At 72.3% G+C, this 113,269-nt stretch carries 101 protein-coding genes and 1 tRNA gene (1 of these 102 running past the window's edge); 40 read left to right on the top strand and 62 right to left on the bottom strand.

Going from position 1 to position 113,269, the window contains the following annotated elements; translation table 11 throughout:
• Positions 1 to 1,449 carry the 3' portion of a M4 family metallopeptidase gene (locus AB0D01_RS03870; protein WP_363053367.1) on the top strand. The gene continues 819 nt to the left of window position 1, outside the view, so 1,449 of the gene's 2,268 nt are visible here — the last part of the coding sequence; the start codon falls outside the window, past its left edge; it ends in the stop codon at positions 1,447 to 1,449.
• Positions 1,450 to 1,745: 296 nt separating this feature from the next.
• Positions 1,746 to 3,206 carry a nitronate monooxygenase gene (locus AB0D01_RS03865; RefSeq protein WP_363053366.1) on the top strand — a complete coding sequence of 487 codons (1,461 nt, stop codon included), beginning with the start codon at positions 1,746 to 1,748 and terminating at the stop codon, positions 3,204 to 3,206.
• A gap of 165 nt (positions 3,207 to 3,371) precedes the next feature.
• Here the strand turns inward: AB0D01_RS03865 and AB0D01_RS03860 are convergent, their stop codons facing one another.
• The 4 genes from AB0D01_RS03860 to AB0D01_RS03845 form a co-directional block, all read right to left on the bottom strand.
• Positions 3,372 to 3,881, bottom strand: coding sequence for a hypothetical protein (locus AB0D01_RS03860; protein WP_363053365.1), 510 nt, complete (start codon positions 3,879 to 3,881; stop codon positions 3,372 to 3,374).
• A 238-nt stretch (positions 3,882 to 4,119) separates the two neighbouring features.
• Positions 4,120 to 6,756, bottom strand: coding sequence for an alpha-glucan family phosphorylase (gene glgP / locus AB0D01_RS03855; RefSeq protein ID WP_363053364.1), 2,637 nt, complete (start codon positions 6,754 to 6,756; stop codon positions 4,120 to 4,122).
• A gap of 209 nt (positions 6,757 to 6,965) precedes the next feature.
• Positions 6,966 to 7,793 (bottom strand): hypothetical protein, encoded by an 828-nt coding sequence (locus tag AB0D01_RS03850; RefSeq protein ID WP_363053363.1) that lies wholly within the window; start codon positions 7,791 to 7,793, stop codon positions 6,966 to 6,968.
• A gap of 133 nt (positions 7,794 to 7,926) precedes the next feature.
• Positions 7,927 to 8,523, bottom strand: a complete 597-nt coding sequence (locus AB0D01_RS03845) for a GNAT family N-acetyltransferase (protein ID WP_363053362.1) — start codon at positions 8,521 to 8,523, stop codon at positions 7,927 to 7,929.
• Positions 8,524 to 8,867: 344 nt separating this feature from the next.
• Between AB0D01_RS03845 and AB0D01_RS03840 the strand changes: the two genes are divergently transcribed.
• The 4 genes from AB0D01_RS03840 to glgB all read left to right on the top strand — a co-directional run bounded on the left by AB0D01_RS03840 (position 8,868) and on the right by glgB (position 16,526).
• A complete protein-coding gene (locus AB0D01_RS03840; RefSeq protein WP_363053361.1) occupies positions 8,868 to 10,862 on the top strand; it encodes an alpha-1,4-glucan--maltose-1-phosphate maltosyltransferase in 1,995 nt (664 codons plus the stop codon).
• The gene (treS, locus tag AB0D01_RS03835; protein ID WP_363053360.1) at positions 10,859 to 12,601 is read left to right on the top strand and encodes a maltose alpha-D-glucosyltransferase; all 1,743 of its coding nucleotides are present in this window, start codon (positions 10,859 to 10,861) and stop codon (positions 12,599 to 12,601) included. The genes AB0D01_RS03840 and treS overlap by 4 nt, the downstream gene beginning before the upstream one ends.
• A gap of 158 nt (positions 12,602 to 12,759) precedes the next feature.
• Positions 12,760 to 14,193, top strand: a complete 1,434-nt coding sequence (locus AB0D01_RS03830; protein ID WP_363053359.1) for a maltokinase — start codon at positions 12,760 to 12,762, stop codon at positions 14,191 to 14,193.
• Entirely contained in the window at positions 14,190 to 16,526 is a 2,337-nt protein-coding gene (gene glgB / locus AB0D01_RS03825; protein ID WP_363053358.1) for a 1,4-alpha-glucan branching enzyme, read from the top strand. Before AB0D01_RS03830 ends, glgB begins: the two co-directional genes overlap by 4 nt.
• A 50-nt stretch (positions 16,527 to 16,576) precedes the next feature.
• On the opposite strand, the gene AB0D01_RS03820 is transcribed toward glgB, so the two are convergent.
• Positions 16,577 to 16,936: a thioredoxin domain-containing protein gene (locus AB0D01_RS03820; protein WP_363053357.1), complete on the bottom strand. Its 360-nt coding sequence runs from the start codon at positions 16,934 to 16,936 to the stop codon at positions 16,577 to 16,579.
• A 96-nt stretch (positions 16,937 to 17,032) separates the two neighbouring features.
• Positions 17,033 to 17,452, bottom strand: coding sequence for a MerR family transcriptional regulator (locus AB0D01_RS03815; protein ID WP_363053356.1), 420 nt, complete (start codon positions 17,450 to 17,452; stop codon positions 17,033 to 17,035).
• A gap of 316 nt (positions 17,453 to 17,768) precedes the next feature.
• Between AB0D01_RS03815 and AB0D01_RS03810 the strand changes: the two genes are divergently transcribed.
• Positions 17,769 to 18,494, top strand: a complete 726-nt coding sequence (locus AB0D01_RS03810) for a helix-turn-helix domain-containing protein (RefSeq protein ID WP_363053355.1) — start codon at positions 17,769 to 17,771, stop codon at positions 18,492 to 18,494.
• A 128-nt stretch (positions 18,495 to 18,622) separates the two neighbouring features.
• On the opposite strand, the gene AB0D01_RS03805 is transcribed toward AB0D01_RS03810, so the two are convergent.
• Positions 18,623 to 19,648 carry an ATP-dependent 6-phosphofructokinase gene (locus tag AB0D01_RS03805; protein ID WP_363053354.1) on the bottom strand — a complete coding sequence of 342 codons (1,026 nt, stop codon included), beginning with the start codon at positions 19,646 to 19,648 and terminating at the stop codon, positions 18,623 to 18,625.
• A gap of 367 nt (positions 19,649 to 20,015) precedes the next feature.
• On the opposite strand from AB0D01_RS03805, the gene pta reads away from it, so the two are divergent.
• The 3 genes from pta to pyk all read left to right on the top strand — a co-directional run bounded on the left by pta (position 20,016) and on the right by pyk (position 24,881).
• A complete protein-coding gene (gene pta, locus AB0D01_RS03800) occupies positions 20,016 to 22,106 on the top strand; it encodes a phosphate acetyltransferase (protein WP_363053353.1) in 2,091 nt (696 codons plus the stop codon).
• Between the two features lie 67 nt (positions 22,107 to 22,173).
• The gene (locus AB0D01_RS03795) at positions 22,174 to 23,388 is read left to right on the top strand and encodes an acetate kinase (protein WP_363053352.1); all 1,215 of its coding nucleotides are present in this window, start codon (positions 22,174 to 22,176) and stop codon (positions 23,386 to 23,388) included.
• A gap of 62 nt (positions 23,389 to 23,450) precedes the next feature.
• Positions 23,451 to 24,881 (top strand): pyruvate kinase, encoded by a 1,431-nt coding sequence (gene pyk / locus AB0D01_RS03790; RefSeq protein WP_363053351.1) that lies wholly within the window; start codon positions 23,451 to 23,453, stop codon positions 24,879 to 24,881.
• Positions 24,882 to 24,958: 77 nt separating this feature from the next.
• On the opposite strand, the gene AB0D01_RS03785 is transcribed toward pyk, so the two are convergent.
• The 4 genes from AB0D01_RS03785 to AB0D01_RS03770 form a co-directional block, all read right to left on the bottom strand.
• Positions 24,959 to 26,275 (bottom strand): hypothetical protein, encoded by a 1,317-nt coding sequence (locus AB0D01_RS03785; protein WP_363053350.1) that lies wholly within the window; start codon positions 26,273 to 26,275, stop codon positions 24,959 to 24,961.
• Complete coding sequence (locus AB0D01_RS03780; protein WP_363053349.1) at positions 26,265 to 26,831, bottom strand: DUF6114 domain-containing protein; 567 nt, start codon at positions 26,829 to 26,831, stop codon at positions 26,265 to 26,267. Before AB0D01_RS03780 ends, AB0D01_RS03785 begins: the two co-directional genes overlap by 11 nt.
• A gap of 107 nt (positions 26,832 to 26,938) precedes the next feature.
• Positions 26,939 to 27,592 carry a DUF6230 family protein gene (locus tag AB0D01_RS03775; RefSeq protein ID WP_363053348.1) on the bottom strand — a complete coding sequence of 218 codons (654 nt, stop codon included), beginning with the start codon at positions 27,590 to 27,592 and terminating at the stop codon, positions 26,939 to 26,941.
• A 618-nt stretch (positions 27,593 to 28,210) separates the two neighbouring features.
• Positions 28,211 to 29,203, bottom strand: coding sequence for a tetratricopeptide repeat protein (locus AB0D01_RS03770; protein WP_363053347.1), 993 nt, complete (start codon positions 29,201 to 29,203; stop codon positions 28,211 to 28,213).
• 250 nt (positions 29,204 to 29,453) lie between these two features.
• Between AB0D01_RS03770 and AB0D01_RS03765 the strand changes: the two genes are divergently transcribed.
• Entirely contained in the window at positions 29,454 to 30,092 is a 639-nt protein-coding gene (locus AB0D01_RS03765; protein WP_363053346.1) for a TetR/AcrR family transcriptional regulator, read from the top strand.
• Positions 30,093 to 30,210: 118 nt separating this feature from the next.
• Here AB0D01_RS03765 and AB0D01_RS03760 read toward each other — a convergent pair whose 3' ends face one another.
• From AB0D01_RS03760 to AB0D01_RS03745, 4 genes are all read right to left on the bottom strand, one after another.
• Positions 30,211 to 31,911 carry a methylmalonyl-CoA mutase family protein gene (locus AB0D01_RS03760; protein ID WP_363053345.1) on the bottom strand — a complete coding sequence of 567 codons (1,701 nt, stop codon included), beginning with the start codon at positions 31,909 to 31,911 and terminating at the stop codon, positions 30,211 to 30,213.
• A 120-nt stretch (positions 31,912 to 32,031) separates the two neighbouring features.
• Positions 32,032 to 32,361, bottom strand: coding sequence for a DUF3817 domain-containing protein (locus tag AB0D01_RS03755; RefSeq protein ID WP_363053344.1), 330 nt, complete (start codon positions 32,359 to 32,361; stop codon positions 32,032 to 32,034).
• Positions 32,362 to 32,427: 66 nt separating this feature from the next.
• Positions 32,428 to 32,937, bottom strand: coding sequence for a MarR family transcriptional regulator (locus tag AB0D01_RS03750; protein WP_363053343.1), 510 nt, complete (start codon positions 32,935 to 32,937; stop codon positions 32,428 to 32,430).
• Positions 32,938 to 32,958: 21 nt separating this feature from the next.
• Positions 32,959 to 34,431, bottom strand: coding sequence for an MFS transporter (locus AB0D01_RS03745; protein WP_363053342.1), 1,473 nt, complete (start codon positions 34,429 to 34,431; stop codon positions 32,959 to 32,961).
• 95 nt (positions 34,432 to 34,526) lie between these two features.
• Between AB0D01_RS03745 and AB0D01_RS03740 the strand changes: the two genes are divergently transcribed.
• Together AB0D01_RS03740 and AB0D01_RS03735 are read left to right on the top strand one after the other, a co-directional pair.
• Complete coding sequence (locus AB0D01_RS03740; protein ID WP_363053341.1) at positions 34,527 to 35,519, top strand: DUF5937 family protein; 993 nt, start codon at positions 34,527 to 34,529, stop codon at positions 35,517 to 35,519.
• A gap of 107 nt (positions 35,520 to 35,626) precedes the next feature.
• Positions 35,627 to 36,700, top strand: a complete 1,074-nt coding sequence (locus tag AB0D01_RS03735) for a glycoside hydrolase family 6 protein (protein ID WP_363053340.1) — start codon at positions 35,627 to 35,629, stop codon at positions 36,698 to 36,700.
• A gap of 92 nt (positions 36,701 to 36,792) precedes the next feature.
• On the opposite strand, the gene AB0D01_RS03730 is transcribed toward AB0D01_RS03735, so the two are convergent.
• Positions 36,793 to 37,089, bottom strand: coding sequence for an MTH1187 family thiamine-binding protein (locus AB0D01_RS03730; protein ID WP_363053339.1), 297 nt, complete (start codon positions 37,087 to 37,089; stop codon positions 36,793 to 36,795).
• The gene (locus AB0D01_RS03725; RefSeq protein WP_363053338.1) at positions 37,086 to 37,430 is read right to left on the bottom strand and encodes a DUF3817 domain-containing protein; all 345 of its coding nucleotides are present in this window, start codon (positions 37,428 to 37,430) and stop codon (positions 37,086 to 37,088) included. Before AB0D01_RS03725 ends, AB0D01_RS03730 begins: the two co-directional genes overlap by 4 nt.
• Before the next feature lie 152 nt (positions 37,431 to 37,582).
• Between AB0D01_RS03725 and AB0D01_RS03720 the strand changes: the two genes are divergently transcribed.
• The 5 genes from AB0D01_RS03720 to AB0D01_RS03700 all read left to right on the top strand — a co-directional run bounded on the left by AB0D01_RS03720 (position 37,583) and on the right by AB0D01_RS03700 (position 40,999).
• Positions 37,583 to 38,221, top strand: a complete 639-nt coding sequence (locus tag AB0D01_RS03720) for an AIM24 family protein (RefSeq protein ID WP_363053337.1) — start codon at positions 37,583 to 37,585, stop codon at positions 38,219 to 38,221.
• Positions 38,221 to 38,871 carry an AIM24 family protein gene (locus AB0D01_RS03715; RefSeq protein ID WP_363053336.1) on the top strand — a complete coding sequence of 217 codons (651 nt, stop codon included), beginning with the start codon at positions 38,221 to 38,223 and terminating at the stop codon, positions 38,869 to 38,871. The genes AB0D01_RS03720 and AB0D01_RS03715 overlap by 1 nt, the downstream gene beginning before the upstream one ends.
• 11 nt (positions 38,872 to 38,882) lie before the next feature.
• Positions 38,883 to 39,686 carry an AIM24 family protein gene (locus AB0D01_RS03710; protein WP_363053437.1) on the top strand — a complete coding sequence of 268 codons (804 nt, stop codon included), beginning with the start codon at positions 38,883 to 38,885 and terminating at the stop codon, positions 39,684 to 39,686.
• Between the two features lie 73 nt (positions 39,687 to 39,759).
• Positions 39,760 to 40,236 carry a MarR family transcriptional regulator gene (locus AB0D01_RS03705; RefSeq protein ID WP_363053335.1) on the top strand — a complete coding sequence of 159 codons (477 nt, stop codon included), beginning with the start codon at positions 39,760 to 39,762 and terminating at the stop codon, positions 40,234 to 40,236.
• A 178-nt stretch (positions 40,237 to 40,414) separates the two neighbouring features.
• The gene (locus tag AB0D01_RS03700; RefSeq protein ID WP_363053334.1) at positions 40,415 to 40,999 is read left to right on the top strand and encodes a PepSY domain-containing protein; all 585 of its coding nucleotides are present in this window, start codon (positions 40,415 to 40,417) and stop codon (positions 40,997 to 40,999) included.
• Positions 41,000 to 41,169: 170 nt separating this feature from the next.
• Here the strand turns inward: AB0D01_RS03700 and meaB are convergent, their stop codons facing one another.
• Both meaB and AB0D01_RS03690 read right to left on the bottom strand, forming a co-directional pair.
• A complete protein-coding gene (meaB, locus tag AB0D01_RS03695) occupies positions 41,170 to 42,132 on the bottom strand; it encodes a methylmalonyl Co-A mutase-associated GTPase MeaB (protein ID WP_363053333.1) in 963 nt (320 codons plus the stop codon).
• Positions 42,133 to 42,140: 8 nt separating this feature from the next.
• Positions 42,141 to 43,343 carry an acetyl-CoA C-acetyltransferase gene (locus AB0D01_RS03690; RefSeq protein WP_363053332.1) on the bottom strand — a complete coding sequence of 401 codons (1,203 nt, stop codon included), beginning with the start codon at positions 43,341 to 43,343 and terminating at the stop codon, positions 42,141 to 42,143.
• Between the two features lie 135 nt (positions 43,344 to 43,478).
• On the opposite strand from AB0D01_RS03690, the gene mce reads away from it, so the two are divergent.
• From mce to AB0D01_RS03655, 7 genes are all read left to right on the top strand, one after another.
• Positions 43,479 to 43,907, top strand: a complete 429-nt coding sequence (gene mce, locus AB0D01_RS03685) for a methylmalonyl-CoA epimerase (RefSeq protein ID WP_361128523.1) — start codon at positions 43,479 to 43,481, stop codon at positions 43,905 to 43,907.
• 181 nt (positions 43,908 to 44,088) lie between these two features.
• Complete coding sequence (gene scy, locus AB0D01_RS03680) at positions 44,089 to 48,678, top strand: polarized growth protein Scy (RefSeq protein WP_363053331.1); 4,590 nt, start codon at positions 44,089 to 44,091, stop codon at positions 48,676 to 48,678.
• 194 nt (positions 48,679 to 48,872) lie between these two features.
• The gene (locus tag AB0D01_RS03675) at positions 48,873 to 49,811 is read left to right on the top strand and encodes a cellulose-binding protein (protein WP_363053330.1); all 939 of its coding nucleotides are present in this window, start codon (positions 48,873 to 48,875) and stop codon (positions 49,809 to 49,811) included.
• Between the two features lie 94 nt (positions 49,812 to 49,905).
• A complete protein-coding gene (locus AB0D01_RS03670; protein ID WP_363053329.1) occupies positions 49,906 to 50,922 on the top strand; it encodes an ABC transporter ATP-binding protein in 1,017 nt (338 codons plus the stop codon).
• A 2-nt stretch (positions 50,923 to 50,924) separates the two neighbouring features.
• Positions 50,925 to 51,704 (top strand): ABC transporter permease subunit, encoded by a 780-nt coding sequence (locus AB0D01_RS03665; protein WP_363053328.1) that lies wholly within the window; start codon positions 50,925 to 50,927, stop codon positions 51,702 to 51,704.
• Positions 51,705 to 51,894: 190 nt separating this feature from the next.
• On the top strand, positions 51,895 to 53,085 hold the full coding sequence (locus tag AB0D01_RS03660) for an ABC transporter ATP-binding protein (RefSeq protein ID WP_363053327.1): 1,191 nt from the start codon (positions 51,895 to 51,897) through the stop codon (positions 53,083 to 53,085).
• Positions 53,082 to 53,906, top strand: coding sequence for an ABC transporter permease (locus AB0D01_RS03655; RefSeq protein WP_363053326.1), 825 nt, complete (start codon positions 53,082 to 53,084; stop codon positions 53,904 to 53,906). Before AB0D01_RS03660 ends, AB0D01_RS03655 begins: the two co-directional genes overlap by 4 nt.
• A 12-nt stretch (positions 53,907 to 53,918) precedes the next feature.
• On the opposite strand, the gene AB0D01_RS03650 is transcribed toward AB0D01_RS03655, so the two are convergent.
• Entirely contained in the window at positions 53,919 to 54,245 is a 327-nt protein-coding gene (locus tag AB0D01_RS03650; protein WP_363053325.1) for an ATP/GTP-binding protein, read from the bottom strand.
• A gap of 244 nt (positions 54,246 to 54,489) precedes the next feature.
• On the opposite strand from AB0D01_RS03650, the gene AB0D01_RS03645 reads away from it, so the two are divergent.
• Positions 54,490 to 55,521: an LLM class flavin-dependent oxidoreductase gene (locus AB0D01_RS03645; protein WP_363053324.1), complete on the top strand. Its 1,032-nt coding sequence runs from the start codon at positions 54,490 to 54,492 to the stop codon at positions 55,519 to 55,521.
• A gap of 86 nt (positions 55,522 to 55,607) precedes the next feature.
• Here the strand turns inward: AB0D01_RS03645 and AB0D01_RS03640 are convergent, their stop codons facing one another.
• Positions 55,608 to 56,000: an SCO5389 family protein gene (locus AB0D01_RS03640; RefSeq protein WP_363053323.1), complete on the bottom strand. Its 393-nt coding sequence runs from the start codon at positions 55,998 to 56,000 to the stop codon at positions 55,608 to 55,610.
• Positions 56,001 to 56,219: 219 nt separating this feature from the next.
• Between AB0D01_RS03640 and nucS the strand changes: the two genes are divergently transcribed.
• Positions 56,220 to 56,891: an endonuclease NucS gene (nucS, locus tag AB0D01_RS03635; protein ID WP_363053322.1), complete on the top strand. Its 672-nt coding sequence runs from the start codon at positions 56,220 to 56,222 to the stop codon at positions 56,889 to 56,891.
• 66 nt (positions 56,892 to 56,957) lie between these two features.
• Here nucS and AB0D01_RS03630 read toward each other — a convergent pair whose 3' ends face one another.
• The 4 genes from AB0D01_RS03630 to AB0D01_RS03615 form a co-directional block, all read right to left on the bottom strand.
• A complete protein-coding gene (locus AB0D01_RS03630) occupies positions 56,958 to 59,708 on the bottom strand; it encodes an ATP-binding protein (protein WP_363053321.1) in 2,751 nt (916 codons plus the stop codon).
• A gap of 193 nt (positions 59,709 to 59,901) precedes the next feature.
• Positions 59,902 to 60,546, bottom strand: coding sequence for a LysE family translocator (locus AB0D01_RS03625; protein ID WP_363053320.1), 645 nt, complete (start codon positions 60,544 to 60,546; stop codon positions 59,902 to 59,904).
• Positions 60,547 to 60,629: 83 nt separating this feature from the next.
• A complete protein-coding gene (locus tag AB0D01_RS03620; protein ID WP_363053319.1) occupies positions 60,630 to 60,953 on the bottom strand; it encodes an STAS domain-containing protein in 324 nt (107 codons plus the stop codon).
• A gap of 157 nt (positions 60,954 to 61,110) precedes the next feature.
• Positions 61,111 to 61,959, bottom strand: a complete 849-nt coding sequence (locus AB0D01_RS03615; protein ID WP_363053318.1) for a 3-hydroxyacyl-CoA dehydrogenase family protein — start codon at positions 61,957 to 61,959, stop codon at positions 61,111 to 61,113.
• A 200-nt stretch (positions 61,960 to 62,159) separates the two neighbouring features.
• On the opposite strand from AB0D01_RS03615, the gene AB0D01_RS03610 reads away from it, so the two are divergent.
• Positions 62,160 to 62,732, top strand: a complete 573-nt coding sequence (locus AB0D01_RS03610) for a cob(I)yrinic acid a,c-diamide adenosyltransferase (protein WP_363053317.1) — start codon at positions 62,160 to 62,162, stop codon at positions 62,730 to 62,732.
• On the opposite strand, the gene AB0D01_RS03605 is transcribed toward AB0D01_RS03610, so the two are convergent.
• Positions 62,729 to 63,742 carry a quinone oxidoreductase gene (locus AB0D01_RS03605; protein WP_363053316.1) on the bottom strand — a complete coding sequence of 338 codons (1,014 nt, stop codon included), beginning with the start codon at positions 63,740 to 63,742 and terminating at the stop codon, positions 62,729 to 62,731. The two genes, AB0D01_RS03610 and AB0D01_RS03605, sit on opposite strands and share 4 nt — an antisense overlap.
• Before the next feature lie 84 nt (positions 63,743 to 63,826).
• Positions 63,827 to 64,474 (bottom strand): hypothetical protein, encoded by a 648-nt coding sequence (locus AB0D01_RS03600; protein ID WP_363053315.1) that lies wholly within the window; start codon positions 64,472 to 64,474, stop codon positions 63,827 to 63,829.
• A 167-nt stretch (positions 64,475 to 64,641) separates the two neighbouring features.
• Between AB0D01_RS03600 and AB0D01_RS03595 the strand changes: the two genes are divergently transcribed.
• From AB0D01_RS03595 to AB0D01_RS03585, 3 genes are all read left to right on the top strand, one after another.
• Positions 64,642 to 65,838: a histidine kinase gene (locus AB0D01_RS03595; protein ID WP_363053436.1), complete on the top strand. Its 1,197-nt coding sequence runs from the start codon at positions 64,642 to 64,644 to the stop codon at positions 65,836 to 65,838.
• Positions 65,835 to 66,500, top strand: coding sequence for a response regulator transcription factor (locus AB0D01_RS03590; protein WP_363053314.1), 666 nt, complete (start codon positions 65,835 to 65,837; stop codon positions 66,498 to 66,500). The genes AB0D01_RS03595 and AB0D01_RS03590 overlap by 4 nt, the downstream gene beginning before the upstream one ends.
• A gap of 267 nt (positions 66,501 to 66,767) precedes the next feature.
• A complete protein-coding gene (locus tag AB0D01_RS03585) occupies positions 66,768 to 68,540 on the top strand; it encodes a glycoside hydrolase family 18 chitinase (protein WP_363053435.1) in 1,773 nt (590 codons plus the stop codon).
• Between the two features lie 132 nt (positions 68,541 to 68,672).
• Here the strand turns inward: AB0D01_RS03585 and AB0D01_RS03580 are convergent, their stop codons facing one another.
• The 25 genes from AB0D01_RS03580 to AB0D01_RS03460 form a co-directional block, all read right to left on the bottom strand.
• Positions 68,673 to 69,119 (bottom strand): DUF2550 domain-containing protein, encoded by a 447-nt coding sequence (locus tag AB0D01_RS03580; RefSeq protein ID WP_363053313.1) that lies wholly within the window; start codon positions 69,117 to 69,119, stop codon positions 68,673 to 68,675.
• 153 nt (positions 69,120 to 69,272) lie between these two features.
• Positions 69,273 to 69,647 (bottom strand): F0F1 ATP synthase subunit epsilon, encoded by a 375-nt coding sequence (locus AB0D01_RS03575; protein ID WP_363053312.1) that lies wholly within the window; start codon positions 69,645 to 69,647, stop codon positions 69,273 to 69,275.
• Between the two features lie 140 nt (positions 69,648 to 69,787).
• Positions 69,788 to 71,230, bottom strand: coding sequence for a F0F1 ATP synthase subunit beta (atpD, locus tag AB0D01_RS03570; protein WP_361598909.1), 1,443 nt, complete (start codon positions 71,228 to 71,230; stop codon positions 69,788 to 69,790).
• Positions 71,230 to 72,147 carry a F0F1 ATP synthase subunit gamma gene (locus AB0D01_RS03565; RefSeq protein ID WP_363053311.1) on the bottom strand — a complete coding sequence of 306 codons (918 nt, stop codon included), beginning with the start codon at positions 72,145 to 72,147 and terminating at the stop codon, positions 71,230 to 71,232. Before AB0D01_RS03565 ends, atpD begins: the two co-directional genes overlap by 1 nt.
• Positions 72,148 to 72,167: 20 nt before the next feature.
• Positions 72,168 to 73,763: a F0F1 ATP synthase subunit alpha gene (gene atpA, locus AB0D01_RS03560; RefSeq protein WP_363053310.1), complete on the bottom strand. Its 1,596-nt coding sequence runs from the start codon at positions 73,761 to 73,763 to the stop codon at positions 72,168 to 72,170.
• Positions 73,764 to 73,895: 132 nt separating this feature from the next.
• On the bottom strand, positions 73,896 to 74,711 hold the full coding sequence (locus tag AB0D01_RS03555) for a F0F1 ATP synthase subunit delta (protein ID WP_363053309.1): 816 nt from the start codon (positions 74,709 to 74,711) through the stop codon (positions 73,896 to 73,898).
• Entirely contained in the window at positions 74,708 to 75,238 is a 531-nt protein-coding gene (locus AB0D01_RS03550; RefSeq protein WP_363053308.1) for a F0F1 ATP synthase subunit B, read from the bottom strand. The genes AB0D01_RS03555 and AB0D01_RS03550 overlap by 4 nt, the downstream gene beginning before the upstream one ends.
• Before the next feature lie 52 nt (positions 75,239 to 75,290).
• Positions 75,291 to 75,524, bottom strand: coding sequence for an ATP synthase F0 subunit C (gene atpE, locus AB0D01_RS03545; RefSeq protein WP_007266589.1), 234 nt, complete (start codon positions 75,522 to 75,524; stop codon positions 75,291 to 75,293).
• 79 nt (positions 75,525 to 75,603) lie between these two features.
• The gene (gene atpB / locus AB0D01_RS03540) at positions 75,604 to 76,440 is read right to left on the bottom strand and encodes a F0F1 ATP synthase subunit A (protein WP_363053434.1); all 837 of its coding nucleotides are present in this window, start codon (positions 76,438 to 76,440) and stop codon (positions 75,604 to 75,606) included.
• Between the two features lie 210 nt (positions 76,441 to 76,650).
• Positions 76,651 to 77,088 (bottom strand): hypothetical protein, encoded by a 438-nt coding sequence (locus tag AB0D01_RS03535; protein ID WP_363053307.1) that lies wholly within the window; start codon positions 77,086 to 77,088, stop codon positions 76,651 to 76,653.
• Between the two features lie 286 nt (positions 77,089 to 77,374).
• Positions 77,375 to 78,709, bottom strand: coding sequence for an MraY family glycosyltransferase (locus tag AB0D01_RS03530; protein WP_363053433.1), 1,335 nt, complete (start codon positions 78,707 to 78,709; stop codon positions 77,375 to 77,377).
• 104 nt (positions 78,710 to 78,813) lie between these two features.
• Positions 78,814 to 80,043: a serine hydroxymethyltransferase gene (gene glyA / locus AB0D01_RS03525; RefSeq protein ID WP_363053306.1), complete on the bottom strand. Its 1,230-nt coding sequence runs from the start codon at positions 80,041 to 80,043 to the stop codon at positions 78,814 to 78,816.
• 167 nt (positions 80,044 to 80,210) lie between these two features.
• A complete protein-coding gene (locus AB0D01_RS03520) occupies positions 80,211 to 80,867 on the bottom strand; it encodes a protein-tyrosine-phosphatase (RefSeq protein WP_363053305.1) in 657 nt (218 codons plus the stop codon).
• Positions 80,864 to 81,511, bottom strand: coding sequence for an L-threonylcarbamoyladenylate synthase (locus AB0D01_RS03515; protein WP_363053304.1), 648 nt, complete (start codon positions 81,509 to 81,511; stop codon positions 80,864 to 80,866). Before AB0D01_RS03515 ends, AB0D01_RS03520 begins: the two co-directional genes overlap by 4 nt.
• 46 nt (positions 81,512 to 81,557) lie before the next feature.
• Positions 81,558 to 82,403 (bottom strand): peptide chain release factor N(5)-glutamine methyltransferase, encoded by an 846-nt coding sequence (gene prmC / locus AB0D01_RS03510; protein ID WP_249767811.1) that lies wholly within the window; start codon positions 82,401 to 82,403, stop codon positions 81,558 to 81,560.
• 44 nt (positions 82,404 to 82,447) lie between these two features.
• The gene (prfA, locus tag AB0D01_RS03505; RefSeq protein WP_363053303.1) at positions 82,448 to 83,527 is read right to left on the bottom strand and encodes a peptide chain release factor 1; all 1,080 of its coding nucleotides are present in this window, start codon (positions 83,525 to 83,527) and stop codon (positions 82,448 to 82,450) included.
• Between the two features lie 119 nt (positions 83,528 to 83,646).
• Positions 83,647 to 83,865, bottom strand: a complete 219-nt coding sequence (gene rpmE, locus AB0D01_RS03500) for a 50S ribosomal protein L31 (RefSeq protein WP_007266580.1) — start codon at positions 83,863 to 83,865, stop codon at positions 83,647 to 83,649.
• A 202-nt stretch (positions 83,866 to 84,067) separates the two neighbouring features.
• Positions 84,068 to 85,165 (bottom strand): LCP family protein, encoded by a 1,098-nt coding sequence (locus AB0D01_RS03495; protein WP_363053302.1) that lies wholly within the window; start codon positions 85,163 to 85,165, stop codon positions 84,068 to 84,070.
• A gap of 321 nt (positions 85,166 to 85,486) precedes the next feature.
• Positions 85,487 to 87,556 (bottom strand): transcription termination factor Rho, encoded by a 2,070-nt coding sequence (gene rho, locus AB0D01_RS03490; protein WP_363053301.1) that lies wholly within the window; start codon positions 87,554 to 87,556, stop codon positions 85,487 to 85,489.
• Positions 87,557 to 87,972: 416 nt separating this feature from the next.
• Positions 87,973 to 88,911 carry a homoserine kinase gene (gene thrB / locus AB0D01_RS03485; protein WP_363053300.1) on the bottom strand — a complete coding sequence of 313 codons (939 nt, stop codon included), beginning with the start codon at positions 88,909 to 88,911 and terminating at the stop codon, positions 87,973 to 87,975.
• 328 nt (positions 88,912 to 89,239) lie between these two features.
• The gene (thrC, locus tag AB0D01_RS03480; RefSeq protein ID WP_363053299.1) at positions 89,240 to 90,310 is read right to left on the bottom strand and encodes a threonine synthase; all 1,071 of its coding nucleotides are present in this window, start codon (positions 90,308 to 90,310) and stop codon (positions 89,240 to 89,242) included.
• A 6-nt stretch (positions 90,311 to 90,316) separates the two neighbouring features.
• On the bottom strand, positions 90,317 to 91,606 hold the full coding sequence (locus AB0D01_RS03475; RefSeq protein WP_363053432.1) for a homoserine dehydrogenase: 1,290 nt from the start codon (positions 91,604 to 91,606) through the stop codon (positions 90,317 to 90,319).
• Between the two features lie 159 nt (positions 91,607 to 91,765).
• Positions 91,766 to 93,157 (bottom strand): diaminopimelate decarboxylase, encoded by a 1,392-nt coding sequence (gene lysA, locus AB0D01_RS03470; RefSeq protein WP_363053298.1) that lies wholly within the window; start codon positions 93,155 to 93,157, stop codon positions 91,766 to 91,768.
• Positions 93,158 to 93,176: 19 nt separating this feature from the next.
• A complete protein-coding gene (gene nrtL, locus AB0D01_RS03465) occupies positions 93,177 to 94,184 on the bottom strand; it encodes an ArgS-related anticodon-binding protein NrtL (RefSeq protein WP_363053297.1) in 1,008 nt (335 codons plus the stop codon).
• A 133-nt stretch (positions 94,185 to 94,317) separates the two neighbouring features.
• Complete coding sequence (locus tag AB0D01_RS03460) at positions 94,318 to 94,788, bottom strand: response regulator (RefSeq protein WP_363053296.1); 471 nt, start codon at positions 94,786 to 94,788, stop codon at positions 94,318 to 94,320.
• Between the two features lie 106 nt (positions 94,789 to 94,894).
• Between AB0D01_RS03460 and AB0D01_RS03455 the strand changes: the two genes are divergently transcribed.
• A tRNA-Arg gene (locus AB0D01_RS03455) sits at positions 94,895 to 94,966 on the top strand.
• A 74-nt stretch (positions 94,967 to 95,040) separates the two neighbouring features.
• Here AB0D01_RS03455 and AB0D01_RS03450 read toward each other — a convergent pair.
• The 4 genes from AB0D01_RS03450 to AB0D01_RS03435 form a co-directional block, all read right to left on the bottom strand.
• Positions 95,041 to 95,979, bottom strand: a complete 939-nt coding sequence (locus AB0D01_RS03450; RefSeq protein WP_363053295.1) for a hypothetical protein — start codon at positions 95,977 to 95,979, stop codon at positions 95,041 to 95,043.
• On the bottom strand, positions 95,976 to 97,958 hold the full coding sequence (locus AB0D01_RS03445; RefSeq protein WP_363053294.1) for a hypothetical protein: 1,983 nt from the start codon (positions 97,956 to 97,958) through the stop codon (positions 95,976 to 95,978). Before AB0D01_RS03445 ends, AB0D01_RS03450 begins: the two co-directional genes overlap by 4 nt.
• Positions 97,955 to 98,755, bottom strand: coding sequence for a toll/interleukin-1 receptor domain-containing protein (locus AB0D01_RS03440; RefSeq protein ID WP_363053293.1), 801 nt, complete (start codon positions 98,753 to 98,755; stop codon positions 97,955 to 97,957). Before AB0D01_RS03440 ends, AB0D01_RS03445 begins: the two co-directional genes overlap by 4 nt.
• Before the next feature lie 63 nt (positions 98,756 to 98,818).
• On the bottom strand, positions 98,819 to 100,087 hold the full coding sequence (locus AB0D01_RS03435; protein WP_363053292.1) for a helix-turn-helix transcriptional regulator: 1,269 nt from the start codon (positions 100,085 to 100,087) through the stop codon (positions 98,819 to 98,821).
• Positions 100,088 to 100,400: 313 nt separating this feature from the next.
• On the opposite strand from AB0D01_RS03435, the gene AB0D01_RS03430 reads away from it, so the two are divergent.
• Positions 100,401 to 101,387, top strand: coding sequence for an XdhC family protein (locus AB0D01_RS03430; RefSeq protein ID WP_363053291.1), 987 nt, complete (start codon positions 100,401 to 100,403; stop codon positions 101,385 to 101,387).
• Positions 101,388 to 101,538: 151 nt separating this feature from the next.
• Entirely contained in the window at positions 101,539 to 101,943 is a 405-nt protein-coding gene (locus AB0D01_RS03425) for a DUF6479 family protein (RefSeq protein ID WP_363053290.1), read from the top strand.
• 102 nt (positions 101,944 to 102,045) lie between these two features.
• Here the strand turns inward: AB0D01_RS03425 and AB0D01_RS03420 are convergent, their stop codons facing one another.
• Positions 102,046 to 103,002: an ATP-dependent DNA ligase gene (locus AB0D01_RS03420; protein ID WP_363053289.1), complete on the bottom strand. Its 957-nt coding sequence runs from the start codon at positions 103,000 to 103,002 to the stop codon at positions 102,046 to 102,048.
• Positions 102,999 to 103,883 carry a non-homologous end-joining DNA ligase gene (gene ligD / locus AB0D01_RS03415; RefSeq protein WP_363053288.1) on the bottom strand — a complete coding sequence of 295 codons (885 nt, stop codon included), beginning with the start codon at positions 103,881 to 103,883 and terminating at the stop codon, positions 102,999 to 103,001. The genes AB0D01_RS03420 and ligD overlap by 4 nt, the downstream gene beginning before the upstream one ends.
• A gap of 31 nt (positions 103,884 to 103,914) precedes the next feature.
• Here ligD and AB0D01_RS03410 point away from each other — a divergent pair, with 31 nt between their 5' ends.
• Positions 103,915 to 105,144 carry a Ku protein gene (locus AB0D01_RS03410; RefSeq protein ID WP_363053287.1) on the top strand — a complete coding sequence of 410 codons (1,230 nt, stop codon included), beginning with the start codon at positions 103,915 to 103,917 and terminating at the stop codon, positions 105,142 to 105,144.
• Positions 105,145 to 105,241: 97 nt separating this feature from the next.
• On the opposite strand, the gene AB0D01_RS03405 is transcribed toward AB0D01_RS03410, so the two are convergent.
• Positions 105,242 to 106,042: a nuclease-related domain-containing protein gene (locus tag AB0D01_RS03405; protein WP_363053286.1), complete on the bottom strand. Its 801-nt coding sequence runs from the start codon at positions 106,040 to 106,042 to the stop codon at positions 105,242 to 105,244.
• 196 nt (positions 106,043 to 106,238) lie between these two features.
• Here AB0D01_RS03405 and AB0D01_RS03400 point away from each other — a divergent pair, with 196 nt between their 5' ends.
• The 3 genes from AB0D01_RS03400 to AB0D01_RS03390 all read left to right on the top strand — a co-directional run bounded on the left by AB0D01_RS03400 (position 106,239) and on the right by AB0D01_RS03390 (position 108,959).
• Positions 106,239 to 106,832, top strand: coding sequence for a hypothetical protein (locus tag AB0D01_RS03400; RefSeq protein WP_363053285.1), 594 nt, complete (start codon positions 106,239 to 106,241; stop codon positions 106,830 to 106,832).
• A 175-nt stretch (positions 106,833 to 107,007) separates the two neighbouring features.
• Positions 107,008 to 107,733, top strand: a complete 726-nt coding sequence (locus tag AB0D01_RS03395) for a hypothetical protein (protein WP_363053284.1) — start codon at positions 107,008 to 107,010, stop codon at positions 107,731 to 107,733.
• Positions 107,730 to 108,959, top strand: coding sequence for a HAMP domain-containing sensor histidine kinase (locus tag AB0D01_RS03390; protein WP_363053283.1), 1,230 nt, complete (start codon positions 107,730 to 107,732; stop codon positions 108,957 to 108,959). The genes AB0D01_RS03395 and AB0D01_RS03390 overlap by 4 nt, the downstream gene beginning before the upstream one ends.
• 131 nt (positions 108,960 to 109,090) lie before the next feature.
• Here the strand turns inward: AB0D01_RS03390 and AB0D01_RS03385 are convergent, their stop codons facing one another.
• Genes AB0D01_RS03385 through AB0D01_RS03375 form a run of 3 tightly spaced genes read right to left on the bottom strand, consistent with a single transcriptional unit; the run spans position 109,091 to position 111,054 of the window.
• Positions 109,091 to 109,378: a hypothetical protein gene (locus tag AB0D01_RS03385; protein WP_363053282.1), complete on the bottom strand. Its 288-nt coding sequence runs from the start codon at positions 109,376 to 109,378 to the stop codon at positions 109,091 to 109,093.
• Positions 109,379 to 109,388: 10 nt separating this feature from the next.
• A complete protein-coding gene (locus tag AB0D01_RS03380) occupies positions 109,389 to 110,102 on the bottom strand; it encodes a helix-turn-helix domain-containing protein (protein ID WP_363053281.1) in 714 nt (237 codons plus the stop codon).
• Between the two features lie 22 nt (positions 110,103 to 110,124).
• Positions 110,125 to 111,054 (bottom strand): diiron oxygenase, encoded by a 930-nt coding sequence (locus tag AB0D01_RS03375; protein WP_363053280.1) that lies wholly within the window; start codon positions 111,052 to 111,054, stop codon positions 110,125 to 110,127.
• Positions 111,055 to 111,222: 168 nt separating this feature from the next.
• On the opposite strand from AB0D01_RS03375, the gene AB0D01_RS03370 reads away from it, so the two are divergent.
• Positions 111,223 to 112,350, top strand: a complete 1,128-nt coding sequence (locus AB0D01_RS03370) for a ferritin-like domain-containing protein (RefSeq protein WP_363053279.1) — start codon at positions 111,223 to 111,225, stop codon at positions 112,348 to 112,350.
• A gap of 116 nt (positions 112,351 to 112,466) precedes the next feature.
• Complete coding sequence (locus AB0D01_RS03365) at positions 112,467 to 113,213, top strand: beta-glucanase (RefSeq protein ID WP_363053278.1); 747 nt, start codon at positions 112,467 to 112,469, stop codon at positions 113,211 to 113,213.
• Positions 113,214 to 113,269: the final 56 nt, after the last annotated feature.

Genomic DNA, 113,269 nt, shown 5'->3' with positions numbered 1-113,269 from the left:
GGTCCGGACGACGTCTGGGGCAACGGAGCGCCGTCCAACCTGGAGACCGCCGCCGCGGACGCGCACTACGGCGCCGCCGTGACGTGGGACTACTACAAGAACGTGCACGGCCGCAACGGCCTGCGCAACGACGGGGTCTCCCCGTACACCCGCGTCCACTACGGCAACGCGTACGTGAACGCCTTCTGGGACGACTCCTGCTTCTGCATGACGTACGGCGACGGCGAGGGCAACAACAAGCCGCTCACCTCCACCGACGTCGCGGCGCACGAGATGACCCACGGCCTCACCTCGGTCACCGGCAACATGACCTACAGCGGTGAGCCCGGCGGTCTGAACGAGGCGACCTCCGACATCATGGCGGCGGCCGTCGAGTTCTACGCCAACAACCCGCAGGACGTCGGCGACTACCTGGTCGGCGAGAAGATCGACATCCGCGGCAACGGCACCCCGCTGCGCTACATGGACAAGCCGAGCAAGGACGGCTCGTCCAAGGACTACTGGTACTCGGGTCTGGGCGGCATCGACGTCCACTACTCCTCGGGTCCGGCCAACCACTGGTACTACCTGGCCTCCGAGGGTTCGGGCGCCAAGGTCGTCAACGGCGTCAGCTACGACTCCCCGACCTCGGACGGCCTGCCCGTCACCGCGATCGGTCGTGACGCCGCCTCGAAGATCTGGTTCCGCGCGCTGACGGTCGGCTACTTCAAGTCGAACACCAACTACGCCGCCGCCCGCACCGCGACCCTCCAGGCCGCCGCGGACCTCTACGGCCAGGGCTCGGCCACCTACAACAACGTGGCCAACGCGTGGGCCGGCGTCGCCGTCGGCGGACGCATCAACAACGGCGTGACGGTCACCCCGATCGCCAACCAGACCACCCAGATCAACACCGCGGTGAGCCTCCAGGTCCAGGCCACCAGCACCAACCCGGGTGCGCTGACCTACTCGGCCACCGGCCTGCCGGCCGGCCTGTCGATCAACTCCTCCACCGGCCTGATCTCGGGCACCGCCACCACCGCGGCCACGTCCAACGTGACCGTCACGGTGCGCGACGCCCAGAACCAGACCGGGACGGCGTCCTTCACCTGGACGGTCGGCACCGCCCAGCAGAACGTCTTCGAGAACACGAACGACTACCAGATCGCCGACAACTCCACGGTCGAGTCGCCGATCACCGTCACCCGCACGGGCAACGCGCCGAGCACCCTGAAGGTGGACGTCAACATCGTCCACACCTACGTCGGTGACCTGAAGGTCGACCTGGTCGCCCCCGACGGCTCGGTGTACAACCTGCGCAACCGCACCGGCGGCAGCGCCGACAACATCGTCCAGTCCTTCACCGTGAACGCCTCCTCCGAGGTGGCCCAGGGTGTCTGGAAGCTGCGGGTCGCCGACCTCGCGAGCGCTGACGTCGGCTACATCAACAGCTGGAAGCTCACCTTCTGATCCCCTCCGGGATTCCGATGAGCGACGGCTGAACCGCCAGATCACGGGGCCGCCCGGGAGGAAACCTCCCCGGGCGGCCCTGTTCCACGTCCGGGACGAGGGCCGGCCCCTGCTCCTACGGCCCCACCGGCCCGTGCCCCACGGCCCGCCGACCCGGTGCCCCACGGCCCCCCGGCGCGGGACCTGCTGCCCGCCGGAGCGGGACCTTCGGCGCCCGGCGGCGGGCCGGCGCGGGGGGATAGTGGAAACCGAACCTACGGAACCGTAGGTTCGGGTCATCCCCGAGGACGTGCACCGTGCCCCAGATCCCCACGCCCCCTCCCGCCCGGCGGCGCCCCTGGCTGATCCAGGGCGGCATGGGCGTCGGCGTCTCCGGTTGGCGCCTCGCCCGGGCCGTCTCCCTGACCGGCCAGCTCGGGGTGGTCTCGGGCACCGCCCTGGACGTGGTCCTGGTCCGCGTCCTGCAGACGGGCGACCCCGGCGGGCACGCCCGCCGCGCCCTGGCCGCGTTCCCGCTGCCGGAGTTGGCGGACGCCGCGCTCGACGCGTACTTCCGCCCGGACGGCCTCGACGACGACACGCCGATGCGCACCACGCCGCGTCTGCGCGCCGACGGGGGACGCCGGGCCGAGATCCTCACCGTACTCGGCAACTTCGTCGAGGTCTGGCTCGCCAAGGAGGGACACGATGGTCTCGTCGGCATCAACTACCTGGAGAAGATCCAGCTCGCCACCGCCCCCGCGATGTTCGGCGCGATCCTGGCAGGCGTCGACCACGTCCTGGTCGGCGCCGGCGTACCCGGTCAGATCCCTGCCCTCGCCGACCGGCTGGCGCGCTGCGAACCGGTCGTCACGCGCGTCGCGGTAGAGGGCGACGAGGAGCCCCTGGCCCACCGCTTCGACCCGCGCACCCTGTCGGCCGGGCCCCTGCCCGGCCGACTGCGGCGCCCCGAGGTCCTGGCGATCGTCTCGCTGCCGGTCCTCGCCGCCTACCTGGCGCGGGACGAGGCCACCCGACCCGACGGCTTCGTCGTGGAGACCAGCGGCGCGGGCGGCCACAGCGCCCCGCCGCGCGGTCCGCTGACCCTGGACGCGGACGGCGAGCCCGTCTACGGTCCGCGCGACCGGCCCGACCCGGCCCGGATGGCCGCGCTGGGCCTGCCGTTCTGGCTCGCCGGCGGGCAGGCGAGCCCCGAGGCCGTCGCCGCCGCCCGGGCGGCGGGCGCGGCCGGGGTGCAGGTCGGCAGCGCCTTCGCGCTGTGCGAGGAGTCGGGGATGACGCGCGCGCTGCGCGAGGAGCTGCTGGGACGGGCGCACGGCGGGACCCTGACGGTCCGCAACGACCCCGCGGCCTCCCCGACCGCGTTCCCCTTCAAGGTGGCGGAGCTGCCCGGCACGCTCTCCGAGCCGGACGTGGCCGCGGCCCGGCGCCGGGTGTGCGACCTGGGCTTCCTGCGGACCCCGGTGCGGGGGCCGCGCGGGCTCGCCTACCGGTGCGCGGCCGAGCCGGTCGCGGCGTACGTCCGCAAGGGCGGGGCCGAGGCGGACACGCTGGGCAAGCGGTGCCTGTGCAACGGGCTGCTGGCCACGATCGGCCTGGCTCAGCGGCGTCCGCGCGGGCGGATCGAAGCGCCGCTGGTGACGATCGGGAAGGACCTGTCCTTCCTGACCCGGTTGGCGCCCGACGCGGCGCCCTACACGGCGGCGGACGTGGTGGCCTGGCTGTCGACGGGGGTCGGGGCCGCGCCCCGCGCCTGACGCGACGGACCACGCGCCCGCTCCGACCGGCCCCGGGTGGACCGGGCGGCCCCCGGTGGACGCGTGCGCGGCCCCGGCAGCGCTTCGGTGCCGGGGCCGCGCGTACGGGGTCGGGGCTTTCGGGCCGGGGGCGCCGGCCGTCCCGGCCCCGCGCCGCGGTGTGCGTCAGTTCATGTGGCGGGCGAAGTCGGCGGGGATGCCGGCCTCCCGCAGGGCCCGGTCCTGAAGGGAGCCGTGCCGCTGCTGTCCGCCCGCGCGGTTGCGGTCGTCGTCCCAGTCGTCGTGGTCGCGGCCGTGGTGGCCGCCGTGGTCGGTCGGCTGGAACTGGACCGAGCGGACGTTCAGGTCGCGGGCGTACTCGCCCGGTCGAAGGATCTCCTCGGGGTTGCCGCCGCAGCTGGTGCCCTCGTAGAGGAAGGCCAGCGAGTCCGTCTCGTTCTTGGCCCAGTAGGCCGGATTGCGGCGCGTGCCCGTGAGCTGGTAGCAGGTGTCGTTGTCCGCCGGCTCGATCGTCCTGCGGCGGGTGTCACCGCCGTTGTCGACGTACCGGTAGTGCAGTTCGCCGAGGGTGTCCGGGTAGTCGCGGTCGTTCGCGTTCGCCTGGGACTGCCCGGCCGTGGGCAGGACGAGCGCGAGCGAGGCGAGCAGGGCCGCTGCCGTGGTGCGCATTCGCATGGGGGGTCCGTTTCTCGGGGTTCCGCGGGTGCCCTTTCCGACGGGCAGCCGCCGGGGCAGCGTAGGAGCGGAATCCGCCGCCGAACCGGCGCGGCATGCGAGATGCGTTCGAGGGTTCACCCTTCCGGAGCGCCCTGCGGGGCCATCCGCCGATCCTCCCGGGCGGGCCGGGACGCTCGTCGGGGACGGGCGGTCGGTGGAGCCACCGCCCGCCCCCGAGCATCCCGGCCCGGCGCGGTCAGCGCAGCAGGACGCCGCCGACGGCGTCGGTGTCCACCGGGGCCGCGACCAGTCCCAGTTCGGCCGGGGTCGCCAGCAGCGGGTGCGCGGGCAGGACGCGCACGGTGTAGCCGAAGGGGCCCGTACGGTCGAGGGCGAGGGGCCCCTCGTACACCCAGCGGCCCTCCAGGTCGGGTCCGCCGGCGGGCTTGAGCGGGAAGGTCCGCCCGTCCCGGATCACGTCCTGGGCGTCGACCCGGCCGGCGACGGCCTGCACCTCCACGTCCTCGGGCGCGAGCGGGTCGAGGGCGACCCGCACCCGCAGCGTGAGGGTGGCGCCCAGTTCCGCGGTGCCGGCGACGGGGGCGGCGGTGACGGCCTCCACGTGCTCGACCGCCACCCGCGGCCAGGCCGCCCGTACGCGCCCCTTCCACCAGGCGAGGTCCCGCGCGGCGGCGGGGTCCAGGGCCCGGTGGGAGTGGGCGGCGGGGGCGTAGAGCCGCTCCACGTACTCCCGCACCATCCGGCCCGCGAGCACCTTGGGGCCCAGGGACACCAGGGTGCGGCGGACCATCTCGATCCAGCGCACGGGCAGCCCGGCCCGGCCGGCCCGGTCGTAGAAGCGGGGTGCGACCCGCTCCTCGATCAGCTCGTAGAGGGCGTTCGCCTCCAGGTCGTCGCGGCGGTCCTCGTCGGTGCCGAGCCCGTCGGCGGTGGGGATGGCCCAGCCGAAGTCGGGCTCGAACCACTCGTCCCACCAGCCGTCGAGCACCGAGAGGTTGAGGCAGCCGTTGAGCGCGGCCTTCATCCCGCTGGTCCCGCAGGCCTCCAGCGGGCGGAGCGGGTTGTTCAGCCACACGTCGCAGCCGGGGTAGAGCTTCTGCGCCATGGCCATGCCGTAGTCGGGCAGGAACACGATCCGGTGGCGCACCCGGGGGTCGTCGGAGAAGCGCACCAGTTCCTGCACGAGCCGCTTGCCGCCGTCGTCGGCGGGGTGGGCCTTGCCGGCGACGACGATCTGCACGGGCCGGTCGGGGTCCAGCAGCAGTCGGCGCAGCCGCTCGGGGTCGCGGAGCATCAGGGTGAGCCGCTTGTAGGAGGGGACGCGGCGGGCGAAGCCGATGGTCAGGACGTCCGGGTCGAGGACGGAGTCCACCCAGCCGAGTTCGGCGTCGGCCGCGCCGCGCTGCTTCCAGGAGGCCCGCAGCCGGTCGCGCACCTCCTGGACGAGCTGCTCGCGCAGGATCCGGCGTACGTCCCACACGTCCTGGTCGGGGATCTGCGCGACGGCGTCCCAGCGCGGGGAGGCGCCCACGGCGAGGGCGTCCTCGGCGCGCCCGGCCCCGATCTGGCGGGCGCCGAGCCGCACGACCTCGGGGGCGACCCAGGTCGGGGCGTGGACGCCGTTGGTGACGGAGGCGATGGGGACGTCGACGGGGTCGAAGCCCGGCCAGAGCCCGGCGAACATGCCCCGGCTGACGGCTCCGTGCAGGGTGGAGACCCCGTTGGCGCGCTGGGCCAGGCGCAGGCCCATCACCGCCATGTTGAACACGCCGGGGTCGCCGCCGGGGTAGGTCTCGGCGCCGAGTTCCAGGATCCGGTCGACGGGTACGCCGCGCAGTTCCCCGCCCTCGCCGAAGTGCCGGGCGACGAGGGAGCGCTCGAAGCGGTCGATGCCGGCGGGCACGGGGGTGTGGGTGGTGAACACGGTCCCGGCGCGGACGGCCTCGACGGCGGCGTCGAAGCCGAGGCCCTGCTCCCCGTCCAGTTCCCTTATGCGTTCGAGACCGAGGAAACCGGCGTGGCCCTCGTTGGTGTGGAAGACCTCGGGGTCGGGGTGGCCGGTGATGGCGCAGTAGGCGCGGACGGCCCGGACCCCGCCGATGCCCAGCAGCATCTCCTGGAGGAGGCGGTGGTCGCTGCCGCCCCCGTAGAGCCGGTCGGTCACCTCGCGGGCGCCGGCGTCGTTGTCCTCGACGTCGGAGTCGAGCAGGAGCAGCGGCACGCGTCCGACGAGGGCCTGCCAGACCTGCGCGTGCAGGGTGCGTCCGCCGGGGAGGGTGAGCGAGACCCGGGCGGGGGTGCCGTCCTCGTGGCGGAGCATCGCGAGGGGCAGTTCGTGGGGGTCCAGGACGGGATAGTGCTCCTGCTGCCAGCCGTCGCGGGACAGCGACTGGCGGAAGTAGCCGTGCCGGTAGAGCAGGCCGACGCCGATGATGGGGACGCCGAGGTCGCTGGCGGCCTTGAGGTGGTCCCCGGCGAGGATGCCGAGGCCGCCGGAGTACTGCGGGAGGGCGGCGGTGATGCCGAACTCGGGGGAGAAGTAGGCGATGGCGGCGGGCAGGTCGGCGGCGTTCTCGTTGGTCTGGTACCAGCGGCCGCCGTGGACGTAGTCGTCGAGGTCGGCGACGGCGACGGCGAGGCGGCGCAGGAAGCGTCGGTCGGCGGCGAGTTCGGCGAGACGGGCGGCGGGTACGGCGGCGAGGAGCCGGACGGGATCACCGCCGGCGGCCTGCCAGCCCTCGGGGTCGACGGATTGGAAGAGTTCACGGGTTTCCGTATGCCAGGACCAGCGCAGGTTGCGCGCCAGCTCGGCGAGCGGCATCAGGGGTTCCGGGAGGACGGGGCGCACGGTGAATCGACGGATAGCCTTCACGTGTTCCACCTTCGCAGGGGATGACGGACAGGAGCGGCCGCACCACGCTGTGCACCCGCGCATCGCCCCCGGAAGGCTAGCGTCGAAGCCCCGGACCGACCATGGCGCCTCCCGGCGGTCGGGGCCCGGGGAGCCCGCCCGGGCCGCGCGGCGCCGGGACGTCGGGGCATCGGGACGTCGGGGCATCCGGGCATCCGGGCATCGGGGCGTCAGGGGGCCAACAGCTCGTCCAGGTAGGGGCGCACCGGGGCCGGCAGGGCCGCCGGGTCCAGGGTCCGCAGCAGGGCGAGGGCCGGGGGCGCGAGGTGGTCGCCGAGTTGCAGGAGGGCGTGGAGCTGGGATTCCAGGGCCTCCGGGTCGGCTTCGGCGCGTGCGGCCCGGGCGAGGGCGGCGCACAGGAGGCGCCCGGTGTCGGGGTCCCAGGAGTCGGGCCAGTCGGCGGTCCCGGCGGCGGCGAGCTCGCGCACGCGCGGATCGGGGGCCCGCAGCAGGCGTACGTACTCCCGCGCGCGGGGGTCGGCCTCCAGCCGGTCCCACTCCCCCAGGTCGCGCGCCCCCGGACCGGAGAGCAGGACGCGCGCGGTGCGGCCGGTTTCGAGGCGGGCGACGGCCCGGCCCTGGAACTCGATGCGCTCCAGGACCACCCAGGCCCCCTCGGGGGTGCGCAGGCCGAGTCCGGTGTGCGGGGCGCCGCGCAGGCAGCGCACCTCGGTGAGGGTCGCGGCGCCGCTGGGTCGGGCGGGGGCGCAGACCTGGAGCCGGCCGGCGCGGGCGAGGAGGCGGTCCAGGGCGGGCGGGGCCGGCCACAGCCGGCCGAGCCGCTCCAGGTCGGCGTCGCCCAGGCCCCCTTCGACGGCCGGGAGGGCCTCCAGTTGGGCCCGGCGCGCGGCGGGGTCCTCCTCGTCGGCGGCGGCTGCGGCGAGCGCGGCGGCGAGCACCGTCTCCGCGTCCGGGTCCCACACCGCGCGGGCCACGGCGTGCGCGGCGGCCTCCCGTTCCCGGGGGTCGGGACTTGCCAGCTGTTGCGTCAGGCCCATGCCGGCATTCTCCCCCGTACCGGCGGTAGCCCGACCCCCTGAGCAGCGGGGTTTCCGCTGTCGAAGCCGCGCGGGCACCGGACGCCCGCGCGCTCACCGCACGCCCGCCCGACCTCGGGGGTCCCGCCCGACCTCAGGAGCCGGGCGCGGGTTCGGCGAGGACCGGGCCGTCGGTGGCCAGGCGCGCGTGGAGGTGTTCGTCGTGGAACCCGTCGGCGTGCAGGAGGGCGCCGCGCATGGTGCCCTCCAGGAGGAAGCCGGCCCGGGTGGCCACGGCGCAGGAGGCGGGGTTGGCGACCGAGTGGCAGATGCGCAGCCGGTGCAGCCCGGCGTCGGTGAACGCCCAGTGGGACACGGCCCGCACGGCCTGTTCCATCGCGCCGTGGCCCCGGCCCTCGGGCAGCAGCCAGTACAGGAACTCGGCGCTGCCGCCGCGCCGGTCGATGTCGCCGAGGCCGACGAGGCCCACGGCCGGATCCGGGCCGGGCCGGCCCAGGGCCCACATCGCCGCCCCGCCCTCCGACCAGCGGCCGTGCCAACGTCGGATACGGGCCACCGCCGAGTCCGGGGTCTCGGGCTCCGGACGGTTCCAGTGGCGTATGCCGGGATCCTCGTAGGCGGCGACGAGCACCCCCGCGTCGGCCTCCCGCCAGGGGCGCAGCACCATCCCGCAGGGCAGCGGGAACACCGGCTGTGAGGCGGGCGGGACGGATGGGACGGGGGGTGTCATCGCGTACATGGTTGGTTCCTCGCCGACTTGACGGGGCCTCGGCCCGATGTCGATCCGGGCCTCGGCGATCCGCGTTCCACTACGTACGAGTAGTTAACCAACGGCACGGATTGGTCGGGGCGTGAGTGGGAAGGGCTGAGCGGGTACACGCGGTACACGCACGGCGCACCCGCCCACCACCTTTCCCCGCCACCCGAGTGAACGCGGACAGGAGCGGCCATGCCCGCAGCCCAGCCGTCTTCCGAGCGGCTAGAAACAGAGCGAACAGAGCGTGCACTACCGGCTGTGATTCCTGCCGGCCTGTTGTCACCGAGCCCTGCGAACTGCCCCCAGGTGATCCCATCATGATCGGTCGCATTCCCGTGCTGGACGTCCGCCCCGCCGTCGACTGCGGCGCCAGACCCGCCAAGGCGGTGGTCGACGAGGTCTTCGAGATCTCCGCCACCGTGTTCCGAGAAGGCCACGACGCCGTGGCCGCGCACGTCGTCCTGCGCGATCCGAGCGGGCGGCTGCGCCCGCCCGTACCGCTGCGCGAGCTGGCCCCCGGCACCGACCGGTGGGGAGCCCGCGTGTCCGCCGAGGTCGAGGGGAGGTGGACGTACACCGTCGAGGCGTGGAGCGATCCCGTCGCCACCTGGCGGGCGACCGCCGCCGTCAAGATCCCGGCGGGCATCGACACCGGTCTGACGCTGCTCGAAGGCGCCGAGCTCTACGAACGGGCCGCCGCCAAGGTCCCCAAGCGCGACGGGCGCGAGGCCGTGCTGGCCGCCGCCGACGCGATGCGCGACGAGGACCGGCCCGTCGAGGCGCGCCACGCGGCGGCGCTCGCGCCCGCCGTGGACGCGGCGCTCGCCCGGCGCCCGTACCGGGAGCTGGTCAGCGCCGCCAAGCCGCTGTCCCTGCTGGTCGAACGCAAGCGGGCCCTCTTCGGTTCCTGGTACGAGATGTTCCCCCGCTCCGAGGGAGCGGTGGTGGAGCCCGGCTCGGCTCCCGTGAGCGGTACCTTCGCCACCGCCTCCGAGCGGCTGCCGGCGATCGCCGCGATGGGCTTCGACGTCGTCTACCTGCCGCCGATCCACCCCATCGGATCGACCTTCCGCAAGGGTCCCAACAACACGCTTTCGGCGGGGAGTTGGGATCCGGGGGTGCCCTGGGCCATCGGCTCCCCGGAGGGCGGGCACGACGCGGTCCACCCGGACCTCGGCACGATCGAGGACTTCGACGCCTTCGTCGCGCGCGCCCGCGAGCTGCGCCTGGAGATCGCGTTGGACTTCGCCCTCCAGTGCTCCCCGGACCACCCGTGGGTGGACAAGCACCCGGAGTGGTTCCGCCACCGGGCGGACGGCACGATCGCGTACGCCGAGAACCCGCCGAAGAAGTACCAGGACATCTTCCCGATCCACTTCGACACCGACATGGCGGGGATCGTCGAGGAGACCTGCCGGGTCCTGCGGTACTGGATGGACCACGGCGTCCGGATCTTCCGCGTCGACAATCCGCACACCAAGCCGGTCGTGTTCTGGCAGAAGGTGATCGCGGACATCAACAAGTCCGATCCCGACGTGATCTTCCTGGCCGAGGCCTTCACCCGGCCGGCGATGATGCGCGCCCTCGCGGCGATCGGTTTCCAGCAGTCGTACACCTATTTCACCTGGCGCAACACCAAGGCCGAGCTGACCGAATACCTGACGGAACTGTCCGACACCCGTTCGGCTTCCGTGATGCGCCCGAACTTCTTCGTGAACACCCCGGACATCCTCCACGAGTACCTCCAGCACGGCGGGCGGCCCGCCTTCGAGGTCCGGGCCGTGCTGGCCGCCACCCTCTCCCCCACCTGGGGCGTCTACGCCGGCTACGAGCTCTGCGAGAACGAGCCGCTGCGCGAGGGCAGCGAGGAGTACCTGGATTCGGAGAAGTACGAGCTGCGCCCGCGCGACTGGGCCGCCGCCGAGCGCGAGGGCCGTTCCATCGCCCCGCTGATCACCTCCCTGAACCGGATGCGCCGGCGCAATCCCGCCCTCCAGCAGCTGCGCGACATCCACTTCCACTCGACCGACAACGAACAGGTGATCGCCTATTCGAAGCACGCGGGGAGCAATTCCGTACTGGTGGTCGTCAACCTCGATCCGCACCACACCCAGGAGGCGACGGTCTCGTTGGACATGCCGGTACTCGGCCTCGACTGGCACGGGTCCCTCGCGGTGCGCGACGAGCTCACCGGCGAGACCTATCACTGGGGCAGGGCGAACTACGTGCGCCTGGAACCGGGCCGCACGCCCGCGCACGTACTGGCCGCCCTGCGACCGTCCCCGCCCACCGGAGGGTCACCCACCACATGATGATCAACGATCCCGTCCACGACACCTTCGAGGACACCCCCGCCAAGGACCGCGATCCCGACTGGTTCAAGCGGGCGGTCTTCTACGAGGTCCTCGTCCGCTCCTTCCACGACAGCAACGGCGACGGCGTCGGTGACCTCAAGGGGCTCACCGCCAAACTGGACTACCTCCAGTGGCTCGGCGTCGACTGCCTGTGGCTCCCGCCGTTCTTCGCCTCGCCCCTGCGCGACGGGGGCTACGACGTGGCCGACTACACGTCCGTGCTGCCCGAGTTCGGCGACCTCGCCGACTTCGTGGAGTTCGTGGACGCCGCGCACACCCGCGGCATGCGGGTGATCATCGACTTCGTCATGAACCACACGAGCGATCAGCACGAGTGGTTCCAGCAGTCGCGCAAGGACCCGGACGGCCCGTACGGCGACTACTACATGTGGGCCGACAACGACAAGCAGTACCAGGACGCCCGCATCATCTTCGTCGACACCGAGACCTCGAACTGGACGTACGACCCCGTACGCAAGCAGTACTACTGGCACCGCTTCTTCTCGCACCAACCGGACCTCAACTACGAGAACCCGGCCGTCGTGGAGGAGATCATCTCGGCACTGCGCTTCTGGCTGGACCTCGGCATCGACGGCTTCCGCCTCGACGCCGTGCCCTACCTCTACGCGGAGGAGGGCACCAACTGCGAGAACCTCCCCCGCACCCACCGCCTCCTCAAGCGGGTCCGCGCCGAGATCGACGCGCACTACCCCGACACCGTCCTGCTCGCCGAAGCCAACCAGTGGCCCGAGGACGTCGTCGACTACTTCGGGGACTACACGAAGGGCGGGGACGAATGCCACATGGCGTTCCACTTCCCCGTCATGCCGCGCATCTTCATGGCGGTGCGAAGAGAGTCCCGCTACCCCGTCTCCGAGATCCTGGCGAAGACCCCGGCCATCCCGGACCGCTGCCAGTGGGGCATCTTCCTGCGCAACCACGACGAGCTGACCCTCGAAATGGTCACGGACGAAGAGCGCGACTACATGTACGCCGAGTACGCCAAGGATCCGCGCATGCGGGCCAACATCGGCATCAGGCGCCGCCTCGCCCCCCTCCTGGACAACGACCGCAACCAGATCGAGCTGTTCACCGCCCTGCTGCTGTCCCTGCCCGGCTCGCCGATCCTCTACTACGGCGACGAGATCGGCATGGGCGACAACATCTGGCTCGGCGACCGCGACGGCGTCCGCACGCCCATGCAGTGGACCCCGGACCGCAACGCCGGTTTCTCCTCCTGCGATCCGGGCAGGCTGAACCTGCCGGTCATCATGGACCCGGTCTACGGGTACCAGGTCACCAACGTCGAGGCGGCCATGGCGTCGCCCTCCTCGTTGCTGCACTGGACCCGGCGACTGATCGAGATCCGCAAGGCCAACCCGGCCTTCGGACTCGGCTCGTACACGGAACTCCCCTCGTCCAACCCGGCGGTGCTCGCGTTCCTGCGCGAGTTCGGGGACGACCTGGTGCTGTGCGTGCACAACTTCTCGCGCTTCGCGCAGCCCACCGAGTTGGACCTGCGGTCGTTCAACGGGCGGGTCCCCGTGGAACTCACGGGCGACGTGCGCTTCCCGCCGATCGGCGAGTGGCCGTACCTGCTGACCCTGGCGGGCCACGGCTTCTACTGGTTCCGCCTGCGAAGCGAGACGCGGAGCGAGCCGCGCAACGAGCGGCGGAGCGTTCCGCGGAGCGAGTAACCGAGCGCGAAGAAGGGGGCGGGTCGCCCGAACGGGTCAACCGCCCGCCCCTGTACGGATCATCCTGACCCGACACTCGCCCATACCGGAGAAGCAACTGCCGCACATCCGGGACACTCTGCGCATTCTTTGACGGCCCGGGGAAAGGACGCGACGCCATGTCGGAGGCTGCATCCGCCCGGAGCCGGCTCACCGCCGACCGGGCCGGCGGGCTCGGCCCGCTGGATCCGATGCTGCGGGCCTGGCTGCCCGCACAACGCTGGTTCGCGGGCAAGGGCCGCGCCATCAGCAGGCTACGGACCGTCTCGGCGGCCGAACTCCTGCCGCCCGGCTCCACGCCGGGCCTGCTCCACCTCCTGCTCGACGTGGACGGGGACTGCTACCAACTCCTGCTCGGCAGCCGCCCGTCACCCCTGCCGCCCGCCCTGGCACCCGCCCTGATCGGGCACCCCCAGGAAGGCCCGTACGCGGGCCGGGCGATGTACGACGCGCTGGGCGACCCCCGGCTCGCCGCACTCCTGCTGGAACGGTTGCGCGCCCCCGGATCCCTGGGGCCGCTGCGCTTCGACCGCGACCCCGAGGCCCCCGTCCCGGCGGGGCTGACCCCCCGGCCGCTGTCCGGGGAGCAGACCAACTCCTCCCTGATCTACGGGGACGCGTACATCCTGAAGGTGTTCCGCCGCGTGGGGCCGGGGGTCAACCCGGACCTGGAGCTGCCCAGAGCCCTGGCCGCCGCCGGCTGCCGACGCGTGCCCGCGCCGGTCGCCTGGTACGAGGCGGACCTGCCCGGCGGAGAACCGTTGACCCTCGGCGTGCTCCAGCCCTACCTGCGCGGCTCCCACGACGGCTGGCAGCTCGCGCTGCGCAGGCTCGGCGCCGGAGCGGACTTCACCGCCGAGGCCCACGCGCTCGGCCGGGCCACCGCCGAGGTCCACAGCGCCCTCGCCGACGCCCTGCCCACCCTGGCGCTCGGCCCCGAGCAGACGGCCCGCCTCGCGGCCGGCATGACGGCCCGGCTGGCCGCCACCGCCCGCGAGGTGCCCGCCCTGCGCCCCTACGAGGCCGGCCTGCGCGGGGCCTTCGACGCCCTGGCCGCCTCCCGCGGGGCCGGGGTCCCCGCCCAGCGCATCCACGGGGACCTCCACCTCGGGCAGACCCTGCGCACCGTCGACGGCAGTTGGGCGCTGATCGACTTCGAGGGGGAACCGGCCCGGCCCCTCGCCGACCGGCGCCGCCCCGAACCGGCCGTGCGCGACATCGCCGGGATACTGCGTTCCTTCGACTACGCGGCGCGCTCGCACCGGCCGTTCGCCCCCGCCTGGGCGGACGCCTGCCGCTCGGCGTTCTGCGAGGGCTACGCCCGCACCACGGGCCGCGACCCCCGCGAGGACCCGGTGCTGCTGCGCGCCTACGAGACCGACAAGGCGGTGTACGAGGCCCGCTACGAGTCCCGCCACCGCCCCGACTGGCTGCACGTGCCGATGGCCGCGATCCGCCGGCTGTCGGAGCCGCAGCGCCCCGCCCACCGCATGCCCCCGCCGACCCCCGGCAGCACCCCCCACCCGAAGCCCCCGAGGAGGCCGCTCGCGTGAGCGCCGCACGACAGTCGTCCCCGCCCCCGACCGTCCGCGAGGAAGCCGCACCGCCACCGCCCGCCGCGGCGCCCGCCGAGGTGCCGGCCGCGCCCCCGGTCGAGGGCCCGGCGCGGGGGACCCGCACCCCGAGGGCCCGGCGTGCCGCGCCGTCCCGGGGGGTCCGGCCGGCGCCGGCGCTCGGCGCGGAGGAACGGGCCCGGCTGTTGGAGGGCCGCCACCACGATCCGCACGCGGTGCTGGGGGCCCGTACGCAGCGCGGCGGGGTGGCGTTCCGGGTGCTGCGGCCGTACGCGAAGGCGGTGACCGTCGTCGCGAAGGGGCTGCGCGCCGAGCTCTTCGACGAGGGGGACGGGCTGTTCTCCGGGCTGCTGCCGCTGACCGGGGTGCCGGACTACCGGCTGCTGGTGGCGTACGACAGCGACGAGGTGGAGGTCCACGACCCCTACCGGTTCCTGCCCGCCCTCGGCGAGCTGGACCTGCACCTGATCGGCGAGGGCCGGCACGAGGAGCTGTGGACGGCCCTGGGGTCGGAGCCGATGGAGCACCAGGGCGTGGCGGGGACCCGCTTCACGGTGTGGGCGCCGAACGCGCAGGGCGTGCGGGTCACCGGGGACTTCTCGTACTGGGACCCGGTCGCCTACCCGATGCGCTCGCTCGGCTCGACCGGGGTGTGGGAGCTGTTCCTGCCGGGGGTCGGCGAGGGCACCCTGTACAAGTACGACATCACGCGGCCGGACGGCGGCCACACCCTGCGCGCCGACCCGATGGCCCGTCACGCGGAGGTCCCGCCGGCGAACGCGTCGGTGGTAACGCGGTCGCGCTACGAGTGGCGGGACGAGGCGTGGATGGCCGCGCGCGGCGCCCGGCCCCCGCACCAGGCCCCGCTGTCGGTGTACGAGCTGCACCTCGCCTCGTGGCGGCCGGGGCTCAGCTACCGGCAGTTGGCGGAGCAGCTTCCCGCGTACGTGAAGGAGCTGGGCTTCACGCACGTGGAGTTCATGCCGGTCGCCGAGCACCCCTTCGGCGGCTCGTGGGGCTACCAGGTGACCGGGTTCTACGCGCCGACCTCGCGGATGGGCACCCCCGACGAGTTCCGCGGCCTGGTGGACGCCCTGCACCGGGCGGGGATCGGGGTGATCGTCGACTGGGTGCCGGCGCACTTCCCCCGCGACGCCTGGGCGCTGGCCGAGTTCGACGGGCGGCCGCTGTACGAGCACCAGGACCCGCGGCGGGCCGCGCACCCCGACTGGGGGACCCTGGAGTTCGACTACGGGCGCAAGGAGGTCCGCAACTTCCTCGTCGCCAACGCCGTGTACTGGTGCCAGGAGTTCCACGTGGACGGGCTGCGCGTGGACGCGGTGGCCTCGATGCTGTACCTGGACTACTCGCGCGGCGAGGGCGACTGGACGCCGAACGCGCACGGCGGCCGGGAGGACCTGGACGCGGTGGCGCTGCTCCAGGAGATGAACGCGACGGTCTACCGGCGCTGCCCCGGGGTGATGACCATCGCGGAGGAGTCCACGGCCTGGGACGGGGTGACGCGGCCGACGGACGCGGGCGGGCTGGGGTTCGGGCTGAAGTGGAACATGGGGTGGATGCACGACACGCTGCGCTACGTGTCGAAGGAGCCGGTGCACCGCAAGTACCACCACCACGACATGACCTTCGCGATGGTCTACGCGTTCAGCGAGAACTACGTCCTGCCGATCTCGCACGACGAGGTCGTGCACGGCAAGCGCTCGCTGGTCTCGAAGATGCCCGGCGACTGGTGGCAGCAGCGGGCCACGCACCGCGCGTACCTGGGCTTCATGTGGGCCCATCCGGGCAAGCAACTGCTCTTCATGGGGCAGGAGTTCGCGCAGGGTTCGGAGTGGTCGGAGAGTCACGGACCGGACTGGTGGCTGCTGGACTCCTCCTACCCGGCGGCCGGTGATCACCGGGGCGTGCGGGACCTGGTGCGCGACCTGAACCGCGCGTACGGGGCGGCGCCGGCGCTGTGGGAGCGGGACACGGTCCCCGAGGGCTTCGCGTGGGTGGAGGCGGACGCGGCCGACGACAACGTGTTCGCGTTCCTGCGGTTCGCCCAGGACGGCTCCCAGCTGCTGTGCGTGTCGAACTTCTCCCCGGTGGTGCGGCACGGGTACCGGATCGGGGTGCCGGAGGAGGTCCCGCTGTGGCGGGAGGTCCTCAACACCGACCTGGAGGCCTACGGCGGCAGCGGCGTCCACCACGGCCGCGCGTTGAAGCCGGAGCCGGTGCCGGCCCAGGGGCGGGCGGCGAGCCTGCGGATGACCCTGCCGCCGATGGCGACGGTCTGGCTCAGGCCCTAGGTCGCGGGGGACGGCCCGGGTCGGGTCGGGGCCGTCGTCCCGGTGCCGGCTCAGGTCGTGACGTCCGCGCGCCGCTCCAGGTGCTCCTCCAGTTCCTGGAGCAGCCTGCGCTTGGCGCGGGCGCCGACCAGCTGCCGTACGGGTTCGCCGTCGCGGAAGAGCAGCAGGGTGGGGGTGGCGAGGACCCCGTGGGCGGCGGCGGTGGCGGAGTTGCGGTCCACGTCGATCCGGACCACCTTCAGCCGGTCCCCCTCCTCGGCGGCGATGGCACCGAGGACGGGGGCGAGCTGGCGGCAGGGGCCGCACCAGTCCGCGGTGAACTTGACCAGGACGGGGCGGCCCCGCTCCTGGAGTACCTCGGCGGCGAAGTCGGCGTCGGTCACTTCGGGCACACCGTGTGCGTGGATCATGGGGTTCCCCTCCGGTGGTTCGTGTCGGGTGTCGGGTGCGCGCGTCCCGCGTCGTGCGTCGTGCGTCGCGTGCCCGCGTCGTGCGCGGGGCCGCGGTCAGCCCGTCATCTCGCAGCGCGGGGCGGGCGGCTCCCCGTCGGCCGCTCCCCCGTCGGCCGCTCCGGCCGTCGCCTCGGCGTCGGCCAGCTGCCGGGCGACGGTGGCGCGTACGTCGGCCAGCCGGTCGATGAGGCCGTCCAGCTCGGCGAGCTTGCGCCGGTACACGGCCAGGGAGGCCGGGCAGGAGTCCCCGGCCGGGTGGCCGGCGCGCAGGCAGTCGACGAAGGGGCGGGTCTCCTCCAGGTCGAAGCCGAAGTCCTGGAGGGTGCGGATCTGACGCAGCAGGCGCAGGTCGTCCTCGTCGTAGTCGCGGTAGCCGTTGTCGGCCCGCCGGGCGGCCAGCAGCCCGCGTGATTCGTAGTACCTGAGGGTCCGCGTGCTGGTGCCGGCCCGCTTCGCCAGTTCGCCGATGCGCATGGACCGACCGTATTGCTTGACGCCGACGTCAAGGCAAGGGCTGTGGGAGCGAGGGCTGCGCGAGCGAGGACCGTGGGGCCCTCGCCACCCCCGTGCGCGAGGGCCCCCGACAGTGATCACGTACGGGGTGGGCGGCCGGTTCGGGCCGTGTGACGCGGATCACTCGACGAGTCCGAGGACCCGCCTGAAATGGAGTGGCCGGATCCGTACGCTGTGGATGGATCTTCCGACGATCCGATTACCGGACAGTCGCAGGGAAACCCGGCCAAAGCACCGAACTCCATAGGACTTTCCTACGAGTTATGGCCTTGTTTGAATGGTCTGTAGTCGCCACCCCTCGGACACTCCTACGGTGTGGCGTGTGCACTCCAGCCCCCCTTTCAATGCCCCCGCCGCGCGGCGCCTGCGCGCGGCCCTGGGCATGGCTCCCGGCCACGTCGCCTACGGCCTGAGAGCCCAGTACGGCCTGCTCGTCGCACCCGAGACCGTGATGGCCTGGGAGCGGGGCGAACAGTCGCCCACCTCCACCGAACTCACCGCGCTCGCCGGTGTGCTCTGGTGCTCCCCCGGGGAGCTCCTCGCCGAGCCCGTCACCCTGCGGGAACACCGCATGGCGCGCGGGCTGGACCCCGACGACCTCGCCCGCAGGATCGGCGTGGACGCCGGCGCGTACCAGAAGATGGAGGACACCGGGCGCTGGAAGGGCAACGAGCGGCAGTCCGCCGCCCTCGCCTCGGTGCTCGGCCTGAGCCTCGCCCAGTTCGTGACGGCGACCGGCAAGCACGAGGAACTCGCCGACCTGCTGCGCAGCGCGGTCACCACGCGCTGGCAGGCCTACGTGAAACCGCTGTCCAAGCTGCTGCCGGTGCCCAAGGCCCACCTGGAGCGGGCCTTGGAGACGCTCCACAACGACTACCAGTCGCGGATGGTCGCCACCCTGAGCTGGGGCGGCGGCGCGGGCACGGCCGGCGCCGGGGACGCGGGGCGGGAGTTCCTCGCGGAGATCACGGACCGGTTCTGGGCCCTGGTCGGCGGTGCGTGACCGGTCACATCGAAGCCGCCCCGGGGACGCGGAACGGCCCCGGACGCTTCCCTCGCGGGGGTGCGTCCGGGGCCGTTCGGCGTACAAGAGGGGACGAAGGTCCCGGCCCGGCGGGGCGGGCGGCCCGGTCAGAAGACCGACTCGGCCTCGTACATCCGGTCGTCCGGGACGGTCTTCAGCTCGGTGACGGCCGAGGCCAGCGGGGCCATGACGATGTCGGTGCCGCGCAGGGCGGTCATGTTGCCGAACTCCCCGCGGTGCACGGCCTCGACGGCGTGCCAGCCGAAGCGGGTCGCCAGGACGCGGTCGTAGGCGGTGGGGGTGCCGCCGCGCTGGACGTGGCCGAGGATGACCGGACGGGCCTCCTTGCCGAGGCGGTGTTCGAGCTCCACCGCGAGACGGTTGCCGATGCCGGCGAAGCGTTCGTGACCGTACTGGTCGATGGCGCCCTTCTCGTACGGCATGGAGCCCTCGGCCGGGTGCGCGCCCTCGGCGACGCAGATGACGGCGAACTTCTTCCCTCGGGCGAACCGTTCCTCCACCATCTTGACCAGGGCGTCCACCTCGAAGGGGCGCTCGGGCAGGCAGATGCCGTGGGCGCCGCCGGCCATGCCCGACTCCAGGGCGATCCAGCCCGCGTGGCGGCCCATGACCTCGACGACCATCACGCGCTGGTGCGACTCGGCGGTGGTCTTCAGACGGTCGATCGCCTCGGTGGCCACCATCACGGCGGTGTCGAAGCCGAAGGTGCGGTCCGTGGAGGAGATGTCGTTGTCGATGGTCTTCGGTACGCCGACGACCGGCATCCCGGCGTCCGACAGCATCCGGGCCGCCGTCAGGGTGCCCTCGCCGCCGATGGGGATCAGCGCGTCGATCTCGTAGCGCCGGGCCAACTCGGCGGCGTTCTCGGCGGCCTCGTGCAGACGGGCGCGCTCCATGCGCGCTGAACCCAGAATCGTGCCGCCGCGGGCCAGAATGCCGCTGACGGCGTTGATGTCGAGGGGACGGTAGTGGCCGTCGAGGAGGCCCTTGAAACCGTCCTCGAAGCCGATGACCTCGTCCCCGTGACCGACGACGGCCCGGTGCACGACCGAACGGATGACGGCGTTCAGGCCCGGGCAGTCGCCGCCTGCGGTGAGAACTCCGATGCGCATCGTCCTGTGTCTCCTGCTCCTGGTCGTACCGGGCCGTACACGTGCGGGCGGACGGCCGTACATATGAAGGGCGTATTGATGAAGCCTGTCCGATTGTTCCACGGGGCGCACGGGGCGCGCGCTGCGCGCCGGACGGCCCCCGGGCCTTTCGGCCCTCTCGGCCGGGCCGTTTTCCCGGCGGGCGTCCTATCCACCCGCAGAGGTATTGTCAAGAGGTCAAGCCCACCCTAACCGGGACAACAGAGCGCCGGCCCACCCGCAGCGGAGTGGGGCACCGTGACGCGCCGGCGGGCGCTGACGAGCACCGACAGCACAGCACTGACCACACTGACACTGACCACAGACCTTCATGGGACGGAGAGCACGCGTGACGCGCAGCGTGTACGTGACCGGGATCGAGCGGGGGGACGGCCGCCAGGTCGTCGAGCTGGGGATCATGGAGCTCCTGACCCGCCAGACGGGCCGGGTCGGCGTCTACCGACCGTTGCTGCACGACGGGCCGGACCGCCTCTTCGACCTCCTCAAGGCCCGCTACCGGATCGACCAGGACGCCGCGACGGCGTACGGCATGGAGTACCACGAGGCCTCCGCGATCCTCGCGGAGAAGGGGACCGACGAACTGGTCTCCCGACTCGTCGACCGCTACCACCGCATCGCCCGCGACTACGAGGTCATGCTCGTCCTCGGCACCGACTACGCCGACACCAACCTGCCCGACGAGCTCGCGCTGAACGCCCGCCTCGCCAACGAGCTGGGCGCGGTCGTCGTGCCGGTCGTCGGCGGCACCAAGCACCCGGCGGAGGCGGTACGCGCCGAGGCCCGCAACGCCTACCGCGCCTACGAGAGCCTGGGCTGCCACGTCGTGGCGATGGTGGTCAACCGGGTGGCCCCCGAGGACCGCGACCCCATAGCCGAGCGGCTCTCCGCCCGCCTCCCCGTGCCCTGCTACGTCCTGCCGGACGACAAGTCCCTCTCCGCCCCGACCGTCGCCCAGATCACCCGGGCGCTCGGCGGCGAGGTGCTCCTCGGTGACGACGCGGGCCTCGCGCGCGACGCCGTCGACTTCGTCTTCGGCGGGGCGATGCTGCCGAACTTCCTGAACGCCCTGACCCCCGGCTGCCTGGTCGTCACCCCCGGGGACCGCTCGGACCTGGTCGTCGGCGCGCTGGCCGCCCACACCTCCGGCACCCCGCCGATCGCGGGCGTCCTGCTGACCCTGAACGAGCGCCCGAGCAAGGACATCCTGACGCTGGCCTCGAAGCTGGCCCCGGGCACCCCGGTGGTCTCCGTCGCCGGCAACAGCTTCCCGACCGCCGCCGAACTCTTCTCGCTCCAGAGCCGGTTGAACTCCGCGACCCCGCGCAAGCTGGAGACCGCGCTCGGCCTGTTCGAGCGCCACGTGGACACCGCCGAGCTGCGCGACCTGCTGTCGGTGGCCCGCTCCGAGCGGGTCACGCCGATGATGTTCGAGCACGAGCTGCTGGAGCGGGCCCGTTCCCAGCGGCGCCGGGTCGTCCTGCCCGAGGGCACCGAGGAGCGTGTGCTGCGCGCCGCCGACGTGGTGCTGCGGCGCGGGGTGTGCGACCTGACGCTGCTGGGCGAGGAGCAGGCGATCCTGAAGAAGGCCGGCGACCTCGGCATCGACATCACGGGCGCCCAGCTCATCGACCCGGCGACCTCCCCGCTGCGGGAACGGTTCGCCGAGTACTACGCGCGGGCCCGCGCCCACAAGGGGATGACGGTCGAGCTGGCCAACGACGTGGTCACCGACGTCAACTACTTCGGCACCCTGATGGTCCAGGAGGGCCTCGCGGACGGCATGGTCTCCGGTTCGGTGCACTCCACCGCCGCCACGATCCGCCCGGCCTTCGAGATCATCAAGACCAAGCCGGAGGCCTCGATCGTCTCCTCGGTCTTCTTCATGTGCCTGGCCGACCGGGTGCTGGTCTACGGCGACTGCGCGGTCAACCCGGACCCCGACGCCGAGCAACTGGCGGACATCGCCGTCCAGTCGGCCGCCACCGCCGCCGCCTTCGGGGTCGAGCCGCGGATCGCGATGCTCTCGTACTCGACCGGCACCTCCGGCTCGGGCGCGGACGTGGACAAGGTCCGCAAGGCCACCGAGATCGTGCGCGCGCAGCGCCCCGACCTGGCGGTCGAGGGGCCGATCCAGTACGACGCCGCGGTGGAGCCCTCGGTCGCGGCGACGAAGCTGCCGGACTCCGACGTGGCCGGCCGGGCCAGCGTGCTGATCTTCCCCGACCTCAACACGGGCAACAACACGTACAAGGCCGTGCAGCGTTCGGCGGGCGCCGTCGCGGTCGGTCCGGTGCTCCAGGGTCTGCGCAAGCCGGTCAACGACCTCTCGCGCGGCGCGCTGGTCCAGGACATCGTCACCACCGTGGCGATCACCGCGATCCAGGCGCAGTCCCCGGCCGGCGGCGCCCCCACCGCCTGAGCCCGGCCCGCGCCCCCCGCACCCCGCCTTCCCCCCACCCCGTCCACGACCAGGAAAGACCCTCATCGTGACCGCATCGCGCGTACTCGTCCTCAACTCCGGCTCCTCGTCGGTGAAGTACCAGCTCCTCGACATGGCGGACCGCTCCCGCCTCGCCGTCGGCCTGGTGGAGCGCATCGGCGAGGAGACCTCGCGGCTGACGCACGAACCGCTGACCGGACCGGGCGCGGCCGGCGGCCGGCGCGAGCGGACCGGTCCGATCGCCGATCACGAGGCCGCGCTCAAGGCGGTGGCGGCGGAGCTGGCCGCCGACGGGATGGGGCTGGACTCCCCCGAGCTGGCCGCCGTCGGCCACCGGGTGGTGCACGGCGGGACCCGGTTCAACCGGCCGACGGTCATCGACGACGAGGTGCTGGCGGAGATCCGCAGCCTGATCCCGCTCGCCCCGCTGCACAACCCGGCGAACGTGACGGGCATCGAGGTGGCCCGTTCCCTGCGCGGGGACCTCCCGCAGGTCGCCGTCTTCGACACGGCCTTCCACTCGACGATGCCGGAGCACGTGGCCCGGTACGCGATCGACGCCGCGACCGCCGACAAGTACTCCGTCCGGCGGTACGGCTTCCACGGCACCTCCCACTCCTACGTCTCCCGCGCGACGGCCGCCCTGCTGGGCCGGCCGGTGGAGGACGTGAACGTGATCGTGCTGCACCTGGGCAACGGCGCGTCCGCCTCGGCCGTGCGCGGCGGGGTGTGCGTGGAGACCTCGATGGGGCTGACCCCGCTGGAGGGCCTGGTCATGGGCACCCGGTCGGGCGACCTGGACCCGGCGGTCATCTTCCACCTGGCCCGGGTGGGCGGGCTGTCGATCGACGAGATCGACTCGCTGCTCAACAAGAAGAGCGGTCTGCTGGGGCTGTGCGGCGACAACGACATGCGCGAGGTGACGCGCCGGGCGGAGGAGGGCGACGCCTCGGCCCGCCTCGCGCTGGACGCGTACGTCCACCGGCTGAAGAAGTACATCGGCGCGTACACGGCGGTGCTGGGGCGGGTGGACGCGGTGACCTTCACGGCGGGCGTCGGCGAGAACGCGGCCGGCGTCCGGGCGGCGGCCGTCGCCGGTCTGGAGGAGCTCGGCCTCGCCCTGGACCTGGAGGCCAACGCGGTGCGCTCCTCCGGGCCCCGGCTGGTGTCGGCCGAGTACGCCCGGGTGGCGGTGGCCGTGGTCCCGACCGACGAGGAGCTGGAGATCGCCACCCAGGCGTACGCGTTGGTTACCGAGTAGTCACTTGGACTTTCCACCAGACGGAATATTCCGCTACGAAACAAACGGATAGGATCCGCTCCATGCGCCGTTCCAAAATCGTCTGCACGCTGGGCCCCGCCGTCGACTCGTATGAGCAGCTGAAAGCGCTCATCGAGGCAGGTATGAACGTGGCCCGATTCAACTTCAGCCACGGGTCCCAGGCAGAACACCAGGAGCGGTACGACCGCGTCCGGAAGGTCTCCGAGGACACCGGGCGCGCCGTCGGCGTCCTCGCCGACCTCCAGGGTCCGAAGATCCGTCTGGAGACCTTCGCCGAGGGTCCCGTCGAGCTGGTGCGCGGTGACGAGTTCACCATCACCACCGAGGACGTCCCGGGCGACAAGTCCATCTGCGGCACCACCTACAAGGGCCTCCCGGGCGACGTCGCCAAGGGTGACCAGGTCCTGATCAACGACGGCAACGTCGAGCTCCGGGTGACCGAGGTCGAGGGCCCGCGGGTCAAGACCATCGTCATCGAGGGCGGTGTCATCTCGGACCACAAGGGCATCAACCTGCCGGGTGCCGCCGTGAACGTCCCCGCCCTGTCGGAGAAGGACGTCGACGACCTGCGCTTCGCCCTGCGGATGGGCTGCGACATGGTCGCGCTGTCCTTCGTCCGCGACGCCAACGACGTCAAGGACGTCCACCGCGTCATGGACGAGGAGGGCCGCCGGGTCCCCGTCATCGCCAAGGTCGAGAAGCCGCAGGCCGTCGAGAACATGGCGGCCGTGGTCGACGCGTTCGACGCGGTCATGGTGGCCCGCGGCGACCTCGCCGTCGAGTACCCGCTCGAAAAGGTCCCGATGGTCCAGAAGCGGCTCATCGAGATGTGCCGCCGCAACGCCAAGCCGGTGATCGTCGCGACCCAGATGATGGAGTCGATGATCACCAACTCGCGCCCGACGCGCGCCGAGGCCTCCGACGTCGCCAACGCCATCCTCGACGGCGCGGACGCGGTCATGCTGTCGGCCGAGTCCTCGGTCGGCGCCTACCCGATCGAGACCGTCAAGACGATGTCGAAGATCGTCACGGCGGCCGAGGAGGAGCTCCTGTCCAAGGGTCTCCAGCCGCTGGTGCAGGGCAAGAAGCCGCGTACGCAGGGCGGCTCCGTCGCCCGCGCGGCCTGCGAGATCGCGGACTTCCTGGACGCGAAGTCGCTCGTCGCCTTCACCCAGTCCGGCGACACGGCCCGCCGCCTGTCGCGCTACCGCGCCTGCCAGCCGATCCTGGCGTTCACCACGGACGTCAACACCCGCAACCAGCTCACGCTGAGCTGGGGCGTCGAGTCCCACGTCGTCCCGCACGTGGACAGCACCGACGCCATGGTCGACCTGGTCGACGCCGAGCTCTCGAAGCTGGGCCGGTACAACGAGGGCGACACCATGATCATCACCGCCGGCTCGCCCCCCGGCGTCCCCGGCACCACGAACATGGTCCGCGTCCACCACGTCGGCGGCGGCACCCGCGCCTGACGCCTGACGCCACGACTCTGCCGCACAGAGCGAGGGCGGCACCCCGATCGGGGGTGCCGCCCTCGGTGCGTCGGGGGCTACTTCTCCGCCGGGCCGATGTAGTTCCTGAGGCCCGGGACGGTCAGGTTGCCGCCGAACTGGCCGGCCTGGACGACCTTGACGTTCGTGAAGAACGCGAAGGGGACGTTCAGGGGCGGCGGGGAGTTCGGGGTGAACTCGATCGGGATGAGGCCGAAGAGGTTGCCCTTCAGGCTCTCCGTGTACATCGTCACCTTGCCGTCGCGGATCCTGGACGTGGAGCCGGGGCGGGACTTCAGGTGGGCGATGTTCGGGCCCTTGCCGACGGTCTGGTACAGGTCCTTGATGTCCAGGGAGTCCGCCGTGAACTTCAGGACCTTCTTGACCTTGCCGCCCGCCGTCCGGACCTCCACGATGCCCTCGTAGTCGAGGCCGTACAGGGTCAGCAGGGAGCTGTCGAGGTACCAGGGCTCGTCGGGCAGGAGCGGGACGCCCGGGTCCAACTTGGCGTTGGCCAGGGCCTCGGCGTCGTAGGTCGGGCAGGGGAAGGGTTCCTTCCCGTCCGCGTCCTTCGTCGCCGTCGGGGAGGGGGATGCGGAGGCGGAAGCGGAGGCGCTCGGCGAGGGACCGTTCCCGTCCTCGTCCTCGTCCTCGGCTCCGGACGTGCCGCCCGTCTCGTCCTTCGGCTTCGTCGCCGTGTCCTTGACGTCCTGCGGCAGTTCCGTGACCGCGGCGCCGGCCTTCTTCGCCGCCTCGCGGATCGCGTCGGCCGCCGGGTCCTTGCCGGGCGCGGTGGTGGGCGCGGGGGTCGGGGCGGCCGGCTTCCTCGCGTCCTGGAGGGGCTTGCCGAAGGCGTCCACCAGACCCTTGAGGGCGTCGCCGACGCCCAGCGGGTCCAGCGGGTTGACGGTCTTCGTCGCCGAGGGGGTGGCCGACGGCGAAGGGGTCGCGGACGGCCTGTTCGCCGTCGCGGACGCCGTGCCCGAGGGCTTGGCCGCGGGGCTCGTGGCCGGCTTCGGGGCCTTGCTCGCGCCCGGTGAGGCGGTCGCGCCGGGCGACGTGCCCGGCGAGGGCGTCTTCGACGCGGACGTGGAGGGCGAGGGCGAGGGCGAGGCCGACGCCGACGGTTCGTCGGAGCGGGTCACGCACGGGCCGGGGGCGAAGGGGATGTCCTTCTCGTCGGCCAGCGCCATCCTGGGGGCCATGCCCATCCCGACGAACACGGCCGTCGGCATCGCCGCCAGCGCCATCGTCTTGCCCACGGGTATCTGGAGCTTGTTCAGCAGGGACTTCCTGGGCGCCGCGTGGCGCGGGCCCTTCCTCTCACGGGACTCCGCTCCGGGGGCCACGTCCCGGTGCGTCTGTTCACCCCGCACTGTTCCTCCCGCCGTCGGCGTGGGCAGTCGTCGTCTCGGTCGCGTACGCCGTCTCCGTGTCGCGGGGGCCCGGGACCCCGAAGGGGTTGCCCGCCGTCACCCGCGCCTTGTCCGCGTCCTCCTCCACGTCCTGCTCCGCGTCCTCGTCGGCCGGCACCCCGGGGGCCCAGGCCAGTGCGAGGCAGCCGCCGATCATCGCCGTGATGAAGCCGATGAAGAAGCCGCCGAGGTTCGACTTCGGGATCGACACCAGGGCCAGCAGGATGGCGGCGACGCCGGCGAAGACCCGGATGCCCTGCTGGAACCAGAGGGCGATGCCCAGGGTGATCAGCAGGACGCCGAGGATCAACGAGACGGAGCCGGAGGTCGTCGCCATCGCGAGGGTGACGTTGGCCAGCCGGATGTCCGCGAAGGGGAAGTAGATGATCGGCACGCCGCCGAGGAGCGTGAACAGTCCGGCCCAGAAGGGACGGGTACCTCGCCAGGCACGGAAGCGGTGGCGCATGACAGTGAGCCAGTGATCGTCTGCGGCGTGAACCGGGGCCTGGGGGTTCATGGACAACAGCTCCCTGGAAACGGTGGTACGGAGAACTCTGTGGAGCCCGCGCGGGCGCGCGGCGACGGCCGTCGTCGCGCGCCCGCGCGGTCACGTACGGGACGGGATCAGCCCTCGTCCTCGTAGCACGGCTTGTCGCCGCTGAGCAGGCGCAGCTTGAGGTCGGGCAGCGTGAAGGTACCCGCCGTCGTCGCCCAGGCCTTCTGCCGGACCTTCGTCAGCGTGGCCTTCTTGGCGCGCTGCGAGAACAGTCCGTTGTCCGCCACCGTTCCCGGAGCCGGCTTGGTGGTGTGCGTGCCGTCGCCGACCGCGACACCGATGTCGAGGTCCTCGAAGTAGGCGTCCGCGTCCAGCTCGGCGACGTCGAGGTAGATGTTCTCCGCGACCGCCGGGGTGCCCTTGTTTCCGGTGCGCAGCTGGAGCGTGATCGCGCCGAGGCCCGGCACCGGCGTGACCAGGGACTGGCACATGTTGGTGATCGTGGCCTTGCTGAAGCCCGAGATGGTGACCGGGTGCTTCTGCTTCTTCTCCGGGTCCTTCTCGCCGATGATGGAGCCCTCGGCGACACTTCCGTACTGGATCAGGTTCTCGCCGACGAGCTTGTCGGCCGACACCTTGAAACTCTGGCCCGAGACGCTGAACGACGCCGCGAGGGCGCCCTGTGCCAGACCCACACCGACCGCGGCGGTGGCCGCGATGCTCGGGACCATGACGAGAGCGAAGCGCTTCCATCTGGTCCCGCCACGAACCTGAGAACTCATTTGGTTCCTCCTTCTCGGACGTACATCTCCGGTCCGGGCCGTGCCCGTCCGGGGATGGGAGAAGTGCTACGTCCTCGGGAAGGAGCGCAGGCGGCCGAGGTATGGCTCTGCCACATCGCGTTCACCGGCGTTCACCCCCGAGCGACAACCACTGGGCCACGCGTTCGCGCAACCTGGAGGACAGGCCCTGCCGTTGTGGCGGGGACCCCCCTGTCCACGGCCGGTGCCACTGCCACCGGCCGGCCCGGTGGGGACCCTCCGCCGCGGCTCCGGATGAGCGGCCCCGCGGGAAGGACCGAGCGTCGCCGATCGTGGTCCATTCCCGGCCGGGGCACAAGGGGGTTCGTTACTGGCGGGTAACGGCTGGATAACCGGGGTGCGACCGGGCGCCGTCGGGTGGGCACGCTGGGTACCACCCAGGGCCACGACACAACGGCGGAAGTCCGAACCAACCGGACAGTTCACGGGGTTCGACTTACTGCGAGTAACAGCGGCCGCCATGGCCAAGATTTGGCAAAAGGCGGCCGCTGTTTATCTCCGTGTCAATAAATCACCGGGGCTCGAACGGCGGTCCGGGACGACGCCCGACCGGATTCCGCACCGGCGCGCGCAGGGGTCCTAGAACAGCACCCGCGCGAGGGCCGTGCGCGCCGCCGCGACCCGGGGGTCGTCCGCCCCGATGACCTCGAACAGCTCCAGCAGGCGCACCCGTACGGCGTCGCGCTCGTCGCCGAAGGTCACCCGTACGGTGTCCACCAGTCGACCGAAGGCGTCGGCCACGTGCCCGCCCGCCAGGTCCAGGTCCGCGGCGGCCATCTGCGCGGCGGGGTCCTTCGGGTTCGCCGCGGCCTCGGCGCGCACCGTCTGCGGGTTCAGGTGCTGCACCCGGGTGAGCAGTTCGGCCTGGGCCAGGCCCAGCTTCGCCTCGGTGTTGCCGGGGTCGTCGGACAGTACGTTGCGGTACGCCTGGACGGCGCCGCCCAGGTCACCCGCGTCCAGCGCGACGACGGCCGCCTCCAGCAGCGCGTCGTAGGGGCCGACCGGGATCTCGGCGGGGGCCACCGGGCCGCCCTCCGCGTCGGGGTCGACCTGGAGTCCGATGAGGCCGAAGCGCTCCTCGGCGACCTGGACCAGCTGGGCCAGGGTCTCGCGGATCTGCTGCTCGGGGGCCACGCCCTGGAACAGCGGCAGCACCTGGCCGGCGACGACGGCGAACACGGCCGGGATGCCCTGGATGCCGAACTGCTGCATCAGCATCTGGTTGGCGTCGACGTCGACCTTCGCCAGGACGAGGCGGCCGTTCGCCTCGACGGTGAGCCGCTCCAGGAGGGGGCTCAACTGCTTGCACGGCTCGCACCACTCGGCCCAGAAGTCGAGGACGACCGGTACCTCGTTGGAGAGCTGGAGTACGTCACGCTCGAAGCCGGCCTCGGTGACGTCGACGACCAGCGAGGAGGGCGCCACCGCGCCGGCGGGCGCGGCGCCCGCGCCTTCGCCTGTCTGACGGGCCGCGTCCGCGCGGGCCTGCTCGGCCTTCGCCTTGGCTTCGCCGGCCGCCTTCACCGCGGCGAGGTCGACCACGCCGCTCATGGACATGTTTCTGGGCTGCATGCGTACATCCTCCCCCGAGTGCGCGCGCCGACGAAAAGGATCCCGGAAGATCGTCCGTGAATCGCCGTGTCCAGCTGTGTTCGACTGATGTGGCGCCGGGTCCCCACCTGGCGCCGGCAGCGGTTCGCGTGGTTGTCGCTCTTTCGCTACGAGCCGTAGCGTAACTCCCCCGCGCCGGCCGCGCCCCGTGATCTGAACCACACCTCCCGCGCCCCCGCCGACTGCCCTACCGGCCGGTATGGTCTCGGCCATGCGCAACCCCAGCCCCGGAGGCAGCTCCCCGCACGGCCGTACCGGTCGCCCCCGCAACGCGGCGGCCGACGCCGCGATCCTGGCGGCGACGCGGGACGCGCTGGTGGAGCTGGGCTGGTCGAAGCTGACGATGGGGGACGTCTCGGCCCGGGCCGGCGTCGCCAAGACCACCCTCTACCGGCGCTGGGCGGGCAAGAACGAGCTGGTGGTGGACGCGGTCGCGGAGCTGTTCGACGCCCTCGAACTGCCCGACCGGGGCTCGCTCGAAGCGGACGTCGAGTACGTGGTGCTCCAGTTCGCGGAGCTGCTGCGCCGCCCGGAGGCCCGTACGGCCCTGATGGCGGTGGTCGCCGAGTCCACCCGTGACGAGGCCCTGCGCGACCGGATCCGGTCGGCGATCGTGGACCGGCAGAAACGTCTCGTCGTCCTGGGGCGGGAGCGGGCGCAGCAGCGCGGGGAACTGCCGGCCGAGCAGGACGAGGCCCTCACCGCGCACACCACGGACCTGATCTTCGACGTGATCGCGGGCACGGTGGTGCACCGGGCGCTGGTGAGCTCGGAGCCGGTGGACGAGCTGTGGGTGGCGTCCTTCACCGGGCTGCTGATGAACGGCCTCCAGGGCGCCGCGCCGGCCTGAGCGCGCCCGCCCCCGTACGCGGAAGGCCGGCCGCGGATCCTCCCGTACGCGGAAGGCCGGCCGCGGGCCCTCCCGTACGGGGGATCCGTGACCGGCCTTCGTGGCACGCGGCGAGCCGTCAGAAGCCGGGCGGCTCGGTGTAGGTGCCCCACTCCTCGCGCAGGACGTTGCAGATCTCGCCCATCGTGGCCTCGGCGCGCACGGCGTCGAGCATGGCCGGGATCATGTTGGACCCGTCGCGGGCGGCGTCGAGCATCGCGGACAGGGCGGCCTTGACCTTGGTGTCGTCGCGGCGTTCCTTGCGGTCGGCCAGGACGCGCACCTGCTCGCGCTCGACCTCGTGGCTGACGCGCAGGATCTCCAGGTCGCCGGTGACCGATCCGTGGTGGACGTTGACGCCGACGACGCGCTTGTCGCCCTTCTCCAGGGAGCGCTGGTACCGGAAGGCCGACTCGGCGATCTCCCCGGTGAACCAGCCGTCCTCGATGCCGCGCAGGATGCCCGAGGTGATCGGGCCGATGGGGTGGCGGCCGTCGGGGTGGGCGCGCAGGCCGCGCTCCTTGATCTGGTCGAAGATCTTCTCGGCGTCGGCCTCGATGCGGTCGGTGAGCTGTTCGACGTACCAGGAGCCGCCGAGCGGGTCGGCGACGTTGGCCACGCCGGTCTCCTCCATCAGCACCTGCTGCGTGCGCAGGGCGATCTCGGCGGCCTGCTCGCTGGGCAGGGCGAGGGTCTCGTCGAGGGCGTTGGTGTGGAGGGAGTTGGTGCCGCCGAGGACGGCCGCGAGGGCCTCGACGGCGGTGCGCACGACGTTGTTGTACGGCTGCTGGGCGGTGAGGGAGACGCCGGCGGTCTGGGTGTGGAAGCGCAGCCACATGGCCTTGTCGGACTTGGCTCCGTAGACCTCCTTCATCCAGCGGGCCCAGATGCGGCGGGCGGCGCGGAACTTGGCGATCTCCTCGAAGAAGTCGAGGTGCGCGTCGAAGAAGAAGGAGAGGCCGGAGGCGAAGTGGTCGACGTCCAGGCCGCGGGAGAGGCCGAGTTCCACGTAGCCGAAGCCGTCGGCGAGGGTGTAGGCGAGCTCCTGCGCGGCCGTGGCCCCGGCCTCGCGGATGTGGTAGCCGGAGACGGAGAGCGGCTTGTAGGCGGGGATGCCGTTCGCGCAGTACTCCATGAGGTCGCCGATGAGGCGCAGGTGCGGCTCGGGTTCGAAGAGCCACTCCTTCTGGGCGATGTACTCCTTGAAGATGTCCGTCTGGAGCGTGCCGTTGAGCACGGCGGGGTCGACGCCCTGGCGCTCGGCGGCGACGAGGTACATGCAGAAGGCGGGGACGGCGGGCCCGCTGATGGTCATGGAGGTGGTCACGTCGCCGAGGGGGATGTCCTTGAAGAGGACCTCCATGTCGGCGGCGGAGTCGATGGCGACCCCGCAGTGTCCGACCTCGCCGAGGGCGCGGGGGTCGTCGGAGTCGCGGCCCATGAGCGTGGGCATGTCGAAGGCCACGGACAGACCGCCGCCGCCGGCCGCGAGGATCATCTTGTAGCGCTCGTTGGTCTGCTCGGCGTTGCCGAAGCCGGCGAACTGGCGGATGGTCCAGGTCCGGCCGCGGTAGCCGGTGGCGTGCAGGCCGCGGGTGAAGGGGTACTCGCCCGGCCAGCCGATGCGCTCGAAGCCCTCGTACGCGTCCCCGGGCCGGGGTCCGTAGACGGGGTCGACGGCATCGCCGGAGAGCGTGGTGAAGTCGGCGTCCCGCTTGCGGGCCTTGTCATAACGGGCCTGCCAGCGGCGGCGGCCCTCCTCGATGGCGTCAGCGTCCATACCCTCGAATTTACTAGGACGTCCTAGTAAATGTCGATGGCAAACCCCCGGAGAGTCTTCCCCGGGGGTATCGGCTCCAGGCCGGCGCGAGCGCCGGGAGGCGCCGGAGGGCGCCGCGCCCTACGCCTCGGCGGTCGCCGGGGCGCCCGCGACCAGCGGCTCCACCTCGGCGCGGATCTTCCGCTCGACGAAGAAGGCCGCCAGCGGGATGGTGCCGGACACCAGCACCCACAGCAGCTTGCCGAAGGACCACTTGGCCTTGGAGCCCAGGTCGAAGGCGAAGACCAGGTAGATCATGAAGAGGACGCCGTGGGCCTGCGAGACCGCGAAGGTCAGGTCGGCCCCGGTGTCGAAGCCGTACTTCGCCACCATGCAGGCACAGAGGATCAGGAGCATGACCGCGGTCACGAGGGCCATGACGCGGTAGCGGGTCAGCACGCTTCGTTTCATGCCGTCGAGCCTAACCGTCCGTTTTGCTCGATCTTGACGCGGCCCCGCCCCCGCCGTCCTCCCCGCTCACCTCTCGTCGAAGTCGGCGGCCGCCACCCGCAGCGGGCGCAGCAGCGCGAAGATCTCCCCGCACTCCTCGGCGTCGTACACCCCGAGCCCGAAGTCGATCTCCATCAGGTCCTTGGTGGCCGCCTCGACCACCTCGCGCCCCTTCTGCGTGATGGAAGCGAGGGTGCCGCGACCGTCCTGCGGGTTGGGCCGCTTGTCGACCAGGCCGGACCTCACCAACCGGTCCACGGTGTTCGTCACGGAGGTCGGGTGGACCATCAGACGCTCGCCGATCTTCGACATCGGCAGTTCGCCGGCCTGCGAGAACGTGAGCAGCACCAGGGCCTCGTAGCGGGCGAAGGTCAGACCGTACGGCTTGACGACCGCGTCGACCTCGCCGAGCAGGATCTGGTGGGCCCGCATGATCGAGGTGATCGCGGCCATGGAGGGCACCGGCCCCCAACGCTGCTGCCAGAGCTCGTCGGCGCGGGCGATGGGGTCGAAGGGGAGACTGAGCGGCTTGGGCACCCACCAGACCCTACCGGGCGGTCATTTGGCGACCACCCCTGTCTCATCCTTCGACCCCCTCCTTCGCCCCCGCCCCCCGCCCCCGACGGCCCGTGGCTCCGTGGCCCGCACCTCGGCGAGCAACAGCGCGGCGACGCCCGCCCCGATGACCCCGGCGCCGGCGACGACGACGTGGACGGGCAGGAACTCGGCCGCGAGCCCGGCGAGGACCATGCCGAGGCCCTGCGCGGTCATCATGCCCGTGGTCAGCAGGGTCATGGCGCGGCCCCGCAGCTCCTCGGGGACGGCGTCGACGTACATCCGGTCGAGGCCGAGGGTGTAGGCGTGGGCCAGTCCGACGAGCAGCAGCGCGACGAGGACGGCGCCCGCGCCGGGGCGGACGAGGTAGACGAGCAGCGGCAGCGGGGCGGCGCGGGCGAGCGGGGCCACGATCCGCGAACGCGTTCGGGCGGTGAGGGCGGAGCCCGCCCAGAGTTCCCCCGCGACGGTGCCGACCGGGAGCGCGCACATGAGCACCCCGAGGGTGACGGTCCCGGCCCCGATGCCGGCGGCGTACGGGGTGAGCAGGGCCTCGGGCACGATCACGAAGACGGGCGGGAGCCAGCACAACAGGGTCAGGGCGCGCAGCCGACGGTCTCCGAGGACGGCGCGCGCCCCCGACGGCGCCTTGACGGACCGACCGCCGGCGGCGCGGGCCGGTCGGGCCCGGGTGCCGAGGCGCAGGATCGCCGCGGAGGCGAGGAACCCGGCGCAGGTGAGCGCGAGGGCCCCGCGCGGGGCGAGGACCGTCAGCAGCAGTCCGCCGAGCCCGAAACCGACGAGCTGCGCGCTCTGGGCGACCATCCGCAGCAGGGACCGCCCCAGGACGAAGGGCTCCCCGGGGCCGAGGACGTCGGCGAGCGAGGCGCTGCGGGCGCCCTGGAAGAGCGGGGCGACGAAGGACATCGCGCAGCGCAGCACGAGGAGGGCGGCGACGGGCGTGGCGGGCCGGACCATGGCCGCGGCGCAGCCCGCGCACAGCAGGTCGCAGCCGACGAGCACCCGACGGGCGGGCAGCCGGTCGGCGAGCCCGGCGAGCAGGGTGCCGCCGAGGGCGTAGGGGAGGAAGCCGAGGGCGAAGGTGAGGGCGCTCATCAGCGGCGAACCGGTGGCCCGGTAGACGAGGACCGTGAGGGCGATCTCGGCGACGACCACGCCGAGCAGCGAGAGCAGGTGGGCGGCGAAGACGGCGCGGAACTCCCGGACCCGGAAGAGGGGCCCGTACCCCCTGGCGGGGTCGGGCCGCGGCGCCTCGACGGACCCCGTGGCCGGAGCCGGGTCGGGGGTCCGGACGACGACGACCGGCTTCGGGGGCTGGAGCGCGGGGTCGAGCGCGGGCGCGGAGTCGTGCGGGGAGTCGGAGTCGGGCGCGGATCGGGTGGTGGCGGTCGGCCGGGGTGGGGCGCAGGGGGGTTCGGCGGGCTCCGGACGGCCGGGCTCGGGGGATGAGGGCATGGCGTCAGCCTCGGGCCGGACTAGCCTGCCGGGACAGGGATTCGGCCCTGGACGAATCCCTCGGCCGCCGGCCGGGGCGGAAGGGGCGCGGGGTCATGACGTTCCACTACCGGTTCGGGCCCGCCGACCTGATGCGCTGCCGCTTCGCGATCTCCCCGCGCTGGGAGACCCAGGAGGCCGTGCGCGTCCTGCGGCTGCCCCACCGCCAGACGTACCACCTGCCCTGGCTGACCGGGGTCCGCGCGGCGGCGGCCGGACTGGACCTGCGTCCGCTGTGGCTGCTGATGCCGCACCGGGGCCACAACCCGGACCTGATCGGCCCGCCCCCGATCGGCCCCTCGGTCACCTTCGAGGAGGAGATGGAACGGGTGCGCGCCGCCGATCCCGAGGAGGCGCGGGAGGACCTGCGCCGGTCCCTGGCCTGCACCCCGGGCGCGACGGAGAGCGAGATCGGGCGGCGGATGCTCGCCGACCCCGCCCGGGCCGTACGGGAGCTGGCCGATCTCACGGAGGCCGCCTGGCGGGCCCTGGTCGCCCCGCACTGGCCCCGGTTGCGGGGCCTGCTGGAGGCGGACGTCCTGTTCCGGTCGCGGCGCCTGGCGACGGGGGGACTGGAGTCCCTCTTCGACGGGCTGCACCCGGACCTGGCCTGGTGCCCGGACGGCGACACCCTGACCATCGCGCGCCGCGGCCACCACGACCGCGCACTGGGCGGGCAGGGGTTGCTGCTGATGCCGAGCGCCTTCGTCTGGCCGGAGGTGGTGGGCGGGTACGACCCTCCGTGGCAGCCGACGCTGGTGTACCCGGCCCGGGGCATCGGGGCGTTGTGGACCGCCGCGCCCGGGCCCGCCCCCGCCGCGCTGGCCGGGCTGTTGGGGCGGGTGCGCGCCGAGGTGTTGTGCGCCCTGCGCGAGCCCGCCGCGACGACGGACCTCGCGCGGCGGCTTCGCCTGGCGCCCTCGACCGTCTCGGCGCACCTGAAGGCGCTGCGGGCGGCCGGGTTGCTCGTGGCGGCGCGGCAGGGACGGGTGGTCCTTTACGAGCGCACGCCCCTGGGGATCGCGTTGGCGACGGGCGACTCCCCCTGAGCCTCGGGCGGGGGCGTGCGGGGCGGTGTCGCACCGGAGGTTGACTGTCCGTTATGTCACGATATGGCGGTTCCGAACACGCCTCGTACACCGCCCCGAGGAGCCGGATGCCACCCGCCGTACGCCGCCGACCCCGCCGCCCCGCCACCGCGCTCGGGCTCGTCCTGCTCCTCGCCGGCTCCGGCGCCTGCGCCTCGGACGCCGACCCCGCCCCCGGGCCGCGGCGCGGAGCGCCCGCCTCCCCCGCCGCCGGCCCGGACGCCGCGACCCCGCCCTTCTGGGTGGACCCGAACAGCCCCGCCGCCCGTCAGGTCGCCGCCTGGGAGGCGCAGGGCCGCAACAGCGACGCCCAGTTGCTGCGCCGGATCTCCGAGCGGCCGGGGGCCCTGTGGGCGCCGGGCGGCGACCCCCGCCCCGCGGTACGCCGGGCCGCCTCGGCCGCCCGGGCCGCGGGCCGCACCCTGGTCGTGGCGGCGTACAACATCCCGCACCGGGCCGTCCCGCACCCCTCCTGCGCGGACCGGCCGACCGGCGGGGCCCGGGACGCGGGCGCCTACCGGGCCTGGATCGGCTCCCTCGCCGACGCCCTCGCCGGCGCCCGGGCCCTGGTGGTCCTGGAGCCGGGGGCGGTGGCGCACCTGGTCGACGGCTGCGCCGGCCCCGGCCCGCGCGAGGAGCGGTACCGGCTGCTCGCGGAGGCGGTGGAGCGACTCAAGCGCGACCCCGGCACCCGGGTCTACCTGGACGCCGGGCACGCCGACTGGATCCGGGACCCGGACGACCTCGTCGAACCCCTGCGCCGCTCGGGCCTGGAGCGCGCCGACGGGTTCGCCCTCAACGTGGCCGGGTTCCGCCCCGACGCGGAGGTCCGGGAGTACGGCGCCCGGCTCTCGCGGGCCCTCGGCGGCCGGCACTTCGTCGTGGACACCGGCCGCAACGGCGCGGGCCCGCCCCCCGAGTCCGCCGAGTCCCCCGAGGCGACCACAGACCGGTCCTGGTGCAACCCCCCGGGCCGGGCCCTCGGCACCCCGCCCACCGACCGTACGGGCGACCCGCTCGTGGACGCGTACCTGTGGGTCAGGCCGCCGGGCGCCTCCGACGGCACCTGCCGCGGCGGGCCGGAGGCCGGCGTCTGGTGGCCGGACCACGCGCTGGGCCTGGCCCGCCGCGCCCGGGAGTGAGACCGGTGGCGCGCCCGGAGGGGAACGCGTACGCCCCCGGCCGCGAAGGGACCGGGGGCGTACGGGCGTCGACTTCGGACGGCGCCGGGCGGTCAGCCCCGCGCGAGGTGACGTTCGACGGTCTCGACCTTCGAGGTGATCCCGTCGGTGACACCCGGCCGGACGTCGGCCTTGAGGATGAAGGAGACCCGGGGCGCCCGCGCCTCGACGGCCGCCACCGCGCGCCGTACGACGTCCATCACCTCGTCCCACTCGCCCTCGACGGTGGTGAACATGGCGTCGGTGCGGTTGGGCAGTCCCGACTCGCGCACGACGCGCACGGCCTCGGCCACGTACTCGCCGACCTCCTCGCCGACCCCCAGCGGGGTGACGGAGAACGCGACGATCACGCGTCGGCCGCCTGACGGGCGCGCGCGGCGATGACGCTGTCGGTCTCGTCGCGCTTGAGCAGCCTGTCGCCGTAGAGGCCGCCGAAGGGCAGCAGCGCGAGGACGAAGAACAGGGCGACCTTCTTCAGCGGCCACTTCGCCTTGTTCCAGACGTCGAGCAGGAAGAGGGCGTAGACGACGAAGAGGATCCCGTGCAGGACGCCGAGCGGCATCATCAGGTAGTCGATGTCCGACACCCGGCTGAGCAGCGAGCCGAAGATCAGCAGGGCCGGGAACGACAGCGCCTCCGGTACGGAGATGAGGCGCAGCCGGTGCAGGGCGGAAGCGGTCTTGATGTCCACGTGGAACCTTCGCGGGTGGGAGGCCGGGGGTCCTCCCCAGTGTCTCAGCCGCCCGTGGAGATCTTGCTCCGGGCCCCCGAAGGGGACGGAGTGTGGCATATCTCGGCCACGGGGCCCTGTTCGCTCCCGCCCGCTGCGGATACCGTCATCCCGTGGCTCAGTTCCGACTCCAAGGCAGCAAGGTGCTCGCCGTCGACCTGACCGGTGACGCCGTGAAAGCGAAGAACGGCGCCATGGTCGCGTACGACGGCCAGATGGCCTTCAAGAAGATGACCGGCGGCGGTGAGGGCCTCCGCGGGATGGTGACCCGCCGTCTGACCGGCGAGCAGATGACGGTGATGGAGGTACAGGGGCACGGCACCTGTTACTTCGCGGACCGCGCGAGTGAGATCAATCTGGTCAATCTGCGCGGCGAGAAGTTGTACGTGGAGTCCAGCAACCTGCTGTGCGCCGACGCCGGCCTGCGCACCGGCACGACCTTCACCGGGCTGCGCGGCGCCACCTCCGGCAACGGCCTGTTCACGACGACCGTGGAGGGCTCGGGCCAGGCCGCGATCATGTCCGACGGCCCGGCGGTGGTGCTCCGCGTCAGCGCGCAGTACCCGCTCTCGGTCGACCCGGGCGCGTACGTCGCGCACACCGGCGACCTCCGGCAGTCCTTCCAGTCCGGGGTCAACTTCCGCACCCTGATCGGCGAGGGCTCGGGCGAGGCCTTCCAGATCCGCTTCGAGGGCGAGGGCCTGGTCTACGTGCAGCCCAGCGAGCGCAACACGGTCGGGGGCGACGTCTGATGCCGTTCCGCGAGATCAACTCGAAGATGGTCGAGGCCCGGGTGGCCCCCGGCCAGAAGATGTACAGCCAGCGCGGCGCGATGCTCGCCTACCGCGGCGACGTCTCCTTCACCCCCAGCATCACGGGCGGTCAGGGCGGCGTGATGGGGATGATCGGGCGCCGGGTGGCGAACGAGCAGACCCCGCTGATGTCGGTCGAGGGCAACGGCACCGTGCTGTTCGGCCACGGCGGCCACCACATCCAGGTGATCAACCTCACCGGCGAGACCCTCTACGTGGAGGCCGACCGGCTGCTGGCCTTCGACGGCGCCCTCCAGCAGGGCACGATGTTCATGGGCTCGCAGGGCGGGGTCATGGGCATGGTGCGCGGCCAGGTGACCGGCCAGGGCCTGTTCACCACGACGCTCAAGGGCCACGGCGCGGTCGCGGTGATGGCCCACGGCGGGGTGATCGAGCTGCCCATCACGCCGAACCGGCCCGTCCACGTCGATCCGCAGGCCTACGTCGCCCACCACGGCGAGGTCCGCAACAAGCTGTCCGCGGCGCTGGGCTGGCGGGACATGGTCGGGCGCGGCTCGGGCGAGGCGTTCCAGCTGGAGCTGTCGGGGCAGGGCGCGGTGTTCGTACAGGCCTCGGAGGAGAAGCTGTGAATTTCGGTCCCGTGACGGGCGGCCCCGGCGGCCCGACGGTCTTCGACCCGTACACCCTGCCCTCCGACGACAACGTCAACGCCTACACCTTCTGCGTGGAGCTCAAGGGGAGCCAGTGGCTCCTCCAGAAGGGCAAGATGATCTCGTACTACGGGAACATCGAGTTCAACGGCGTCGGCAACGGCCGCTTCGAGCGGCTGCTGCGCACGAGCTTCCACTCTCCGCTGCACGCGAGCGACTGGGTCGTGGCCGAGGGCTCCGGCAAGATGCTCCTCGCCGACCGGGCCTTCGACGTGAACTCCTACGACCTGGACGAGGGCAACCTGACGATCCGGTCGGGGAACCTGCTGGCGTACCAGCCGTCGCTGGCGCTGAAGCAGTCGATCGTCCCGGGCTTCCTGACCTTGATCGGAACCGGGAAGTTCGTGGCGGCGTCCAACGGTCCGGTGGTGTTCATGGAGCCGCCGCTGCGCGTGGACCCCCAGGCGCTGGTGGGCTGGGCGGACTGCCCCTCTCCGTGTCACCACTACGACCACGGGTACATGTCGGGCGTGATGGGCGGGCTGCGCGCGCTCACCGGCATCGGTGGCGCCTCGGGCGAGGAGCACCAGTTCGAGTTCGTCGGCGCGGGGACGGTGCTGTTGCAGTCGTCCGAGCTGCTGATGGCGGAGCAGGCGATCGGCGCGGTGGGCGCGAACGCGGCCACGGGCAACGCCCAGGGCGTCCCGGGGGCGGGCCAGGGCCCGCTGGGGCAGATGGGCGTGCCGCGGATGCCGGGGCAGCTCGGCGACATCCAACGGCGCCTCGGGCTGTGACGGCCGGCGGGCGTCCGTTCGGCAGATCTTCCGATTTTTGTACGTAATTCAACTTCTTAGGTAGAGTTCATTCATGGAGACCGAGACGGCCACCCGCTGGCTTACCGATGCCGAACAGTGCGCCTGGCGCACCCACCTGGACGTCAGCAGACTGCTGATGCACCAGCTGGAAAAGGATCTCCAGCCCTTCGGACTCACCAACAACGACTACGAGATCCTCGTGAACCTCTCGGAGTCGGAAGGCCTGCGGATGCGCATGAGCGACCTCGCGACCGCGACCCTGCAGTCCAAGAGCCGGCTGTCCCACCAGATCACCCGCATGGAGACCGCGGGACTGGTGCGCCGGGTCAACTGCGAGTCCGACCGCCGGGGCCTGTACGCGGTGCTCACGGACGAGGGCATGGAGACGATGCGCAAGGTCGCGCCGCACCACGTGGCGTCCGTGCGCGACCACTTCATCGACCTGCTGCCCCCGGAGGCGCTGGCGGCCCTGCACGCCTCCCTGAAGCCCGTCGCGGAGCACCTGCGGGAGAACCGCGGCAAGATCTGATCCGCGCGGTCCGCACGGGGCTCCGCGGCCCCCGCGGAGCCCGGGCGGAGGGCCGATCCGGGGTCCCGCCGCGCCGCGGCGGGCCTCCGGCCGGAAAATGGTCAGCGGTATCGCTCACCGCCGGTCGGCCGCCGGACGTCGCAGGCGCTCGGGCCACCGGCCCGAGGAGGTCCAGCCCATGAAGCGCAACCTGTACGTCTGCGCGGCCGCGTCCGTCGCCCTGGTGGCGACCGGCCCGGCGGTCGCCGCGGCGGCCGGCGCCGAGGCGGCGCGAGCCCCGTCGGCCGCGACCGCGGCGGCCTTCGCCGTCCCGACCGCCGTGGACGCCCAGGGGGCCGTCCAGGCCGCCCTGAAGTCCTTCCCCGGCAAGGTCGAGTCCCTCGACAAGGACGGGACGACCTGGCACGTCGACGTGATCAGCGCCGACGGGAAATCGCACGCCGAGGTCGAGCTCGACGCGAACGGCGGCGTCGTACGGCGCGAGGTCGACACCGGCGAGAACCCGAACGACTCCAAGCGGCTCAAGGAGGCCGCGACCGACGCCGCGGCGGCGATGAAGGCCGCCCTGGCCGCCCACAAGGGCGAGGTCGTCTCCGTCGACTTCGACGAGGACGACAACGGCGCCGGCTCGCACTGGAACGTCGAGGTCAGGGGCTCCGACGGCAAGACCTGGAACGTCGACGCGAAGACCGGCAAGGTCACCACGTCCGACGCGGACGACGACTCCGACGACGACTCCGATCAGGACGACGACGGGAACTGAGCCGCCCGCGCGACGCCCCGCGACCCGCACGACCCCGCGCCGACGACCGGACGCCGCACGCACGGCACCACCGGACGCCCGACGCACGGCGGGGCGGACTCCGTACGCACGGCGGGGCGGGAGCGTGCCCGCACGCTCCCGCCCCGCACGTCCCGCACCCCGCCGCGGGCTCAGCCCTCCGTCAGGCTCTCCAGCAGCGCGTCGGCCGCCGCGTACGGGTCCAGCTCGCCCTGCGCCACCCGCGCGGCCAGCGCGTCGAGGTGCGCGTCGCCGCGCAGGTCCGCCAGGCGACCGCGCAGCGTGGTGATCGCGATGGTCTCGACCTCCCGTGCCGCACGGGCCGTGCGCCGCTGCTCCAGCACCCCCCGCTCGTCCATCCACGCCCGGTGCTTCTCCAGCGACTCGACGAGCTCGTCGATGCCCTGGCCGCGCGCCGCCACCGTCTTCACGATCGGCGGCCGCCAGTCGCCGGGGCCCCGGGACTCGCCGAGCCCCAGCATGTGGTTCAGCTCCCGGGCGGTCGCGTCGGCGCCGTCCCGGTCGGCCTTGTTCACCACGTACACGTCGCCGATCTCCAGGATCCCGGCCTTCGCCGCCTGGATCCCGTCGCCCATGCCGGGCGCCAGCAGCACCACCGAGGTGTCGGCCTGCGAGGCGATCTCCACCTCGGACTGCCCGACGCCGACCGTCTCGACCAGGATCACGTCGCAGCCGGCCGCGTCCAGCACCCGGATCGCCTGCGGCGCGGCCCACGCGAGCCCGCCCAGGTGACCGCGGGTGGCCATGGAGCGGATGTAGACCCCCGGGTCGGAGGCGTGGTCCGACATGCGGACCCGGTCGCCGAGCAGGGCCCCGCCCGAGAAGGGCGAGGACGGGTCCACCGCGAGCACGCCGACCCGCTTGCCGGCGGCCCGGTACGCGGACACCAGCGCCGAGGTCGAGGTCGACTTGCCGACCCCGGGCGAACCCGTCAGGCCGACCACGTACGCGCGGCCGGTGAGGGGGGCCAGGGCGGCCATGACCTCGCGCAGGTGCGGGGACGCCCCCTCGACCAGTGAGATCAGCCGGGCCACGGCACGCGGCCGGCCCTCGCGGGCCTGGGCCACCAGCGTGGGGACGTCCACCGTCGTCATGCGGGCACCTACGCCTTCGGGACGCGGATGACGAGGGCGTCGCCCTGGCCGCCGCCACCGCACAGCGCGGCCGCGCCGACCCCGCCGCCCCGGCGCTTCAGCTCCAGCGCCAGGTGCAGCACGACACGGGCTCCCGACATGCCGATGGGGTGGCCCAGGGCGATCGCGCCACCGTTGACGTTCACCTTTTCCGGGGTCACGCCGAGGTCCTTCATTGACTGCACGGCGACCGCCGCGAAGGCCTCGTTGATCTCGATGAGGTCCAGGTCGGAGACCTCCAGCCCCTCCTTCTTCAGCGCGTGCAGGATCGCGTTGGACGGCTGCGACTGGAGCGAGTTGTCCGGGCCGGCCACGTTGCCGTGGGCGCCGATCTCGGCGATCCACTCCAGGCCCAGCTCCTCCGCCTTGGCCTTGCTCATCACGACCACCGCGGCCGCGCCGTCGGAGATCTGCGAGGAGGTGCCGGCGGTGATCGTGCCGTCCTTGGCGAAGGCCGGGCGCAGCTTGCCGAGGGACTCCGCGGTGGTCTCGGGGCGGATGCCCTCGTCGGCGGAGAACAGCACCGGGTCGCCCTTGCGCTGCGGGATCTCGACCGGGGTGATCTCGGCCTCGAAGACGCCGTTCTTCTGCGCCGCGGCGGCGCGCTGGTGGGACGCGGCGGCGAACTCGTCCTGCGGGGCGCGCTCGATGCCCAGGCGGGTGTTGTGCTTCTCGGTGGACTCGCCCATCGCGATGTTCTCGAAGGCGTCGGTGAGGCCGTCGTGGGCCATCGCGTCGAGCATCCCGATCGCGCCGTACTTGAAGCCCTCGCGGGACTTCGGCAGCAGGTGCGGGGCGTTGGTCATCGACTCCTGGCCGCCCGCGACCACGACGTCGAACTCCCCGGCGCGGATGAGCTGGTCGGCCAGCGCGATCGCGTCGAGGCCCGACAGGCACACCTTGTTGATGGTGAGGGCGGGCACGTTCATGGGGATGCCGGCCTTGACGGCGGCCTGGCGGGCGGGGATCTGGCCCGCGCCGGCCTGGAGCACCTGGCCCATGATCACGTACTGGACCTGGTCGCCGGAGATCCCGGCCCGGTCCAGCGCGGACTTGATCGCGAAGCCGCCGAGGTCGGCGCCCGAGAAGGACTTCAGCGAACCGAGCAGCCGCCCCATGGGCGTGCGGGCCCCGGCGACGATCACTGAAGTGGTGTTGTTCGTTCCGGACATGAGGCACAGCCCCTTGGATGAGGAGTGAACGAGGGTTTACCCGAATGTACTGAGCGGTACCCGCGCAGTCACCGGGCAGTCGGTGTGATCGCTGGCACGTTGCGTGACCACCCTCCTCGGCGGTGCACTGGTCCCATGCTGACAAGAATCGACCACATCGGGATCGCCTGTTTCGACCTGGACAAGACCGTCGAGTTCTACCGTGCCACGTACGGATTCGAGGTGTTCCACACCGAGGTCAACGAGGAGCAGGGCGTCCGCGAGGCCATGCTCAAGATCAACGGGACCTCGGACGGCGGGGCCTCCTACCTCCAGCTCCTGGAGCCCACCCGCGAGGACTCCGCGGTGGGCAAATGGTTGGCCAAGAACGGCGAGGGCGTCCACCACATCGCCTTCGGCACCGCCGACGTCGACGGCGACGCGGAGGCCATCCGCGGCAAGGGCGTACGGGTCCTCTACGACGAGCCCCGGACCGGTTCCATGGGCTCCCGGATCACCTTCCTCCACCCCAAGGACTGCCACGGCGTCCTGACCGAACTGGTCACCTCCAACCCCGATCACTGATGCCCCCATTCCCCGGCCGGTAGAGTGAGGGTGGCTCGGCCGGGGTTCGGTGCGGAGACGGGGTCGGGGCCTGTGACCCCTGCCCCGGTATCTGACACCATTCCCCGGGGGCGTCGTTCAGCGGGCGAGCGATGCTCATTTGGGAGTGAGCTTGCGACCAGGGGACGGATGGGACCGCGCTGTGCGGGGCTACGAAAGCCAGGAGAGCCATCAGGCCGAGGCCGACCATCTCTCGCGCTTCGAGGCCGAGATGGAGCGGCTGAAGAAGGAGCGCGGGAAGGCCGTCCAACACGCCGAGGACCTGGGCTACCAGGTCGAGGTGTTGCGCGCCAAGCTCCATGAGGTGCGCCGGGCCCTCGCGTCCCGTCCCGCCTACGACGGCGCGGACATGGGCTACCAGGCGGAGCAGCTGCTCCGCAACGCCCAGATCCAGGCCGACCAGATGCGCTCGGACGCCGAGCGCGAGCTGCGCGACGCCCGGGCACAGACGCAGCGGATCCTCCAGGAGCACGCCGAGCACCAGGCGCGCCTCCAGGCCGAACTGCACACCGAGGCCGTCAACCGGCGCCAGCGCCTGGACCAGGAGCTCAACGAGCGCCGCCAGACCGTCGAGGCGCACGTCAACGAGAACGTCGCCTGGGCCGAGCAACTGCGCGCCCGGACCGAGTCCCAGGCCCGTCGGCTCATGGACGAGTCCCGCGCCGAGGCCGAGCAGGCGCTGAACGCCGCCCGCGCCGAGGCCGCCCGGACCGCCGAGGAGGCCCGCCGCCGGCTCTCCGCCGACGCGGAGGCCGCCCGCAGCGAGGCCGAGACCACGCTGCTGCGCGCCCGCAAGGAGGCCGAGCGGCTGTTGGCCGCCGCCTCCTCCCAGGCCCAGGAGGCCACCGAGCACGCGGAGCGGCTGCGCACCACCGCCGGCGCCGAGGCCGAGCAGAGCCGGCAGCAGACCATGGACCTCGGCCGGGTGGCCGAGTCCCGGGTGCAGGAGGCGGACAGCGCCCTGCGCACCGCCCGCGCCGAGGCCGAGACCCTCCTCGCGGAGGCCAAGGAGAGCGCGGCGCGCCAACTCGCCTCCGCCGAGTCCGTCAACGAACAGCGCACCCGCACCGCGAAGGAGCAGGTCGCCCGGCTCGTCGGCGAGGCCACCAAGGAGGCCGAGGCCCTCAAGGCCGAGGCCGAGCAGGCCATGGCCGACGCCCGCGCCGAGGCCGAGCGGCTGCGCACCGACGCCGGCGAGAAGGCCCGTACGGCCGCCGCCGAGGAGATGGCCGGGCAGCTGGCGAAGGCCGCCCGCACCGCCGAGGACGTGCTGAACAAGGCCTCGGAGGACGCCAGGGCCACCACCCGCGCCGCGTCCGAGGAGGCCGAACGGATCCGCCGCGAGGCGGAGGCCGAGTCCGAGCGGCTGCGCGCCCAGGCGGCGGCCACCGCCGACGAGCTCAAGGGCGCGGCGAAGGACGACACCGAGGAGTACCGGGCCCGTACGGTCGAACTCCAGGAGGAGGCCCGCCGGCTGCGCGGCGAGGCCGAGCAGCTGCGCGCCGAGGCCGTCGCCGAGGGCGAGCGGATCCGCGGCGAGGCCCGTCGCGAGGCGGTCCAGCAGATCGAGGAGGCGGCCCGTACCGCCGAGGAGCTCCTCGGCAAGGCCAAGTCGGACGCCGACGAGCTGCGCGCCGGCGCCGGCGCCGAGAGCGAGCGGGTCCGTGCCGAGGCCGTCGAGCGGGCCACGACCCTGCGCAAGCAGGCCGAGGAGACCCTGGAGCGCACCCGCGCCGAGGCCGAGCGGCTGCGCGCCGAGGCCGAGGAGCGGGCCGAGGCCCTGACCGCGGAGACGGACGCCGCGGTCCGCGCCCGGCGCGAGGAGACCGAGCAGGCCCTGGCCGCCAAGCGGGCGGAGGCCGACACCGAGCTGGTGCGCCTGCAGGGCGAGGCCGAGGACCGGCTGGCGTCGGCGGAGCAGACGCTGCGCGAGGCCCGCTCGGCGGCGGAGAACATCCGCAGGGAGACCACCGAGGAGAACGACCGGCTGCGCGCCGAGTCGGCGGAACGGATCCGCACGCTCCAGGGCCAGTCGGAGGCGGAGGCCGGCCGGCTGCGCGAGGAGGCCGCGCAGGACGCGGGCCGGGTGCGCGCGGAGGCCGAGCAGGTCTCCGTACGCCTGCGCGCCGAGGCCGAGGCCGAGTCGGAGCGCGTGCGCGCCGAGGCGCAGGAGACCGCGGACCGGCTGCGCGCGGAGGCGAAGACCGCCGCCGAGCGGGTGGCGCAGGAGGCCGCGGAGGCGCTGGCCGCCGCCCAGGAGGAGGCCGCGCGGCGGCGCCGCGAGGCCGAGGAGACCCTGTCGGCGGCCCGGACGGACGCCGGCAACGAGCGGGCGCAGGCCCGCGAGCAGAACGAGGAGCTGCTGGCGCAGGCCCGCAAGCGCTCGGAGGAGGCGCAGGCCGAGGCGGCCCGTCTCACCGAGGAGGCGGAGCGTCGCGCGGCCGAGCTGGTCGCGGCGGCGGAGGCCACCGCCCAGCAGGTGCGCGACTCCGTGGCGGGGCTGCACGAGCAGGCCGAGGAGGAGATCTCCGGGCTGCGCAGTGCCGCCGAGCACGCGGCGGACCGTACGCGCACCGAGGCCGAGGAGGAGGCGGACCGGGTCCGCGCCGACGCCCACGCGGAGCGCGAGCGCGCCGCCGAGGACGCCGGCCGGGTCCGCGAGGAGGCCCGCGTCGAGACGGACGCGGCGAAGGAGCTGGCCGCGCGGACGGTCGGCGACGCGATCGCCGAGGCCGAGCAGCTGCGGGCCGACACGGCCGAGTACGCGCAGCGGGTGCGTACGGAGGCCACGGACGCCCTGGCGGCGTCGGAGCGGGACGCGGCGCGCACCCGGGCGGACGCCCGCGACGACGCGAACCGGATCCGCGGCGAGGCGGCGGAGTCCCTGGAGACCTCGCGCGCCGAGGGCGTGCGGATCGTGGCCGAGGCCACGGCGGAGGCCGAGCGCCTCACCGAGGAGACCCTGGCCGCGAACGCCGTCGCCGTCGGCGAGGCCGCTGCCGAGGCGGAACGGCTCACGGTCGAGGCCGTCGAGGCGGCGGACGCCACCCGCGCCGAGGCCGCGGGCACGCTGGACGAGGCCCGGGCCGAGGGCAACCGGCTGCGCAGCGAGGCCGCCGAGCAGGCGGACCGCCTCATCACCGAGGCGGCGTCGGAGGCGGAGCGCCTCACCGAGGAGACCCTCGCGGCGAACGCCGTCACGGTCGGCGAGGCCGCGGCGGAAGCCGAGCGGCTGACGACCGAGGCGGAGCGGGTCCTGGAGGACGCGCGGACGCGGGCCCAGGCGCTGAAGGCGCAGGCGGCCGAGACCCTGGCCGCCGCCGAGCGGGATTCGGCGAAGATCCTGGTGGACTCCCGCGCGGAGGGCGACCGGCTCGTCGAGGAGACCCGGGCGGCCAACGAGCGTACGGTCGGCGAGGCCGCGGCCGAGGCCGAGCGGCTCGTCGCGGAGGCCGCGCGGACGCTGGAGGAGGCGCGCGCCGAGGGCGGCCGGATCATCGGCGAGGCCACGGCCGAGGCGGAGCGCGTCACGGTCGCGGCCCAGGAGACCCTGGCCGGGGCCGAGCGGGACGCCGAGCAGACGCTCGACGAGGCCCGCACGGAGGCCGGCCGGCAGCGCACCGAGGCCGCCGAGCAGGCGGACCGGCTCATCACCGAGGCGGTGTCCGAGGCGGACAAGCTCACCGAGCGGACCCGCAAGGACAACGAGCGCACGGTCGGCGAGGCCGCGACCGAGGCCGAGCGGCTGCGCGCCGAGGCGGCGGAGGCGCTGGCCTCCGCCCAGGAGCACGCGACCCGTACGCGCTCCGAGGCGGAGCGGGTCAAGTCCGAGGCGGCGACGGCGGCGGAGCGTACGCGCACGGACGCCCGTACGGAGGCCGAGCGGCTGCTGGACGAGGCGCGCGAGGAGGCCAACAAGCGGCGTACCGAGGCGGCCGAGCAGGTGGACCGGCTCATCACCGAGGCCGCGTCGGAGGCCGACATGCTGACCTCGGACGCGGGCCGTCAGGCGCTGGCCGCGACCACGGCCGCCGAGGAGCAGGCCGACGCGATGGTCGACGCGGCCCGCAAGGAGGCCGCGCGGATCACCTCGGAGGCCACCGTCGAGGGCAACTCCGTGGTGGAGAAGGCCCGTACGGACGCCGACGAGCTGCTGGTCGGGGCGCGTACGGACGCCGCCGCCATAAGGGAGCGCGCGGAGGAGCTGCGCGGCCGGGTGGAGTCCGAGGTCGAGGAGCTGCACGAGCGCGCCCGTCGCGAGTCCGCCGAGCAGATGAAGTCGGCCGGCGAGCGCGTGGACAAGCTGGTGCGCGCGGCGACCGAGCAGAGCGTCGAGGCCGAGGCGAAGGCCAAGGAGCTGGTTTCGGACGCGAGCAGCGAGGCGAGCAAGGTCCGCATCGCCGCGGTGCGCAAGGCCGAGGCGCTCCTGAAGGAGGCCGAGCAGAAGAAGGCGGAGCTGGCGCGCCAGGCCGAACGGGCCCTGTCGGAGGCGAAGGCGGAGGCGGAGCAGCTGGTCGACGAGGGGCGGCGCGAGTTGGAGGTCCTGGTGCGCAGGCGCGAGGACATTCAGGCCGAGATCTCCCGTGTCCAGGACGTTCTTGAGGCGTTGGAATCTTTCGAGGCACCTTCGGGTGGCGGAAAGTCAGCGATCGGCGGCCAGGGCGCGGGGGGCGTGAAGGCCGGCGCTACAGCGGGATCCACTCGTTCGGGCGGCAAGTCGTCGGAGGGCTAGTCAGAACGCATGGATGTGTGCTCCTGATGAAGGTTCAGGTGAACGGGTGACAAGCATTCCGTCGCCTTGCCACTCAAAAGGGGTGTCATTGTCCAGGGCAAACGCGGATTGACTCGATGACACGCCGTCCGGGCGCCTAGGATTCCCCCAACACCTCACGTAGCACCTCATCGGTCTCATTCGACAGGAACCCCATGAGCGACACTTCCTCCCCCTTCGGCTTCGAGCTCGTGCGGCGTGGTTACGACCGCGGTCAGGTGGACGACCGCATTACCAAGCTGGTCTCCGACCGCGACAGCGCACTGGGTCGTATCAATGCTCTGGAAAAGCGGATCGAGGAGCTACACCTCGAAACGCAGAACGCCCAGGCCCAGGTGAGCGACGCCGAGCCGTCGTACGCCGGGCTGGGCGCCCGGGTCGAGAAGATCCTGCGGCTGGCCGAGGAGGAGGCGAAGGACCTCCGTGAGGAGGCCCGTCGCGCGGCCGAGCAGCACCGCGAGCTGGCGGAGTCGGCCGCCCAGCAGGTGCGCAACGACGCCGAGTCGTTCGCGGCGGACCGCAAGTCGAAGGCGGAGGACGAGGGCGTCCGCATCGTCGAGAAGGCCAAGGGCGACGCCTCCACCCTGCGTGCGGAGGCGCAGAAGGACGCGGCGTCCAAGCGCGAGGAGGCCGACGCCCTCTTCGAGGAGACCCGCGCCAAGGCCGCCCAGGCCGCCGCGGACTTCGAGACCAACCTGGCCAAGCGTCGCGAGCAGTCGGAGCGCGACCTGGCCTCGCGTCAGCAGAAGGCCGAGAAGCGCCTGGCGGAGATCGAGCACCGCGCCGAGCAGCTGCGCCTGGAGGCCGAGAAGCTGCGTACGGACGCCGAGCGTCGGGCCCGTCAGACGGTGGAGACCGCGCAGCGTCAGGCCGAGGACATCGTCGCCGACGCCAACGCCAAGGCGGACCGCATCCGGAGCGAGTCCGAGCGCGAGCTGGCGGCGCTCACGAACCGCCGCGACTCCATCAACGCGCAGCTGACGAACGTCCGCGAGATGCTGGCGACGCTGACCGGCGCGGCCGTGGCCGCCGCCGGCTCCCCGATCGACGACGAGCCGGTCACCCGTGGTGTCCCGGCGCAGCAGAGCCGCTAGTACCACCGCGGTACCCGGCGCGTATCCGGAGTCGAGGGCCGTACGTCACCCGTTCGAGGTGGCGTACGGCCCTTCGCCGTTCTAGGTTGGCCGCATGATCGAGCTTGAGGGCCTCACGAAACGATTCGGCGCGAAGACCGCCGTGGACCACCTCAGCTTCCAGGTCAGACCGGGGGTGGTGACGGGCTTCCTCGGCCCCAACGGAGCGGGCAAGTCCACCACCATGCGCATGATGCTCGACCTCGACAACCCGACCAGCGGCACGGTCCGGATCGACGGCAAGCACTACCGGGACCTGCCGGAACCGCTGAAGTACATCGGCGCGCTGCTGGACGCCAAGGCGATGAACGGCGGGCGCAGCGCCTACAACAACCTGCTGTGCCTGGCCCAGTCGAACCGCATTCCGGAGCGCCGGGTCGCGGAGGTGCTGGAGTTGGTCGGACTCACGTCCGTGGCGAAGAAGAAGTCGAAAGGATTTTCGCTCGGGATGGGCCAGCGGCTGGGAATCGCCGCCGCCCTGCTCGGTGATCCGGAGATCTTGATGTTCGACGAACCCGTCAATGGTCTGGACCCGGAAGGAATTCTCTGGATCCGCAATCTCATGAAGGGCTTGGCGGCGGAGGGAAGAACGATCTTCGTCTCCTCTCACCTCATGAGCGAAATGGCACTGACCGCAGACCATTTGGTGGTGATCGGTCAAGGAAAGCTTCTGGCCGACCTGCCGATGGCCGATTTCATCCAGCGGAACTCCCGTAGTTACGTACGGCTGCGCTCGCCGCAGCAGGAGCGGCTCAAGGACGTGCTGCACGAGGCCGGCATCGACGCGATCAGCGTGCCGGCCACCGGCGCGCTGGAGATCGACGGCGTCCCGGCCGAACGGCTCGGCGAGCTGGCCGCCGAGCACCGGATCGTGCTGCACGAGCTGAGCCCGCAGCGGGCCTCACTGGAGGAGGCGTTCATGCGCATGACGGCGGATTCCGTCGAGTACCACGCCCACGCGCCGGGCGAGGTCGGCCCGCCGCCGGGAGGGGCCTTCGACAACCCGGCCCGGCCGGCCGACGTGCCCGCCTGGGGCGCCGGCTTCGACGCGACGCGCAAGGAAGGCAAGTGACCATGGCCGCCTTCCTCCCCGTCCTGCGGTCCGAGTGGACCAAGATCCGCACCGTGGCCTCCACCAGCTGGACGCTCGCCCTGACCCTGATCGTCACCGTCGGACTCGGCACGCTGATCTGCACCGCCGCCGCCGCGGGCTTCGACGACATGAGCCGGATCGAGCAGGCCACCTTCGACCCCACCCTGGTGAGCTTCGCCGGAATGCAGTTCGGTCAGCTGGCGATGATCGTCTTCGGTGTCCTGGTGGTCAGCACCGAGTACAGCACCGGCATGATCCGCACCTCGCTGGCCGCCGTGCCGGGCCGGGCGGGCTTCCTCTTCGGCAAGCTCACGGTCGCCACCGCCCTGGCGCTGATCGTCGGCCTCGCGACGAGCTTCCTGTCCTTCTTCATGGGCCAGGCCGTCCTCGGCGACCACAGCATCGGCATCGGCGAGGAGAACGTCCTGCGCGCCGTGGTCGGCGCCGGCGTGTACATGGCGCTGCTCGCCCTGTTCTCCATGGGCGTCGCCGCCATGCTGCGCAGTTCGGTCGCCGCGATCAGCATCCTGATCCCGTTCTTCCTGATCATCACGAACGTCCTGAACCTCTTCGCGGCGACGCGCGAGTACGGCCAGTACCTGCCCTCCGCCGCCGGGTCGAAGATCATGCAGGTCGTGCCGAACGCCATGGGAAGCGAGGAGACCCCCTACGGCCCCTGGGGCGGACTCGGGATCATGGCCCTGTGGGTGCTGGCCGCCGTCCTCGGCGGGTACCTCGTCCTGAAGAAGCGCGACGCCTGACCCGCCTCCCCGTCCCCCGGTGCCTCGTCCGTCCCTCCCGAGGAGGACGTCCGACGTACTACGGGACATCCCCGGGTCGGATCTCAGGGAGACCTCAGGGATCCGGTCCGGGAGGGAACCACGCGCGACTCGATATCCTCTTAAGGCTTACGCGGACGAGAGCCGTCCGGGCCTGGCAAGGGGCAGCACGATGATCGAGGCAGTCGGCCTGACCAAGCGCTTCGGCGCGAAGACCGCCGTCGACGGGCTGTCGTTCCAGGTCAAGCCGGGTCACGTGACCGGCTTCCTGGGGCCCAACGGCTCCGGCAAGTCCACCACCATGCGCATGATCCTCGGCCTGGACCGGCCCACTTCCGGCCACGTCACGATCAACGGCCTGCCCTTCCGGGACCTGCCGAACGCCCAGCGGCACGTCGGCGCCCTGCTCGACGCCAAGGCCGTGCACGGCGGCCGGCGGGCCCGCACCCACCTGCTGTCCATCGCCCAGCTCTCCGGGATCCCCGAGCGGCGCGTGGACGAGGTCCTGCGCGTCGTCGGCCTCCAGGAGGTGGCCGGGCAGCGCACCAAGGGCTTCTCCCTCGGCATGGGCCAGCGCCTGGGCATCGCCGCCGCCCTGCTGGGCGACCCGCAGGTGCTGCTCTTCGACGAGCCGGTCAACGGCCTCGACCCCGAGGGCATCCTCTGGGTCCGCAACCTCATGCGGGGGCTCGCCGCCGAGGGCCGGACCGTGTTCGTCTCCTCCCACCTCATGAGCGAGATGGCCCTCACCGCCGACCACCTGATCGTGATCGGTCGCGGCCGGCTGCTCGCCGAGATGAGCACCCAGGACTTCATCACCCACAACTCGGCCGGATTCGCGCGGGTGCGCGCCGCCGACGACCTCCCCGGCGGCCGGGCCGCGCTGGGCACCGCCCTGACGAAGGCGGGCGGGCGCGTGCTCCAGGAGCCCGACGGCGCCCTGCGGGTGACCGGGCTGGAGCTCCCCCGGATCAGCGACGTGGCCCACGGGGCCGGCGTACGACTGTGGGAGCTGTCCCCGCACCGGGCCTCGCTGGAGGAGGCGTACATGCGGATGACCCAGTCCTCCGTCGAGTACACCTCCACCGACGATCCCCGCGCGGAGCTGTGGGAGCCCGAGCCGATGGCGCTGCCGGAGTGGGAGGAGGAGCCGGCCCACGGGGTCTCGGGAGAGACGGCGGCGAGCTTCTTCGCTCCCCCGCCGCCCGGGACGACGGGCGCGCGGCCCTTCCTGATGCCGCAGACCCCCGGCGAGCTGGCTCCGGAAGGCTCCGCCGACGCGGACGCGAAGGCCCCCGCCCGCACCACCGCGAAGGCCGCCGGCAGGACCGGCGCCGAGCACGACGACGAGGACCCCCGATGACCGGCACCACGCCCACCCCGGGGACCTACAGCTCGTCGCTGCCCACCCCCCGGCCGCACCTGGGCCACGCCGTGGCCTCGGAGTGGACGAAGATGATCTCCGTGCGCTCCACCCTGTGGACGCTCGGCTCCCTCGTGGCGCTCGTCGTCGGCATCGGCACCATCGCCGTGGTCCAGACCCGGACCATCGACTACACGGCCATGTCGTTCACCGGTCCGGCGCTCTTCGGGCTGATGATCGGCCAGGTCGCGGTGATCGTGCTCGGGGTGCTGACGATCTCCTCGGAGTACGGCACCGGCCTGATCCGCACCACCTTCACCGCCGCCCCCGAGCGCCTGCGGGTGCTCACCGCGAAGTACCTGGTCTTCGGCGTCCTCGCGTTCTGCACGGTCCTCGCGTCGGTCGCCTTCGTCGGGTTCTCCGCCGCCCTCGTGCACAACGGCCCCCAGTCCGGGGCGCACGGCTGGGGCGAGTGGGTGGGCGCGGTGGCCGGTTCCTTCTACGTCACCCTGCTCGGCGTGCTCTCGCTGGCGGTCGGGGCCCTCGTACGGCATTCGGCCGGCGGGATCGCCGTGATGCTCGGCGTGGTCACCCTGCCGCCGGTGCTCGGCGGGATAGCGACCGCCTGGCCCGCCACCGAGGCGCTGGGGACGACGGTGCTGCGGTACAACGCGCCGGTGGCCCTGTTCCAGCTCTTCGGGATCCAGGACAGCGGCATCACCCCGATGCCCAGCGACTTCTCCCAGGTCCTGCTGCTCACGGCGGTCACGGCGGGCGCGGTCGCGGCCTCGTACGTCGTGGTGGGCCGCCGGGACGTCTGAGCGCGGAGGCCGTCAGTACTTCGGAGCGTTGCGGGACCGCTGCACCCTGGAGGTGCGGCGGTCCTTCGCGTTCCAGCAGGCCTTGTGCCAGTGCCGGCGGTCGTCGACGCCGCCGTACTCGGGCCAGGCCACCAGGTGCGGGGTGCCGGAGGGGATCTCCTGGTCGCAGCCCGGGCAGCGGTAGCGCTTGCCGGCGGCGGCCGCACCGGCGACGTGCCGGACCTTCCATTCCTCGCCGAGGTACTCCTCGGTCCGCTCCAGGCCGAACCGGTCGAGGCCGGCGCCGGGTCGTTCGTCCGGGGTCTCGCCGCCCCTGGGGCGGTTGTGGCGCGGTGACACGTATACCTCACGAAGGGGCGGCGGGCAGTGACTTTCTCCCAGACTACGCGCAGCGAGGTCGGGTACCCGCAGGGTGTCCGGAGAAGGCCGACCCCGTACGGGAACTGGCCCGACAATCTCAATAACTTTCCTGTCAGGCCGTGCCTTTGGCACGTGTCAGACGTTGTTGCCGGCAGACGTTGATGCCATCAGCGAGTCGGTCCACCTGGGGGAGGCCGCGTCAGCCGCGAGGAGGCTAAGGGCGATGCGCGTAGGAGCGTTTGTACTGGCGGCCCAGTTCCCGGGCCAGGGGCAGGGGGAGGCGCTGCACCGTGCGGTGCGGACGGCCGAGGTGGCCGAGGAGGCGGGGCTGGACTCGGCCTGGCTCGCCGAGCACCACTTCGTGCCGTACGGGGTCTGTCCGTCGGCGGTGACCCTGGCGGCGCTGCTGCTGGGGCGCACCCGGCGGCTGCGGGTGGGCACGGCGGTGAGCGTGCTGCCGAACACCCACCCGGTGGCCCTGGGGGAACAGGCCGCGCTGCTGCACATCACCTCCGGGGGGCGGTTCAGCCTCGGGGTGGGCCGCGGCGGGCCGTGGGTGGACCTGGAGGTGTTCGGGTCCGGGGTGGGGGCGTACGAGAGCGGCTTCCCCGAGGACCTCGACCTGTTGCGGCGCTGGCTGACGGAGCCGCGCGTGGACGCGGACGGGCAGCGGCACTCCTTCCGGGAGGTGGCCGTCGTACCGCGTCCCGAGCAGGCGCTGGACGGCGACGGAACCGGGCCGGAAGTGATCGTCGCCTGTACCTCGCCGTCCTCGGTGCGGACGGCCGCGGTGCGGGGGTTGCCGATGTTGCTGGGCATGCACTGCGGGGACGAGGAGAAGGCGGAGCAGGTCGCGCTGTGGCGGGCGACCGCGCTCGCGGCGGGGCACGATCCGGAGTTCGTACGGTCGGCCGGGCACGTGTCGGCCGGGGTCTGTCAGCTCTCGGACCGGACGGTGGACGCCCGCGAGACCCTGTTGAAGGCGATGCCGGGCTGGTTCCGCCTCGGGCTGGGCGCCCACGTGACGGTGGACGGCCGGGCGCGTGCGATGCGCGACCCCGTGGCCTACACGGAGTTGCTGTGCGACCTGCACCCGGTCGGTACCCCGGAGCTGGCGGCGGAGCGGCTGGCGGCGACGTCGGAGCGCACGGGGATCACCCGGTTCGCCCTGCTGACGGAGGGCTCCGGCGACCTGGCGGCGACGGAGGAGAACGTACGGCGCCTCGGCTCGGAGGTGCTGCCGCTGCTGGGCTGAGGGCGGCCGGACAGGGGCCTGGGGCTGCCGCTCCGATGTCGGTCGCACCTCCCGCGACACGGAGCGGCAGCGAAGTACGGGTCCCGCTAGCAGTCGCGCAGTTCCGGCGACTGGTTGAGCAGCTGGCCGCGGATCGAGGTGAACTTGGCGAGCCGGTCGTCCACCGAGGGATCCAGCGGGAAGACCGCCACGCGGTGGCAGTTCTGGAAGGCCAGGCGCACCCCGAAGTGCCGCTGGAGCGCACCGCGTATCGCGTCACTCGCGAGCGCGCGCAGCAGTTGCCCGCGCGCCTGCTCGTCCGGCGGCGGCGTCTGGTTGTCGGCGAACTCTCCGCCCTCAACCTCGAGCCGGCCCGCCAACGAGCTGATCATCTCCCATGCGTAGGGCAGGGAGGTCCGGACGCAGTCGACGAAAGCGGCTTCGTCGACCTCGCCTCGCTCGGCCTGTTCGAGTAGGGCCGGTGAGACGTCGAGCGACATGGGTTCTCCTCTCGTGACCCCGGCGTTTGGGTTGCCGGAGTCTTACGGGCAGGGAAGGAGGCCGCGACGCAGTGTGCACGCTCGGCAACCTCCCGCTCACCACGGTAGGCGCCCACCGGGTGCCGCACCAGGAGAATGCGCATACAACGCGCCATCGGCGAACGGGGCTTTCAGGGGCGAATCGCGTGGAGGGCTTCCCGTCGAGTAGCGTTGCCGACCATGCGTCTCGTCATCGCCCGCTGCTCCGTCGACTACGCGGGCCGGCTCACCGCCCATCTGCCCTCGGCACCCCGTCTGATCCTCGTGAAGGCCGACGGCAGTGTCTCGATCCACGCGGACGACCGGGCGTACAAACCGCTCAACTGGATGTCGCCTCCGTGCACCCTCAAGGAGGGGAGCGGGGACGAGGCGAACGTCTGGACCGTCGTCAACAAGGCGGGCGAGAAGCTCATCATCACCATGGAGGAAGTCCTCCACGACTCCTCCCACGAGTTGGGCACCGACCCGGGGCTCATCAAGGACGGTGTCGAGGCGCACCTCCAGGAGCTGCTCGCGGACCGCATCGACACGTTGGGCGAGGGCTACACCCTGATCCGGCGCGAGTACATGACGGCGATCGGCCCCGTGGACATCCTGTGCCGGGACGCCTCGGGCGCGACGGTGGCGGTGGAGATCAAGCGTCGCGGTGAGATCGACGGCGTCGAACAGCTCACCCGGTACCTGGAACTGCTGAACCGCGACCCGCATCTGGCGCCGGTCCGTGGCGTGTTCGCGGCGCAGGAGATCAAGCCACAGGCGCGGGTCCTGGCCAACGACCGGGGCATGGACTGCGTGGTGCTCGACTACGACGCCCTGCGCGGCATCGAGGACGACAAGCTCCGCCTGTTCTGACCCGTTCCCCTCCGAGCCCGCGAGGCGCCCTGGGCGTCTCGCGGGCTCGTGCGTACCCGGGCCCGCTCAGATCGTCGGCGACGACGCGGAGGACGCGGAGGACGGCGACGAAGAGGCCGCGGGGCGGGAGGCCGCCGCCGAGGTGCTCGGGGTGCCCGTATCCGGCGTCGTCGGCCCCGTCACGGGCGGGGTCACCGGCGGCACGGTGGTCGGGGGCTGCGGGCTCGTCGAGGCGGGCGGCGAGGTGACGGGGGCCGGGGGCTTGGGGCTGCCCGGTCCGGGCGGCGCGGGCCGCGTCGCCGGCGGGCGCTGGGGGCCCGACGTGGGGCCCGGCCCGGCCGGGCCGGTCGGTCGCGAGGCCCGGCCCGCTCCGGGGTCGGCGGACGGTCCGGCGGACGGTCCGGCGGGCGCGTCGGCCGAGGGGGCGGCGGGGTCCGGCGCAGGATCGTTCCCGCTGCCCCCCGGCACCTGCGGGACCTGCGGGGTGTCGGCGGTGTCCGGCGGCGGGGTCGAGGCGGCCGGCGGGGACTTCGGCGTCTCGGCGTCGCCCGAGGCCACCGACAGGCCCACGACCGTGCCGAGCGCCACCACCGAGAGGGCCCCGGCGGCGGCCATCAGCACCGTCCGGCGGCGACCGGCCGGTTCCGGGGCGGGGTGGTGCGGGGCCGGGGCGGGGACGGGTGCGGGGGTCTCGGGGAGGTTCGGGAAGGCGTCCTCGAAGACCTGCGAGAGGGTGGTCGCGTGCGCGGTCGGGGGTACGGCGGCGGCGATCAGCGGGTTGACCTGCGTGACGGCCTCGGAGCGCGGTGCGACGGGCGACACCGGGGCGGCGGACGCGGCTGCGGATGCGGACGCCGATACGGGTGCGGCCGGCAGGGCGGGGAGGGCGGGCGGCGCGGACAGGGCGGGGACGGCGGTGTGCCCGGCCGCCCCGGCCGCCCCGGACTTGCCGGGCGTTCCGGCCTGAGCGGACGGCCAGGGCTGGGCGGATGTTCCGGCCTGAGCGGACGACCCGGGCCGGGCAGGCGTTCCGGGCTGGGCGGACGACGCGGGCGCCCCGGGCTTCGCGGGCTTCGTCATGGAGACCGGCGCCTCCAGCCGCAGCGGCGGCGAGACCTCCACGCCGAGCGCCTCGCGGTCGGTGACGAGCGCCAGCGCGCGGCGGCCCGCGACCGTGCCGCGCTTGTCCGCGAGGGCCCCGCGCAGCCCGATCGAGGCCTCCAGCTCGGCGCGGGCCCGGTCCAGGCGTCCCTCGCACAGGGCGAGCACCCCGAGTTCGTGGTGGAAGTACGCCTGCTCGGCGACCTCCCCGGCCTTGCGGGCGGCCTCGGCCCCCGCGCGCAGCGCGCGTTCCCACGCCTCCCAGTGCAGGGAGGCGGCGAGGGCCGGCGCCGCCGTGCGGGCCAGCAGGACGGCGGCCACCACGTCGGCCCCGGCCAGCGCGGCCAGGACCGCGTCCGCCTCGGCGGCGACCCGCTCCGGGGTCACGGAGGCGTGCCCGGTCCACCAGGCGTAGTGGCGGGCCGCCGTACGGGCCTCCTCGGCCGCGGTCTCTCCGTAACCGGCCTCCTCCAGCTGCCGCGCGACCCCCTCGGCGAGCCGGTGGCGCGACCCGACGGGGGTGATCAGTCCGCAGCCCAGGAGTTCGGCGACGGCGGCGTCGGCGTGCGTGTCCCCCACCAGCGCGGGCAGGTGCGCGTGGTGCGGGAGTTCCCCGCCCAGGGCGCAGGCGATGCGCAGGGCGGCGCGGGCCGATTCGCTGACCCGGGAGGCGAGCAGCACGGCGGGGGCGGCGGCTTCGGCGAGCGTGGGCAGCGGTACGGGGCCGACGTCGCGGGGGCGCTCCTCGAAGACGCCCGGCTCCTCGTCGTCGTCCGGCTCGGCGATCCGGTTCAGCTCGTCGCGTTGGCGCAGCAGGGCGGCGGCCTGGACGAAGCGCAGCGGCAGGCCCTCGGAGGCGAAGCGCAGGTCCGCCGCCCAGGCCTGTTCCGCGTCGGTCAGGGCGCGTCCGGTGGCCGTCTCCAGCAGCAGGAGGCACTCGGCCAGGTCGAGCCCGCCGAGGAAGACCTCGTCGAGGCGGGTGTCGTCGGCCGGCGGCTTGGTGTCGGGGCCGGCGACCAGGAGGAAGGCGCACTCGGGGGTGGCGCGCAGCAGCTCGTCGAGGGCGGGGCCGCCCAGTTCCAGGTCGTCGAGGAGCACGATCGCGCCGATGTCGCGGACCCGTGCGAGGAGCCGCGTGCGGTCGGGGCGGCGCTCGGCGCAGTCGTACACGGCGGTGTACAGGGCGTGCAGGACGTCGGTGGGCTGGTGCATCCCGTGGCCGCTGATCCGGACGACACCGTCGGGCGCGAGGCCGGCGCAGGCGCCGGCGACGGCGCCCAGGAGGGTGGAGCGGCCGGAGCCGGACGGTCCGGTGAGGCGTACGGAGCGACCCCGGCCGAGGAGGCGAACGAGCCGTTCCTCCTCGTCGGTGCGCGAGCGCGGCGGGCGTGCGGGCAGGGGCGCCCCGGGCAGCGCGGGCGGTCCCGCGAGGGCCTCCCGCTCGGCGCGGGCGGCGGCGTCGCGCTTGGCGGGACGGTCCGCGGCGCGTTCGGTGCCGGGCCGCAGGGGTTCGATCTCGCTGCCGTCGAGGGGGTTGACGGTGAGGGTGAACTCCCCGGCGGTCAGGGTCACCATCCGCAGGGGTCCGGGGGCGGCCGGGGGCCGGTCGCCGGCGTGACCTGCGGGCGGGCCGGCGGGCGCCTCGGCCCGCGTCGTGGCGAGCGGCCGGCCGGCCTGCCGCTCCCCCTGGTCGGGCTGCCCCTGCGTACGGTCCATGACCAAGTCCCCCGATCGCGTCGTGCGCGCCGTCGCCGTCCTGTGCCCGGCCCTCGCTCGCTCGCACGTCGCTGTCGCTTCTGGTCCGGTTTCCGCCCGGAGCCTAGACCGTGGAAGGTGGCGCGGAAAGCTCAGGGGGTGCCTTCGACCCCGTACCGTCCGGTTTTCTCCGGATACGTTCCGGGGCGTGCGGTCAGCCCTCGCGGCCGGTCGCGGCGACGGTGACGCCGAGTCCGATCATGCCGAGTCCGCCGATCCCGCCGACCAGGGAGAGCCGTCGGGGCGACCGGGCGAACCAGCCGCGGGCGGTGGCGGCGGCCACGCCCCAGACGCTGTCGCAGACCAGGGCGAGGACGTTGAAGACCAGCCCGAGCACGAGCATCTGGAGGATCACGTGGCCCTGGGCGCGGTCGACGAACTGGGGCAGCACGGCGGCGTAGAACACGATGGTCTTCGGGTTGGCGACGCCGACGGCGAAGCCCTCGGCGAGGGTCCGCAGGGTGCCGCCCGCCGGGGGCGCCTCACGGCCGTCGAGAGCCGCCCGCAGGGATCCGCGCTGCCGTACGGCCTTGACGCCCAGGTACACGAGGTACGCGGCGCCGGCCAGCTTCAGCGCGGTGAAGACGAGGACGGACCGTTCGACGACGGTGCCGACGCCGAGGGCGACGGCCACGACCAGGACGTAGGACCCGAGCGTGTTGCCGGCGACGGTGGTCAGCGCGACCCGGCGGCCCTGTGCGAGCGCGCGTCCGACGACGAAGAGCACGCTGGGGCCGGGGATGACGATCAGCAGGAGGGACATGGCGGCGAAGGCGGCCAGTCGGTCGGTGGACACCATGCGGCCATGTAAGCGCAGCCGGTCCCGGACCCGCAGCCCATTTTGGCCCGGCCCCGGCGCCGGCCCTGTCCCGGCGCCCCGGGTCACACCCGGGGCAGGGACTCCGCTTCCAGCCCGCCCTCGATCGCGAGGATGCGGTGCAGCCGGGTCGCCACCAGGAGGCGCTGCATCCGGTCGGGCACCCCGCGCAGGACCAGGCGCCGCCCGGTGCGCCCGGCCCGCCGGTGGGCGCCCATGATCACGCCGAGTCCGGTCGCGTCCCAGGAGTCGAGCCCGGTCAGGTCGAGCACGAGGTCGCCGTGGCCGTCGTCGAGGGCGCTGTGCAAGGCCGTACGGGCGTCCGCCGCGCTGCGCACGTCGAGGCGACCCCCGACCGCGAGTTCGGCGTGGTCGCCCCTGATGTGCATGTGTGCTCCCCGGCTGTACTGCGTGCGTGTGGTCCGACTGGTCCGTGGTCGGCAACTCTCACTGCATCTGACTGCCTCGCGGGCAGTGAAGTTGCCGACCGTGAGCGAACCGATACCTAATTCACCCCGTAGGGTGTTGGGACCCGAACGTTCGTTCTCAGTGCTGGTAGAAGCCCTGGCCGCTCTTGCGGCCGAGGTCCCCGGCGTCGACCATGCGGCGCATCAGCTCCGGCGGCGCGAACTTCTCGTCCTGGGACTCGGTGTAGATGTTGCTCGTGGCGTGCAGCAGGATGTCGACGCCGGTGAGGTCGGCGGTGGCCAGCGGCCCCATGGCGTGACCGAAGCCCAGCTTGCAGGCGATGTCGATGTCCTCGGCGGTGGCGACGCCCGATTCGTAGAGCTTCGCGGCCTCGACGACCAGGGCGGAGATCAGACGGGTCGTCACGAAGCCGGCGACGTCGCGGTTGACGACGATGCAGGTCTTGCCGACGGACTCGGCGAACGCCCGCGTGGTGGCGAGGGTTTCGTCGCTCGTCTTGTATCCGCGCACCAGCTCGCAGAGCTGCATCATCGGGACGGGCGAGAAGAAGTGCGCGCCGACGACCCGCTCCGGACGCTTCGTCACGGCCGCGATCTTGGTGATCGGGATGGCGGAGGTGTTGGAGGCGAGGACCGCGTCCTCGCGCACCAGCTCGTCGAGGGCGCGGAAGATCTCGTGCTTGACCTCCAGCTTCTCGAAGACGGCCTCGACGACGATGTCCACGTCGGCGACCGCGCCGAGGTCGGTGGTCGTGGTGATGCGGCCGAGCGCCGCCTCCGCGTCCTCCGCCGTCATCTTGCCCTTGGAGACGAACTTGTCGTACGAGGCCTTGATGCCGTCCGTGCCACGGGTCAGCGCGGCGTCGGTGACATCCCTCAGAACGACGTCCCACCCCGCCTGAGCGGAGACCTGAGCGATTCCGGAACCCATCAGTCCGGCACCGATGACGGCGAGCTTCCCAGCCACTGCACACCCCACGTTCTTTGTCAGGCCCAGTCTCGACAAGGCCCGGTCTCGTAGCCTCTCCGGCGGAGACTAGCGCCCGTGAGGGGCGGTGTGACCGCGAAGTAACACGCGTCACGTCTCAGATGACGGACATCACACCGGACGGACCCAGGACCCGTCCGCAGCCGCGCAGTTCACTTCCCGGCGTCTACGCTGGCCGCATGGTGAACCTCACGCGCATCTACACCCGCACCGGCGACAAGGGCACGACCGCCCTCGGCGACATGAGCCGTACCCGGAAGACCGACCTGCGCATCTCCGCGTACGCCGACGCCAACGAGGCCAACGCCGCCATCGGCACGGCCATCGCGCTGGGCTCGCTCCCGGAGCCGGTCGTGAAGGTCCTGGTCCGCGTACAGAACGACCTCTTCGACGTGGGCGCGGACCTGTGCACCCCGGTGGTGGAGGAACCCGAGTACCCGCCGCTGCGCGTGGAGCAGTTCTACGTGGACCGGCTGGAAGCGGACTGCGACGCCTTCAACGAGGAGCTGGAGAAGCTGCGCAGCTTCATCCTCCCCGGCGGCACCCCCGGCGCTGCCCTGCTGCACCAGGCCTGCACGGTGGTCCGGCGGGCCGAGCGCTCCACGTGGGCCGCGCTGGAGGAGCACGGCGAGTCGATGAACCCGCTGACGGCCACCTACCTCAACCGGCTCTCCGACCTCCTGTTCATCCTGGCCCGTACGGCCAACAAGGAGGTCGGCGACGTCCTGTGGGTCCCGGGCGGCGAGCGCTAGGCGATCCGCGTCTCCCCACCGCGTCCGGCGGCGGCCGCGTCCGGTACCAGGAGCAGCTTGCCGGTCGTACGCCGAGCCTCCAGGTCGCTGTGGGCCCGGGCGGCCTCGGACAACGCGTAGCGGCCCGTCACGGTGACCTCCAGCGCCTTGGAGCGCACCCACTCGAACACGTCGGCGGCCCGGCGCAGCAGTTCGGAGCGATCGGCGACGAAGTCCCCGAGGCTGGGCCGGATCAGGGTCAGCGAACCGCCCTGGGCGAGCCGCATCAGATCGAACGGCGGCACGGCGCCGCTCGCCGCGCCGAAGAGCACGAGCCGGCCGCGGGGGCGCAGGCTCGCGAGGCTCGCGTCGAAGGTGTGCGCGCCGACCCCGTCGAAGACGACGGGCAGCCCCTGAGCGCCGCCCAGCCGCCTCACCTCGGCTGCGAGATCGTCGACCTCGGAGGAGACGATCACCTCGGCGGCCCCGGCACGCTTCGCCGCCTCGGCCTTCGCCGGGGTCGACGTCGTGCCGATCACCGCGCCGCCGAGGTGGGTGACGAGCTGGGTCAGGAGCAGCCCCATGCCACCGGCGGCCGCGTGCACGAGCACCGTGTCGCCCCGCTGGACCGGGTAGGCGTCCTTGACGAGGTAGTGCGCGGTCATGCCCTGGAGGAGCACGGCGGCGGCCGTCTCGAAGTCGATGTCGTCGGGCAGCGGCACCAGCCGGGAGGCGTCCACGACGGCCCGCTCGGCGTACGAGCCGGGGATCTCCACCCAACCGACCCGGTCCCCGACCGCGACGTCGGTGACGCCGGGTCCCACTTCGACGACCGTGCCGGCGCCCTCGGTGCCCGGGGTGAAGGGCAGCGGGAGGCTGTACCGGCCTTCGCGGTGGTAGACGTCGAGGAAGTTGACCCCGGACGCGGCGACCTCCACGACCGCCTCGCCCGGCCCCGGCCGCGGCTGTTCCACCTCGGCCTCCCGCAGCACCTCGGGACCGCCCACTTCGTACACCTGAATCGCTTTCATGACCCCTCCGATCAACGGCTCGTCCCCCACCAACCCCGTCGACGGAGATCCAATTCCCGCCGAGCGGCCCGACCCGCCGTACGGCTAGGGCGCGTCCACCCGGTCCTTGCGGATCGGGGCGTCCACCGGGGCCTCCACCAGGGGCTTCGCCGCGGCCTCGGCGTCCGCGCCGGCCTCCGCGCCAGCCTCCGCTGCGGTCTCCTTCGGCGCCTTGCGCGGCCAGATCGAGTACGTGACGGCGATGAGGGCCTGGATGCCGACCACGCGCAGCGCGGCGAACTGCCACGCCTGCAACGAGGAGGTGTCGGCCGCGTCGCCGACGTACCAGACGGCGGCCTGGAGGAGGCCGATGGCGACGGCCGCGCCGAGCACCGTCCGGGTCCACAGCTTCCACTCGTGGACGATCCGCTCCTTGCCGTACTTCGGGCCGGGCGGCTTCGGCCCCCCGGCCAGCCGGTACGCGGCGTGCCCGTCGAGCCACTTCACGGTGTAGTGGCCGAAGGCCACGGTGAAGCCGATGTACAGGGCAGCAAGGCCGTGCTTCCAACTCGGCTCGCCGCCGTTCCTGAGGTCCAGGGTGGTGACCACGAGCAGCACCAGCTCCAGCGCGGGCTCGCACAGCAGCACGACCGCGCCGAGCCTCGGCATCTTCGCCAGGTAGCGCAGCGCGAGTCCGCCGGCCAGCAGCACCCAGAAGGCGATCTCGCAGGTGATGATCAGCGCGACGAGCACGGGATTCTCCGTCCTTTCGGGGTCCGGTTCTCTCTTCCTCCCCAGACTCCCGTCCGCGCGGGCCCGCCGCGTCGTCGTGGGAGAGGAACCCCGGCTGCACCCTTCGATGTAGTGCGCCCCGCCGTGCCCTCCGCCCCGGCGGGGACGTCGCACCGCCGCGCACCGTGTTGGATGGGACCGTGACCCTCCCGATCCCGCGTCCGCACCGCGACGACGTCTTCCTCGCCGTGGTCAGCGTGACCGGCGGGCTCCTGCTGTGGTCCCTCGGCGTCCACGGCAACGGCAACCGCGCCTTCTTCCCCGACTGGGTGGCCCTCGTCCCGCTCGCGGTCCTCGGGGTGATGGAGCTGCTGCGGCGCAGCATGCCGCGGCTGACTCTGACGGTGGGAACGGTGGGGATCGTCGCCGACCAGTTCACGGTGGGCAGCCTGGGCACCGTCGTGATCTTCACCGACCTGATGTACGCGGCCGTGGTCTACGGCAAACCCGCCATGGCCCGGCGGCTGCCGCTGACCACCGGGTTGATCACCGTCGTCGTCACGATCGCGAGCGTGGCCTGGCTGCGCACCCCGCAGGCGCTGCTGATCGGCTTCGTCACCGGCGTGGTGTGCTTCGGCCCGGCCCTGACGGGCGCCACCCTGCGCAACCACCGCGAGGCCGCAGAGGCCGCCCGGTTGCGGGCGGAGCAGACGGCGCTGCTGGCCGAGATGGACCGTGCGCAGGCGGTGGTGGCCGAGCGGGCGCGGATGGCCCGGGAGCTGCACGACATGGTGGCCAACCACCTGTCGGCCATCGCCATCCACTCCACCGCGGCGCTGTCCATCGACTCCCCCGCCACCAGCCGCGAGGCGCTCGGGGTGATCCGCGAGAACAGCGTGCAGGGGCTGGCCGAGATGCGTCGGCTGATCGGGCTGCTCCGGGACGCCGGGGCCGAGCAGGAGGCCGTCGCCGTGCCCTCGCTGGACGGTCTCGACAGCCTGATCGGGAAGGCCCGGACGAACGGGGCGGGCAGCGGGCTGGACTTCGTGCTGGAGGACCGCAGGCCGCCCGGGGAGCCGCTGCCGGCGCCGGTGGAGCTGGCGGCGTACCGGATCGTCCAGGAGTCGCTGACCAACGCCCTCAAGCACGCGGTGCCGGGCACCGTGCGGGTGCGCGTGACGCGGGCGGACGGGGTGCTGACCGTACGGGTGGACTCGCCGTACGGTCAGCGGCCCGGTCCGCGGGCGCCCGGTTCGGGGGCGGGACTGGTCGGCATGCGCGAGCGGGCGGAGCTGCTGGGCGGGCACTTCACGGCGGGCGCCGCGGGAACGGTTTGGCAGGTGCGGGCGACACTGCCCGCCGAGGAGAAGGTGGTGGCGGGATGAACCGGCAGGCCGGTATCAGGGTCCTGGTGGCCGAGGACCAGAGCGCGGTACGGGCGGGCCTGGTGCTGATCCTGCGCAGCGCGGGCGACATCGAGGTGGTGGGCGAGGCCGCGGACGGCGAGGAGGCGGTGCGCCTGGCCCGCGAACTGCGGCCGGATCTGGTCCTCATGGACGTGCAGATGCCCCGGTTGGACGGGGTGTCCGCCACCCGCGAGGTGGTCGCGGAGGGGTTGGCGGACGTCCTCGTGCTGACCACCTTCGATCTGGACGAGTACGTCTTCGGCGCCCTGCGGGCGGGGGCGTCGGGGTTCCTGCTGAAGGACGCGGAGGCCTCGGAGCTGGTGGCCGCGGTGCGGACGGTGGCGCGCGGCGAGGGGTTGATCGCGCCCGCGGTGACCCGGCGGCTGATCGCCGAGTTCGCCACGCCGCAGGCCGTGCGCCGCCCCGTGGCCCCGGGTACGGAGGCGGCCGTCGCCTCGTTGACCCCGCGGGAGCGGGAGGTGCTGGCGGCGCTCGGCCAGGGGTTGTCGAACGCGGAGATCGCGGTGCGGCTGGAGATGGCGGAGGCGACGGCGAAGACGCACGTCAGCCGGCTGTTGGGCAAGCTGGAGTTGCGCAGTCGGGTCCAAGCGGCGGTCCTGGCACAGGAGTTGGGCATCTAGACGGTCGCTGGAGATGAGGTCTGGACCTCTTGACGGTTGGTCCAGACCTTTCTAGTCTCACCGCATCACTGTGGTGAGCGTGCCATGACAGATCGTGTCGGAGCGTGCTCACGGGCGGCGCAGGTCCCACCCCCATGTAGCGGTCGGCCCCACCGGCGGCTACGGACCTACGGAGGAGCACCCTTGAGCACAGCACCCCCACGACGTGTCCGACTCTTCAGAAGGCTGGCCGCCACGGTGGCCGCCCTCGCCCTGCCGGCCGCCGCGATGGTCGGTCTCGCCGCCCCCGCTCAGGCGGCCGGCGCCGCGAGCGCGACCTTCACCAAGGTCTCCGACTGGGGATCCGGCTTCGAGGGCAAGTGGACGGTGAAGAACACCGGCACCACCACCATCACCTCGTGGACCGTGGAGTGGGACTACCCGGCCGACACCCGGGTGACCTCGGCCTGGGACGCCACCGTCACCAACTCCGGCACCCATTGGACGGCCAAGAACCTCGGCTGGAACGGCACCCTCTCCCCCGGCCAGAGCGCGAGCTTCGGCTTCAACGGCTCCGGATCCGGCGCACCGAGCGGCTGCAAGATCAACGGCGGCTCCTGCGACGGCGGCGGCACCCCCACCGACAACCCGCCCTCGGCCCCCGGCACCCCCACGGCCAGCGGGCTCGGCGAGAACGCGGTGACCCTGTCCTGGGCGGCCGCCACCGACGACAAGGGCGTCAAGAACTACGACGTCTACCGCGACGGCAACAAGATCACCACCGTCACCGGCACCACCTACGGCGACACCGGCCTGACCAAGGGCACCACCTACAGCTACGCGGTCACCGCCCGGGACACCGCCGACCAGACCGGCCCCTCCTCCGGCGCCCTCTCCGTCACCACCCCCGGCGGCGGCACGGACCCCGGCCCCGACCCGGGCGCCGGCACCAAGGTCAAGCTGGGCTACTTCACGAACTGGGGCGTCTACGGACGCAACTACCACGTGAAGAACCTGGTCACCTCCGGCTCCGCCGCGAAGATCACCCACATCAACTACGCGTTCGGCAACGTCCAGGGCGGCAAGTGCACCATCGGTGACGCCTACGCCGACTACGACAAGGCCTACGGCGCCGACCAGAGCGTCGACGGCAAGGCCGACACCTGGGACCAGCCGCTGCGCGGCAACTTCAACCAGCTGCGCAAGCTCAAGGCCCAGTACCCCCACATCAAGGTGCTGTGGTCCTTCGGCGGCTGGACCTGGTCCGGCGGCTTCGGCCAGGCCGTCCAGAACCCGACCGCCTTCGCCCAGTCCTGCTACGACCTCGTCGAGGACCCGCGCTGGGCCGACGTCTTCGACGGCATCGACCTGGACTGGGAGTACCCCAACGCCTGCGGCCTGAGCTGCGACACCTCCGGCGCCGCCTCCTTCAAGAACATGATGCAGGCCATGCGCGCCAAGTTCGGCGCCTCCAACCTGGTGACCGCCGCGATCTCCGCCGACGGCTCCAACGGCGGCAAGCTGGACCTCGCCGACTACGCCGGCGCCGCCCCGTACACCGACTTCTACAACGTCATGACGTACGACTTCTTCGGCGCCTGGGACGCCAAGGGCCCCACCGCCCCGCACTCCCCGCTGACCTCGTACAGCGGCATCCCGATCGCCGGCTTCAACTCCGAGGCCGCCATCACCAAGCTCAAGGGCAAGGGCATCCCCGGCTCCAAGCTCAACCTCGGCATCGGCTTCTACGGCCGCGGCTGGACGGGCGTCACCCAGGCCGGCCCCGGCGGAACCGCCACCGGTCCCGCCCAGGGCACCTACGAGCAGGGCATCGAGGACTACAAGGTCCTCAAGGCGAGCTGCCCCTCCACCGGAACCGTCGCCGGCACCGCCTACGCCAAGTGCGGCAGCAACTGGTGGAGCTACGACACCCCCGCCACCATCACCGGAAAGATGAACTGGACCAAGACCCAGGGCCTGCGGGGAGCCTTCTTCTGGGAGTTCAGCGGCGACACCACCAACGGTGAGCTCGCCAACGCGATCCACACCGGGCTGCAGTAACCCCGCGCACCGCCCCGGTGACGAGACGAAGCCGGGGAGACGGGTCCGCCCCCGTCTCCCCGGCTTCATCATGTCCGTCCGCCGGCCGTACGCCACCCGTGCGCGACCCGCTCCGGGGCCGACCGGGCCGACTCAGGCGACGTTCACCCGCTGCCCCGGAGGCGCCGCCTCCAGCCAGGCCAGGAACCCGGTCAGCGCGTCCTCGCTCATCGCCAGCTCAAGGCGCGTCCCCTGGTGGGAACAGCAGAGCACGACGGCGTCGGACAGCAGGGCCAGCTCCTCCTCGCCCTCGGGCGCGCGGCGGGCGATCACCTCGATGGAGGAACGCTCCAGCAGCCGGCGCGGGCGCGGGGAGTACGAGAACACGCGGAACCACTCGATGCGGTCACCGCTGTAGCGGGCCACCCCGTAGACCCAGCCCTTGCCCGAGACGTCCGGTTCCTCGGACACGCCCCAGCGCAGGCTGCAGTCGAAGGTACCGCCGGAACGCTGGATCAGTCTGCGGCGCAACCCGAACACGAACAGCCCGATCACCACCAGGGCTACGACCAGGCCGCTCACAAGCAGAGCGAGGAGCATCTTCACCGACCTCCTCGCTCATCGAAAACCACAAACGACCGTCCCCGTCGCCGGACGAGTCCGGTCGCGGACCTACATCGCCACAGCCGCGACCCGGTCTGGAAAATTCCAGAACGGACCGCGGCTGAGGTGTCAAACTCTTCGGTACGGGACTCAGTGCCCCGCGACCGCGCGCAGCCGGACATCGGCGCGACGCTCGGAGGCCGAGTCGGCCTCCGCCTTCGCGCGCTCCAGTGCCCGCTCCGCACGCTGGACATCGATCTCGTCAGCGAGCTCGGCGATCTCGGCCAGCAGGGACAGCTTGTTGTCCGCGAACGAGATGAAACCGCCGTGCACCGCGGCGACGACAGTGTTGCCCTCGCTCGTGCGGATGGTCACCGGGCCCGATTCCAGCACACCGAGAAGCGGCTGGTGACCGGGCATGACGCCGATGTCGCCGGACGTGGTGCGGGCGACAACAAGGGTGGCCTCGCCGGACCAGACATTGCGGTCCGCCGCGACCAGCTCGACGTGCAGCTCAGCAGCCAAGGTGGCTCCTCGGGTCACCACCCGGCGGGTCGGCCGGGTGTTGGGTCAAATTCTAATGGGCGTGAGGAGAGGGACGGGACGCACCCGCCCCTCTCCGTGAAACGTGCGAACCGGATGCGCTCCTCGCGGAGCGCGCCGGATCAGGAGACGCCCAGCTCCTTGGCGTTGGCCTTCAGGTCCTCGATGCCACCGCACATGAAGAACGCCTGCTCGGGGAAGTGGTCGTAGTCACCGTCGCAGATGGCGTTGAACGCGGTGATCGACTCGTCGAGCGGAACGTCCGAACCGTCCACGCCGGTGAACTGCTTGGCGACGTGGGTGTTCTGCGACAGGAAGCGCTCGACACGACGGGCACGGTGGACAACGAGCTTGTCCTCCTCGCCCAGCTCGTCGATACCGAGGATCGCGATGATGTCCTGGAGGTCCTTGTACTTCTGGAGGATCCCCTTGACACGCATGGCGGCCGCGTAGTGGTCCGCCGCGATGTACCGCGGGTCGAGGATGCGGGACGTCGAGTCCAGCGGGTCCACGGCCGGGTAGATGCCCTTCTCGGAGATCGGACGGGAGAGAACCGTCGTCGCGTCGAGGTGGGCGAAGGTGGTCGCCGGCGCCGGGTCGGTGAGGTCGTCGGCGGGGACGTAGATCGCCTGCATGGAGGTGATCGAGTGACCACGGGTCGAGGTGATGCGCTCCTGGAGGAGACCCATCTCGTCGGCCAGGTTCGGCTGGTAACCCACCGCGGAGGGCATGCGGCCGAGCAGGGTCGACACCTCGGAACCGGCCTGGGTGTACCGGAAGATGTTGTCGATGAAGAACAGCACGTCCTGCTTCTGCACATCGCGGAAGTACTCCGCCATGGTCAGACCGGCCAGGGCGACGCGCAGACGGGTGCCCGGGGGCTCGTCCATCTGGCCGAAGACGAGCGCCGTCTTGTCGATGACGCCCGAGTCGCCCATTTCCTCGATGAGGTCGTTGCCCTCACGGGTGCGCTCACCGACGCCCGCGAAGACCGACACACCGTCGTGGTTGTTGGCGACGCGGTAGATCATTTCCTGGATCAGAACGGTCTTGCCGACACCGGCACCACCGAACAGACCGATCTTTCCACCCTTGACGTACGGGGTGAGAAGGTCGATGACCTTGACGCCGGTCTCGAACATCTCCGTCTTGGACTCGAGCTCGTCGAAGCTCGGGGCCTTGCGGTGGATGGGCCAGCGCTCGGTGACCTCGGCGTTCGCCTCGGGGTAGTTGAGCACCTCACCCAGGGTGTTGAACACCTTGCCCTTGGTGAAGTCGCCGACCGGGACGGTGATGCCCTCGCCCGTGTCGGTCACCGGGGCCTGGCGGACCAGACCGTCGGTGGGCTGCATCGAGATCGTGCGGACCATGCCGTCACCCAGGTGCTGGGCGACCTCAAGGGTCAGCGTCTTGAGCGCGCCGTCCTCGGCCGGGTCGGCGACCTGGACCTTCAGCGCGTTGTAGATGTCGGGCATCGCGTCGACGGGGAACTCCACGTCGACGACCGGGCCGATGACCCGGGCGACGCGGCCCGTGGCGGCGGCCGTCTCAACAGAGGTCGTCATTACTTGTCACTCCCCGCGGTCGCGTCGGCCATGGCGCTGGCGCCACCGACGATCTCGCTGATTTCCTGGGTGATTTCGGCCTGGCGGGCCGCGTTGGCAAGCCGGGAGAGGCTCTTGATGAGGTCTCCGGCGTTGTCGGTCGCCGACTTCATCGCGCGGCGGCGGGCGGCGTGCTCGGAAGCGGCCGACTGCAGCAGTGCGTTGTAGATCCGGCTCTCGACGTAGCGCGGCAGAAGGGCGTCGAGGACGTCCTCCGCCGACGGCTCGAACTCGAACAGCGGAAGGATCTCGCCCTTCGCACCGTCCTCCTCCGCAGCCTTGTCGAGGCTGAGCGGCAGCATCCGGCCGTCGACCGCGTTCTGCGTCATCATCGACACGAATTCTGTGTAGACGATGTGCAGCTCGTCGACGCCACCGTCGGCCGTGGCCTTCTGGATGGCCTCGATCAGCGGCGCCGCGACGCGCTTGGCGTCGGCGTAGGCCGGGCTGTCGGTGAAGCCGGTCCACGAGTCCGTGACCTTGCGCTCACGGAAACCGTAGTAGGCGACACCCTTGCGGCCGACGATGTAGCTGTCGACCTCCTTGCCCTCAGCGCGCAGCCGCTCGGTGAGCCGGTCCGCCTGCTTGATGGCGTTCGAGGAGTAGCCGCCGGCCAGACCGCGGTCGCTCGTGATGAGCACGATCGCGGCACGGGTCGGCGCCTCGACCTCGGTGGTCAGGGCGTGCTTGGTGTTCGAACCGGTCGCCACCGCGGTCACCGCGCGGGTGAGCTCGGTCGCGTACGGCATCGACGCCGCCACCTTGCGCTGCGCCTTGACGATGCGCGAGGCGGCGATCATCTCCATCGCCTTGGTGATCTTCTTGGTCGCCGTGATGGCACGGATGCGACGCTTGTAGACCCGGAGCTGCGCTCCCATGAGTCAGGTCCCTTCCGTCGTCACTTGGAGACGTTGACGGCCGGCACGTCCTCGCCCAGGAGCTTGCCGTCCGAGGTCTCGAACTGGCGCTTGAAGGCCGCGATGGCGTCGGCGATCGAGCCGAGGGTGTCGTCCGACATCTTGCCGCCGTCGGCGATGGAGGTGAGGAGGTCCTTGCGCTCGCGGCGCAGGTGCTCCAGCAGCTCCGACTCGAAGCGACGGATGTCCTCGACCGGGACGTCGTCCATCTTGCCGGTGGTGCCGGCCCAGACGGAGACGACCTGCTCCTCGACGGGCATCGGCTGGTACTGGCCCTGCTTCAGCAGCTCGACCATGCGCTTGCCGCGCTCCAGCGAGGCCTTCGACGCGGCGTCCAGGTCGGAACCGAAGGCGGCGAACGCCTCCAGCTCGCGGTACTGGGCCAGGTCGACGCGGAGACGACCCGAAACCTGCTTCATGGCCTTGTGCTGCGCGGAACCACCGACGCGGGAGACCGAGATACCGACGTTCAGCGCCGGGCGCTGGCCCGCGTTGAACAGGTCGGACTCCAGGAAGCACTGGCCGTCGGTGATGGAGATGACGTTGGTCGGGATGAACGCCGACACGTCGTTGGCCTTGGTCTCGACGATCGGCAGACCGGTCATCGAACCGGCGCCCATCTCGTCGGAGAGCTTCGCGCAACGCTCCAGCAGACGGGAGTGCAGGTAGAAGACGTCGCCCGGGTAGGCCTCACGGCCCGGCGGGCGGCGCAGCAGCAGCGACACGGCGCGGTAGGCGTCGGCCTGCTTCGACAGGTCGTCGAAGATGATCAGGACGTGCTTGCCGGCGTACATCCAGTGCTGGCCGATGGCGGAACCGGTGTACGGCGCCAGGTACTTGAAGCCGGCCGGGTCGGACGCCGGGGCGGCGACGATCGTCGTGTACTCGAGCGCGCCGGCCTCTTCCAGGGCGCCGCGAACGGACGCGATGGTCGAGCCCTTCTGGCCGATGGCGACGTAGATGCAGCGGACCTGCTTGTTCACGTCGCCCGAGCGCCAGTTGTCGCGCTGGTTGATGATCGTGTCGACGGCCAGGGCGGTCTTGCCGGTCTGACGGTCACCGATGATCAGCTGACGCTGGCCACGGCCGATCGGCACCATCGCGTCGACGGCCTTGTAGCCGGTCTGCATGGGCTCGTGCACGGACTTACGGACCATGACGCCCGGGGCCTGCAGTTCGAGGGCGCGACGGCCTTCGGTCGCGATCTCGCCGAGGCCGTCGATCGGGTTGCCGAGCGGGTCGACGACGCGGCCGAGGTAGCCCTCGCCGACACCTACGGAGAGAACCTCACCGGTGCGCTGCACCGGCTGGCCCTCCTCGATACCGCTGAACTCGCCGAGGACGATCGCACCGATCTCGCGCTCCTCGAGGTTGAGGGCGAGACCGAGGGTGCCGTCCTCGAACTTCAGCAGCTCGTTCGCCATGGCGGAGGGCAGGCCCTCCACCTTCGCGATGCCGTCGCCGGCAACGCTGACCGTTCCGACCTCCTCGCGCGAGGCCGCGTCCGGCTGGTACGACTGGACAAAGTTCTCCAGTGCGTCCCGGATCTCCTCCGGCCGGATCGTGAGCTCCGCCATCTGGGTTCCCTGCTCTCCTTGTTGGGCCTGAAGCTTCTTAGGGGTCTGGGGGCGACCCCCAGGAATCTTCTGCAAGTTCTGCACGGCCCAACCGGGCCGCTAGGAATGCTTTTGTTCTTTTGGTGGCTGAGGTCAGCCGGCCATGCGGCGGGACGCCTCGGACAGGCGCTCCGCGATGGTGCCGTCGATGACCTCGTCGCCGACCCGCACCGAGATCCCGCCGAGGACCGAGGGGTCCACGTCGAGGTTCAGGTGCATCGGGCGGCCGTACAGCTTGGCCAGCACCGCGCCGAGACGCTGCTTCTGCGCGTCGCTGAGCGGAACCGCGGTGGTCACGGTGGCGACCATGCGGTCACGGCGCTCGGCGGCGAGCTTGGAAAGGGACTCGAGTCCCGCTTCCAGGCTACGTCCACGCGGGTGCGTGACGAGACGGATGACCAGGCGCTCGGTGACGGCGTTCGCCTTGCCGCCGAGCAGCGTGCCGAGCAGCGTGCTCTTGGCGGCGGCGGTGGCCGCACGGTCGGTCAGCGCGCTGCGCAGACCGGCGTTCGAGGCGACGATCCGGCCGAACCGGAAGACCTCGTCCTCGACGTTGTCGAGCGCACCGCTCCGCTGGGCCGACGTGAGGTCGGCGGTCGCGGCCAGCTCCTCCAGCGCGTCCACCAGGTCGCGGGACTGCGACCAGCGGGAGCGCACCATGCCGGACACCAGGTCGAGGGTCTCCCCGCCCACCTGGCCGGACAGCAGCCGACCGACCAGCTCGGCCTTGGCCTCGCCGGACTGCGCCGGGTCCGTGATGACCCGACGCAGCGAGACCTCACGGTCGAGCAGCGCGGTGACGGCTGCCAGCTCACCGGCGAGCTTCGTCGCGTCGACGGACGTGTTGTCCGTCAGCGCGTCGAGACGCTCGCGCGCGGAGGCCAGCGCCTCGCGGCTCGCTCCGTTCATCGGGCGGCCTCGGCCTTCTCCTCAAGCTCGCTGAGGAAGCGGTCGATCGTGCGGCTCTGTCGGGCGGCGTCCTCGAGGGACTCGCCGACGAGCTTTCCGGCCAGGTCGGTGGCGAGCTTGCCCACGTCCTGACGCAGCGCCTGAGAGGCGGCCTTGCGGTCTGCCGCGATCTGGGCGTGACCGGCAGCGATGATCTCCTCACGCTGCCGCTGGCCCTCTGCGCGCAGTTCTTCCTTGAGCGCAGTGCCCTGCTCCAGCGCGTCCTGGCGCAGGCGCGCGGCCTCGTGCCGGGCCTCGGCGAGCTGGGCCTTGTACTGCTCCAGCACGCTCTGGGCTTCGATCTGAAGCGCTTCGGCCTTCTCCATACCGCCCTCGATGGCCTCGCGGCGCTCGTCCAGAACCTTGTTGATGTTCGGGAGGAGCTTCTTCGCGAGGAAGCCGAAGACGATGACGAAGGCGATCAGACCGATGACGAGCTCGGGGATCGGCGGGATGAGAGGGTTCTCCATCTCAGCCGCGAGAACCATGAGGTTCACATCAGTGCCTTTCGTCTAGTGGGCTGTTCGTCGAAACCGAGGATCAGGAGCTCGGGTAGACGAACGGCATGACCAGACCGATGAGGGCGAGCGCCTCACAGAAGGCGAAGCCGAGGATCTGGTTGGCGCGGATCAGGCCGGCAGCCTCGGGCTGACGGGCGAGGGCCTGGGTGCCGTTACCGAAGATGATGCCGACGCCGACGCCGGGGCCGATGGCCGCGAGACCGTAACCAACGGAGCTGAGGGAGCCGGTGACGGCGGCAAGGGTCTGGGACATGCCAGTTCTTCCTTCTCTTTCACGGACCGGTGGGGGTTGGCCACCGGACGAATGGGGGCTGAGCGGGGGTGGGCCTGACTCAGTGGTGCTCGGCCAGCGCGCCCTGGATGAAGCTGCAGGCCAGGAGGACGAAGACGTACGCCTGGACGGCCTGGATGAAGAGCTCGAAGGCGGTCATCACGATCACCATCACGAACGACACACCGGCGTAGGCGATGCCGATGCCGTTCAGCAGGTACCAGCTGGCGATCGTGAAGAGCAGCAGCAGGGTGTGACCGGCGAACATGTTCGCGAAGAGTCGGACCGCGTGGGTGAACGGGCGGACCAGGACGTTCGAGAAGAACTCGATGATCATGATCAGCGGGAGCACGCCACCGAGGCTCTTGTCATAGCCGGTGAGGTTCTTCAGGCCGCCGACGAAACCGTGGCGCTTGAAGGTGACCGACATCCAGATGACGTAGACGATCAGTGCGAGGACGGCCGGGTACGCGATGATCGAGGTCACCGGGAACTGGGCCACCGGAACGATCGACCAGACGTTCAGGATCCAGACGAAGAAGAACAGCGAGACCATGAAGGGGACGTACTTCTCGCCCTCCTTCTTGCCGAGGGTCTCGTAGACGATGCCGCGGCGCACGAAGTCGTAGCCCGCCTCGCCGATCATCTGGAGCTTGCCGGGAACGATCTTCGCCTTGCCGAAGGCGGCCCAGAAGAAGGCCACGATGATGACGGAGCCCAGGAGGGCCAGCAGCATCGGCTTGTTGAAGTAGGCATTGCTGCCGGCTTCGCCCCACAGCGGCTCGAAGAGGAACGAGTGCAGGCCCGGGCCGGGGAAGCCACATCCGTCGAAGATGTGACAGTCGGTCTCGAAGGCGAGGACCTGCGTCGGGTCAGCACTCACCGCGGGCTCCTTCAGCGTGGCGCATAGGTACGGCAACCTCGTTGTGTCGGCGCGGCGCGAAGCCGCGGTTCGGCACTGGACTGGTGTAACGGATGTGGGGGCGGCAGTCAGGCATCGTGCCTCGCGATGGAACAGGCGTCAGCTCAGATGCCCGCGCCCGCAGTGCCGCAGTTGGAACCGGACGATAGCAGCATCTCGAACGCGCACTTATCCCGGCCCTACCCCTCACGACTTCGATCCCGGGTTTTCGGGCTTTTCGCCCTTGGTCGAGTCGGGCTCGACGTAGAGGATCTTGGCCTTCATGTGAGCGCGCGTCTGTGCGCCGATCCACACAAGAGTGGTGGCGACCAACGTGATGGCGAACGCCCGGGGGTTGAACAGTGTCGTGTTCTTGAACACGGCGAGAAAGACGAAGAGCAGCAGGATCTGGGCCGCGTAGAGCATGAGCCCCATGGCCTGAAACAGATGCGGCAGTGATTTCGCCGTGCGCTGCAGAACGACGAATCCGATGCCCATGAAGAGGATCACGACCACGGTGGCCACGACGGCTCCGACGGCTCCCTTGCCGCCGACGACCAACGCGCTGATCACGGCGGCGATGGCGCCGGCGGCAGCTGTGGGTACAGCGGTTTGCAGGAGGGATCGGACGTCATCTGACCGCATGGCGGTTTGCTCCGCGTGGTGGTGGGGGCACGGACTCGTACGGGAACTCGTACGGGGACGAGCGTAAGCCCGGTCCGAGCGAGAGCCTCGGGCCAATGGACCGTCGCACTACGGTCCTTCGGCTCTGTCACCGGGTTTAGTGAACGGTATCACAAACTATTTGATGAGAGCTTTACCTGTCGGGTGTGCTGACTGTCACACATGAGAGGTACCCCGCGCGTGTGTGCAGGACAAGACGCTTTCTTGTCTGCTAAAGGGCATCCATGTCGGACATGCGACCCCGGCGTCAGCGTGCCGATCCGGCCTTCCGCCGGTCGGGGAGGCGCGAACGGGGGCCTACCGCGGTCGCCCCGTTGACGCCCGCCACTCCCGCCGCGACCGGCCTCGCCGGCTCCGGCTCCGCCGCCTCGTCCTGACGTACGGCCGCCTCCGCGGCGCGCTCGGAGTGCCGGTAGCGGGGCGGGACCAGACCCTCGGCCCACCGCGGGGCGCGCGGCGTGAACCGCGGCAGGAGGAGCAGGACCAGACCCAGCGCGCTCAGCGCCGCGATGCCGAGCACGATCCACATCGAGGCGGAATGCACCGAATAGGCCACCGCGCCGAATGCGATCAGCCCTGACCAGAAATACATGATCAGCACGGCCCGGCTGTGCGAATGCCCGAGTTCCAGCAGTCGGTGGTGCAGATGACCGCGGTCCGCCGCGAAGGGCGACTGACCGTTCCAGGTGCGCCGCACGATGGCCAGGATCAGGTCGGCGACCGGGATCGCGATGATCGTGAACGGCAGCAGCAGCGGAATGAAGACCGGCAGCATCGCGTGCGTGGCATTGCGCTCACCACCCGCGAACAGCGCCATCGTGTCGGGGTCCACCTGGCCCGTGATGGAGATGGCCGAGGCCGCCAGCACGAGGCCGATCAGCATCGAGCCGGAATCCCCCATGAAGATCCGGGCGGGGTGCATGTTGTGCGGCAGGAATCCCAGGCACATGCCCATCAGGATGGCCGCGAAGAGGGTCGCGGGCGCCGCCGCCTCGATGCCGTAGCCGAACCAGATGCGGTAGGCGTAGAGGAAGAACGCCGCCGAGGCGATGCACACCATGCCGGCCGCGAGACCGTCGAGGCCGTCGACGAAGTTCACGGCGTTGATCGTGATCACCACGAGCGCCACCGTCAGCAGGTTGCCCTGCCACTGGGTGAGGGAGATCGTGCCGATGCCGGGCACCGGGATCCACAGGATGGTCAGGCCCTGGATGACCATCACGCCGGCGGCGATCATCTGCGCGCCCAGCTTGATCAGGGCGTCGATCTCGAACTTGTCGTCCAGGACCCCGACGAGCCAGATCAGCGCCGCGCCCGACAGCAGGGCGCGCGGTTCGTTCGACAGCTCGAAGACGCCGTTGAGGTTGCGCAGGTGGTCGGCGATCAACAGACCGGCGCACAGGCCGCCGAACATGGCGATCCCGCCGAGCCGCGGTGTCGGCTCGCGGTGCACGTCGCGGGCGCGGATCTCCGGCATGGCCCCGGCCGCGATCGCGAACTTCCGCACGGGCCCGGTCAGCAGGTAGGTCACCGCGACCGTGACGCAAAGCGTCAGCAGATATTCACGCACGGGCTGCCCCAGATGTATCGCCGGCCATCTCAGCCCCACACATTAGCCGCGATGTCACCTCGTCCGAGGACGCGCGGAGGGGCCGTTCCGGTTCCGGCTGCCCCTCGCCTCCCCCCTCAACCCCCGTACGGGGGAAATCCCCGCGTCAGCTCCGCGACCTCCGTACGGGTCCCCGCGCCCGCCCCGCGCAGCGCGACCGCGAACAGTTCCGCGACGCGCTCCATCTCCGCCTCCCCCATCCCCTGGGTGGTCACGGCCGCGGTGCCCAGGCGGATCCCGCGCTGGTCCCCGTACGGCAGCGCGCAGGTGTCGAGGACGATCCCGGCGGCGGCGAGCCGGCCGCGCGCGGTGGGCCCGTCGACGCCCAGCGGGGCCGGGTCGACGCTGATGAGGTGGGTGTCGGTGCCGCCGGTGGTCACCCCGAAGCCGCGCTCGGCCAGGGCCCGGGCCAGCGCGCGGGCGTTGGCCACGACCCGGTGCGCGTAGCGGGTGAAGCCGGGCCCGGCCGCCTCGCCGAAGGCCACCGCCTTGGCGGCGATGGTGTGCATCTGGGCCCCGCCCTGGGTGAAGGGGAACACCGCCCGGTCGACGCGCTCGGCGTACTCGGCGCCGCACAGGACCATCCCGCCGCGCGGGCCCCGCAGCACCTTGTGGGTGGTCGCGCAGACCAGGTCGGCGTACGGGACGGGGCTCGGCGCGGCCCCGCCGGCGACCAGCCCGATGGGGTGGGCGGCGTCCACGACGAGGGCGGCCCCGACCTCGTCGGCGATCGCGCGGAACGCCGAGTACTCCGGGTGGCGCGGGTAGCAGATCGAGCCGCAGACGATGGCCTTGGGCCGATGGGTTCGCGCCAGGCGCCGCACCTGCTCGTAGTCGATGAGCCCGGTGCCGGGATCGACCCCGTAGCCCACGAAGTGGAACCAGCGGCCGGAGAAGTTGGCGGGCGAGCCGTGGGTGAGGTGGCCGCCGTAGGGCAGTCCCATGGCGAGCACGGTGTCCCCGGGGCGCAGCAGGGCGGCGTAGGCGGCCAGGACGGCGGAGGAACCGGAATGCGGCTGGACGTTCGCGTGCTCGACCCCGAAGAGGGCCTTGGCCCGCTCCACGGCGATGCCTTCGGCCAGATCGGCGTACTCGCATCCGCCGTGGTGGCGGGCGCCCGGGTAGCCCTCGGCGTACTTGTTGGCCAGGGCGGAGCCGAGGGCGGCGAGCACGGCGGGCGAGGCGAAGTTCTCGGCGGCGCTCATCTGGAGCGTCTCGCTCTGGCGCCGCGCCTCTCCGGCGAGCACGTCGGCCATCTGCGGATCCTGCCGCCGCAGCAGGTCCGTGGGCTGGGTGATGACGCTCATGGCGCGACTCCAGGGTGCTGCCCATCAGGTACCAGCCACTGTAGGCCCCCGCCCACCGGCCCGCCCGGTACGGCCGTGCGGGCCCGCCGCGCTGCGCCGCGCGGAGGTCCTGGGGGGGTGCCGGCGCGGTGGGCGCCCGCCCCGGCGGCGGGCGGACCCGCGGCGGTTCAGCGGGAGGCGGTGACGCCGGTCAGCGCGGTGACGACCGGGTCCAGCGCCTGGTTGATCTCGTCGCCGATGGAGCGGAAGAAGGTGATCGGCGCCCCGTACGGGTCGTACACCTCGTCGGCGTCGGCGCTCGGCGCCAGCAGCCACCCGCGCAGCGCCGCGGCGGCCCGTACGAGGGCCCGCGCCCGTTCGGCCATGCCCTCGTCCAGCGGCGGCAGCGTCGCCGGGTCTATCGCCCGCACGAGCCGCGTGAACTCCTTCAGCGTGAAGGTGCGCAGTCCCGCGGAGTGTCCCATCGAGATGACCTGCGCCCGGTGGTCCCGCGTGGCGGTCAGCACGAGGTCGGCGCGTATGACGTGCTCGTCGAGCAGTTCCCGTCCGGTGAACCCGGAGGCGTCGGCCCCGAAGTCGGCGAGGACGGCGGCGGCGTTCGCCTCCATCGGCGCCCCCTCGTGGCCCCACGTGCCGGCGCTCTCCACGATGAGGTCCCCGGCCGGGAGGCCTCCCAGCCGGTGGGCCAGGGCGTGGCGCGTCAGCCGCTCGGTGATGGGCGAGCGGCACACGTTGCCGGTGCTGACGTGGAGTATGCGGAAGGACTCTCCCCCGGCGGCGGCCGGAAGGCCCCCGTCGGCTATGCCACGCCCCTGAGGGCTCACGGGGCCACCTCGAGGTCGGGTACGACCTCCCGCAGCTGCTCTGCGGTCAGCGCGCCCGCGCGCAGCAGGACGGGAACCTTCCCGGTGACGTCGACGATCGACGACGGCAGGGTGCTGGGGGTCGGGCCGCCGTCCAGGTAGACGGAGACGGAGTCGCCCAGCATGGCGCGCGCGGCGTCGCAGTCCTCGGGCGCGGGGTGGCCGGAGAGGTTGGCGGAGGAGACGGCCATCGGGCCGACCTCGGTCAGCAGCTCGATCGCGACGGGGTGCAGGGGCATGCGGACGGCGACGGTCCCGCGCGTCTCGCCCAGGTCCCACGCGAGCGACGGCTGGTGCTTGGCGACCAGGGTCAGCCCGCCCGGCCAGAAGGCGTCGACGAGCTCCCAGGCCTGCTCGGAGAAGTCGGTGACGAGTCCGTGGAGGGTGTTCGGGGAACCGATCAGCACGGGAGTGGGCATGCTGCGGCCCCGGCCCTTGGCGGCGAGCAGGTCACCGACGGCCTCGGCGCTGAAGGCGTCCGCCCCGATCCCGTAGAGGGTGTCGGTGGGCAGCACGACGAGCTCGCCGCGGCGCACTGCGGATGCCGCTTCGCGCAGACCCGTCTTGCGGTCCGTCGCGTCGTTGCAGTCGTATCGCCGGGCCATCAGCGGGACTCCTCGTGCAGCAGGGGGGTGGCGGTCAGGGGGTCTGTCACGGCAGGGCCTTGCGGGCCGTCGCGAAGCGCGGGCGGTTGTTGAGGTCGGGGTGGTCCGCGGCGTCGGCCCAGCCCCGCTCGTCCGCGAAGATCCACGGCACCTGGCCGCCCTGGGTGTCCGCGTGCTCGATCACGACGATGCCGCCGGGCCGCAGCAGGCGGTGGGCGGTGCGCTCGATGCCGCGGATGGTGTCGAGCCCGTCCTCGCCGGAGAACAGCGCCATCTCGGGGTCGTGGTCACGGGCCTCCGGGGCGACGTACTCCCACTCGGTGAGCGGGATGTACGGCGGGTTGGAGATGACCAGGTCGACCTGTCCGTCGAGCTCGGGCAGCGCGCTGAGCGCGTCGCCCTGGTGGACGGTGACCCGTGAGCCCTCGGCGTTCTTGCGGGTCCACCGCAGCGCGTCCTCGGACAGCTCCACGGCGTGCACGCGCGAGCGCGGCACCTCCTGGGCCATGGCGAGCGCGATGGCGCCGGAGCCGGTGCACAGGTCCACGATCAGCGGCTCGACCACGTCCATGGCCCGGACGGCCTGTATGGCCCAGTCCACGACCGACTCGGTCTCGGGCCGGGGCACGAACACCCCGGGACCGACCTGGAGCTCCAGGTAGCGGAAGAAGGCGCGGCCGGTGATGTGCTGGAGCGGCTCGCGCGCCTCGCGGCGGGCGACGGCCTCCCAGTAGCGGGCGTCGAAGTCCGCGTCCTTGACGTGGTGCAGTTCCCCCCGTTTGACGCCGTGCACGAAGGCCGCGAGCTCCTCCGCGTCGAAACGCGGAGAGGGCACGCCGGCGGCGGCCAGCCGCTGGGTGGCCTGGGCCACCTCGGCAAGCAGCAAGTTCACGCTGGTCCTCCGGGCTGCTGTCGTACGGGGGGGGTGGAGCAGGGTCAGTGCGCGGCCGCGAGCTTCGCCGCGGAGTCCGTGTCGACGCAGGCCTGGATGACCGAGTCGAGGTCGCCGTCGAGCACCTGGTCCAAGTTGTACGCCTTGAATCCGGTGCGGTGGTCCGAGATCCGGTTTTCCGGGAAGTTGTACGTACGGATCTTCTCGGACCGGTCGACGCTGCGCACCTGGCTGCGGCGCACGTCGGAGGCCTCCTGCTCGGCGGCCTCCTGGGCGGCGGCCAGCAGGCGGGAGCGCAGGATGCGCATGGCCTGCTCCTTGTTCTGGAGCTGGCTCTTCTCGTTCTGGCAGGAGGCGACCACGCCGGTGGGCAGGTGCGTGATGCGCACGGCGGAGTCGGTCGTGTTGACGGACTGGCCGCCGGGGCCCGAGGAGCGGTACACGTCGATGCGGAGGTCGTTCGCGTTGATCTCGACCTCGACCTCCTCGGCCTCCGGGGTGACGAGCACGCCGGCGGCGGAGGTGTGGATGCGGCCCTGGGACTCGGTGGCCGGCACGCGCTGGACGCGGTGCACGCCGCCCTCGTACTTCATGCGGGCCCAGACGCCCTGGCCGGGCTCGGTGGCACCGTTGCCGCCCTTGGTGCGGACGGAGACCTGGACGTCCTTGTAGCCGCCGAGCTCGGACTCGGTGGAGTCGATGATCTCGGTCTTCCAGCCCACGCGCTCGGCGTAGCGCAGGTACATGCGCAGCAGGTCACCGGCGAACAGGGCGGACTCGTCACCGCCGGCGCCCGCCTTGATCTCCAGGAGCACGTCCTTGTCGTCACTGGGGTCGCGCGGGACGAGCAGCAGGCGGAGCTTCTCGGTGAGCTCTTCGCGCTGGGTGCCCAGCTCCTTGACCTCGGCGGCGAAGTCGGGGTCGTCGGCGGCCAGCTCCTTGGCCGTCTCGATGTCCTCGGCCGTCTGCTTCCACGCGCGGAAGGTGGCGATGATCGGGGTCAGCTCCGCGTAGCGCTTGTTCAGCTTGCGGGCGTTGGCCTGATCGGAGTGGACCGACGGGTCGGCGAGCTTCTTCTCGAGATCGGCGTGTTCGCCGACCAGTTCCTCGACCGCCTCGAACATCGGGTGCTCCTGTGGTGAAAGTCAAAAATGGGCTGGGCTGGGCGACACGACGACAAAGGCGCCGGTCCGGCCGCCCCCGCGTGGTCAGGGGGCGGCCGGTGACCGGCGCCTGGGTCGCGCTACTTCTTGGCCGCACCCTTGCCGAAGCGGGCCTCGAAGCGGGCCACGCGGCCACCGGTGTCGAGGATCTTCTGCTTGCCCGTGTAGAACGGGTGGCACTCGGAGCAGACCTCGGCACGGATGGTGCCCTCGGTCAGGGTGCTACGGGTGGTGAACGACGCGCCACAGGTGCAGCTGACCTGGGTCTCGACGTACTCGGGGTGAACATCGCGCTTCAAGGTGTCTCCTAGATTCGGGAGGGCGCCGGGTCGCAGGAGCCGAATTGCGCACTGCGTGAACCGGGGCCGACAGACCAGTCTGCCAGGACCGGGCCGCCTGTCAAAATTTTGGGAACGCTCACCTCAACGGGGACGGCGCGGCATCTATTCCGGCCGGCGCCGGGGCGTCCCGGGCGGGCCGGAGAAGGCGCCCCGGGGCAGGTCACTGGACGATCGAGCCGGCCGTGCTCTTGTCACCGGAGGAGTGCTGGGTGGCCTCGGCGGGGATGGGGCGGTCGGCCAGCAGGGCGTCCCAGACCAGCTTGGAGTCCTTGGCCAGGGGCACCACGCGGTCCTTGTCGAGCGGGTCCCGTCCCACCGGCAGGGTGATCATGTGCATGTTCTCGGCGCTGATGCCCTGGAGTCCCTGGGCGAAGCCCGCGAGGGACTTCACGCCGCCGAGCGCCTTGTCGGTGGTGATCGCGCTGGTGGCGGAGTCCGCGAGGCCGTAGAGCTTCTTGGGGCTCTCGAAGACGCCGATGCCCTTGACCTGCTTGATCAGCGCCTTGATGAAGGCCTGCTGGAGCTGTATTCGGCCCAGGTCCCCGCCGTCGCCGACGCTCTTGCGGGTGCGCACGAGGCCCAGGGACTGCTCGCCGTTGAGCTTGTGGGAACCGGCCGGCAGGTCCAGGTGGCTGCCGTCGTCCTTGATCGGCTTGGTGGTCGTGAGCTGGACCCCGCCGAGGTTGTCGATGATCTTCTTGAAGCCGGTGAAGTCGACCTCGATGTAGTGGTCCATGCGGATCCCCGACATCGTCTCGACCGTCTTCACCGCGCAGGCCGCACCGCCGATCGTGAAGGCCTCGTTGAACTGCGCGCGCCTGCTGCCGGGGTTGGTCTTGCCCTTGCCGGTGTCGCAGGCGGGTCTGGGGAGCATGGTGTCGCGCGGTATGGAGACCACGCTGGCCTGCTTGTGGCCCTCGTAGAGGTGGATGATCATCGCGGTGTCGGAGCGGGCCGAGCCGCCGTCGTCGGCGCCGTACGCGCGGTTGGCCCCGTCGCGGGAGTCGGAGCCGAGGACCAGGATGTCCATCGAGCCGTTGTCGATGTTGGCGGGGCGGTCCTTGCCGAGGGCCCCGTCGATGTCGACGCTCTTCAGGTTGCCGTTGAGCTTGAAGTAGACCCACCCGAGACCGAGGCCTCCGAGCAGGACCACGCCCGCCGCGATCCAGGCGGCGAGGGTGAGGCCCCGGCGGCGCGGCGGTTTCCGTCGGCGCCGGGTGGCGGCACGCCGGCCGCGGCCCCTGCTTTCCTCGCTCATGCTCTCCTCAGTCCTGCCGTTCGGTGACCCGCTGCTCTTTCACTCAGACGGACGAGCGGGTTCCAGGGTTCCACGGCGCGCGGAGCGGGCGGAAACTCGCCGGGCCGGCCCCCCGTCGCGGACGACCGGCGCGTGATCGCCCGCTCACCTGCGGTTTCGACGGGGTCGCGCGGGGGCTCACGACGGCCGCGCGCCGCTCGTCGATGTGTCGAACGTCGCAGGTGCGCGCGACGCAGAACGGGCGACGCGGAACGCGCGACCGCCCCCGCCGCGGAGTGCGGCGGGGGCGGTCGCGTGGTGACGGTCGCGTGCGACGTCCGGTCAGTCGTCGTTCTTGCCGGCCGGGGTCGTCTTGGCGATCTGCATCAGGAACTCGGCGTTCGACTTCGTCTGCTTCATCTTGTCGAGCAGCAGCTCGATCGCCTGCTGCGAGTCGAGCGCGTGCAGCACCCGGCGCAGCTTCCAGACGATGGCGAGCTCCTCGCTGTTGAGGAGGATCTCCTCCTTGCGGGTGCCCGACGGGTCGACGTCGACGGCCGGGAAGATGCGCTTGTCGGCGAGCTTGCGGTCGAGCTTGAGCTCCATGTTGCCGGTGCCCTTGAACTCCTCGAAGATCACCTCGTCCATGCGCGAGCCGGTGTCGACGAGCGCGGTGGCCAGGATGGTCAGCGAGCCGCCGTCCTCGATGTTGCGCGCGGCACCGAAGAAGCGCTTCGGCGGGTACAGCGCGGTCGAGTCGACACCACCGGACAGGATGCGGCCGGAGGCGGGCGCCGCGAGGTTGTACGCGCGGCCCAGACGGGTGATGGAGTCGAGCAGGACGACCACGTCGTGACCCAGCTCGACGAGACGCTTGGCGCGCTCGATGGCCAGCTCGGCGACCGTGGTGTGGTCCTCGGCCGGACGGTCGAAGGTCGAGGAGATGACCTCGCCCTTGACCGACCGCTGCATGTCGGTGACCTCTTCCGGACGCTCGTCGACCAGGACGACCATCAGGTGGCACTCGGGGTTGTTGGTGGTGATCGCGTTGGCGATCGCCTGCATGATCATGGTCTTGCCGGTCTTCGGCGGGGCCACGATCAGACCGCGCTGGCCCTTGCCGATCGGCGACACGAGGTCGATGATGCGGGTGGTCAGCACGCCCGGGTCGGTCTCCAGACGGAGCCGGTCCTGCGGGTAGAGCGGGGTCAGCTTCTGGAACTCCGGCCGGCCGCGGCCGGATTCGGGCGCCATGCCGTTGACGGAGTCCAGGCGCACGAGCGCGTTGAACTTCTCGCGGCGCTCGCCGTCCTTGGGCTGACGGACCGCACCGGTGGTGTGGTCGCCCTTGCGCAGACCGGCCTTGCGGACCTGGGCGAGGGAGACGTACACGTCGTTCGGGCCGGGCAGGTAGCCCGAGGTCCGGATGAACGCGTAGTTGTCGAGGATGTCGAGGATGCCCGCGACGGGGATCAGCACGTCGTCGTCGGCGACCTGCGGCTCGTTCGGCGCGAACTCGTCGCGGCCACGACGACCGCGGCGGTCGCGGTAACGGCCGCGACGGCCGCGACGGCCGTCCTCACCGTCGAAGTCGTCCTGGGGACCGTTGTCCTGACGACCCTGCCGGCCCTGGCCGCCCTGGCCGCCCTGCTGCTGACGGTCGGCGCGGTCCTGACGGTCGGCGCGGTCCTGACGACCACCGCCCTGACCGCCCTGGCCGCCCTGAGCCGCCTGGCCGCCCTGCTCGTCGGCCTTGGCACCGCGCTCGCGACGACCCTGACGGTCACCGCGCTCGGCGCGGTCGCCCCGCTCGCCGCGGTCACGGCGGTCGCGACGGGTACGGCCCTCGCCGCCCTCCTGCGCCTGGCCCTGGCCCTGCGCGGACACCGCCGTGGCGGCCTCCGCCTTGGCCTCGGTCTGCGCGGCGGGGGCGGTCTCGGTCTTCTGCTCGACCTGCACGACGGCGGGGGCCGAGGACTCCGGGCTGCCCGAGGGAGCGGTCGCGCGACGGCGGCGACGCTCGCCCACCGGGGCGTCCTCGCTGGCCGGCTGGCCCGGGATCTCGATCTGCGCCTGGACGGCGGGCTTCTCGGCGGGCGCGGCGGCCTCACCCGTACGGGCCTTGCTGGTGGCGCGGCGCTTCGGCTTGGCCTCGGCGGCGTCCGCGGCGGGGGCCGCGGCCTTGGGGGCGCTGCCGCCCTGCGCCTCCTTGATGACCTCGATCAGCTGGCTCTTGCGCATGCGCGCGGTGCCCCTGATACCGAGGCCCGACGCGACCTGCTGCAGCTCGGCCAGGACCATGCCCTCAAGGCCGGTGCCGGAGCGGCGTCGCTTGGGTGCGGCGCCCGCGGCGGGAGCGCTGGTGTCGACGTTGGTGTCGGCAGCGCCCATCAGATCGGTGGTGTCGCTCACGAAGGGTCCTTCCCTGGAGCGGACGTCGGCCTGTCTGGCTCGGCGACCGGTTGTGCTGTCCGACAACGGTCCTAGGTGTGTGGACCGTGCCGGGGCGGTGGTCCGCCGGGAGATGTACGGCGGAAAGAAACGTGCGTGGTTCCGGCGAGAAGCCCCCGAGCTGGAAGCGTGGGAATGTCACGCCGATTCCGGAGCGTGCTCGAAACTGCTGGCAGCGATCAAAGCAGTCGGGGAGGCTCCCGGAAGAAAGGTGGTCCCGGATGGGGACACTGAGCACCGAGCCATGGCGGCTTCGGATGCGCACTTGAGATTAACACTACCGGATCCAACAGACATTCCCCCTCTCAATCACCGGCAATCGCCCCTTCCACGGGCCGGCGGCCTGCCCGGCCGCCCGCCCGGACGGGGCCGTGTCGTCACGACACGGACTGCCCGCCCTGGGTGCCCAGCGGAAGGACGCTCGCGCCCGCGGTGTCGAGGGCGAGCCGGTTCGCCGCCCACCCCTCGCCCGCGAGCCGCGCGACCTTGTCGGCCGCTTCGTTGTCGACCAGCGCGAGGACCGTGGGGCCGGCGCCGGAGATGACCGCGGGGATGCCGTCCGCCCGCAGTCGGGCCACGAGCGCGACGCTCTCGGGCATCGCCGGGATGCGGTACTCCTGGTGCAGCCGGTCCTCGGTCGCGGGCAGCAGCAGCTCGGGGCGCCTGGTCAGGGCCTCGACGAGCAGACCGGCACGGCCCGCGTTGACGGCCGCGTCCACGTGCGGCACGGTGCGCGGGAGCAGGCCCCGCGCGGTCTCGGTCAGGACCGGGTTGGAGGGGACGAAGACCACCGGAACGATGGAACGCGCCGGCTCCATACGGATCGCCCGGGCGCTGCCCCCGTCCATCCAGGCCAGGCTGAAGCCGCCGAGCAGACAGGCGGCGACGTTGTCGGGGTGACCCTCGATCTCCGTGGCGAGCTCCAGCAGGGCCGCGTCGTCGAGCTTGGCCTCCCCGCCTATGGTCACGGCGCGGGCGGCGACGATGCCGGCGCAGATCGCGGCGGAGGAGGAGCCGAGGCCCCGACCGTGCGGGATGCGGTTGGCGCAGACGACCTCCAGGCCGCGCGGCTGTCCGCCAAGCAGGTCGAAGGCGGTGCGCATGGAGCGTACGAGGAGGTGGCTCTCGTCGCGCGGGAGGGTGTCGGCGCCCTCACCCGCGATGTCGACGTTCAGGCCGGAGTCGGCGACGCGGACGACCACGTCGTCGTAGAGCCCCAGGGCCAGACCGAAGGCATCGAAGCCGGGGCCGAGGTTGGCACTGCTGGCGGGGACGCGCACTCGTACGGCGGCGGCGCGGAACGCGGGACCTGCCATCGGTCGATGACACTCCTTGTGACTGTGCGAGATCTGGCGGCGGTGCGGGATCTTCGCTGCGAATGTACTGGAGAACGTACGACACCCGAAGGCCCTTGGGGCAGCACCGCGGTCATATGCGCGGTGGCGGATGTAAGTACAGCGTATCGAAGGAAGGTTCTCTCGCGACATAGGGCGCACAGGAGGCGCACGACGCGTGTCGCGGATGGCCCACCGGTTCACATCGGATTCCGTCGACTTTTGATGTCGTACGGGTCGAGTTGCCGGGTTCCGGACACTTCCGGAACCCGGCAACGGGAGGCGCGCGGGGCCGCGGACGGCCCGCGGGTCAGATCAGGCCGAGCCGTACGGCGGCGGCCTCGGCGTCCACCGGAACGGTGACCGGCTGCGGAGCGCCGGCGACCGCCCAGTCGGGGTCCTTGAGGCCGTTGCCCGTGACGGTGCACACGATCCGCTGGCCCGGGTCGACGAGACCGGCCTCGGCCGCCTTCAGCAGACCGGCCACCGACGCGGCCGAGGCGGGCTCGACGAAGACGCCCTCCTGCGCGGCCAACAGGCGGTAGGCGGCCAGGATCTGGCGGTCCGTCACCTCGTCGATGAAGCCGCCCGACTCCTCGCGCGCGGCGAGCGCGTAGTCCCAGGAGGCCGGGTTGCCGATGCGGATCGCGGTGGCGATGGTGTGCGGCTCCTTGACGACCTCGCCGCGCACGATCGGCGCGGAGCCGGAGGCCTGGAAACCCCACACGCGGGGCGTACGGGAGGCCAGGCCGTCGGCCTTGTACTCCTTGAAGCCCTTCCAGTACGCGGTGATGTTGCCGGCGTTGCCGACGGGCAGCACGTGGATGTCGGGGGCGTCGCCGAGCGCGTCCACGATCTCGAACGCGGCCGTCTTCTGGCCCTCGATGCGCACCGGGTTGACGGAATTGACCAGCGCCACCGGGTAGTTGTCGGACAGCGCGCGGGCCAGGTCCAGGCAGTCGTCGAAGTTGCCGTCAACCTGCAGGATCTTGGCACCGTGCACCAGCGCCTGGCCCATCTTGCCGAGCGCGATCTTGCCGCGGGGCACGAGGACGGCGGAGACCATGCCCGCGCGCACCGCGTAGGCGGCGGCGGAGGCGGAGGTGTTGCCCGTGGAGGCGCAGATGACGGCCTTGGCGCCGTCCTCCTTGGCCTTGGTGATGGCCATGGTCATGCCGCGGTCCTTGAAGGAACCGGTGGGGTTGGCGCCCTCCACCTTGAGGTGGACCTCACACCCCGTGCGCTCGGACAGCACCTGGGCGGGGACGAGGGGAGTGCCGCCCTCGCGGAGCGTGACCACGGGAGTGGTGTCCGTCACCGGAAGACGGTGACGGTACTCCTCGATGATGCCGCGCCACTGGTGGGTGCGATTGCTGCTCATGGGTCCTTACTCCCCTTCAACACGCATGATGCTGGCGACACCGCGCACGGTGTCCAGCTTCCGCAGCGCCTCGACGGTCCCGGAGAGGGCCGCGTCGGGCGCGCGGTGGGTGACGACGACGAGGGAGGCCTCGCCGTCCTTGCCCTGCTGACGGACGGTGTCGATGGAGACACCGTGCTCCGCGAAGGTCGTCGCCACCTGGGCGAGGACGCCCGGCTTGTCCGCCACATCGAGGCTGATGTGGTAGCGGGTGACGACGTCCCCCATGGGGCTGACCGGCAGCTGGGTGTACGCCGACTCGCCGGGCCCCGTTGCCTCGGCGAGCTTGTTGCGGCAGACGGCGACGAGGTCGCCGAGGACCGCGGACGCGGTGGGCGAGCCGCCCGCGCCGGGCCCGTAGAACATCAGGCGCCCGGCGGCCTCCGCCTCGACGAAGACGGCGTTGTACGCCTCGCGGACGGACGCCAGCGGGTGGGTCAGCGGGATCATCGCCGGGTGGACGCGCGCGGTGACGGACTCGCCGTCGGCGGCGCGCTCCAGGATCGCCAGGAGCTTGATGGTGCAGCCCATGCGCTTGGCGGAGGCGAAGTCGGCGGCGCTGACCTCGGTCATGCCCTCGCGGTAGACGTCGTCGAGGCGGACGCGGGTGTGGAAGGCGATGCCGGCGAGGATGGCGGCCTTGGCGGCGGCGTCGTAGCCCTCGACGTCGGCGGTCGGGTCGGCCTCGGCGTAACCGAGGGCGGTGGCCTCGTCCAGCGCCTCCTGGTAGCCGGCGCCGGTCGAGTCCATCTTGTCGAGGATGAAGTTCGTCGTGCCGTTGACGATGCCCATCACCCGGTTGATCTTGTCGCCGGCGAGGGACTCGCGCATCGGGCGGACCAGCGGGATCGCGCCGGCCACGGCGGCCTCGTAGTAGAGGTCCAGCCCGTGCTGCTCGGCGGCGGCGTGCAGGGCCGCGCCGTCCTGGGCGAGGAGCGCCTTGTTCGCGGAGACGACGGAGGCGCCGTTCTCGAAGGCGGTGGTGATCAGGGTGCGGGCGGGCTCGATCCCGCCGATGACCTCGATGACGACGTCGATGTCGCCCCGTTTGAGCAGGGCGGTCGCATCGGTGGTGACCAGGGCCGGGTCGATCCCCTCACGGACCTTGGAGGGGCGACGCACGGCCACGCCGGCCAGTTCGACCGGGGCGCCGATCCTGGCTGTCAGATCATCGGCGTGCGTCGTCATGATGCGCGCCACCTCTGAGCCGACCACTCCACAGCCCAGCAGCGCCACCTTCAGCGGACGCGTACGCATCATTTGACCTACGCCTTTCGATCTTCTTCGCTCCCGGCGCGCGGTTTTGCGCGCCAGGTGTCAACCAGTCTCACTCAATGGACAGGACTTTCCATCCTCGGTCCATTGAGTGAGACACCTATTTTGAGGGCCGGAACCCCTGTTTCAGAAATATGGGTATCACCCCAGGTCGAGGCGCAGGAGATCTTCCTCCGTCTCGCGGCGGACGATCACCCGCGCCTGCCCGTCGCGCACGGCCACGACCGGCGGTCGCAGCGCGTGGTTGTAGTTGCTGGCCATGGAGCGGCAGTAGGCCCCGGTGGCCGGTACGGCGAGGAGGTCCCCCGGCGCCAGGTCGGCCGGCAGGAACGCGTCCTTGACCACGATGTCACCGCTCTCGCAGTGCTTGCCGACGACGCGTACGAGCATCGGTTCGGCGTCGGAGACGCGGGAGACGAGGGTGACGGCGTACTCGGCGTCGTACAGGGCCGTGCGGATGTTGTCGGACATGCCGCCGTCGACGGAGACGTACGTCCTGAGCCCTTCGAGGGGCTTGATCGTGCCGACCTCGTAGAGCGTGAAGGCGGTGGGGCCGACGATGGCGCGGCCCGGCTCGACGGAGATGCGCGGCGCCTTCAGGCCCGCGCTCTCGCACTCGCGGGCGACGATCTCGGTGAGCGCCTTGGCGATCTCGTGGGGCTCGCGCGGGTCGTCGGCGGAGGTGTAGGCGATGCCGAGGCCACCACCGAGGTCGATCTCGGGGAGCTCGACGCCGTGCTCGTCGCGGACGGCGGCCAGCAGGCGGACCACCCGCTTGGCGGACACCTCGAAGCCGGCCATGTCGAAGATCTGCGAGCCGATGTGGGAGTGGACGCCGAGCAGCTCCAGGCTCTCGTGCCCGAGCGCCCGGCGCACGGCCTCGGCGGCGGAGCCGTCGGCGACGGCGATGCCGAACTTCTGGTCCTCGTGGGCGGTGGCGATGAACTCGTGGGTGTGCGCCTCGACGCCGACGGTGACGCGGATCTGCACGGGCTGGCGCACGCCCAGCTCGCGGGCGATGTGCGCGACGCGCGCGATCTCCTGGAAGGAGTCGAGGACGATCCGCCCGACGCCGGCGGTGACCGCGCGGCGGATCTCTTCCTGCGACTTGTTGTTGCCGTGGAAGGCGATCCGGTCGGCGGGCATTCCGGCGGCGAGGGCGGTGGTGAGTTCCCCGCCGGAGCAGACGTCGAGATTCAGCCCCTCTTCCTTCAGCCACTTCACGATCGCCTTGGAAAGAAATGCCTTTCCGGCGTAGAAGACGTCGGCGTCCTTGCCGAAGGCGTGCGCCCAGGCGCGGCAGCGGGCCCGGAAGTCCTCCTCGTCGAGGAAGTAGGCCGGGGTGCCGAACTCCTGCGCGAGGCGGGTCACTTCGATGCCGCCGACGGTGACGATCCCGTCGTCGTTCCGCGTCACGGTCCGCGCCCAGACCTTTTCGTCGAGGGCGTTGAGGTCGGCCGGCGGCGGCGCGTAGTGGCCCTCGGGCAGGACGTCGGCGTGGCGGGGCCCGGCGGGATGGGCGGAACGGCTCATCGGTATCTCTCTTTACGGTTCACAGGAAGTCGGGTGCGTCCATGCCGAGGAGGGCCAGGCCGCCGGCCAGCACCGTCCCGGCGGCTTCGGCGAGGGCCAGCCGGGCGCGGTGGGCGGCCGAGGGTTTCTCGTCACCCGTGGGCAGGACCCGGTACTGGAAGTCGAGGAGGGCGTCGGCGACGGCGACCAGGTGCCGCGCGAGCCGTTCGGGCGCCCCGTGGTGGGCGGCGGCGTCGAGGACGAGGGGATGGTCGGCGAGCAGCGCGAGCAGGCGGCGCCCGTCGTCACCGGTCTCCCCCGGCTCCGCGCCCGCCTCCGCCCGGAACCCGAGGCGGGCTGCCTCGCGGGTCAGGGCGCGGGCCCGGGTGTACGCGTACCGCACCTGGAAGAAGGGGTTGGAGTCGTCCTGGACGAGCAGGCCCGGGCCGAAGTGGGGGGTCTCGCGGGCCGGCACGGTGAGCATGGCCCAGGCGGCGGCGTCGGCTCCGTAGCGCGCGGGGGCGTCGAGGTCGCGGTGCGCGAGGGGCGCGGCACGCGGGGGTGCGGGGGTGTGGGGCGCGGCCGGGTGGGGCGGCGCGGTCTCCAGCGCCTGGCTCGCCCGGATCCGGGCGACGGCCCCGGCGACGACGCGCTCGCGCGGTCCGGCGGCGGGGTCGCCCGCGCCGGCGGCCTCGTACGCCCCGGCGGCGAAGCCGTACGACGGGCCGCGGTCGAGCACCTCGCGCACGAGGGCGGCGGCGGGGCGGGGGGCGAGGGTGAAGTTCAGGAACCCGGGGCCGGTGACCTCCACCCGGGTGATGCCGGGCTCGACGGCCAGCCGGGAGGCGAGCGCGCGGGCGACGTCGGCGGGGCGGTGCGGCGTCCCCTTCGCGAGCTGGAGGGCGACGGGGCTGGCGTACTCCCCCACCCCTCCGGGACGCGTCCGCTCGACGACGATCCGCACGGGCGCGGGCCCGGACAGCTCCCCGTCCTCGACGGCGCGGCGTACGGCGCGTACGACGGCACGAGAGAGGTCGGCGGGGATCACGGCACCCAGCGTAGGGGAGAAGGCTCCGGGTGACGCATCCGGTTTCGCCATGTGAACAGGTGCCCTGCGCCGCCCCTGCCCCTACCCCCTCCGCGCCTCCCCTTCTTCCTCTCCCTCTCCCTCTTCCTCGCGCTCAGCCCCTTCCGCGTCCGGCGGGGGCCCCTTTCCTCTCCCACCGGTCCTTGCGCTCCACGAGCCGCCGCACGACCCGGACCAGCTCGGCGGGCTCGAACGGCTTGGCGACGAACGCGTCCACCCCGGCGGCGATTCCCGCCTCGACCTCGTGCTGCGTACACGCGCTGACGATGGCCACGGGCAGGTGCCGCGTCCGCGGATCGGCCCGCAACCGCGCGGCGGCTCCGAACCCGTCGAGCCGGGGCATGACCACGTCGAGGGTGATCGCGTCGGGACACACCCGGTGGACGACTTCCAGGCACTCGGCACCATCGCTCGCGGTCACGACCTCGAAGCCCTCCAGCTCGAGATTGACCTTGATCAGCTGCCGGATGACCTTGTTGTCGTCGACAACAAGCACCCGGCGCGGGGCGCCTGACACCCTTCGAGAGTAGGTCGCCCTAAGCCCCCGCGTCCGGGTTTTCGCCACTTCCACCCCCTCCGGGCGACCGACCTCCCCCTCCGACCCGAATCCGTTCCTGATCACCCCGGGGAAGCTGGTAGTGTTCAACCCGTCGCCGCACAGCGAACGACACGCCCCCGTAGCTCAGGGGATAGAGCAACGGCCTCCGGAGCCGTGTGCGCAGGTTCGAATCCTGCCGGGGGCACTTCGCAGGAAGTGCCCAAAGACCCCGCCGTCAGCGAGTTCGCTGAGACGGGGTCTTCGCGTATGTGGGGTCGGCTATTCCTCGGGGTCGGGTGGAAGGAAGTGCGCTCGCAGGCGCGCGGCTTCCTCGGATCGGCCCACCGACTCGAGCCAGCCTTCCAGGCGGAGGACGAACGACTCCCGCTCCGCGGACTCTCCCTCGGCGGGGTCGGTCGCCAGGTCGAGGAGCTCGAGGAGCGCCGTCACGCAGGTGACGATGTCCGGGGGCGGCTCGTCCGTCGCGGTCGTCGGGCCCTGCACCAGGTGCCGGAAGAGGGTGGCGATCTCGGTGTTGTTCGAGGCGGCCGAGAGCTGCGCGAACGGGCCGAGGAGGGACACGGCGCGCTCGATGTCCTCCTCGTGGCGTGCGAGCCACCACACCGCCGCGCTGCCCGGGGTCTGGAGGACCTCGTCGGAGAGGTACTTGCGGCGGCTGCGCTCGTACTGGCGTTCCTGCTCCCAGGTGTCCTCCTCCTTGCGCAGGCCGGCGAGCTTGCGAAGTCGGTCGCGGTCCTCGGGGACCAGGGCCAGGGTGACGTCCGTGGCCATCACGACCAGGGTCGCCGTCTCGTCCAGGGTGTGGCTGCCGAGGGCTTCCTCCAGGATGTACTGGACGGAACCGTGGCGTTCGGGACGCTCGTTGCGGGTGAACTCCCGGGCCCGCCTGATCACGTGGGCCGCCGCGATGCCGGAGCGGTTGCCGTGCGGGACCGGGCCCTCGGTGCCGGCCGGGCGCCACCAGACGGACGCCGAGAAGAGGAAGTCGTAGTCGGGCAGGGCGCTCGGGACGGCGATCCGGTCCAGATGGACCTCCTGGAAGGGCGGCTCGGCCGGCTGGACGGGTTCCGGCTCAGCGGCCGGTCGGTGGGCGTCGCGGGGGCGCGGGCGGCTGGGCTCGGCACGCTTTACGACGATCAGTCCGGTCGCGGCCGCCAGTGTCACCGCCAGGAAGGTCCACGGCAGGTAGGTACTCATCGCACTCCTCGCGACTCGTTCGAGGTGACGGTCTCGTCGCGGACGAGACCCTGGGCCACGTCGATTCCGTGGCGCAGCCGTGCCGCGGTCGCGGCACGCTCCGGTCGGCTCCCGGCCCAGTGGCACGTGACCGTGTACAGCTGGTTGCCATGCCGGTCGCTGCCCTCGACGGCCTCCACCAGGACGTCGAGGGCGCGTGCGCGGCGTTCCTCCGGAATCTTGAGGGCCGCGTCGAGCCAGCGGTGTGCGAGCGGGGCCCACGCCTGGCGCGGGCTGTGGTCCATCGCGGCACGCCAGACGTCGGGCAGTTCCCACCAGGGCAGGTCGGGGGGCATGGACGTCTCCGCGTAGAGGTCGAGGAGCAGGGAGAGGTCGCCCGGGGAACGGGGGCCGGCGTGCTTGACGATGCGGCGGTGCAGGTAGCGACGGAGTCTCGGGTCGCGTTCGACGAGGGCGAAGAGCACCTCGCGCGCGCTCGCACCCGTGGGTCGGTGCGCCAGATGGTGGAGCCGGACGACCGCGTGGTACGGGTGACTTTCGGACAGCGGACCCCGACAGACATCGGTCAGTACGCGGTGCAGACCGGCGGAGAGGGAGGGACTCTGTGACCAGTTCAGCATCCGGTCCAGGACCACTCTGACGTGGCGTTCGTCGTCGAGGGCCCGTTCGAGCGCGGTCGACGCCGCGGCGTACGGGATGTGGGGCGCGTCGGAGTCGGTCCAGCGCGGCACCCTCGCGAGGAGGTCTGCGGGTCCCGAGGTGTCGAGGACCCGCTCGACGAACCGCCGCACCAGGAGCGCCTTGTCCGCGTCGCTCGGTTCGCCCTGTTCGAGGACGTCCTCGACCCAGGTGCCGAAGGCCGGCCGCAGGTCCGGGAAGTGCAGCCAGAAGTGGCGGCGGATCGCCGTGTCGTATTCCAGGCGGTCGAAAGTGACCGCCCCGTCGGGATCTCGCGTGATGACCAGTCGTGTCAGTTCGTCGTGCAGGTCGTCCCGTACGAACCGGGCCGCTTCCGTGCCCTCGTCCTCGGGGCGGTGCCCGAGCGCCCCCAGGAGTCTGTTCCGCCCGTCGAAGACCACGTCGGCCGGGGCGCCGTGCAGCATCGCCGCACTCAGCAGGAGGGCGCGCCCCTCGGCGGACCTGACCGCCTTGATCTGGTCCGCCGCTTCCGTGGCCCGCTGTGTGACGGCTCCGAGGGCTTCCGCGGCCCAGGTGCGGAACACGGTGCCGTGTCGGCCTCCCTTGCGGGCACGGACGACCGTCTCGCAGAACCGGGCCAGCTCACCCATCGAGCCGCTCGCGAACAGCCGGGTCAGTGCCTCGACGCCCAGGTCCTCGTCCTTGAAGGGGACACCCTCGCGACGCAGGAAGCGCCGTACGAGGCCCTCGCCGTCCGGCCGTTCCAGCCGCACGGCAAGGGCCTCGAACTGCGGGTCCAGGAGGTGGTCGGGGGCGGCCGGCAGGACGACGGCCATCCGCGCCCCGGCGTCTTCGACGGCGGACCGGTACGGAGCCAGGGTGTTCAGCTGGGCCTCGACGTACTCGGCGGAGGCGACGGCGGAGAGGTTGAGGAGGAACCGGTCGCGGGGGCCGGCGTCGAGGGTGTCTTCGGGGGGCTCCGGCGGAAGTTCCTCGAAGCGGCCCGGCCGGTCGTCGTCCGGGTCGGCGGCCTCGTGCAGGAGTACGGTCGCGGCGGCGTGGCGCCCGATGCCGGGTGCCCCGTGGATCAGGACGACCGCCCCCGGCTCGGCGATCCGGCGGGCCGCCTCGCCGAAGCCGGGCGGGCGGACGAAGCGCCGGCGCAGCGAGCTTCGTCGTTCGTGGGCGACGGACAGCCGGTCCGGGCGCTGCCTGGGGGGTGCGGTGTGGAAGTGGTTGTTCTGGGTCCCGGAACCGTTGTGCGTCGGGCCCGCTCCCGCACGGCCCGCGCTGTCGTGGCCGGGGCCCTGGTCACCCTCGCCGGGGCCGTCCGGAATCACGCCTCGTCCCGACGGCGCTCGTCCCGGTCGCGGTCGTGCGGGGGTCGGTGGTCGGTGGCGCGTTCGACGGACTGGCGCATGCCTCCCGAGTTGTCTCCGGCGACGAAGTTCACGCCCATCCCTTCGCCGCTGAAGGTGGGGCCGTTGTACTGGGCTCCGGAGCCGGTGTGCAGGGGGGCGTTCGGCTCGCTGATGAAACTGCCGAGGTCGCCGTTGAGGTTCCCGATCCCCCCGCGCTGGTCGTGACGGATGTCGCGGACCCTCATGCGGGTGGTGCCCGCGGGTCCGGCGTCGGTGCCGGCGTCGGCCGGTCGCCTTCGGTCCGCCTTGGCCAGCTCCGGAACCCGATCGGCCAGTTCGTCGCCGATCCGCCGTAGGTCGCTCTCGGCGTCGCGGTGGTCGAAGCGGAGGTACTGATGGTCGGCCAGTCCCGCCAACTCGGCGGGCAACATGCCGCGTTCAAGTCGGGTGGAGCGTCCCACCAGGACGGGGACGACGTCCGCCCCGCAGGCCATCGCCTCCTCGATCTCGACCCGCGTCCAGTCCTCGGGGTCCTCCAAGGCCGGACGGCCGGATCGGCCCGGGGCCTCGACCCACTTCTCGCCGATCACGGCGAGCAGGACGCTGCTGCGGCGCACGGCCTTGAGCAGTTCCCGCGGGAAGGGCTGTCCGGGCCGGATGGACTTGCTCGCGAAGAAGACGTTCTCGTTTCCGAATCGGGCGGAGAGGTCGCGTTCGATCAGGGTGGCGGTGGCCTCCTCGTCGCCGGTGCGGTAGTTCACGAAGATTTCGGGCATGGCGGATTCCTCTCCTGGCGGGAATTCGTGAAATCGAACGCGCGGACGTGTCGTCCGGCGGGTTCAGATGAGAGTCGGCTTGAGCGCCCAGGCCAAAGCGGGTTGCAGTTCCCGGACGGCGCGGTTGACGCGGTAGCGGCCGAGTTCGTCGGACAGGCGTCGGATATCGGTGCGGACCGTCGCCGACGGGGCGGCCACGCTCATGTCGAGCAGTTCCCGGGCGATGGCGCAGGAATGCTCGATCTCCCCCGACGCGGCGTGGGCGAGGGCGCGCCTGAATCCGTATCTCGTGCGCGCCCTGAGGGCGTTCGCGGGGATGCGAAGGAATTCTCGGTCCAGGACCTGGGCCGCCTCACGCGGGCTGCCGAGGTCGTACAGGCACCATCCGGTCACCATGGCGGCCGGGTCGGCGAGGTTCGTGGTGCCGATGACGGGGCCGGGCGCGGCCTCGTCCCGCGCGGCGGCCAGGCTCCGGCCGGCCTGCTCCAGTGCCCGCATGCAGGCGAGTTCGTCGCCGGCGAGGGCGTGCCCCTGCGCCTCGCGCTGGGCGGCCAGGCCGCGGATCCTCGGGGGCAGTCGCCGGTCGTGCCGCGCCTGCCCGGCGAGGCCGACGGTGGCGGCGTGGTCGCCGTCGTACAGGGTGACGAGCGCCCTGCGGACGAGGGCGTACGAGGCCAGGTGGGGATCCTCGCCGGCCTGGGCGAGCAGCACGGCGTCGGCGGTCCAGGCCAGTGCCGCCCGGACCCGACCGGCCTCCTGGGCCATCCAGCCGGCGAACTCCGCGAACCGTGAGGCGAGGACGAGCAGCGGCCGACGTTCGCGCGGGGCCCCCGTGGACAGCAGCGCCACGACGGCGCGCGTCTGGGATTCCAGGACGGGGAGCAGGGTGGCGGGGTCGCAGCACTGGCCGAGGGCTCGGGACTGTTCGAGTTGCGTGGTGAGCGCCTGGACGAGGGTGGCCCCGTCCGGCGCGGCGGCGTGTCCCGGCCGCTTGAGGACCCGGCCGATCAGGGTGTCGGCGCCGACGCGGACGAGGTCGGCCGGGTCGAGTTCCCAACCGCGTTCCCCGGGCCCGTCGCCACCGTTCGTCCCGGCGGCGGAACGCGGCGTGTGCGTCGAGGTCGGTTCGAGCAGTCCGCACAACGCTCCCCCGGCGCGGAGAAACGCGTCGACCCGTCGAATGACATCGGGTGACGGTTTCACCTTCCCCCGTTCGACTTTGCTCAGATAGCCCTTGCTGTAGTTCACCGCGCGACCCAATTCGGTGAGCGTGTATCCGGCCTCTTGGCGTAATCGGCGCAGTTCGGGTCCCACTGCGGGCCAGGTATTCATCGGAAGGCAACTCCCAAAAGATATGGCGCCCTTGGAGATCGATTCAGTGGCGAGTGTGACATGTGGGTGTGGGCGGTGGGCGGCATCCCGGAGGTTTCCTGTTGCCTGTACGGAGCGTGAGGAAAGGGCGCTCGCCCTGTCACGTTGCGCGACCGGTGTTCCGGTGGTCCGTACGAGGGGGGTGGGGCGGGGTCTGTGGGATTGGGGGGTGGGTGGGGGGCGAGGGCGTGCGTAGGGTGGAAGGTCAGGCCGCATCGTGCCGTTGACCAGGCGCTTTGCGGGGAGACAGCGTGACCGGGATGGGGCGACGAGGATGCGTGAGCTGGCGGAGACGGCACGGCGTTGGGTGGCCGAGGGGCGGGTGGCGTTCCTGGCGCGGCCGGTGACCGAGTCGGGGTTCGGGCCGCGGGATCCCGCCGGGGCCGTGCTCGTGGACGCGGGCGGGGAGTGTGTCGGGGCCCTGTACCGGGGTGTCTTCGACGCCGAACTCGTCGCCGAGGCCGGGGCCTTGGAGGGGGCCGGCCGGGACGGGGCGCGGGTGTGCGAGGTGTCCGTGGGGCGGGCCGAGGCCGAGGAGGCGCGGCTGACCTGCGGGGGTCAGGCGGAGGTGTTGCTCCAGCCGCTGTCGGCGGTTCCGGCGGAGTGGTGGGAGCTGCTCGGCTCGGGGGCCGGGGTGGCGCTCGTGACCCGGCTCGGGGAGGGTGCGGACACCGCCGTGAGCGAGGTCGTACGGGCCGGGGAGCCGGCGGCGGACGACGCCGCGCGGCGGGCCGGGGAGCTGCTCGGGACGCGGCGGCCCGGTCGGGACGCGCTGTACGGGGGTTCCGGGCTGGTGCTCGTGGAGGCGTATCCGTCGGCCCCGTACGTGGTCATCGGCGGCGGCGGTGAGCTGGCGCGGGTGATCGCGCGGCAGGCGGAGCTGCTGGGGTGGGAGGCGGTGGCCGTGGAGGACGCCGTCGAGGCCGAGAAGGTGCTCGGGGCGCACCGGGACGCGGCCTGCCTGGTGATGTTGAGCCACGAGGAGGACTTCGACGTGCCGACCCTGCGGACGGCGCTCGCGCTGGAGGTGCCGTACGTGGGGGCGCTCGGCTCGCGGCGGACCACGGCGCGGCGCACCGACGGGCTGGTGGCGGCCGGCGTGACGGGTTCGGAGCTGGCCCGGGTGCACGGCCCGATCGGGCTGGACCTGGGGGCGAAGACGCCCGCGGAGACGGCGCTCGCGATCTGCGCGGAGATCCTCGGGGTGCTCGGCGGCAAGGAGGGTCCGGGGCTGCGGGATTCGGACGGTCCGCTGAGGTAGTTGCTCCGTTCGGGGTGGTGTCGGCCCCGCGTCCGCGGCCCGTCGTGCGCCGCGAGGGCGGGGCCGACGCCGTTCGGGGGTGACCCGCCGGGGCGGGGTTCGGGGTGGCCGAGTGGCGCATATCTCATCAAAGTGCGGGAAAATGGGGCGTATGAACACGACCCTGACCTACATCGCGCTGGACAGGATCCTGACCGACATCGCGTGGTTCCTGGTGGTCGGAATCATCGTGGCCGGATTCCTCCTCGGGGGGTTCAAGCTGGGCCAGCGCGTGCGGGCGAAGGAGCCCCCGCCCCCCACCGCCGAGAGCCAGCCGCACCTGCCGGAGGGCGGTGCGGTGTACGAGGTCCGCGAGGAGCGCGAGCACGTCGAGATCCCCGAGGGCGGACTGCGCCCGCACGAGATGCAGGGTTACGGGAACTTCGGGTCCCGCACGCACAGCCACCAGGACGAGGCCCGCGCCGAGCGCGAATCGGGCTACGAGCACCCGCAGGGCCCCGGCCCCCACCCCCAGCCCGGCGCTCCCCCGGACGCGGGACGCGGCGCCCACTCCTGACGGCCCCCGACCGAAGCCTCCCCGCGGCCCGCGCCCCCCGGCGCGGGCCGCGGGCGCGTCAGGGGTCCGTCAGCGGTCCGTCAGAGGTCCGTCAGAGGTCCGTCAGAGGTCCGTCCGCAGCCGGAGCACCTCCGGCGGCGGGTGGCGGGTCGAGGCCTGGCGGATCTCGGCGGCCAGGGGCGGGTCCAGCGGCCGGAAGGGCAGTTCCCCGAAGCCGATCGCGACGATCGTGGCCGTCGGCGCGGAACCGCCCGCGGCGCCGGCCGCCGCTTCCCCGCCCGCCGCTTCGCCGGCCGTCCCGCGCGCCGCCAGTGCCGCCACCAGCTCCGCCCGCAGCCCGGCCGACAGCGGGCTCGACACCAGCGGGGCGTCGTCCTCGGTCCCGGCCGGCACCAGGACGAGCGCCAGCGGGCGGCGCGGGGTCCCGGTGTAGCCGACCACGGCCGCGTCGCGGACGTCGGTGTGGCGCAGCTTGCGCCACACGCGCCGCCCGGTCGGGTACGCCTGGTCGAGCCGCTTCACGACCAGGCCCTCGATGCCGCTGGCGGGCAGGGTCTCGTACCAGGTCTCGGCGAGTTCGGGGTCGGTGGTCATCGGGACGGGCTGGAGCGGCGGGCCGAGCGGGAGCAGCAGGTCGACGAGGAGGGCCCGGCGGCGTTCGTACGGGCGCCCGCGCACGTCCACCCCGGCCAGTTCGAGCACGTCGAAGGCGGCGTACGAGGCGGGCAGGCTCTGCGCGAGCACGGCCGCCCGGGTGCTGGTCGCCGCGGCGGCCCGGCGCTGGACCAGGGCGAAGTCGGTGCGCCCGGCGTGCCAGACGACCACCTCGCCGTCCAGCACGGTCCCGGCGGGCAGCCTGCGGGCGGCCGCGGCCAGGTCGGGGAAGGCTCCGGTGACGATCCGCCCGGAGCGGGCCTGGAGGACGACGTCCTCGGCCGTGCGCCGGATGACGAGGCGGTGGCCGTCGAACTTGGGCTCGTACGCCAGACCCGCCTCGCGCGGCAGGCTCCGTACGGCGACCGCGAGGGCGACGCGGATCGCCGGGCCGGTGGCGCTCACGGCAGCCTCCCGGCCCGGTCGGGGTCGTTCAGCGGAGCGAGGAGGTCCCCGTCGGCGGCGAGCCGGGGCGGCACGTCCTCGGCGAGGAACACCAGGTCGGAGGGGGTCCGGCAGGCGGCGACCTCCGCCCAGGAGACGGGTGCGGAGACGGTCGGGAGGGCGCGGGCCCGCAGGGTGTAGGGGGCGGCGGTGGTCTTGGCGGCGGCGTTCTGGCTGTGGTCGACGAAGACCTTGCCGGGGCGCAGCGCCTTGGCCATCCGGTGCGTGACGAGTTCGGGCATCACCCGTTCGGCCTCCTGGGCGAGGTCCTTCGCGTACGCCGACACCCGCTCGGAGGGAGTGGGCTCGATGGCGACGGCCAGGTGGAGGCCCTTGGAGCCGGAGGTCTTGGCGTGGGCCTCCAGGCCGTCGGCGGCGAGGCGCTCGCGCAGCCAGAGGGCCGCGTCGCGGCATTCGACGACGCCGGCGGGCTCGCCGGGGTCGAGGTCGAAGACGATCCGGTCGGCGACGGCGGGGGCGGAGGCCCGCCACTGGGGGGTGTGGAACTCCACGACGAGGTTCGCGGCCCACATCAGGCTCGGGAGGTCGTCGACGACCACCTGTTCGGCCCGGGGGTCGTCGGAGCGGGGCACCGGGGTCCGTCTCACCCAGTCGGGCGTACCGGGCGGCGGGTTCTTGGTGAAGAACAGCTGCCCGTCCGGGCCGTCCGGGTAGCGCAGGAAGGAGACCGGGCGGTCGCGGACGTGGGCGAGGAGGGCGTCCGCGACGGTCGCGTAGTAGTGCAGGACCTCGCCCTTGGTGAAGCCGGTCCGGGGGTACAGGACCTTGTCCAGGTTGCTGAGGGCGAGGCGACGCCCCTCCACCGTGGTGATCGGCGTCATACGATGAGATTGCCACGAATCAGGAGGAACCGTGCGATCCATTTGGAACGGGGCGATCTCCTTCGGCTTGGTCAGCATTCCGATCAAGCTCGTGAACGCCACCGAGAGCCACTCGATCTCCTTCCGTCAGATCCACGTGACGGACGGGGGCCGCGTCCGGTACCGCAAGGTGTGCGAGCTGGACGGCGAGGAGGTGCCCGGCGCCGAGATCGGCAAGGGGTACGAGGAGGCGGACGGGTCGATCATCCCGATCACGGACGAGGACCTGGCGCGGCTGCCCATCGCCACGGCGAAGACGATCGAGATCGTGTCCTTCGTCCCGGCGGACGAGATCGATCCGCTCCAGATGGACGCGGCGTACTACCTCGCGGCGAACGGGGCGACGGCGGCGAAGCCGTACACGCTGCTGCGGGAGGCGCTGAAGCGGAGCCGGAAGGTGGCCATCGCGAAGTTCGCGCTGCGCGGGCGGGAGCGGCTGGGGATGCTGCGGGTCGTCGGTGACGTGATCGCGATGCACGGACTGCTGTGGCCGGACGAGATCCGTGAGCCGGAGGGGGTGGCGCCGGAGGCGACGGTGTCGGTGCGGGACGCCGAACTGGACCTGGCGGACGCCCTGATGGCCACGCTCGGCGAGGTGGAGATGGCCTCGCTGCACGACGACTACCGCGAGGCCGTGGAGTCGATGATCGAGGCGAAGTCGAGCGGGGCGTTCGAGCCGGCGGAGGCGGTGGTGGAGCCGGCCGGCGGCAAGGTGATCGACCTGATGGCGGCGCTGGAGAGCAGCGTGCGGGCGGCGCGGGCCTCGCGGGGCGAGCCGACCCCGGACGACGGGGAGGAGCGCGAGGCGGAGGTGACGCCGATCCGCCGCGGGGCGAGGAAGACGGCCTCGGCCTCGACGCCCAAGGCGGTGGGCGGCAAGAAGACGACGGCGTCGGGCGCGCGCGCCACGGCGGCGGGCGCCCCGAAGAAGAGCACCAGCCGGTCGGCGGCCTCGAAGGCGACCGCGTCGAAGACGACGGCCACGAAGGCGGCGACGAAGACCACGGCCACGAAGAGCGCGGGCACCAGGGCCGGCTCCGCCGGGGCCGGGACCTCGAAGGCGACCGCGGCCAAGGCCTCCGCCGGCGGGTCGTCCGGCGCGAAGTCGGCCGCCGCCGGGGCGACTTCGAAGGCGACCTCGAAGTCGACGTCGGCCTCCGCGAGGAAGACGTCGGCCGCGGCGGCGAAGAAGGCGGCGCCCAGGAAGCGCAGTTCGGCCTGAGCCGACCGTCTCCCGATCCCGGGTCGGGCCCCAGGTCCGGATCGGGCCCCGGTCGGGCCCGGGTCGGGCCCGGGTCAGGTCCGGGTCGGGCCCCGGGTCAGGTCCAGGTCGGGCGGGTGCGGGCCAGGGTGAACAGGGCGTCGACGTCCGGGAGTTTGAGGGAGCGCGGGATCGCCCTCAGGGTGGTCGCGGCGGTCGGGGGCTGGAGGATCAGGATGTCCCGGACGGTCGGGGCCACCTCCACCCGGGAGGCGTCGGTCAGGGCCAGGACGGGGGTCACCGGGGCGGTCAGCAGCCGGGCCGCGCAGGCGGCGGCGCGGCGGATCCAGCGGGGGTCCGGGCGCGGGTCGGCGCGGCCCACCGTGAGCAGCAGGTCTCCGACGCGGGCGCGCTGTCGGCGGCCCGGCACGGTGCGGACGGCGAGCACCCCGGACGGGCCGACGAGCAGGTGGTCCAGGAGTCCGAGCCCGGGCAGCGGGACGTCGTGCAGGGCCCGCCAGTCGGGGGACTCCCGTTCCAGGGCGTCGAGTTCGGCCCCCACCCGTTGCCGCGCCAGGAGGTCCTGGCGGAGCCGGTGGCGGGCCCGGCCGCCCGGTGCGCCGTAGGCGAGTTCGCCGATCAGGGTCTCCCCCGGCCGGTTCGGGGCCAGGTCCTCGTCGGGCGGCAGGACGAGCATGCGCAGCTCGGCGGCGGTGGGGACGGGCGGCGGGCCCATGGTCCAGCCGCCGGTGAGGTACGGGCGCAGGGCGGCCAGCACCGCCTCGCGCTGGTCGTCGGACAGTACGCTGATCCGGTTGGCCGGGCGGTCGTACCAGGCCACCGCCTGCCCGTCGGCCCGGTTGACGTATAGCCTGCCGCGGCCGGGCCGGCCGCTCGGAAGCACCTTGAGTCCACGCATCGGCGTCACCCCCGCCGTCCATGGGAGCAGGCGCCGCCGCCCGCGGCAATCCCTCGGTTGTGTAACGACTCCGTCGGCTCGCTGCTGCCTCGCTGTTACAAGGTCACGGTCATACCGCAACGGCGGGCCCCTACGTTGGTGCCCTCAGGACCCGCTCGACCCTCCGGGTCCTCCTGCCCCGTGTCGAAGGAAGCCCGTGAACACCGTCAGCCGCCGCACCCTCGTTCGCGCCACCGCCGTGACCGCCTGCGCCGCCGGTCTGCTGGCACTGCCCACCGGCGCGGCCGTCGCCGACGCCGTTCCGGTCACCTCCACCTCGGCCGTGCAGCGGACCCTGGTCAAGAGCGTGGCCCTGGCCGACGGGCGCTCCACGGCGCGGGTGTACCGGATCGCGAAGAACGCCTACCAGGCCGACATCCTGCGCTCGGGCACCACCGTCGCCACGCTGACCAGCCGCGACGGGTTCACCGGTTTCGGGAACACCGGCGAGCTGCACGCCGCGCTGCGGCCCGACGGCCGGCTCTCCTCGTGGGTCGGCGACACCGGCCCCGAGGACGGCTCGCACCTGGTGGCCGGCGACGGGCACAAGACCGGCACGCGGGGCGGTACCCACGTCACCCCCGTCTCCGACCGGGGCCCGGTCGGGACCGCCGACACCCTGCGGCTGAACACCCTGGCCGACGGTCCGGGCGAGGGCGTGCTGCTGCTCGCCGCGGGCGGCGGCATCGCGGCGATCGGGGCCGCCGGGCTGGGCTTCGCGATGCTGCGGCGCGGGCGTACGGACGGCTGACGCACCCCCTGCGGGGCGGGTGCGGTACGGCCCGGACCCGGGCGGGTGCGGGGGCGGCGGGGACGGCCGTACGGGCAAAAGGTGCGTAGGTCTGCATAAGGTTGGTCGAACCCGACCGCCGCCGCGGGCCGCCCGTACCGCGCGGCCCGCACCGCCCGAAGGAGGCCACCCCGCCGTGGACCAGCGCCTGCCGCGCGCGTGCGCCGCCCTGCTGCTGCCCCTCGCGGCGGTGGTGGCGACGGCGGGGTGCGGGGACACCGGCGGGCTGGCCGCCGCCGGGCCGACCCCGACGGCGAGCGGTCCCGTGCACCTGTGGCCGGAGCGGCGCGGGGCGGACGTACCGCCCGCCGATCCGGGGGGCGCCCCGCCCGAGTACGTACGGGGACTGCCGCCGGTGCGCGACCAGGACGTGCACGGCGTCGATCCGGTGGCGCTGGTGCGGGCGGAGCTGGACGCGCACCCGGACATCTCCGTGGGGGCGGACGGGATGCCGCGCGAGACGGCGGACGCGATCAGGGCGTGCGGGACGGCGGGGCGGGCGCCGGGGGCGTGCCCGGTGCTGAAGCCGTACTACCGGGACCTGACGGGCAACGGCAGTGACGAGCTGGTCGTCGGGATCGAGCTGCCCGACCGGATGATGTCCGTACGGGCCTACACGGCGGACGCCGACGGCCGGCTGAACCGGATCATGGCGACGACGGAGACGGTGGTCTCGGTGGAGCTGGCCGGGCGGGACGTGGTCCTGCGCGTGCCGAGCGGGAATCCGGGTTACGCGCTGATCACCGCCTGGTCGTGGGACGCGCGGCAGCGGACGATGCTGCCCACGCGCGAGCAGATCGTGCGCGTGCCCGGTCCGGGTGCCTCGGCGACGGCCGCGCCCTCCGGCGCGGGAGCGCCGTGAGACCTCGACTGCCGGCCTGGACGGCCACGCTGACCTGGAAGTCCGCGTGTTTCATCGTGGTGATGTGCTGCTCGCTGGCGGCGGTGCTGGGCGCGTTGGTGCACGTGGAGGTGACCCGGCAGACGGTGGCGACGGCCCGCGACAAGGCGTTGGGCAGGCTGCACGACGCCTCGCGCGCCTACGAGGCCGGGGAGGCGCTCCCACCGAACGCGGGGGTCGACCCGGCGGGGCTGCCGCCGGAGCTGCGGGCCCTGGCGGTGCGCGGCGGGCAGCGCGGCACGGTCGTGGCGGAGTACCGGGGACGGTCGTTGATGTGGGCCGCCGCCCCGGCGGACGGGCGGGCGCTGGCGGTGGCCGTGGACTACGGGCAGAGCGCGCGGACGATCCGGGGGCTGGACAACGCGATCATCTGGTCGTCGGTGCTGGCGATCGGCGGGACGCTGCTCGTGGGGGCGTTCGCGGTGACCCGGGTGACGCGGCGCCTGCACCAGACGGCGACGGTCGCGCGGCGGATCAGCCAGGGTGACCTGGACGCGCGGGTCGGGGACCCGCGGACGAAGGACCCCGCGCGGCGCCAGGACGAGGTGTCGACGGTCGCGGGGGCGTTGGACACGATGGCGGGAACGCTCCAGGGGAAGCTGCTGAGCGAGCAGCGGTTCACGGCGGACGTGGCGCACGAGCTGCGGACGCCGCTCACGGGTCTGCAGGCCGCATCGGAGCTGCTGCCCGACGGGCGGCCGACGGAGCTGGTGCGCGAGAGGGTGCGGACGATGCGGCAGCTGACGGAGGACCTGCTGGAGATCTCCCGGCTGGATTCCGGCAGCGAGGTGACGGAGACGGACCTGCACCAGCTGGAGCGGCTGGTGCGCCGGGTGGTGCGGGCGTCGGGGACGGACACGGCGGTGGTGGTCCTGCGGGACGCGCACGTGGAGACGGACCGGCGGCGGTTGGAGCGGGTGCTGGGGAACCTGGTGGCCAACGCCCACAGGCACGGGCGGGCGCCGGTGGTGGTGACGGTGGACGGGCCGGTGGTGTCGGTGCGCGACCACGGCGACGGGTTCCCCGAGTACCTGATCGCGCGCGGGCCGCAGCGGTTCCGCAGCGGGGGCAAGGGGCACGGGCTGGGGCTGACGATCGCGGTGGGGCAGGCGCGGGCCATCGGGGCGCGGCTGGAGTTCCGCGAGGCCGAGGGGGGCGGGGCGGAGGCGGTGCTGCGCCTGCCGTAGGGCCGGCGGCCCGCTCGGTGTGCGGCTCCCCGGGGCGCGGGCGCCCCCGGTCGGCCCACGGATCCCGGGGCGCGGGGCGCCGTACGGGCCCCGAGGCCCGACGGCACACCCGACGCGGCCAGGTGCCCGGGTCAGTCCTGCGGGGACTGCGGGGGCTTCGGGGGCTTCGTCCAGGGCCAGCGCGGGCGGGGCTTCACGCCCGTCGGGGAGTAGGCGTACTTCCAGCCCTTCTGGAGGTGCAGCCGCTTGGTGTAGCCGGCCGGGACGCGCTCGTAGAGCAGGACCGTGGCGGGGCCGCCGTCCGGGGACGGGACGGGGATCTCGTACCACTTCGGCGGGTGTCCGGTCGGGCCGACGAGGATCGGCAGGACCCTGCCGTCCATCGGTCCCCCCTCGAAGGGGGTCGGTTCGCTTCTCACCCCACCAGTGTCACAGCAGGTGAGCGGCTTCGGAGACCACCGGGACCACGCGCCGGGCGAGGACGCCGACGGGGCCGTCGGCCGGTTCGAGCGCGAGGGCGGCGCGGGCGGTGGCCGCCGTCTCCGGGTCGGTGGCGGCGGTGGCGGTGAGGAGGGCGATGAACTGGTCGACGAGCCAGTCGCGCAGGGACGCGACCTCCGGCTGCTTGCCCTCGTCGATCCAGATCAGCGAGGCGGCCTCGACGGCCGTGATCCAGGTGCGGACCATCATCCGCAGGCGCGGACCCGGGGTGGGCACGCCGAGGTGGAGGAGGATCTGGTGCGCGGCGGCGCGGCGGATGCCGTCCACGGTCGCCGTGGTGCGGGAGGTCTCCACGACGCTGCCGCCCTGGAGGAGGGCGGCGAAGCCCGCGTCGTGTTCGTCCACGAAGGCCAGGTAGCGGTCCAGGGCGCGGGAGAGCCGTCGGGTGAGCGGGCCGGACTGGGGTTCGGCGAAGCAGAGTTCGAGCATGTCGGCGGCCGAGCGCAGGGCGGCCTCGTAGAGCTGTTGCTTGCCGCCGGGGAAGTAGCGGTAGACCAGCGGCCGGGACACCCCGGCGGCCTCCGCGACGTCGTCGAGGGAGACCTCCTCGGGTGCCCGGTGCGCGAACAACGTGAGTGCGGCGTCGAGGAGTTGGGCCCTACGCTCCTCGACGCCCAGTCTGCGGTAGGCCCGTACGGTCATGTCCGCAGCGTAGACGACCCCTTCAGGCGAGGAGGCCGGACATCTGCCAGAGTCGGCGGCCGACTCCGCTGAGCACCCCGATGTCGTCGAGGAAGTCGGTGAGCCGCTTGGCTCCCGTCTGCATCACCTCGCGGCGGTGTCCGCTGGCCCTGACCTGGGCGACGGCCTCGCGCCGGTCGAGGCCGACGTTGTCGTAGACGGCCGGGTTGACGAAGGCGCGGGAGAAGACGCGGGCGGCCTCGCCGCAGCTGACGCGGGTGAGTTCGCGTTCCCAGCGGGGGGCGGTGAGCATCTGCCGGCGCAGTTCCTCGCGGGCGTAGCGGACGTGGCGGGCCTCTTCGATCACGTGGATGCGGGTGACGCCGCGCACCAGGGGCTGGATGCGCTCGTCGGGGAAGGTCAGGCGCTGCATCCAGTCGAGGACCTCCTCGCCGAGGAGGGTGCAGGCGAAGGAGCCGGGGGTGGTGGAGACCGTCTTGAGGACGCGGCCGAGGTTGTGGTGGACGCGGGAGACGGGGTACTCGGGGGCTCCGTGGTGGCGGATCATGCGGGCGAACATCATCGAGTGCCGGCACTCGTCGGCGATCTCGGTGAGGGCGTAGCGGACGTGGTTGCTGGTCGCCGACTTGTCGTAGATGTGGCGGACGAGGAGCTGCATGAGGATGATCTCGAACCAGACGCCGAGCGAGCCGAGGGCGGCGGCCTCGTGGCGGGAGAGTTCGATGCGCTGTTCCTCGCCGAGCCTCTTCCACATCGGGGTGTCGTAGAGGGAGATCAGCTCGGGCGGCCAGTAGTACTTGCCGTCGATCGGCGGGGCTTCCCAGTCGAGTTCGGTGTCCGGGTCGAAGGAGTGTCTGGCCGAGGATTCGAGCAGTCGCTCGGCGACCTGTTCGCGGTCCTTGAGGAGGCCGAGGGCGTCCCTCAGCGCGGGTCGCTGCGTCACTGTCGTCATGGCTTCGGGCACCTCGCGTCTGGGTTACCGGCGGTCACCTCTTATGAGACTGCTTGTCAGCAAGGCCGTCAATCCCCCGCGGCCGACTTGTTGACCCCGCGTCTACCAACGTGTGACGCTGCCAACTGTCCAGTCCTGTACGGAAGTACGTGAGACCAGGAGGCGTCAGTGTCGACGCACGAGCTCTACACCGAGGACCCGGGCGAGGGCGTCTGGCGGATCCCCGCCTCCGGTTCGGCCCGCTTCAGCTGGGAGTACGACGGCGGCCGCGAACGGCTCCTCGCGCTGTACCAGAAGGGCAAGGACAAGCAGTGGGACGGCGCCAAACGCATCGACTGGGACATCGAGGTCGACCCCTACGACCCGCTGGGCACCCCCGACGAGGTCCTCACCCTGTACGGGACGCGGCACTGGGCGAAGATGACGGAGAAGGACAAGGGCGAGCTGCGCCGGCACTACAGCGCCTGGAACTTCAGCCAGTTCCTGCACGGCGAGCAGGGCGCGATGGTGTGCGCGGCGCGCATCGTGGAGTCCGTTCCCGACCTCGACGCGAAGTTCTACTCCGCCACGCAGACCATGGACGAGGCCCGGCACGCGGAGATCTTCGGACGCTTCCTGCACGAGAAGGTCGGGATGCTCTACCCGGTCAACGACAACCTCAAGGAGCTGCTCGGCGACACCCTGCGCGACTCCCGCTGGGACATGCCCTACCTCGGCATGCAGGTGCTCATCGAGGGGCTGGCGCTGGCCGCGTTCGGCATGATCCGCGACACCACCGACAAGCCGCTGCCCCAGCAGATCCTCGCCTACGTGATGCAGGACGAGGCCCGCCACGTGGCCTTCGGGCGGATGGCCCTGCGCGACTACTACCGGCAGCTGACGGACGCCGAGCTGCGCGAGCGCGAGGAGTTCGTGATCGAGGGCTGCCACCTGATGCGCGACCGGCTGCGCGGGGTGGAGGTCCTGGAGAACTTCGGGATCCCGCGGAAGGAGGCCGAGGAGTTCAGCGAGCGCTCCGACTTCCTGCGGCTGTTCCGCAAGCTGCTGTTCAGCCGGATCGTGCCGTGCGTGAAGGACATCGGCCTGTGGGGCGAGCGGTTGCAGAAGGCGTACCTGGAGATGGGCGTCTTCGACATGGGCGACTCCAACCTCGACCTGCTGATGAGCCAGGACGAGGAGATCGCCGAGAACCTCGACCGGGAGCGCTTCGCCGCCGAGGAGCGCGAGCGCGTGGCGGAGGTCGAGGCCGCCATCCGACAGGGCGCGGGCGACGCGCCGGCCGAATCCGACACCTGAACGAGGCGACCGGCGCGGCGTGATCCCGTACGACACTGTGATCACTCGGGATTACTGTGATTACTCTCAGTGAGAACAGGACGTGTGGCGCGGCGCGGGGCGGGCATGCCAGAGGAATGGAACCGGAAGCACTTGGATGGCTGCGGCGCCTCACCCGGCGCCTTGTGACGGGTGGTGAGGGCGGGGGCGGCGTGCTGCCGCTGTTCGCCCCCCGCCGCGCTCCCGTCTTCACCGCCGACTTCTCCTCGCCGTCACAATGGGTGGCCGGCCGCTCGTGGGCCTATCCCGGCGGCGGCCCGGTCAACCCGGGCGACAACAAACTCGACCACCTCACCGCCGACCCCGCCTACAGCCGTGGCGGCACCTTCCGCGCCACCCCGCGCCCCGACGGCAACTGGGACGCCGGGCTGCTCACCACCGAGGGCAGCGACGAGGGGTTCATGGTGCGCACGGGCGACGTGCTGGAGGCCCGGGTCCGCCTCCCCGTGGAGGTCGGGGCCTGGCCCGCGATCTGGACCTGGCGGGACGGCGGCCAGGAGATCGACGTCTTCGAGTACCACCCCGACAACCCCGACCTGCTGGAACTGTCCAACCACGTCCACGAGGCGCACCGCTACCACCGCGACGCGAAGGTCCGGCCCGGCGGCTGGATCGACCTGAAGTGCGAGTTCGGCAGAAGGTCCGTGGTGTGGTGGCTGAACGGCGTCCGCGTCTTCGCCGACCGTCGCGGCGTGGGCCGCGGCTGGCACGCGTACCTCATCGTCAACCTGTCTGTGTCGGCCGGGCGTTACCACCCCTCGCCCGGGCCGGGGGTCGCCGAGATGTCCTACGAGGTGCGGGAGCTGCGCGTGTACCGGTCCTAGGTCGGATACGGCGGGCCGCAGCCGCGTGCGGCGCGGTCCGGTGCGGCGCGGTGCGA

The sequence above is a fragment of the Streptomyces sp. NPDC048606 genome, from assembly GCF_040650855.1.
In the GTDB taxonomy this organism is placed as follows: domain Bacteria; phylum Actinomycetota; class Actinomycetes; order Streptomycetales; family Streptomycetaceae; genus Streptomyces.
The sequence above is the reverse complement of the archived record's forward strand: the minus strand, read 5'-3'. Positions and strand labels throughout refer to the sequence as shown.

Bases quoted from the DNA above. Each gene is read 5' to 3' on its own strand.
- AB0D01_RS03535 (WP_363053307.1), bottom strand. From the start codon at position 77,088: ATGCGGTCAGATGACGTCCGATCCCTCCTGCAAACCGCTGTACCCACA.
- AB0D01_RS03605 (WP_363053316.1), bottom strand. From the start codon at position 63,742: ATGAAAGCGATTCAGGTGTACGAAGTGGGCGGTCCCGAGGTGCTGCGG.
- AB0D01_RS03735 (WP_363053340.1), top strand. From the start codon at position 35,627: ATGCCACCCGCCGTACGCCGCCGACCCCGCCGCCCCGCCACCGCGCTC.
- AB0D01_RS03375 (WP_363053280.1), bottom strand. From the start codon at position 111,054: ATGACGACAGTGACGCAGCGACCCGCGCTGAGGGACGCCCTCGGCCTC.
- AB0D01_RS03765 (WP_363053346.1), top strand. From the start codon at position 29,454: ATGCGCAACCCCAGCCCCGGAGGCAGCTCCCCGCACGGCCGTACCGGT.
- AB0D01_RS03690 (WP_363053332.1), bottom strand. From the start codon at position 43,343: ATGTCCGGAACGAACAACACCACTTCAGTGATCGTCGCCGGGGCCCGC.
- AB0D01_RS03845 (WP_363053362.1), bottom strand. From the start codon at position 8,523: ATGACACCCCCCGTCCCATCCGTCCCGCCCGCCTCACAGCCGGTGTTC.
- AB0D01_RS03380 (WP_363053281.1), bottom strand. From the start codon at position 110,102: ATGACCGTACGGGCCTACCGCAGACTGGGCGTCGAGGAGCGTAGGGCC.
- AB0D01_RS03780 (WP_363053349.1), bottom strand. From the start codon at position 26,831: ATGAACCCCCAGGCCCCGGTTCACGCCGCAGACGATCACTGGCTCACT.
- AB0D01_RS03620 (WP_363053319.1), bottom strand. From the start codon at position 60,953: ATGCACATCAGGGGCGACCACGCCGAACTCGCGGTCGGGGGTCGCCTC.
- AB0D01_RS03770 (WP_363053347.1), bottom strand. From the start codon at position 29,203: ATGCAGCCCAGAAACATGTCCATGAGCGGCGTGGTCGACCTCGCCGCG.
- glyA (WP_363053306.1), bottom strand. From the start codon at position 80,043: ATGAGCGTCATCACCCAGCCCACGGACCTGCTGCGGCGGCAGGATCCG.
- AB0D01_RS03630 (WP_363053321.1), bottom strand. From the start codon at position 59,708: ATGGACCGTACGCAGGGGCAGCCCGACCAGGGGGAGCGGCAGGCCGGC.
- AB0D01_RS03715 (WP_363053336.1), top strand. From the start codon at position 38,221: ATGCCGTTCCGCGAGATCAACTCGAAGATGGTCGAGGCCCGGGTGGCC.
- AB0D01_RS03745 (WP_363053342.1), bottom strand. From the start codon at position 34,431: ATGCCCTCATCCCCCGAGCCCGGCCGTCCGGAGCCCGCCGAACCCCCC.
- nucS (WP_363053322.1), top strand. From the start codon at position 56,220: ATGCGTCTCGTCATCGCCCGCTGCTCCGTCGACTACGCGGGCCGGCTC.
- meaB (WP_363053333.1), bottom strand. From the start codon at position 42,132: ATGACGACGGTGGACGTCCCCACGCTGGTGGCCCAGGCCCGCGAGGGC.
- mce (WP_361128523.1), top strand. From the start codon at position 43,479: ATGCTGACAAGAATCGACCACATCGGGATCGCCTGTTTCGACCTGGAC.
- AB0D01_RS03430 (WP_363053291.1), top strand. From the start codon at position 100,401: ATGCGTGAGCTGGCGGAGACGGCACGGCGTTGGGTGGCCGAGGGGCGG.
- AB0D01_RS03840 (WP_363053361.1), top strand. From the start codon at position 8,868: ATGATCGGTCGCATTCCCGTGCTGGACGTCCGCCCCGCCGTCGACTGC.
- AB0D01_RS03425 (WP_363053290.1), top strand. From the start codon at position 101,539: ATGAACACGACCCTGACCTACATCGCGCTGGACAGGATCCTGACCGAC.
- AB0D01_RS03475 (WP_363053432.1), bottom strand. From the start codon at position 91,606: ATGCGTACGCGTCCGCTGAAGGTGGCGCTGCTGGGCTGTGGAGTGGTC.
- atpD (WP_361598909.1), bottom strand. From the start codon at position 71,230: ATGACGACCTCTGTTGAGACGGCCGCCGCCACGGGCCGCGTCGCCCGG.
- AB0D01_RS03805 (WP_363053354.1), bottom strand. From the start codon at position 19,648: ATGCGCATCGGAGTTCTCACCGCAGGCGGCGACTGCCCGGGCCTGAAC.
- AB0D01_RS03565 (WP_363053311.1), bottom strand. From the start codon at position 72,147: ATGGGAGCGCAGCTCCGGGTCTACAAGCGTCGCATCCGTGCCATCACG.
- AB0D01_RS03495 (WP_363053302.1), bottom strand. From the start codon at position 85,165: ATGAGCGAGGAAAGCAGGGGCCGCGGCCGGCGTGCCGCCACCCGGCGC.
- AB0D01_RS03660 (WP_363053327.1), top strand. From the start codon at position 51,895: ATGATCGAGGCAGTCGGCCTGACCAAGCGCTTCGGCGCGAAGACCGCC.
- AB0D01_RS03670 (WP_363053329.1), top strand. From the start codon at position 49,906: ATGATCGAGCTTGAGGGCCTCACGAAACGATTCGGCGCGAAGACCGCC.
- AB0D01_RS03655 (WP_363053326.1), top strand. From the start codon at position 53,082: ATGACCGGCACCACGCCCACCCCGGGGACCTACAGCTCGTCGCTGCCC.
- ligD (WP_363053288.1), bottom strand. From the start codon at position 103,883: ATGACGCCGATCACCACGGTGGAGGGGCGTCGCCTCGCCCTCAGCAAC.
- AB0D01_RS03590 (WP_363053314.1), top strand. From the start codon at position 65,835: ATGAACCGGCAGGCCGGTATCAGGGTCCTGGTGGCCGAGGACCAGAGC.
- AB0D01_RS03820 (WP_363053357.1), bottom strand. From the start codon at position 16,936: ATGATCCACGCACACGGTGTGCCCGAAGTGACCGACGCCGACTTCGCC.
- AB0D01_RS03740 (WP_363053341.1), top strand. From the start codon at position 34,527: ATGACGTTCCACTACCGGTTCGGGCCCGCCGACCTGATGCGCTGCCGC.
- AB0D01_RS03815 (WP_363053356.1), bottom strand. From the start codon at position 17,452: ATGCGCATCGGCGAACTGGCGAAGCGGGCCGGCACCAGCACGCGGACC.
- thrC (WP_363053299.1), bottom strand. From the start codon at position 90,310: ATGAGCAGCAATCGCACCCACCAGTGGCGCGGCATCATCGAGGAGTAC.
- AB0D01_RS03365 (WP_363053278.1), top strand. From the start codon at position 112,467: ATGGAACCGGAAGCACTTGGATGGCTGCGGCGCCTCACCCGGCGCCTT.
- prfA (WP_363053303.1), bottom strand. From the start codon at position 83,527: ATGTTCGAGGCGGTCGAGGAACTGGTCGGCGAACACGCCGATCTCGAG.
- AB0D01_RS03585 (WP_363053435.1), top strand. From the start codon at position 66,768: ATGGTCGGTCTCGCCGCCCCCGCTCAGGCGGCCGGCGCCGCGAGCGCG.
- AB0D01_RS03640 (WP_363053323.1), bottom strand. From the start codon at position 56,000: ATGTCGCTCGACGTCTCACCGGCCCTACTCGAACAGGCCGAGCGAGGC.
- AB0D01_RS03450 (WP_363053295.1), bottom strand. From the start codon at position 95,979: ATGAGTACCTACCTGCCGTGGACCTTCCTGGCGGTGACACTGGCGGCC.
- AB0D01_RS03550 (WP_363053308.1), bottom strand. From the start codon at position 75,238: ATGGTTCTCGCGGCTGAGATGGAGAACCCTCTCATCCCGCCGATCCCC.
- AB0D01_RS03860 (WP_363053365.1), bottom strand. From the start codon at position 3,881: ATGCGAATGCGCACCACGGCAGCGGCCCTGCTCGCCTCGCTCGCGCTC.
- AB0D01_RS03440 (WP_363053293.1), bottom strand. From the start codon at position 98,755: ATGCCCGAAATCTTCGTGAACTACCGCACCGGCGACGAGGAGGCCACC.
- lysA (WP_363053298.1), bottom strand. From the start codon at position 93,157: ATGAGCCGTTCCGCCCATCCCGCCGGGCCCCGCCACGCCGACGTCCTG.
- pyk (WP_363053351.1), top strand. From the start codon at position 23,451: ATGCGCCGTTCCAAAATCGTCTGCACGCTGGGCCCCGCCGTCGACTCG.
- AB0D01_RS03675 (WP_363053330.1), top strand. From the start codon at position 48,873: ATGAGCGACACTTCCTCCCCCTTCGGCTTCGAGCTCGTGCGGCGTGGT.
- AB0D01_RS03830 (WP_363053359.1), top strand. From the start codon at position 12,760: ATGTCGGAGGCTGCATCCGCCCGGAGCCGGCTCACCGCCGACCGGGCC.
- AB0D01_RS03760 (WP_363053345.1), bottom strand. From the start codon at position 31,911: ATGGACGCTGACGCCATCGAGGAGGGCCGCCGCCGCTGGCAGGCCCGT.
- AB0D01_RS03610 (WP_363053317.1), top strand. From the start codon at position 62,160: ATGGTGAACCTCACGCGCATCTACACCCGCACCGGCGACAAGGGCACG.
- AB0D01_RS03775 (WP_363053348.1), bottom strand. From the start codon at position 27,592: ATGAGTTCTCAGGTTCGTGGCGGGACCAGATGGAAGCGCTTCGCTCTC.
- AB0D01_RS03645 (WP_363053324.1), top strand. From the start codon at position 54,490: ATGCGCGTAGGAGCGTTTGTACTGGCGGCCCAGTTCCCGGGCCAGGGG.
- AB0D01_RS03665 (WP_363053328.1), top strand. From the start codon at position 50,925: ATGGCCGCCTTCCTCCCCGTCCTGCGGTCCGAGTGGACCAAGATCCGC.
- AB0D01_RS03435 (WP_363053292.1), bottom strand. From the start codon at position 100,087: ATGAATACCTGGCCCGCAGTGGGACCCGAACTGCGCCGATTACGCCAA.
- thrB (WP_363053300.1), bottom strand. From the start codon at position 88,911: ATGGCAGGTCCCGCGTTCCGCGCCGCCGCCGTACGAGTGCGCGTCCCC.
- AB0D01_RS03405 (WP_363053286.1), bottom strand. From the start codon at position 106,042: ATGCGTGGACTCAAGGTGCTTCCGAGCGGCCGGCCCGGCCGCGGCAGG.
- treS (WP_363053360.1), top strand. From the start codon at position 10,859: ATGATGATCAACGATCCCGTCCACGACACCTTCGAGGACACCCCCGCC.
- atpA (WP_363053310.1), bottom strand. From the start codon at position 73,763: ATGGCGGAGCTCACGATCCGGCCGGAGGAGATCCGGGACGCACTGGAG.
- AB0D01_RS03700 (WP_363053334.1), top strand. From the start codon at position 40,415: ATGAAGCGCAACCTGTACGTCTGCGCGGCCGCGTCCGTCGCCCTGGTG.
- AB0D01_RS03810 (WP_363053355.1), top strand. From the start codon at position 17,769: ATGGTCTGTAGTCGCCACCCCTCGGACACTCCTACGGTGTGGCGTGTG.
- AB0D01_RS03580 (WP_363053313.1), bottom strand. From the start codon at position 69,119: ATGCTCCTCGCTCTGCTTGTGAGCGGCCTGGTCGTAGCCCTGGTGGTG.
- atpE (WP_007266589.1), bottom strand. From the start codon at position 75,524: ATGTCCCAGACCCTTGCCGCCGTCACCGGCTCCCTCAGCTCCGTTGGT.
- AB0D01_RS03625 (WP_363053320.1), bottom strand. From the start codon at position 60,546: ATGGTGTCCACCGACCGACTGGCCGCCTTCGCCGCCATGTCCCTCCTG.
- AB0D01_RS03705 (WP_363053335.1), top strand. From the start codon at position 39,760: ATGGAGACCGAGACGGCCACCCGCTGGCTTACCGATGCCGAACAGTGC.
- AB0D01_RS03555 (WP_363053309.1), bottom strand. From the start codon at position 74,711: ATGAACGGAGCGAGCCGCGAGGCGCTGGCCTCCGCGCGCGAGCGTCTC.
- AB0D01_RS03850 (WP_363053363.1), bottom strand. From the start codon at position 7,793: ATGGGCCTGACGCAACAGCTGGCAAGTCCCGACCCCCGGGAACGGGAG.
- AB0D01_RS03515 (WP_363053304.1), bottom strand. From the start codon at position 81,511: ATGGCCCGGCGATACGACTGCAACGACGCGACGGACCGCAAGACGGGT.
- AB0D01_RS03755 (WP_363053344.1), bottom strand. From the start codon at position 32,361: ATGAAACGAAGCGTGCTGACCCGCTACCGCGTCATGGCCCTCGTGACC.